This is a genomic window from bacterium (genome assembly GCA_019695335.1).
In the GTDB taxonomy this organism is placed as follows: domain Bacteria; phylum CLD3; class CLD3; order SB21; family SB21; genus JABWBZ01.
In genome coordinates, this window is sequence record JAIBAF010000010.1 from 1 (window position 1) to 80,994 (window position 80,994).

The following is an 80,994-nucleotide window of genomic DNA, read 5'->3' on the forward strand; positions in this document are numbered from 1 at the left end:
TCGACAATTTATCAAAATTAGAACTCTTGAAACCAGACAATTTCAGATGAATCCCTGCAATTTCAGCTGTGGGGATTTTTTTTAACGTTATTAAGGAAATCATGAAGCGACAATGGCTTATTGTTTGGATCCTGATTGTATTGATCCTTGAAAATTTACCGGCACAAACGATCCAATCCAAAAACGATTACTTTACTATCGTTTCAGAAAAAGACGGTGAACTTGTTTACGAATTTAATTTCAATCGTCCTTCGATATCATCGTTTTTGAAGAATGGCACGACCTATGACCAACTCGAAGTTCCATTTTTTGAACTTACACAAGAAGATGGCGCTCCCCTGCTTCCCAAAATCAGTTATTTACTTGAATTGCCTGAAGGTCAGCCACAAGCTCAAGTCATCCATTCTCAAAAAGAATGGCTCAGCATTGGTCAAGTTTTTTATCAAAATTATTCGGAAAAGAAAACTTTGCCGGATGAATGGCTCCCCAAAAATTATACGCGTTTGGATTACGTAGGAAAAATGAGAAATATCCCTATGTATCAATTGACGATCTATCCTTACCGCTATAATGCATCTAAAAAACAAATTGAATTTAACAAACAACTTCAGATCAAAATTACTTACCAGGCCTCTCAACGCGTGCAGGTTACTGAAAGCCGGATCGATGAAGTCGACCAACTGCTGAAATCCAATAGTTTGAATTATGAATTCGCCAGAAAAAAGCGCCAATTAAAAAGCAAGGCTACGCTGAACAAAACAGCAGTACAGTCATCATTAATGCAAACAGCACAGGCGTCAGGATTTTATAATATTTTAGGATCGCCTCATATTAAAATTATCGTTGATACCGATGGACTCTACAAAATTCCTTACTCGTATCTGGTTGAAGAAACCGGGATGAATTTTAAGAACATCGATCCCCGGACGTTTCGTTTGTTCAATCAAGGGCTTGAAGTGCCGATATATTTTCAGGGCGATTTTGACGGACAATTTAATGAAGGAGATTTTTTTGAATTTTTCGGTGAAAAATATCTTGCCAAATTCAACCGATACATTAATTCTATTCCGAAAATCAAAGGACATTACATTGATCCCTGGAGCGATGACAATGCCTATTTCCTCACATGGGGCGGTAATTTCGGTCTGAGAATGGTTGAAGAAAACGGTGGAAAAGTCGAGGCTGTTAATCTCAATCGCCCTTCTAATTTTAATTTTATCGCTCATTACGAAACGGATCGAACCAGACTTAGCATTAAAGATATCAATTTGATCCAACCTACAGCTGTCGAGGACATCTGGGCTTATGACGAAGGCATATCATACATTCAAGGCGGTACCGGCGAAACTTCCAGTCGTGAATACAGCTTCATCGTTGAACAACCTGAAAAATCACTGCCATCAACATTTTCATTGTTGATCAACTTGCAAGGAGTAAGCACTGGCAGCCATCTCGTTTCCATTTTGCTCAACGATGTCGAAATTAGCGGCGGCAATTTGAGTTGGACTGGGCCAGAGAAATTTCAAACAGAGATTTTGATAAATTATTTGTTGATAGATACCGGTGTTAATCGACTACGCATTACGACACCGTCAAGCGCTGATCGTACATTAGATATTCTTGCCCTTAATTGGTTCGAACTCAAATACAAAAGAACTTATCGTGTACAGAAGGATTATCTACTCTTTTATCCCAGTTCAGATGGTGTTGCCGGATACACCAACCAATTTACTATTCGTGCCTTCAAAGACCCCAATATTAGTATTTATAAAAAAGGTGTAAGCAAGATTGTCAACTGGGATTTAAGACGCATTGTAACTGATAATACTTGGAATGTAGAATTTCAAGACCTGTCTCCATTGAGTAATACCGAATACGTTGCCGTGAGCGAGACAGCGAAATTATTGCCCAAATCAGCTACATTAAATACATCTACAAATACCTTATTGACCGAGTCGCATAATGCCCGTTACCTAATCATTACTCCTAAAAGATTTAAAAACGCCGTCTTGCCATTGCAAACATTCCGTGCATCCAAAGGATTGCCGGTAGAAACTATCGCTGTCGAGGACATTTATGATGCATTTGGTTTCGGGGTTAAAAGTCCTTATGCCATTCGCGATTTTCTGCGATATACCTACACACAATCAAATTGGCAGGGTGCTCAAGGATCACCTTTATACATATTATTGGTCGGCGATGCTTCTGAAAATTCAAAAAATACGGCCGATATTTTGCCGACTCAACATATCCAAACTGAAAAATACGGATCGACGGCCAGCGATTATTGGTACAGTCTGGCGGACGACGATGATATTGTTCAGGATTTTTTTATAGGACGTTTTCCGGTATCTGATTCCGTCACGATTCAGACTATCACGGATAAAATTATACAATATGAACAATCGGTGTTGCCTGGCGCATGGAAAAACACAGTTCAATTTATTGGTGGGCAAAACGAAAGCCGCGGCGTCTTATCCAACAACAGTGAAATCCCTGTTGACGTATTTCGATATCAATCCAGTAAATTGATCAACAACACGATGCCGCAGGCTTTTTCGCCAAAACGGATTTACGCATTTCCACGCAATGACCAATTCATAGGCGGTGCGAACGATGTCATCAGCAGTTTTAACGATGGCCGATTGATTGTGACTTATCTGGGTCACGGCGGCGGAGGTATTTGGGGCGACTTAGACGCCGTTACCGGTAAACCGCTATTGAACAATGATCAGGTGGATGAAATATCCAATCAAGGTAATCGCTATCCTTTCGTTCTGAGTATGACATGTTTTGTCGGCGCTTTTGACGGTGGCAATCCGGCGCTGGGCGAAGTTATGCTGACCAAACCTAACAAAGGGGCTATTGGAGTATTGGCATCGAGCGGTACAGGATGGATTATCGGCGATTTCCAGATGCTGGAGCAATCGCTTCAATCTTTTTTACAAGAAGGTGTTTCAGTCGGTGCGGCCGTTGCTCAAGGAAAAATCAATTACTTGATACTCAAAGGACAAACCGACGTTGAAGTGAGCGGATCCGGCAGTTCTCTGACACAATCTTTCATCGCACCAAGCATGGCTTTCCAATTCAATTATCTCGGCGATCCGGCATTAATGCTCAAAACGCCGAAAAAGAAATCTTTTACAGTTTCCAATTATAGCCCTCAGAAAAGTGAAACAATCACTATCAATGGAACTCCTGATTTCCAATCCGGATCCGGAACAATTGAAGTTTTTCAAAGCAAGCCGGTTATTGACAGCGTTCAAAATGGAGCCAATCTTCCTTCTATTATAACACTCTACTCCGCACCATTTACGATCACCAACGGAACTTACAATTTCGGATTGAACCTGTCAGCAATTCCCGCAGAACAATTATCGGAAGGCATAACCGGTTTGAGAGTTTTCGGCGAGTCCTCAGATGGAACTTCGAGTTTTAACGCACAGGCTTCAATAGCTATCAATGCAACGTATATGGACCAGATTCAAACTGTTCCTGCATCACTGACAAGTTCCGATACCGTACGATTTAAACTACTTGCGACTGACCCTGAAGGTGTTTCATCAGTTGTCGTTCTATACGACCGTTTCGGCACCATTACTGAGACCGGCCTTATTGATACGTTATATTCTATCGGATCCAATTACTTTCAGTCGCTCGGTTCGGGTCCATTTCAAGAAAATGATCTCATTCGTTATAGGATCAAAGTCAAAGATCAAAATGGCGATTCGACGCTGTCATCTCAGTATGAATTTAGAATCCTGCCCGGGATCGATCTTTCATTGGGATTTTTCCCTGACCTGAATGATTTGGCAACAACAAGAATCTTTTTGGGTGGCACGGATCAAACGAAAATTTTGGCCGAAATTGACAATCTCGGTGTTTTACCATTAAGCAATGTGAAAGTTCAGTTTTACGACGGCGACCCCAGGACAACCGGAGTTTTGCTCAGTGAAACAACGGTAACTTTGGATGGCTCTGTCCCGAACGCCAATCAAATTGCAAAAGATACAGCTTCCGTTATTTCGGCCTTGTCCAATGGTGCGCATCAGGTATTTGCATGGATCGATCCCGATTCATCCGTCAACGACATTGATCGTTCCAACAATCTCGCTTATGCGCCGATCATATTGAACCGTTTCAATATCACTCCCTCTTTAGGCTCCACTTATTCCGGAACAAAAAACGATACTGTTTCCATCGACTCAGGACTTTTTATCAGCGTTCCTCCAAATGGTGTTGCTCAAAATACCGTTTTGGGATTGACTTCGACGACCAGCATTTCCTTGACAAATCAGCCGGATTTGCAACTGGCCGTACCTTATAATTTGACATTGCCAACGGCATACCAACTTGATTTTAAAAAAGCCAGTGAAGTTTTTTCAAGCGGAAAAAGCTTACTCGTAATGTTCCATTACGACACGGCTCGTTATAAAGATCAGCTTAACTATCGTGATTCTTTGGCTGTGTACCGCTGGGATTCCGGTAACAAACGTTGGAAATTAGTTTCGAAAGATACGCGTGGAATTTCCGGATTCATCACTATCGAAATTACGTCGGTGAACGACGTCGGATTGCTCGCTTTGATGATCAATCGGGATTATACGCCTCCGGTTATTGAAGCGACGGTTGAGGGTCAATTCTTTGCTCAAAATTCCATTGTACCGCGCAATCCGAAAATCGCTGCTTTGCTTAGCGATCAAAACGGCGTTAATCTCGATCCGAGTACGATTGTAGTCTTGGTTGATAACCAACCGGTCAACGAAGGCGATCTTGTTGTTCCCGATTCTTTGAATAACTCTAATTCAGTAGCCATTACGCTCAACCGAAGAGAATTCGATCCTGGTGCACATACGATTACTTTTCAGGCTAAAGACATCAGCGGCAATACCAGCGCACCCTTCGAGCTAAATTTCAAAGTTGTAGCAAAAATGGATATCAAACTTATGGGTAATTTTCCCAATCCATTTGCAAATACGACAACTTTTGTATTTCGAGTTGAAGCATTCGAACAGCTCGACAATCTTGAAATCAGCATTTACACGGTTTCCGGAAAACGAATTCGTAAGATCACGCCGGACGACGTCGGTAATCAGGTTCTCAATGCCATAGGTTATCACGAAGTAGTCTGGGATGCGACAGACGATAAAGGTAATAATATTGCTAATGGAATTTATTTTTATCTCATCAAAGGTAAATTGAATGGCAAAACCATTGAACGCAAAGGTAAACTGGCATTTTTCAGATAACGATCAACTTTATACAAGGCTGTTATGAAATTTTTGGTTTTTGTATTATTGTATTTAACTGCTTCACTGGTTGCCGGCGACAACGATCGCTTGTATACTAATTCTTTTTTAGATATTCCTCTTGGAGCACGTGCCGCAGGCATGGGCAATGCATACGGCGCCGTTGCGGACGACGGAACTGCGTTTTATTGGAATCCGGCGGGCATCGTCTTAGGCCATAAACGTGAAGTTTCCATGACTTTTGCCGATCAATTCGGCGGTTTCGGTCAGTACAATTTTCTCGGTTATACGCATCAATTAAAAGGCAATTATGCATTTTCAGTTGCATGGATTCGCTACAGCATCGGAAGTATTAAGGAATTCAAAGAGCTGGCAGACAATTTCAATGATCGCGTCGATCCCGATTACGATTTCAGTAAATATTACAATGGACGGTTCGATTATACCGATAACGCATTGTTCTTCTCATTTGCAAAACTCAATAAATTCCGACTGAATCTTGGATGGCTTTATAACGATTTTCCAATTCAAATACCCATCGGCGTGAACTTTAAAGTCATCACGGGCGGAACCAGCGGCATTCAAGGCAATGGCGTCATTGCTGAAGATGCCAAAAAGTTCGGCATTGGCGTGGACATTGGTACTATGATCATGTTTGGAATGAACGACCTTCTTGAAGCGCCGTATCTTGGTGACTTCGCTATGGGTTTGAATATTCAGGACGCTACGACTACTGCTGTTCGTTGGAATGCATTGTCTTCTACAACGCGTGCCCAAGACGTCGCACCGGTCAATGTAAAATTTGCTTTGTCATATATTCATCCTCTGGATGAATTGCAAAGTAACGTCCTTTTGACGTACGAACGCAATAGTCGTTACGACGCCAACTACCATTATGGAGTTGAATACGATTATAAAAAGACCGTCGCGTTACGCCTTGGTTATGATAATGGCTTAATTACTTACGGCACTGGAGTTTCGATGTACAATTTTCACATTGATTATGCCTTAGTTAATCATGACCTGGGCAATGTGCATCGCATCAGCGTATCATATAAATTTTAAGGAATATCAATGAGACTGAAAATTTTAATTCCTGCATGTTTGTTTCTGATATTTGTTGCTTGCCCGACTGTTGATCCGCCCGAAGTACTACCACCGGGCGTCAAAATTATTCCATTTTCATCACAAACGTCGGCCACTGAAAGAGGCATCCGCCCAAAAGAAGGCACCCAAAATATTTTGATAATAGAATGGGACGATGTTGAAACTCAATCGATTCTGGATCGGTACGATGTCTACCGTTCAAGAGGTATCGACAGTACGTTTATTTTATGGGGCAGCGTTTTAGCTGACGATCCGACATTATTCGAGGATACACGGGTTAATTTAGACACGGCATATTACTATTTTGTTGTTGCAGTCGACTCAAAAGAAAACATGAGTGACACGTCCAAATATTTTGAGAATAACGACAGCATAGCGGCATACATTCAATCGTTTCGTTTGGGACCGAAAGTAGCTTTACTTGCTTTCCCGACCATCAGTGATGATACCGTGAGTACAAAACCGCGTTTCAGTTGGTGCCTTGGTCAAGAAACACAAGTACCGATCAAATATGTTGTCCGACTGGCATTACCTCCATTTGAGAATCCAATACCGATCTGGATTGCCGAATTACCTTATCTCGGATTTGGCGGCGGCAACTGCGCTGACCCGGCTTCACAAGAATATGCGACTTTTCACAACGCCTCTTATCCTGCTTCAGAGGTCATCGACAGTTTACGTGCCCGCTCGAATGTTACGATATCGTATATTGATAATACGAGATTGCCTGGCCCGCGTTTATCCAAAACAAATTATCTCTGGCGCGTTGATTGTGTTTTTGGAACGCGGTATGAATCACGTAGCGGATGGATGCCGTTCGGGGTAAATGTTGATTATTAATAATTGATTCTGACAACTATGCATGTTAAATTCACACCACAATTTTTATCTTTAATTTGGTTAGGTTATGAATTTTATCGACTCTATTCGAACTCGCGCCCGCGAAAAAAAACGACGGATTGTTTTACCGGAAGGTGAAGAGGAACGGACATTACAGGCCGTTAAAATTATTCTTGAGCAGGAAATCGCAAAGCCGGTTTTGATTGGCGATGCTGACAAAATTCGTAATAAAGTTTCGCAATTGAACATCAACCTGCCGTCATCCGTCTCCATCATCGATCCGCGTAAATCTGAAAAAGCAACCGATTTTGCCAGCGAACTTTTCACACAGCGTAAAAGTAAAGGCATGACCTATGAACAGGCCAAAAGTTTGATGACGGACATGACTTTGTATTTTGGAGCGATGATGGTTCGTCGCGGTGATTGCGACGGAATGGTTGCCGGCGCAGTTAATACAACAGCTGATGTGATGCGCTCGGCGATATTTTCAGTAGGAACCGCACCGGGAATCAAAACTGTTTCGAGCGTTTTTATGATGGTATTGCCGGATGGCCGCGTGATCACATACGGCGACTGTGCGGTTTTGCCATATCCGGATGAAAATCAATTGGCCGATATCGCCATTGCCTCAGCAGAAACACACCGTCAATTAGCCGGCGAAGAGCCTATCGTCGCCATGTTGTCGTTTTCAACCAAAGGCAGCGCTAAACATGAAGCGGTTGATAAAGTTTTAAATGCCCTGAAAATCGTTAAACAGAAAAAACCGGATTTGAAAATTGATGGAGAGTTGCAATTTGATGCCGCTTTTGTGGAATCGGTGGGACAGAGAAAAGCCCCCGGCAGTGCCGTCGCCGGTAAGGCCAATGTATTTATATTCCCCAACCTCGATGCCGGTAATATTTGTTATAAAGTAACGGAGCGCGTGGGCAAAGCGCAAGCCATCGGCCCTGTCATACAAGGATTGGCCAAACCAATCAATGATCTATCACGCGGCTGCAATGCGGATGACATCGCGAATGTAACGGCAATTTGTTGTCTCAAAGCTTAATTTGACTAACAAAAAAACCCTCGCTCCGTTAACGAAGCGAGGGTTTTATTTTTTACCTGTTTTCTTAGCATCACATAACTTTGGATACTCCCGGTTCCAAAAGGCGCATACCATTACGCTGCTTTTCAATCAATCTTTTTACTGTATTGGCTACACCTTGAGGATCAAGACCCACACGCTGATAGAGAATCGAATTCTCGCCGTGTTCGACGAATTGATCTGGCAAACCTAACCGTTCAACTCGAAGTTTGGATATTTTAAGATTAAAATCTTTATCCTTTTTCAATCCTTTTTCTATAAAACCTGGCGAATAAATTACTTCGATTATACCGCTGCCGAAACCACCCATTAATACATTGTCTTCGACAGTGACAATTGTATCGAACTTTCTGCACATTTCAATTAACATATCTTCGTCCAGCGGTTTGACAAAACGGGCATTAACTACGGTCGCAGTATATCCGTCCTGAACCAACAATTTGGATGCTTTCATCGCATGATCGACCATGTTGCCAATTGCAATAATCGCTGCGTCGTGGCCTTCGACGACGACTTCAGATTTGCCAATCTCCAACTTTGTAAATTCATCTTTGATTTCGACGCCTAAGCCATTGCCTCTCGGATAACGAACAGCTATCGGGCCTTCATTGTATACTACGCCGGTATAAAGCATGTCTTTTAATTCATTTTCATCTTTAGGCGCCATCACCACCATACCTTGAATACAACGCAAGTATGAGAGATCCAATGCACCATGATGCGTCGGTCCATCCGCGCCAACCAATCCGCCGCGATCCATACAGAAAAACACTGGAATTTTTTGAATCGCGACATCATGAACAACCTGATCAAAAGCACGTTGTAAAAACGTTGAATAAATTGCAGCAATCGGCTTACACCCTGACAAAGCCAATCCTGCGGCCATGGTAACCGCATGCTGTTCAGCGATACCCACGTCAAAAAAACGTTCAGGCATTTCTTTAGCCAAATATTTCAAGCCCGTTCCATCAGACATCGCCGCCGTAATCGCAACGAGGTTAGGATGCTGCTTGCATAATTTAACGACTATTTTTCCGAAAACGTCTGTGTATGCCGGAGCCGATTTAACTTCTGTGCCGTCTTTTTTAGGTGGTGAAACTGCATGAAATTTATTCGCATTCACTTTGTATTTTTCGACGTCCTGCTCTTCCAGAGGCATGCCTTTTCCTTTTTTGGTCAACGCATGAACGAGGATCGGTCCTTTAAGATGCTTGACATCATTGAGCAGTTTGATCAGGCGTGGCAAATCATGACCGTCAACGGGACCAAAATAGCGAAATCCCAGACTTTCAAAAAAATGGCCGGGAGTTAAAATCGCTTTGATGCCTTCATCCAATTTAGCTACATGTCGGCGCAATTTGTCCCCCACCTCATGCATTTTTCCAAGTCCGTTCCAAATTTCGTCTTTAACCTTATTGTACAACGGCATGGAAATCAAATCGGTCAGATAATTCGACAGCGCCCCAACATTGGTTGAAATCGACATCATATTATCATTCAGAATAACGATCATGTCGGTCTTCAACGAACCGGCATTATTCATTGCTTCAAAAGCCATTCCGCCGGTCAGCGAACCATCGCCGATGATACTAACAACTTTATAATCTTGTTTCAAATGATCGCGAGCTACGGCCATACCTACACCAGCTGAAATCGATGTGCTGGCATGACCAGCGCCAAACGCATCGTACTCACTTTCGTGAATCTTACAAAAACCGCTCATCCCATCCGTCTGGCGAATTGTATGAAAACGATCTTTGCGACCGGTGAGTAATTTATGCACATAAGCTTGATGACCGACATCCCAGATTATTTTATCTTTGGGAGCGTCGAACACATAGTGCAAAGCAACTGAAATTTCCACCACACCTAAACTGGGCGCCAAATGTCCGCCGATCCTCGTAATCTCATCAATCACATATTGACGTAATTCCTGGGACAATCGCACTAACTCATCTGTTGACAAATGCTTTAGATCTTTGGGAGAATTAACACGATCGAAAACCTTTCCCATTCAAATATTCTCCTATACATGATTAAATTCGGAAATTAAAAAAAACCAGAACATTTACAAAAGTAACGATTTGCCCGTCGGGAGTCAACACTTAATTTCTACTCGAAAGCCTGTATTTTCAGTCGTTTTCAGGTGACGACACTCTCACAGCAACTAAAAAAACTGCCAACCACGCTTAATTCAATGTAAAGCAATTATAAAGTATTAATAAAGTTAATACTTTTTATTAACTTTAGTTGTTTAGGACGGTTTTGATGTAAATCAATAAATAATAATATCAAAACTTTGGTATGAAAATTGAGATTAATATAAACGGTTTTTGATAAAACAAATTTAGGAGATAAAAATGAAATCCTTAACTGCATCAGCATCACTGACCAATCCTTTGGTCTTATCATTTCCCAAAGAATTCCAAAAAGGAATTTGGAAATCGATTGATAAGCGTTACGCTGCTATTTTGACGGCCACATTCATTCTGTGTTCTGTGCTGCTTATTCAGCGAATCACGCAGACAATCCCGTTAAAAGCTTCAGTCGATATTATGCACTACATCAAAAAAAATCCGAAGATCATCGGATTAACTTATGAAGATATGGAAAGGATAGACGTTACCAAAACCATTGAAACAACTAAAATCGATGTCAACGTAAAAACGCATGAACAGCTCAAAAAGCTGGATGTTCAAGATCGTAAAACAGCCTATCAAAACATGATTAAACAGAAAGTCGCTGAACGCATGCAGCGATTGGACGAACAAATGAAAAATTACCTCAAAAAATTTGAAACCGACGGCAATAATAAATTTGGTTTTCTTACTAACAATAATTCCAATCAACAAGACGTCAATAACTTGATCATTGCAGTTTCCAACGATAACTCCATCAAGTCGTCGTTAATTAATGGAAACATTCAACTGCTTACTTCAACTTCTAATGTCATTGACGATCCAAACTTTAAGACTGACCCTAATAATTTGGCTCGTGTCGAATTTAAAAATACATCGAATGAATTGGTCAAGTTCTCATCTTCAACGATTGAGCGCAAAAATGCGATTGCAACAGTGTCGGCGTCTGATATTAGTCTTGCGATCGCCAATTATGAAACAGCCGTACAACTTACCTATCAACGCTTTCTTAAAAATGATCCGAATTTAAAAGGCAAAGTCGGCGTCCGTATTGTATTCGATTCAACAGGTAAAGTAACCACTGTTACCGTTATTGAAAATACGACGGGAAATAGCGATTTCGCACAGGCTCTTATCGGAAAAATCAAAACTTGGCAATTTCCAAAATATACGCGTAAAGCAGGACTTATTACAATCAATCAATCTTTCGTATTCGGCAAATAGATTTATCTAAGTAACGTGTTTCAAATGAATAGAGGCGTTTGAAACACTGGAGGTCAAGTCAAATCCCGGCTTAAAGTCGGGATTTTTTATTGCCTGTGTCAGACAGTTTATATACATTACATAATCATTCCACTGCCAATTCATCACCGGGAGCTAGGTATGACTCCGATCTCATCGAGCATGTTTCGCAAAACATTGACGATTATCTTGGCTGGAGGTCAGGGCGAACGACTTTATCCTCTGACTAAAGATCGTTCTAAGCCCGCCGTTCCATTTGGCGGTAAATACCGCATTATCGATTTCACTCTGTCCAACGTCATTAACTCAGGATTTCGAAAACTTTATCTCATTACACAATATAAATCCCAATCTCTCGATACGCATATTCGTGAAGGCTGGAGCTTCTTAAATGGCGAATTGGGTGAATTCATCTATTCTATTCCACCTCAATTTCGCACATCCAATCACTGGTATCAAGGAACCGCCGATGCAATTTTTCAAAACCTGCATATCTTACAAGACGAAAATCCAGAGTATATTATTATACTTTCAGGCGATCACATTTACAAAATGGATTATCTGAAAATGCTGCAGTATCATATTTCACAAAAAGCCGACCTGACCGTATCCGGAATCGAGATTGAAATAGAGCAGGCTCATCAATTTGGCGTGATGGTCGTTGACGAAAGTAATCGCATTATTGAATTTCAGGAAAAGCCCAAAGAGCCCAAGCCTTTGCCGCATAAACAAGATACCTGTTACGTCAATATGGGAATTTATATTTTCAGTGCGTCGGCACTTGCCAGAGTTTTGGTCGATGATGCCAAGAAAAAAAACTCGCATCATGATTTCGGGAAAAATGTAATTCCTTCGATGTTGAATAGTCACAAGGTTATGGCATATAATTTTGAAGATGAAAATAAAGCCGGAAGGCCCTATTGGCGAGACATAGGAACATTGGACAGCTATTATGCTTGCAGTATGGATCTTGTCTCAGTAACGCCGGAATTTAATCTTTATGATGCCGACTGGCCGATCCGTACGCATCAGGGACAACATCCTCCCGGAAAGATGGTATTTAATGAAACAACGGAAAATAACCGGGTTGGCGTTGCATTGGACTCTCTCGTTTCAGGAGGGTGTATTATTTCAGGTGGGAAAGTTGTACGGTCACTTTTGTCTCCCAATGTACGAATTCACAGTTACTCATACGTCGAAGAATCAATTTTATTCAGCAACGTCAGCATTGGCCGGCACGCAAAAGTTCGTCGCGCCATCATTGATAAAAATGTCATTATTCCTGAAAATTATGAAATCGGCTATAATTTGGAAGAGGATAAAAAGAAATTTTTTGTCACACCTTCTGGAATTGTCGTCATTGCAAAAAACACACGCTTAGATTAGCCCTTCTGCAATAAAACAATCGCATACGCTGTTATTCCCTCTCCGGTACCCGTAAACCCCATCCCTTCAGATGTTGTTGCTTTGATAGAAACGGCATCGGTTTCAATCTTTAAAACTCTTGAAATATTTTCAGTCATATTCTTAATGTACGGAGCAATTTTTGGTTTTTGCAAAACAATGGTTGAATCGATATTGATTACGGCGTACTTTTTAGAGACAATGAGTTCGTTAGTTTTTTCCAGCAGAATCATGCTTGAAATGCCTTTAAAGCTCTCATTCGTATCGGGAAAATGTTTGCCAATGTCACCGAGCGCTAATGCGCCAAGCATTGCATCACAAATAGCGTGAAGCAACACATCTGCATCCGAATGTCCTAATAATCCTTTTTCAAAAGGAATTTCTACACCGCCAAGAATCATCTTTCTTCCCTCAACCAACCGATGCACATCATAACCTTGACCAATACGGTACATGCTAGTCCTCAGTTTTAGGTTTTAAAATGAGTTTGTGTGGGTACTTTTCAATTTCAGTTTGGTTCATTGATACAGTTTTGTACAGGCCATCCAGCCACATAGGGGTTTGATCCTGATAAAAGTCGCTATAAGGCTGTCCACTCTGTCCCACTGTCAGAATGGTCATCGGATGCAAACGGTCACTAAAATCGACAATTCGTCGCATAGACGCTCCAATAAGCACATTAAACCGCTCATCGTTGTAATGATATTCCGTATTATTCACGGTCGTAGTATTGCCACCGACCGAAAATGGTCCTACGTTAAATAAACGATCGAACGGCTTTTGTTTACCAATCAAATGTTCAAATGTTACCGTGTGTAAAGTTCCCCATTTCCACCCCGCCGGTTCTTCATGAATTTTAGATTTAAGCCATTCAATACTTTCCACAAAACTCTTCTTAATAATTGCATCGCGAGTTTCTTTCTCCAATGTTTTTTGATCATCCCACCAAGGCGAAGTATTATTGGATAATAATTGTGTAGTAATCCGTGTAGGAATATTGGATAAAGTAATAAAGGACTTGAATAAATCAGACCCCATCTCATCTTCAAAAGTATTTTTAAGCAATTTCTGAAAAAAAACATTGAAAATAGCTGCACCACGGCTATCGGGTGCCATCACATAATCCCAATGTTGAACGAATAAATAAGCTTCATGATAAAGCTTCTGATAGCCTGACTTATCTTCGTCAGACGTAAACAAGGAGTCAGACGATAATACTTTTAATAAAAAAGGGGCCACTTCGGCTGCATGAAACGAATAAAAATCTTGTTGCAATATTTTACAATCTTCTACACTGATTTTTTCTTTAGACTTTAGAAATTGATGAATTCGTTTTACCCTCGATGGATGTTCCCAATAGTTTGAAATAAAATACGGGAACCAATTACCTGCTGTTTTATTGTTGGCTGAAGCCACGTAATGATCTGAAGGATTAAAAGTATATGGCAGTTGCTCAAAGGGCACGATACCTTGCCAATCGTTTAAACTGGTCGTGCCATCCAGAAGTGCTATACCATTACCGCTTCGACGAATGGGAATACCGGACATACACTGATAGCCAATATTGCCGTCATTATCGGCGTAAACAACATTCTGCCCAGGAACTTTAAAATACCGCGTCGCTTCACGAAATTCCTGCCAATCGCGCGCTAAATTCAGTTTATAAATAGCTTTCACTTCATTGCTATAATAATGCCCAAGCCATCGCATTGCAATAGCTTGTTCATCTCTCAATTCTTTTTTTGTAAAATCTGAAATAACCGGGCCATGACTTGTAAATGAAACGGGCAACAAGACCGCGGCTGAATCCTTCACCTTAATTTCTTCGTAAATCGTAGTCAAATCATTCCATTTACCATTCAAAAGAAACCGGCCATCGCGAATCGTTTCAACATAAAAATCGGCGTCATCGGTCATAACGTTGGTAAATCCCCATGCGATATTCCGATTATTGCCCAGAACAATCATCGGAACACCAGGAAAAGTAAAGCCTGTGACATCGAATCGGCCACCGGATAAATGCATTTCATACCATGTAGAAGGAGCACTATGCGCAAGGTGTGGATCATTAGCTAAAATGGGTTTACCGGTCGTACTTTTACGGCCATCAACAACCCAATTATTGCTACCGATGGCCGAACCGTCAAAACCGGCAATCGTTTTAACGTCCTCATTGATTTGCATCCATCGCGTTAACATTGACATTAATGATTTTGATAGTCGAATATCAAAAGTATTTTGGGAGTAACTATTTTCCTTCGGAAGTTCAAAATCTAATTTTATGTGGCTCAATGCAGGCTTATCGCCTACTATTGTTGGCGCATCATCCGGGAAACGCGGTAAAATTTCGAACATTTTTTGATTACCTACAGAATCGGCAATTTGTGCGTACATCACGTCCACGTACCACCCCATATTTAATTGCCATGCCATGACACGCGCCATTGCAACCGTGTGCTCAATTTCCCACGGATACGGCTCGTAACCCAACAATGTAAATTCGATGGGATAATTATTGAAGTGCTCACGCAAATACAGATTAACTCCATCCGAATATGCCTGCAATAAAGTCCGGGTTTCGGAATCAAGACTGTCAGCAATCATTTTTGCCGTACGCATCAGGCCGATCGTACGTAGAAACTTATCGGCTTCGAGTGTTTTGGTCCCTAGGATCTCGGACAATCGCCCGGCCGCAACGCGCCTCAGTAAATCCATCTGCCACAAACGATCCTGCGCCTGTACATAACCGGCCGAAAACATCAGATCATGTTCGTTATCCGCCATAATATGCGGCATACCATATTGATCACGGTACACTTCCACGGTGGCAACCAATCCTTCAGCCACATGGTCGCCGTCAATTTGGGGTAACGATTTTTTGATAATGAAAACGCCTGCCCAATATAATGCGCCGCTCAATATTAGCAGAAAAATAATACTGCCGAAAAAAAACTTTTTGGGTTTAGTCCAAATCATACAGGGTCTTTTTCTTGGTTACGTGATCGTACAAATTGAACTATTGCCAAAACTATCATCAAGCCCGTAACGCTATAAAAAGACAGAGCACTGACCCAGATTCCAAGATTGAATTCTTTGGGTTCAAATCTAAATTCAACTTTGTGTTCGCCGGCCGGAACAACGACCGATCGTAAAATATAATCTGTTTTATAAATTTCAACATCACGTCCATCAATCAACGCTTTCCAGCCGTGAGGATAATAAATTTCACTGAGCACCATCATGGATGGTTTGTCCGTATAAATATTCATTGAAATATAATCACTTTGAAAGCCGGTAAAGCTAATGCGCGTCGAATCCGGTGATTGTATTTCAGTTTCCATTTTCTTCTCAACGATAGCCGAAACAGCCGGATCAAATCCCGGTGAATTCAGATAATCGAATATTTGCTGTTTGTTTGATGTGACAATGGCATTATTCACAAAAAAAGCACGTGGTAAAAACCCGGTATATTCATAGACAAGATTCTTACTTTGTTGGTCCATGTGGACTAATTTGAATCCTTTATCTTGGGGCAGTTGTCCATTTGCAATAAAGTATTTGACGTTCAGCATTTTGGCAACATTGAAATTAATCGGAAATTGTGAGTCACTGCCTTTGTATAACGCAAAATCAATAATATCCTGATAAATCCGCATCTTGGCGGGACTATAGCCTCCGATACTTTGAATTCCAAAATAATTCCAGACGGGTGAACCCGATTGAGCATGTTCATTTAAAGAAAAAATACGGAATCGAGCTGTATCGGCTTTTAAAAATTTAATGGCTGATGTTTCTTGAAACTCTGCCGTGAGCGATGCCTTGTTCTGTGGTCTTAATATTTTTTTATTTAAAATTAAAACATCGATGTATAATGAAACCAGCAAAACAGCTAGCGCAGCTCCTGCACTGATTTTTTGACGTAAATATAAATAAATAATCCCAGTAATTACTGATGCAAATGCTGCAAATTTAAAAAATCCGCTGCTCAGTAAATCGAAACGTAATTGTTTCAATTGCGCAATCTGCTGGGCGTTGTAACGTTTAACGTCATCATCGGCCAGTAAGGAAAACATGTCCATAAAAATTTTCTTAAATAACAAGCTCACGATCAAAACAACAACTGCACCGATTAATAAATATAAAAACGCCTTAGCAAGATCATTCCTTTTTTTCTTTTCTTCTTCAGTCGGATTGAAAATAAAATCCAAGCCATAACAGGACATTAACGTTACAGCAAAAATAAAGATCGACAAGATCATGGATGGAACACGGAACTTATCAAAAAAAGGAAGTATCGTAAGAACCAGCTTAAAAAACGGCTCAAAATAACGGCCAAAAGAAATCAGAAGCGAGATAATAGCTACCGTCATCAGCCATTTGGTGACCATGTTACGGCGATACACCACAGCGATAATAGCTGCCAGCATAGGCAATAAACCGAAATAGAATGCCGACGAAGTAAACGTCATCCATCCCCAGTATAACGGACTTTCCAATCCGAAAAACGTCGGAACAAAAAATGTGATTGACTCAAGAGGATGAAACGACCAATTCGTAATATATTCAAAAGTCATTCCACTGCCGGCGGCTACTTCCGCCGATTCTGCAAATGCCGGCGCTATGCTGCGCATAGTTACATCAGAATAGACATATTGCGAAAAATAACTTAGCGCGCCGAAACATAAACCAACTACCATTGCACTGGCGAGTCCTGTACCGTTTTTTAGAATTCCAACGCGGTCAGTTTTAAAATGTTCAATTGCATAATAAATAAAATAGATCCCTACTGTCATGAAACCATAATACAGAATTTGAGTGTGTCCGGGATCAAGAAAGAATATTCCCATCACATAACCCAAGATCGTCCAATTGAGTAATGATCGATCGTTGAAAAAACGTACCACGCTCCAAACAACTAAAGGTATATAAGCCGTCGTTTTTACTTTTCCACCATGCCCGGCGGCCATCGACGCAACAAAAAAGTTACAGAACATGTATCCGATAGCAGCCGATAATGAAATCATATACCCAAAGCCTAGTTGTCTTGCTAATAAAAACATGAAAAGTCCGGCAAAAAAGAACGTGGCGATCTCCCATGAATTATCCCGATTAAAAAAAACAAAGTTTGCAGCAACATTGATATAATATATCGGACTCAAAAATCGCTCATACTTCACAACTGGAATATCGCTTTGATCACCATACATGCCGCTGGCAAAACTCGGCATTCCTGAGAACATGTATGGAAACCACAACGGCATGGCTCCTTCTTTTTCAGTTAATTCTTTTGCCGCTTTACTAATGCTGGTTCCCGTCGAAACATCCCCACCGGCTGAAAATACTTTTCCTTGTAGTACATAATCACTGAACATAATCATCGTTAAGAGATACAAAAGAATTATTGATAATACGTCCTTTTGTAACGAATTAAGCGAAAACGTACTCGATTTTGTTGGTTTCGAACGTACTGCAGCATTAACTTTAGGCATTAAGACTTTCCTTGTAATTAATGAATTATTAAAGGCTTGAAAAGTTAGGAAATTATGAATTGAATTACAAAACTATTTTAGTGAAGGATAATAGGAAGGATGAGGAATGTGCGATAAAGCATTTAAAACAGAAGTTATTCTTTTTTTGACATTATGCGAATCCACAAGGCTACCGACATGATTGTATAACATATTAGCAAAATTAATCCCATGACAATTACCGACTTTTCCATGTTCAGACTCTTTTTTCAATTTTTAAAATTACTTTTTAAAAGGTTAATGTAAAATTCGACTGCCTGCAACTGGCCTTTTAGGTAGTTTTAACAAATTCCTTTTCAAAAAAAGATCGTTTTTGTATCTTTCGGGTAGTTACCGATTCACTTCTTGGAAATTTTTCATATATGAATCCCGAATTTCATCGATCAATTGGGGCCTTTTTTAGAAGGCTCGAACCGTTAGATGTCGAATGGCCGTCTTACTACGAAAGCGTCGAATCAGAATATCATGCGCTTAGCAGTACAGGCGTGATTAATTTTTCTTTGTGTGGACGAATTCGATTTAAAGGAAAGGACGTATTGGATTTTCTCAATCGTCTCTCCACTAACGACGTCAAATCAATGTTCGATGGCGAGGTCCGTGCGACCGTATTGGTCAACGAAAAAGGTAGGATTATCGATCTTGTAAGATTATATAAGGATTCCGATTCCATTTGGATGATATGTGCCCCACAAAACGATAAAAAAATCTTTCAGTGGCTTGATCGTTACATCATCCGTGATGATGTTAAAATGGAGATCGTTACTGCAGATTGGGACCAATTCGAAATAGCAGGAAACTTATCGGTAACATTAATAAATAAATTATTTGAAATAACTCCTCGGCCAGGAAAATTTGAAAAAATAACTTTTGAGCAAAACTCTTTGATCGTTTCTTCATCTAATCTCTTAAAAATTCCTTGTTTTACAATTCTAGTGCCACAAATAATTAGTCAGCAACTCTGGGATCAACTAAACTTAGCCGGCGCAAAGTCATGTGGATGGGATGCGTTCAATACCCATCGTATCGAACAAAAGATCCCTCTGTTTCATTACGAACTATCAGAAAAATTTAACCCACTTGAAGCAGGATTGCTTGAAGCAATAAGTTTCACCAAAGGATGTTATATTGGTCAAGAAGTTATCGCACGCCTTGACAGTTCCAATAAAATCCAGCGTCAATTGTACTTGTTTGAATTTGATGACCAGGTTTCTTTTGAAAACAATATTTTATCGGATGAAAAAGAAGTTGGTATGATCACAAGTTCCGTTTTTTCAATTAAACACAAAAAGTTTATTGGATTAGGCTATGTAAAAACTGAATTTGTAAAAAAGCATAATGAATTTACAATAATTGACAAAGCAAAAAAAATTGGATGTAAAATTTTAGAGCCATGAACAGTATTTGAGCTAACTTTAAGTTTTACTTGACAATGAGAAATGAATTCTTTATTATAGGCCTACGTAGTTGAAACGAGATTATGGGTTTTAGAGGAGATTTCTTCAATGAAAACAATGACTAAGAAAGATGTTTCCAAGCGTGTTGCTGATAAGATGAACGAGAAAGTTCATAATGTTGAGCATTTGGTAGACATTGTTTTCGAATCAATACGAGAAATTCTCTCCGAGGCCGATCCGGATGTCCGTATCGAAATCCGTGATTTTGGTGTGTTTGAGGTTAAGACGACCAAAGCTAAGCCTAAAGCGCGTAACCCCAAAACCGGTGAGATCATTTATGTTCCTCCGAGACGAAAAACACATTTTAAACCGGGCAAATTACTCAAAGAAGTACTCAAACAACCGCTGAAACCTGGAGAAAACGCAGGTAATTAAAAGATTAGATAATAAAAAAAATTAAGAAACCATCTTGAGAACTTTCAAGATGGTTTTATTGTTTATGGTCAAAGGCAGAATATTGGCAATCGATTACGGAGAAACCCGCATAGGGCTGGCATTAAGCGATCCGATGCGTGTCATTGCCGCAGGCTTAACTACTCTCATCGTAAAAAATGAAAATGATGCCATAAAACAATTAACGGTAATTATCCGAGAGCAAGACGTAGTTCAAATTGTATTGGGATTACCTTACGATACTCAAGGGCATCTGAGCGCAAAAGCAATGAAGATTAAATCATTTGCCGATGTGCTTAAAAAAGAAACGGACATTCTTGTAGATTATTGTGATGAACGATTTTCATCCGTTACGGCAAAAAAAATGCTGTTAGAATCAGAACCAAAAAAGAAACGTCGCGGCAAAGAAAAAATAGACACTTTAGCAGCCGTTGTAATCCTGCGGCATTATATGGATTCTCAACGACAATCATCCGTTTAATTTCTTTTTCACTAATTCCTGAACTTTTTTACCGTCGGCTTGCCCTTTGACCTTATTCATGACGATTCCCATGACTTTACCCATATCTTTGGGTGACGAAGCGCCGGTCTCTTTGATCGATTCATCCACTATTTTGGACAGTTCGGCGTCGTCGAGCTGTTTTGGCAGATAGTCAGTTATAATACTGAGTTCATAAATTTCTTTTTTAGCCAGATCCTCACGACCGCCTTTCTGATATAATTCGATCGCTTCCTTCCTGCGTTTTGATTCAGCCAATAAAAATGACATCTCATCTTCCGCTTTAAAATCCGCCCCTTTATCGATAATCAATTTTTGCAAACTGGATTTTAACATTCTAATGGCATCTAATCTTTCCTTATCTCCACTCTTCATCGATTTTTTGAGTTCTTCGTTAAGCTGATTAGCCAAAACTGATTCAGCCATAATTGCCATAGCTGGTCCCTTTTTTGTTTAATTACTAAAAATTGTTGGGGAATATAAGAGGAGAAGTTGTGAGGATCAAGTAATTTGACTAAGGGAAAAAATAATGAGAGAGAGTAGCATTTTCATAAACCAAAATTAATGGAAGAAATAGAGTTACTATTTCTCTGAAAATACTTTAAGGAACTCTCTCCCACTTAACCCTACCTTGCGCAATAAATATAGATTGAATTGCCCAGCCCTGCTGTGACACACGTCACTTATGAAGGTATTTCGTGGGGTTTGCATGGGAGTGTAAATGAAAATTCAGTCCATTCATTGATTGTGCTGTCAAAAGTTATCCTACCTTTATGTTTCTCAATTATCCCATAACTTATTGATAAACCTAAACCTGTGCCTTGGCCAATTGGTTTGGTAGTAAAAAAAGGATCAAACACTTTCGAACGAATAAACTCTGGAATTCCGCACCCATTGTCTCGAATTTTTACGATTACTCCACCATCATTTTCATTTTCGGTTGTAATATTGATTTCGCCAACGATCGTGCTCGATGAATGATTTAAATATTTTTTTTCAATCGCTTGCGCAGCATTGACTAATAAGTTCAAAAGAACTTGATTGATCTGATTAACATAACAAAAAATGTTATTGGTCGCATGATAATGTTTGTTAATCTCCAGAATATGTTTGTACTGGTTCATAAAAAGCTTAACGGTTGTATCAATACAATCGTGGATGTCGACTTCATTCAATTCAACTTCATCCAAACGTGAAAAATTTCTAAGATCCAGCACAATATTACGAATACGTTCCGTAGCATTTTTCATACTTCCAATGAGTACGTCCAAATCAGATTTTATGAATTCGTAGTCAACCGATTTTTTGTACGATTCGATTTCAGTAAATAATTGTCCATTAGACTGTGATTCATATTGAGCAATCAACGTCCGCAGTGTTCGGACATAATCATCCACATACATGACATTACCGGCAAGAATAGAAGTAGGATTATTGATTTCATGCGCAACTCCTGCTACTAATTGTCCCAATGCGGCCATTTTTTCCGATTGCACAAGTTGAGTCTGAGTTTTTTGAAGCTGATCCAGTATCTTTTGTAGCTCTTCCTTTTGTTTTAGAATTTCAGACGTCCGCTCCTGCACTTTCATTTCCAGTTCACGGTTTCTTCGTCTCATTCTTTGCAACTTCTGGTTGACCCGAAATCGATAACTTCCATACGTAACGCCTGAAATCACTAAAATTGTAATGGTGATAAGCCAGGGATTAATCCACCATGGTGCAGGAATACTGAAAGATACGGCTGCAGGTAAAGCGCTAAAAACTTTCTCGCTATTTTGTGCACGGACGACAAACGTATAATCTCCCGGACTCAGATTCGTATATCGAATTTCGTTTTTCTTTGTAAAGTCTGACCAATTTTCTTCAAAACCTTCTAATTTATATTGGTATTGATTTTCTTTTTCGTCTAAATAGGATAGAGCAACAAATTCAAATTCAATTGAATTGCCTGTAGGAGAAAAATGTAGTTGCTGTTGCACATTAGAAAGAAAATTAAAATAAATGACCGAATCAGACATTGCAATTTTTTTTATATAAACAGGCGGAGCAATAGCAGCTTTTTCGTGTAAATCCTGAAATCGGGTTAATCCGCTAAAACTGCCGATCCAGACTCGCTCTTTTTGATCCAAATACAGGCTGTTGTTAGTCGTCGCTTCGTCACCGAGCATGCCGCTGGTCTTGCTCAGAAGTTTAATCAACTGCGGATTATCGTTATAGTTAAACCAGCCAAAACCTTTACTGCCAAACCACATACGATCATTTTGCTTATCATATTCGATGACCGGAACGATATTGTCACCTAATCCTAGATTTTTTGCACTGTAATTAGTGAACTCTTTTTCATCAAAATGAGAAATTCCTAAGTCACTCCCAATCCATAAATTGCCATTTTTATCCTCGCAAATAACATTGACCGTGTTATCGATCAATCCATTTTCTTTTGTCCAAATCTGAAATCTCAATGAATCCAAATTCGAATAATTCTGAACTAAGACTAAACCGCCGGAAACGCCCAACCATATTCGATGATGATGATCTTTAAAAACAGACCATACCTGATTACCTGGTAAGCCTTTTTCTTTGGAATACAAAGCCGTTTTTTTTCCATCATTCACCATCAATCCATTGAGCGTACCAAACCACATCCATCCATTATCGCTTTCTTCGATATCAATAATTGTAGATTGCGTAATCGAATAAATATCATTTCGATTACGGACGTTACCATTCTTATATTCAAAAAGATGATGTTCGGAACCCACCCATAAAACTTTTTTTCGATCAAATTTGAGTGACCATACGGCGTCTCCTGCAGGTAACCAGTTTTTGGAGATGGGACGGATTTGTGCATGGTCATATACGTCTAATCCATTATCGCTGCCTATATAGATCATATCTTCGTCATCCCCTGTCACAGCATTGACAACATTAGAAGACAGGCCATCTTTAATGGTAAAATTAAAAATGTTTTGATAGGGAATTTTAAAACATCCACCGCCGTTTGTGCCGACCCAAATAGTTCCTTCGCGATCTTCGATAACAGCATGGAGGCTGTTGGATGAATAATTTTCATCCATAAAATAACTGTGAAAGTGTCCGCGCCGATACTTACTGAGTCCATGATCCGTGGCGATCCATATCGAAGAATCGCGCGTAACCGTTGCGGCTGAAACATCCGGATGAACAAGTCCATCCTCCACCGTCAGCTTTGTAATAAAAGCATGATAGTCTTGGCTTTGGCTCTTCAAAAAACGTTGAACGTCAAAAAGCTGAACACCATTTTTAGTACAAAATATAATCCGTCCCATCCAGTCTTCGGTTATTCTATTGACGTCGTCTTGAATAATTAAACTTTTAAAAACAGAATCATACTTTGTTTGTTGAAATTTCAGCCATGCTACGCCGCCACGCCCGCCAAACCAAAGGTCGCCACGGCTATCGATAAAACCTGCACGAAAATCGTTACTGATCAGACCTTTTTCCCTGGAAAAATTTGTAAATTGTTTTCCATTAAATCGGCTAACGCCTCCGTGATTAGTAGGAAACCAATAATTTCCCAGTCGGTCTTTGACCGTTTCCCAAACGAATCCGTTTCCTAGACCGTCATCCGAAGTATAATTTTCAAAAGTTTGTCCGTCAAAAATGGAAACGCCTTCGTCGCATGTGATCCACAATTTATCATCATCATCTTGAAAAATACTGCGAACTACATTGCCGACCAATCCGTCATCTTTAGTAAATGTCCGGAATTTGACGCCATCATATTTGATTAATCCTCCGCCTGTGGCAAACCACATGAAGCCATGACGATCTTGATGAATATCCCACACCTGGGCGTGCGGAAATCCATCGTTGAGCGAATAATATTTAAAATACAATTGCTGCGAGTAACCGTTTATAACGATACTCCACAACAATCCTACGCTCCACAGAATCGATTTGTGTGATTTCATTGAGATTTGATGGAAGAATAAAAGTCGAACCAGACTATTTCAGGCTTTTTACGGTTGTTAACGACACACTGGCTTCGGCATAACCGGTATCTTTTTTACCCATCGCAACGGCCTTAAAATTTTCAACCAGCGATTTTGTATCTTTTTTCAAAAGATACATTCCATTTCCGATTTGCTGAACGGATTGTTTGTCCAACTCCGGAAATGGTTCGGTGCTTGCAAAAGCTTTGATCAACTCAGTTCCAAACGGTTCAGCGACTGTAAATTCAAACGGTGTATCCGATCCTCCCAATGTGTATACATTATCCGCACGCATTTTAAAAGATTTGTCCGAAAGAGTATTGGGAAATATCTGGATATTATTTCCACCGGCATCGTGATAAATAACTTTGACATAGCAATCCTGGTTGGATTTGAGATAAATCAACAGTTTTTCATTCTCTTTATAAACGCCGCCGTCTCCCCGATCTGTCCAAATCACCAGTTTGAGATTAGAATTTCGTTTGTCATCTTTGAGTAATTCCAAATCGCTTTGGATTTGAGAGAAATTCTCGGGACGATAGCTGATCGATTTTGGAATAGATTTTTCAGGAAATGTCAGATTAGCGCTGCCAATGTTTTCGCCTGTCACCCGAGTTACGATCTGTGTCCGTATTTCAATTTTGTCATCGAGTTCCCAATAACTTCCAATGATGGTAGCATCAGCGCCGGAAATAGACGCCAATCCTTCCGCCGTCCCGTCAAATTGAATTCCGTGAGATTGCAGGTATTGCGAAACTTTTTTACTGCCAATGACTTTAGCCTGACCAATTTTGGCTAACTCAACTTCGATTTTTTCTTTCAGATACGCCGTGAAGGCACTGGACATTTTAGTGTTTTGATAATTGAAATTACCAAATACCACGCTGGTGTTGGCCGCATGATCACCGAAGGAACGGTATAATTTGTATACCAACAACGCAACGGTGATATCCAGATTGCTATTGGCTTCATCTTTTCCGATGGCATCAATGATGCCTGAAATTTCAGATTCCTCGCTGATTTTACTTATTCCCGCTTCAAACGTTTCATCAGGCTGAATGATACGAAGCTTCTTCAATTGACGGTCCATACGTTCTAATTCGGAAATGCAAATTTGCATTTTTTCGATCGCTTCGTAATAACTCTTGTTCTTAAAAAGCACTTTGCCTTGTTCAAGAAAATTTTTGTAACGCGCATTTTTGTCCGTAATTTCGGCGCGTAAAGCTTGGCCGGCTACTTGCCGGTCTAGAACCGCTAAAGCATAGTACGTTTTATTTTTTTTATTATAATCGGTGTCTTCGATTCGCAAGCCTTGCAAATCAAGATTCACAGCAGCTTTAGATTCTTCAACAACGGTCGAACTTGATTCGCCGCTTTTACCTGAAATTTTTTCTGTACTTGAATACGTTTGTTCGCCGGTAATTTTTACTTCGATAATTTTGGCAATATTCAGAAAAGCCTGATTTTTGGCCTCATCGATTGTTGATCCGGCTCCCACTGCTTGAAGATATTTGGCATCAGGAAACTTATCGGATTTATTTTTCTTCGCCCAATCTTTTTCCTGCGCTACTGACCATTGGCAAACAAAAAGAAAAGCTAAAAGCCATGTTTTCATATCGACATCTCAATTTGGATTAAATGAAAATTCAGGACAGGATTTAACGTGTTTAATATATGCGATTTACGTAATAAATGCAAAGAAAAGCTCGACGTATTCCCTTGAATTTGTTGGAAAAAAAAGTTACATATAACCGATTTTAATCGCCCAACCAGCATTTCAGGAGATTACACATGGAAAAGGTACTTGATTACATTGAATCCAATAAAGACGCTTACGTAAATGAATTAACCGATTTTTTACGTATTCCCAGTATCAGCGCTGATCCGAAACACAAACAGGATGTCGAACGTTGCGCCCAATACGTTTCCGATCAAATGCGGAAAATTGGTTTAAACAATGTCCAGGTTTTCCCGACCGACGGACATCCGATTGTGTATGGCGAATGGTTAGGAGCGCCGGGAATGCCGACCGTTTTATATTACGGCCATTATGATGTACAGCCTGTGGATCCGTTGAATTTATGGCATAGCGGGCCATTTGATCCGACGATCAAAGATGGGTACATCTACGCACGGGGTTCTTCCGACGACAAAGGTCAGGTTTTCATGAATTTCAAAAGCGTCGAAGCGCACATGAAAATTAACGGCAAATTACCGGTGAATATCAAGTACATCATCGAAGGCGAAGAAGAAGTTGGCAGTAATAATCTCGATAAATTTATTGCGGCGCATACGGAAATGCTGAAGGCTGACATCGTATTAATTTCCGACACATCTTTTTTTGCCGACGAAATGCCGTCCATTGCTTACGGTCTTCGCGGCCTCTGCTATATGGAAATTGAAATGACCGGCCCCAATCGCGACTTGCATTCCGGCGTTTACGGAGGCGCCGTTGCCAATCCAGTCAATGAGTTGGCTAATCTTATTGCTAAATTAAAAGACAAAAACGGGAAAATTGCGATCCCTGGATTCTACGACAAAGTTCGCCCGCTTACCAAAAAAGAAAAAGACGCTTATAAACGCCTGCCTTTCAAACGAAAAGAATATCTCGCGGAATTAGGCATTAAAGAAACATTTGGAGAAAAAGGCTACTCGATTCTCGAGCAAGTGAGCGGCCGTCCGACACTTGATTGTAACGGTATCTGGGGCGGTTATCAGGGAGAAGGAGCCAAAACCGTACTACCTTCTAAAGCCGGCGCAAAAATCAGTATGAGACTTGTTCCGAACCAGACACCTGAAGCAATCGCCAAACTGTTTGAAAAACACGTCAAAAAACTATGCCCGAAAACCATGCAAATCAAAGTAACGACTTTGCACGGAGCTTACCCGGCTATTACGGACATTACAACCAAAGAGATTACGGCCGCAGCAAACGCTTTGGAAAAAGTATTCAAGAAAAAGCCGCTCTTCGCTCGTGAAGGTGGTTCTATACCTGTAGTGGCTGCGTTTGAAAAATTATTGGGATTGAAATCCATATTGATGGGCTTCGGACTTGATTCAGACGCTATCCACTCTCCCAATGAACATTTCAAATTAGCTAATTTCCATCGCGGGATCAAAAGCACAGCAGTATTTTTTGACGAATTAGCCAAATTAAGTTAATGTAATCTTATACCACTATAAGCGACGGAATTTAGGTTCCGTCGCTTTTTTTTACATTTTTATGGTAAAAGATTTTCTTAAAGGCATCCACTACCCTTTTTCGGCAATCCGGTTTATTGCGCATCATCCAAACCTTGGAAAATTCATTATCATTCCGTTTATAATTAATGTTTTATTATTTTTAGCCGGATTGATTTTTTTCATAAGTAATATCGACTCACTATTGCAGATCGTCCCCAAAAACGACGCATGGTATTTTGCGATTCTATATTACCTGTTAGCGACTCTGCTCGTTGCGTCTTTTCTCATTGTGACGTTTTACGTTTTTACGGTCATCGGCAACATGATCGCTTCGCCGTTCAATTCGGTGCTTTCGGAAAGGATCGAAGAACTGCAATTTAACAATAAGACAGACCAATCTTTTAATTTCAAACTCATTATTCGGGATGCCTATAGAGCGGTTATGACCGAATGCAAGCGGCTTCTTCTTTTTATTTGTATTTTTATTCCGATATTTATTCTAAACTTTATCCCGGTAATCGGCCAGGCGCTTTATTTCATCCTGATGCTCGTATTCACTGCATGGGGATTGAGCTTTACATTCATGGATTATGCGATGGAGAGAAAAATAGTATCATTCCGGCTTAAGGTTCAAATTTTGGCATCGCGAAAATCCCTGATGCTTGGTTTTGGATCGATGTGTTTTTTATTCGGTTTGATTCCAATCCTTAATCTTTTTTTGATTCCCGTTTGCGTTACGGCTGGGACACTAATTTACTTTAACGAATTTGATTCACCTAAACCGAGCGGCGTATGAACAGCATTGAAATTAACGGCAGCAATCTTGATTTGGAAATCATCGATCATATTTTACGCGAACATGTGTCAGTCAAACTTTCTGATCACGCTATGGCTTTGATCGGACAATCGCGCGAGATCATAGAGCATATTATTCACTCCGGCAAGACCGTATATGGCGTCAATACTGGTTTCGGAAAATTCAGTGACGTACGAATCAGCCCCGATCATATCGATCAATTACAAACTAATTTAGTTCGCAGTCATGCTTCCGGAGTTGGCCGGCCTTTTAGCGATGATATCGTCAGGGCCATGCTTCTTTTGAAAGCAAACGGTCTGGCAAAAGGCTATTCCGGCGTAAGGCTCGAAGTCGTTCAATTACTCATTGACATGTTCAATCACAATGTGCTTCCGGTTATTCCGGAAAAAGGTTCGGTCGGTTCAAGCGGCGACCTGGCGCCGTTGGCGCATCTTGCATTAGTCATGATGGGTGAAGGTGAAGCTAAATTTGAAGGCGAGCTCATGAGCGGCGGCGATGCGCTGGCACAGGCCGGACTTCATCCTATTCGATTAAAATCCAAAGAAGGCCTCGCCGTGCTCAATGGCACGCAAGCCATGACAGCGGTGGGATCAATCAATCTTATTCGAGCGCTGAATATCCTTGAATGTGCCGACATTCTGGGAGCCATGTCTACCGAGGTTCTATTATGTACGGATACGGCCTTTGACGAACGTATTCATAAAGCCCGCAACCAGGACGGTCAAATGACATCGGCTGAAAATTTACGCACGTTATTGCACGGAAGCCCGATGGTTCAATCACATGTTGATTGTAAAAAAATTCAAGACGCTTACAGCATCCGCTGCATGCCGCAAGTTCACGGAGCGAGCCGTGACGCTGTCCGCCACACACAACAAATCGTCGAACGCGAAATCAACGCCGCATCGGATAATCCATTGATTTTCATTGAAAACGGCGATGTATTGTCCGGTGGGAATTTTCACGGACAGCCTGTGGCGTTGGTTATGGATTTTCTTGCCATAGCCATGAGTGAAATCGGCAATATTTCTGAGCGCCGGACGGCGTGGATGATGGATGCCCATTTGAGCGACGGCTTACCTGCATTTTTAGCCAAAGACGGCGGGCTGAATTCGGGCTATATGATTGCGCAATACGCGGCCGCGGCGCTTGTTTCGGAAAATAAAACGTTATGCCATCCGGCCAGCGTGGATTCGATTCCGACATCGGCCAACAAAGAAGATCACGTCAGCATGGGCACGATCGGCGCCCGCAAATGTTTGCAAGTCATTGAAAACGTCGAAACAATTTTGTCTATTGAATGGCTGTGCGCAACGCAAGCCGCCGATTTTCGAAAACCGATTGAACTGGGTTCCCGTACCAAACGAGCATACGAACTCCTTCGCAGTAAGGTGCAGCCGCTTGAGAAAGACCGAGTAACCAGTGTAGATATTGATGAAGCTACGAGATTGCTGCGCAGTAAAGCGCTTGTAGAAGAAGTGTGGGATCGATAAGAAGGAACTATTACAAACTCAAACAACTTTCATCGTATCAATCATTTCTAAAAGCCTCTCCAGATCGTCATTGGAATAATATTCAATTTCCAACATTCCTCCGCCGCCTTGTGCTTTCGGTTTTAAACGAACTTTCGTACCGAATTTCAATCGCAATCGATTTTCGACGGCATCCACATGTGGATTACGTTCGGCGACTTCTTCGATCTGGAATTTCGACGCTTTTTTCTCATGTTTGCCGTCAAGATCGTCGAGCATTTTTTTGACCAACTCTTCGGTTTTGCGCACGGATAAAAATCCATCAACCACTGTTTTCCATGCTTTCAATTGATGCGCGCTTGACGGCAACGACACTAACGCACGACCGTGGCCTATTGTAATTTCTTCATTACGTAAGCTATCTTGAATTTCAGAAGGCAATTTCAATAATCGAAGGATATTGGTAATGGTCGAACGGTCTTTCCCGATTTTCTGCGCTACTTCGTCCTGAGTCAGACGGCAGGTGTCAATAAGTTGCTGGTACCCTTCCGCTAATTCAATCGGATTGAGCTTTTCCCGCTGGACATTCTCGATTATTGCAAGCTCTAGCATTTCCTCGTCCGTTACCGATTCGCGAACATATGCCGGTAATGAATCCAGGTTAGCCATTTTTGCAGCACGGAAACGGCGTTCGCCGGCAATCAATTCGTAGCCGGTATTCGTTTTACGAACCGTTATCGGCTGGATCAACCCGTTTTGTAGCAGCGATTGTTTTAATTCCTCCAGCGCCTGCTGATCAAATTCTTTTCGCGGTTGAAACGGATTTGGCCTGATCGCATGGATCGGAATGGTATTGACGGAGGTCTCAGAATGTTTGAGGGTACCTTGAGAAGTAAGATTGGCTCCCGGAATTAATGCGCTAAGGCCTTTTCCAAGACCAGTGTTTTTTCTTGGAGGAAATTTATCAGTCATAGTATTTTAGGTTAATGGTCAGGTCGTTTGCGGTTCTAAAATGTTGGCGATGACTTCTTTGGCCAACCCCATATAGTCTTGTGAGCCGACAGAGGCAGGATCGTACAGAATAATCGGTTTACCGTAACTGGGAGCTTCTCCCAATTTGATATTGCGGTGAATGACGCTTTTAAAAACTTTGTCTTTGAAATACTCTTTCACTTCGCTCACGACTTGATTGGACAAATTCAATCGGCTGTCAAACATCGTCAGTAAAACGCCTTCAATCGTTAAATTGGTATTGAGGTGACGTTGAACCAAACGAATCGTATTCAACAATTGCCGTAGACCTTCCAGCGCGTAATATTCGCATTGAATGGGAATGAGCACGGTATCCGATCCCGTAAGCGCATTGAGCGTTAAAAGCCCGAGCGATGGCGGACAATCGATTAAAATAAAATCATATTTATCTCTGACCGGTGTAATAGCATTGAGAAACATTTTTTCACGGTCTTCGAGATTGACCAATTCGACCTCAGCGCCAACAAGCCGAATGTGAGCCGGCACTAAATCCATTTTACCCATCATAGTCTTGAGAATGGCATCTTCGAGTTTCATATTGTGAATGAGCATTTCGTAGGAGCTCTTTTCTATAGCCTCCAAATCAAACCCCAATCCGGTCGTCGCATTGGCTTGAGGATCCATATCGATCACAAGCGTACGCTTATCGGCGTGGGCCAGGCACGAAGCTAAATTAATAGCGGTTGTCGTCTTCCCCACTCCGCCTTTTTGGTTGGCTATAGCAATCACTCTACCCATTAAAAAATCCTCAAAAAGAGGGCTCCGTTAAGAAAGGTTTCATTCAGAATAGCGCAAATGTATCAAATCGCATAAGATAATGCAACGTTTTTGTGAAACATTTTTAGTTTGTTTCACGCAATAAGAACCAATCCCCCAACTTTACATGGTAGGAATTCCCAAACGTGGAAAAATATCATTGGTAAGTCCGGAATTGATCAAATCGACAATCCAAACCGGATAGGCACCGGCCAATACGATCGTCAGCATAAGTATTGACAAAGCAAAAATTTCCCTGCGGTCTGTATCCAGTAAATGAGCGAAATGTTCATTCCGTAAAAGCGCTTCCGTAGGCTGGCCAAAGAAAATTCGCTGTACGGCACGAAGAACATAGATTGCCGTGAAAACTACGCCTGTCAGACAAATGAGCGCAATATATTTCATCATCGGACTTGGCGTTCCGGCAACTCCTGCAGAAAATGCACCGGTAAGTACCATCAATTCAGATACAAAACCCGACAGACCCGGAAGTCCCAATCCGGTCATGCCGGCAAAAACAAACGCAACCGTCGTGAAAGGCATTATTTTAGCCAACCCGCCCATGTCTGTGATCATGCGCGAGTGCAAACGTCCATACACAATTCCAACTAAAGCAAAAAGTAGTGCTGTCATAATTCCGTGTGCAAACATCTGATAAACAGCACCGTTGATTCCTGCCGAAGTCAACGTACAAATCCCCAGAGTTACAATTCCAAGGTGCGACACGGACGAATAAGCGATAATATATTTCATATCTGTCTGCCTGATCGCCGACAAAGAGCCGTAAACAATATTGACGACCGTAAGGCACGCAAAAAATAACGACCACTCCTGAGCGCCGTGCGGCATAAATTGTAATCCAATACGAATGATTCCGAACCCGCCGAGCTTCATAAGAACGCCGGCGTGAAGCATACTGACGGCTGACGGCGCCGATGCATGGCCATCCGGTGACCATGTATGCACCGGCCATAAACCACCGATCGTCCCAAACCCAACGAATACCATTGGATAGAAAATGTATTGCCAGGATTCTGACATGTTAAAATTTTGGCGCAGAAAATCGTAATCAAAACTCCACACGCCCGTGGCGGCATGGGCCTGAACATAGAGCCCAAAAACGGGAATTAATAATAACGCACTACCCAAGAGCAAGTACAACGTCAGTTTCATCGCCGAATATTCCTTCCGGCCCGTTCCCCAGATCCCGATCAACAAATACATTGGCAAGACGGCCAATTCATAGAATACCAAAAACAAAAAAACGTCAAATGAAACAAACACGCCGAACACGCCGCTCACTAAGATGAGCAATAGCGCAAAAAACTCTTTCTGACGTTCTTTGATTTCCCACGAAATGAGGCAACCGGTAAATATCGTAATCGATGTCAGTAATAACATTGCAATACTGATTCCGTCGGCTGCAATATGATAATTAATACCCATCACTTGCACCCATGGAATATTGACTTCATAATTTCGTGCAACGGCAGGATCGTAGAAAATATACGCTACGACCGATAATATGACAGTCAGCAGCGAAGCGAACGAGGCGGTCATGCGTACGCCTGTGACATTCTCTTCCGGCATCATCATAATAATGAGCCCCGCCAGCGTCGGAATAAATACGATTGCAGATAGTAAATAAGGTTCCATAATCAATTCATTTTCGTTTTAATATCATATAAACGCCCATCACGAGAATTTCTCTCAGCAAGGGCACGCGTTTCACCCATTGTATTTTTCTCGGCTTCACACCGTACCGGATTTCAAACGATGGACGTGTAAGATAGCAGTCCTGATGATCAATTTGAAAAACCGATTGCCGGATAGCCTGATTCAGCGATCCGATGGTTGTCTTCGTGCTTGTAATTTCTTTGGCCACATCCAGTGCCTGTTGATTGCCTTTCTCCACCGTAGCCACAAATCTATGATACATAGTTTCCGGCAAAAATTGCGTGTAAGGAAGTTTTCCTAATTTTGTTTTGGCAAACACTTGTTGATGCGCTCCGTACGGCGAATAAAATGGCGGATAAGTAATAAAAATTCGTCCATCTTTAGTCAATAACCGGTCGCATAATTCAAACACTTCCTTTTTACGAGGCAAATGCTCAATGACATCACGAAACAAGATCAGATCGTATTGATCCGTATATTGCGCATCGTAACTCCGGTCATAAATATCAGCCGTAATATATTGCACTTTTCCCGATGCATGCTCGGAATATTCAAACGGTGTAATGTCCAATCCGACGGCTTTTTCGCAACGTTCTGCAAAAGCTTCGATCACGCCTCCGCTCCCGCAGCCGATTTCAAAAACTTTTTTCCCTTCTAGCCGGACGCCGTTGTTCTCGAGCATCGGAATCAAATACTTTTTCGCCAAAATATTCTGGTATGTCCAATAATAATCCTGCCAATTTTTAAAATCCGAAGGTTTGATCATCAGCGCCGTCACCCTTTGGTCTTTTCAAATACATAAATCGCAAACTTACGGTCCGGAGAGACGAACTGCTGAACAAATTTATAATCGGGATTTTTTGTCAGATCGTCCTGCTGAACGTTGCTGCTGAGGCGCCAGCTATAATGCGTATCCCAAACAACCAAACCGCCTACCGGAAGCTCAGCCATTTTCTCTTTACGCATTTCCAGATAGTTGCCTGCGGCGTACTCTTTTGCATAATAATTGAAATCGTCAAAAAAGAAAAACCACGGATGCGCAATCATCGTTTTCGGCGATTTCGTTTTCAAATTTTCCTCAAAATATACCTGAAAATTCTTAACCGTCTGATGCTCCGGAGCTAACTGCAAGGGCGGCTCTTTAATGAAAGTATATGCCATTGTCCCTATGGCCGCCGAAATTAGCATCAACTTTTGAAAAAAACGTCCGCTAAAATTCAAATAATGTTGCAAAACAAACAACAATACCAGCAATAAAACCATTGAGAATTTCAAATAATCTTTCTGAGGTGATATAAAATAATCACCGATCAAATCAAACGAATAATACATCAACGTTATTACGGTAATCCCTATTAAAGCGATCAATGACGTCTGTCGATTCTTTTGATCATTGAGCCACGTATTGGCGCCATCAAGAGCCCATAAAGCCATCATCGGCGCAACACCAACAAAATGCCGTAAAAATCCGATCGAAGCTACATTCCCCTTCCAATAAAAATACACGTGAGTACAAAAAATCAGTATACACGAAATATTGATGATGTTGACACTGCGCTGACGGATATCATGAACCAATTGCAATAAAATAAAAACAAACAAAACAGGACCAACAATAAAAATAAATCGCTGAAAATAATGTTCAAACGGGCCGTTCTGATAAAGGCCATGCCCAAATGATTTGGAAGCAGTTAATAAATATAGCACGTCGCCGGTTGCTATCATACCGGCAATTTGGTATAACGCTAAGCCGGTTCCCATAGCAAGAATCGGCCAGTATTTTTTCTCACGAAAAAATACAATCGCAAATATTGGCAAAATTAATACTAATTCCGTTCGTCCTAACGGCATCAACGATAACAGCAGCGCCGACGTCAACCATTTTTTCTTGTAGTAGTAATAAAGCCCGATTGCTAAAAAAAATGCGGCCAGAGGTTCGGTACATAAACTATAACTCGTAATAAAAAACAGCGGCTGGAAAGCAATAAAAATAAGTGCAAGCCAAGGATTGGGTTTACCGGAAGCTTGTGCAGCTTTATAAGTAAAGTAACAGGTCGCAATTGATAATAGAATCGTTGCGGCTGCGCAATACCAATATCCTAATTGGGATGGCAATAAGAAAAAAATTATCGCAAGCGGCCGCCCCCAAATACTGAGAAAAAATTCCGGTTTTGTCATGGCCGCCTGTGCCATAAAATAACGGCCGATATTATCGTCGTCGTACGGACGCGGCGACTGTATCGTCCAATATGCCGCGATGGCCGCAAATCCTGCTAAAATCAATACAATATTTTTCCACGATATTGCAAAAACATCTTCTTTATTCTGATTCTGTGAATTGGATGATGACGCAATTCTGCCTGTTTTGACGGAAGCTGGCATGATCACCGGTACATGGCTACGAGAATTTCAGGAATTGCAACATACAACGTTGCCAGGATTATAAACAGCGCCAGCATCACGACAAGGATATAACTTTGCAGACGACCGCTCTGTACCGGCTGCATCAGGATTCCGATTCGAGTCGTGATAAATCCAACCAGATCGACGGAGCCGTCGACGATATTCCGGTCAAACCATGCACAGGCCGCAGAAATGCGGAACAAAATTTGATTGAGGATCCAACGCCAGATCTCATCGATGTACCATTTATTTTCCAGATGAACATATAAGCGGCCAAGTTTGCTTCGTAACGGATCATGCATTTCAGTCGTCCATTCCGGCGACCGTTTAGCATACATTATGAATGCAACTAGAATTCCCAATACGGCCACTCCGGCTGAAATGGCTGCGATCGACAAATGAAAAACACCTTCGTGTTCCCACGTTGGATTCAGAAAAGCAGCATACGTTTTTAAACCCAAAGCATGGGCAATATCGGCATTACCGATCAGCCCGGCTACAATGGATAAAATACCCAATACCACCAGCGGCAATGTCATACTCACCGGCGATTCGTGCGGATGTTTTTTCTCCGGCACTTCGCCCCAGAACGCAACGAAACACAATCTGAACATATAAAAAGCTGTGAAAAAAGCAGCCGTTAAACCGACGCCAAATAACACGTAGCCGTGGATATTACCCACTTCCATCGCTAAGGCTAAAATTTCATCTTTACTCCAAAATCCTGCAAACGGCGGAATTCCTGCTAACGCAAGCGTTCCTATCAGAAACGTCCAAACCGTAATTTTCATTTTCGATCGAATGCCGCCCATCTCCCAAATATTATTCGTATGCATGGCATGGATCACACTGCCGGAACCGAGGAACAGCAACGCTTTGAAAAATGCGTGTGTGAAGAGATGAAACGTTCCCGCCGTCTGCCCCATTAAAGCGAGATCAGTGCCGGAATGGCCGTGTGAAAAATTATTGACGCCGACCATACCGCCAATCCCCAACGCCATCATCATATATCCTAGTTGACTCAACGTTGAAAATGCCAAAATACGTTTGATATCGTGCTGAGCGATAGCAATAGTCGCCGCGAAAATAGCCGTGAAACCGCCAATATATGCAACAAATAACATTGTATCCGGTGAACCGGCGAAAATCATCACGGCGCGAGCGACCAAGAAAATTCCGGCTACGACCATCGTCGCGGCGTGAATCAATGCGGAAACAGGCGTCGGGCCTTCCATCGCGTCCGGCAACCAGATATGCAATGGAAACTGTCCGCTCTTGCCCATTGCACCAAAGAAAATTAAAAACGGAAATGCTCTCGCAAGCCATTCCGCAGTCTGACCGTATTGTTGTTGAATTTCGGCAAAATTAAATGTTCCGAAATATCCCCATGCAATCAGCACGGCCATGAAAAATCCCAAATCGCCTGCGCGCGTAACTGAGAACGCTTTTTTGGCTGCATCGGCGGCCGATTTTTTATCGTAATAGTAACCGATCAATAAGTATGAACACAAACCAACGAGTTCCCAGAAAATAAACATCTGCAGTACGTTGTCCGAAAGAACCAATCCAAGCATTGAAAAAGTAAATAGCGACAAATAGGAAAAAAATCTCGCTTTGCCGTCTTCATGCGCCATGTAACCCAGAGAATAAATATGAACCAACATCGATACCGTTGTCACGACGATCAACATCATCACCGACAAAGGATCGAGGTAAACACCGATGGTTACTTCAAGAGCCTTCCCGAGCGGAATCCATTCCAACGTTAAAGTTTGAGCTGTTCCGGCGCCGTTGTACATATCCAGCATCACACGGACCGATAAATAAAATGACGTCATAACGGCCGCGCATGCAATCCATGCCGTCAGCGTTTTGTAATTCCGCGTAAATAAAACTGTGATGATGAATGAAAATAAAGGCAGTGCAGGAATGAGCCAGGCTAATTCATAATAAGTAGACACAACCGATTCTCCTAACAACTATCGTTTGAGAGACGTTAATCCTTCGACTTCCAGACTTCGGAAGTTTTTGTAAACAATCATAACAATCGCCAGCGCTACGGCCGCTTCAGCCGCAGCAATCGTGATAATAAAAATAACAAAAATGTGCCCCGTCACCGTAGCCGGGTACAGAAAGCGATTGAACGCCAACGCAGCCAGGTTGATCGAATTAAATAAAATTTCAATGGATAAAAGCATGGATAAAACCGACCGGCGAATGAGCACACCCGTCATGCCGATGGCAAATAAAATGACGCTTAATGTCAGATAATGATATAAACCAATTTCCATCACATTCTCCTTTAGTGCTCTACTTTTTCAGCATGGAGTTCATGTTTCAATTCTCCGTCGTCATGATCTTCAATCTCATCAACCTCGGCTACCAATGGTTTGCGATCTTCTTGTTTCGCAATGTAGGTTGCTCCGATTAAAGCAACCAGCAATAAAATCGATACGACATCAAACGGAAAAATAAATTCACTTAATAATGCTTTTCCAATGAGGCCCAGAATATCAGCGGGAACCGCTGACATTTCGGCTGTCGTCCATTGAATTTTCACAACAATGGTGAGAATCAAACCCAACAATCCGAGAGCCAAAACCGGCGCCAAAAATTTTTGTGAATTAAATTGTTCTTTGTGTTCATCGTTGATTTTTGTAGTCAGCATGATCGCAAAGACAATCAGAATCGTGATCGCGCCGATATAAATCAGCACTTGTACTACGGCAATAAATTCAGCATCCAGCAGAACAAACAACGCGGCCAGGCAGAAAAGCATCCCGGCCAGAAATGTCGCCGATTTAAAAATATTGCGGTGCAGTATGACTGCCAGCGATGCGGCTATTGCCAAAGCTGCAAACAGATAAAACATCAATGCATGTACCATAACTTACTCGCTTTGCTGTGCCGCCGATTTTTCAGCCTGCTTTTTTAAACGTTCTTCGTGTTCCCGTTTATTGATCACATTGACGATCTCGTTTTCACGGGGTGAAATAATCGGTAAATACGTCGATCCGGTTTGACGGCGGCTGGCGGTGTACAGATCGTCGTTATATTTTTTATCTTTCACTAAAATCATGTCCATGTCTGCACGGTCATAAAATGAGAGTTCGTAATCATGTCCCATGATGATCGCGTCGAAATTGCACGCTTCAACGCACAAATTACAAAATTCGCATTTGGTGTAATCAAGAATAAAATCGTTGGCAATCCGCTTCTTCGTAGGGTCGGGATGTTTGTCATGCGTCACCTGAATACATGACACCGGACATACCACCACACACGCCATACAGGCCACACATTTGGTATAACCGGTAAACTCGCCTTCGGTTTCATACATCATCTTCACATAACCGATAAAACGGTCCGCGAGCGGTTTTTTAATTTCCGGATATTGTACCGTAGTCTTTTTGCGAAACATATATTTGAATGTCACGCCGAGTCCGACGAACAGCGACCACAAACCTTTGATAACTTCGATTAAATAACGCACAGTTTTTTCCTTCGGTTAGCTTTTAAACCAAAGCGCGACGGCGCCGGTAACCACTAAATTGACCAAAGCAAAAGGCAACAATATTTTCCATCCGAATTGCATCAAATGATCCACGCGCAATCTCGGGAAAGTCCAGCGGAACCACATCATCAGAAAGATCAATGTGTATACTTTGATAATGAACACCAAAACATGCAGCCACACGGGTACTTGCGAATTATCTACAAAAGGAATCAACCATCCGCCGAGAAATAAAACCGTCATCAATGAACACGCCACGAGCATTTCAGTATATTCCGCCAAAAAGAAAAAAGCGAATTTCATCCCGGAATATTCGGTATGAAATCCTGCTACCAATTCGGATTCCGCTTCGGGAAGATCAAACGGCGCGCGATTCGCTTCAGCTGTTGCCGCAATCAAAAACAAAAGAAATCCGAGCGGCTGATAAATGACGTACCAAGTGCCCGAATCTTGCAACGCTACAATTTCACGCATCGATAATGTACCAGCGATTAAAAATACACCCAGTACCGATGTCACGAGCGGTATTTCATACGAAATCATTTGTGCGGCCGAACGCATGGCACCGATCAGCGCATAACGATTATTCGAACCGTAACCGGCCCAGATTACCGAAAACACCATCGAACTGCCAAGCGCGAAAACATATACGGCACCCATATTCAAATCCTGGACACCAAGATTTTGTGCAACCGGTATCGTCACAAATCCGGCAAACGGCGCCACAAACGCTAACACCGGCGCCAAAAAGAAAATCACTTTATCCGACTGAATATTGCGGATATTTTCTTTGGTAACTAATTTGATGATATCGGCTGTCGTCTGTAGCAATCCCCACGGCCCCACGCGGTTAGGTCCGATTCGTGACTGTATCCACGCCGAAACTTTACGTTCCATGAAAACGAGAATCAGCACCTGTACAGCGATGAGACTGAACAAGATGACCACATATAAAAGTCCCAGAATTACGTCCATCACACATTCGCCTTAATTTAAGCTCAACACTTGATCACTTAGTTTTCTACCGGTCAACATCTCCTAAAACAATATCCACGCTTCCGAGAATCGCAATCAGGTCAGCAATTTTCCATCCTCGCGCCGCCAACGGCAGAATTGATAAATTCGTAAAACTCGGCGTACGGTATTTAACCCGATTCGGTTTGACCGAACCGTCCGATTCCATATACACCCCGTATTCACCGCGCGGAGCTTCCTGACGAATATACACATCGCCAACCGGCGGCTTGATATTGCGGGCCAACTTTTTCACTTTATAATCGCCTTCCGGCAATCCATCCAAAGCCTGACGGACAATTTTCGCCGCTTCCATGATTTCATCCATGCGTACGCGAAACCGATCGTAACAATCGCCGTTGAAATAAACCGGAATATTAAAATCAAATTTTGGATACAATGAATACGGTTCTTCTTTCCGCAAATCCCACGGCAAACCGCAAGCGCGTAACATCGGACCGGTTATATCATAGCTGATCGCTTCTTCCAGCGTGATCGCGCCGATACCGCGTGTACGTTCGACAAAAATTACATTGCCTGTGATCAGGTCATGATAATCCGCCACGCGATCCGGTAAAATTTTCAGAAAATCATTCACCATTTGAATAAACTTCGGCGTCACATCTTCGGCTACGCCGCCAACGCGAATGTATCCGTAAGTCAACCGGCTACCACAAATTTCCTCAAACATATCGAGGATCGTTTCACGTTCACGGAACCCGTAAACAAATCCCGTTAACGCCCCAATATCGGCCGCAAAAGCTCCCATCCACATCAAGTGCGATGCAATACGATTCAATTCCGACACGATGACCCGAATGTACTCCGCTCGCTCCGGAACTTCGATCGATGCTAGCTTTTCTACCGCCGCCGCAACGCCCCAATTGGCATTCATCGAGCCAAGATAATCCATTCGGTCAGTAAAAGGCACGATCTGTTGGTAAGTGCGGTTTTCGGAAATCTTTTCAAACGTGCGGTGCAAATAGCCCAGATCCGGTTCACAACTCTTAACGACTTCCCCTTCCATGCTCACAACGAGGCGTAACACGCCATGCGTGCTCGGATGCTGCGGCCCGATATTCATTAAAAATTCCTCGACGTGCAATTCATTCTCCGGCAAACCGCGGAGAATTTGTTTTTTCCTTGGAGGAATCTGATCGATTAACGGAATATCTTTACGGAAGGTTTTCTTCGACGCACTATGGGTTAACTGTTCTGACATAATTACTCTGCTCATTCAAAATAGCCCGCGAAACACACAAAATTTTTCATTATTTTAATTTGCACTTTTTCGCGTTATTCGCGGGAAATCGTATTCATCATTTAAAATCCGGTTTTTTTACAAAAAATCCAGGACGTTCATAATCCTTTCTTAATCCATGCCCGACAAAATCCGGCGGCGTCAGAATGCGACGCAGTTCGGGATGACCTTCAAATTGAACACCGTACAGATCAAACACTTCGCGCTCAGTCCAATTCGCAATACCCCACCACTTCGTCAACGACTCAATCACCGGTTTTTGCCGGTCAAGTTTAACTTTGACTAATAGATAATGTTTGTGGCGGTAAGATTGAAAACCGTAGATCAGGTGAATTTGGTTTTCAGAAAGATGATCAGAGGCTGTCAGAAGATCGAGAACGGTACAATTCAATTCGGGAGATTCACGAATAAATTCAACAAAGGAGAAAAAATCATTTTTGTCAATAATCAGATTTTTATCGAATTCTGCTTCCGTCTTCGGAAACCGGCTTTTAACCAGTTCAACAATCGCTTGAAATTCCATAAGTATTTTTTTTAATGTTGGGATTAATCTTCAACAACAGATTTTTTGCGAAGCACCCCTTCCTTTTCGATTTTCTTTTGCAGTTGCAATAAACCGTCGATCAAAGCTTCCGGACGAGGCGGACAGCCGGGAAGATAGACATCCACGGGTACCAACTGATCCACACCTTTGACAACTGTGTAAGAATCATAGTAAAAAGGGCCTCCGCCAATCGCACATGAACCCATCGCGATCACATATTTTGGTTCCGGCATTTGATCATATAATTGTTTTACCCTCGGCGCCATTTTTTCGGTTACCGTGCCGGCGACAATCATCAGGTCGGCCTGACGAGGTGAGGCGCGCATGACTTCTGCGCCGAAACGCGACATGTCGAATTTCGACATCATCGTCGCCATCATTTCGATCGCACAGCACGCCAGCCCGAATCCCAAAGGCCATAACGAATTTTTTGTGCCCCAAGTAAAAATTTTATCGATACTGGTAATGACAATTTCTCCGCCGGGAAATTTTTCGATCTTCGGAAAAACGTCTTCATTCACTACTCCCATTCGAGCGCTCCTTTCTTCCACGCGTACACTAGGCCAAATACCAGCACAATTGTAAAAAACGTAATCTCAACAAACGCTACCACGGGAATCGAATTGAATACTTTGACTAATGGAATGAAAAATACTACTTCCACGTCGAAAACGACGAAAAGCAGGGCAAATAAATAATAACGAATGTTGAATTGAAAATAGGAATCGGCTTGGGCGGGCAATTCGCCGCATTCATACGGCGTTAGTTTCGCTTTGGAAGGTTTACTCGGACGCAGGGCCCATGAAGCCAGCATCGCTACCAGCACCATCCCCGAACCGCCCAGTATAAAAATCAAAACGTAAAGGTATTCTTGCTGCAACATGCTCTCTCTCCTTCTGCCCGGTGAGAATTCGGACGAGAATCTTTAAAAACGCGACCAATATAAAAAGATAATTTCTATTGTGCAAGCGCGATAGAAGTTTTTTTATGAACCTTCAAAATCAAAAACTTTTTGTCATACTTGCGCCGATATAATAGCTGTTCATTCCGATCGACGGAATACTTTCGATCCGGAAATTATATCCGGAAAGCTTTTGTCGCTTGTTGTACATACGCACAGCATTGATCGCGCTCAGTACGTGATTGACTACAACGCCATAAACAACAAATTGCGAATAACGTTTATAATTACGACTTTCCAGACGTTTATCCTCAAAACGGTTCTGGTTTGTTTCATTATCCCACTGCCAAAAATTGGCCGTATTTTCCTCATACACAGCTTCCGGTCCAAAAAAACGGCGTTGAATATCATTGAAAGCATAAATATCCGTAAATTTACCGATCACTGAAAAATATCCCGACGGTTTCGATGTTTTCCAATTAACGTTTGCATGGGCCGCAGCTAACGCTTCGGCGTCGGACCGCGACCAATGGCTGTAACTCTGGAAATAAAAATGTCCGGCCCACAAAAGGGCTTCACTGGCAAAAAAATATTTCCCGGATTGCCATTCCCGTAACTGCCAATTATTTAGGTAGAGTTCACCCACGCCGGGTACAAGCAGAGACAACAACAACGCTTTTTTCTTTGATTTGACGGTAACGTCTTGTGTCAAATCATTCTGAGCAGGATAAACAGGAATGGTCCTAATACCTGCAACGCTAAATTTCTGTTTCTCAAATTTCAGAGTACCATCCGACGCGTGCAAAGATGAAAAAATTACAACAAGAAAAAAAATAAACCACCACCGCATTCTATTTTCCCTTTCTGATTTTTTTCAGACCATGAGCCAATTATACAGCAGGCTCTTTCGGAAATATCAAGACACACCGCGTACCTTGAGTTTCTCCGGCCGCCATTCGAATATCGCCGTTATTTTCATCCACTAATTTTTTTACAATCGCCAGTCCAAGGCCCGATCCTTTTTCCTTCGTTGTGAAAAAGGGATCAAAAATTTTATCACGAATACCCTCCTCAATCCCCTCTCCGTTATCTTCAATAGAAATTTCGACCTGATTCCCCGCCGAGCGTGAACCTATCAAAATCCGTCCATTACCGTTCAGCGACTGGATGGAATTCTCTATCACATTGACAAGAATTTGTCGCAAATGACCGGGATCAACAAATGTACGCCGTTCCTCGATATCCACATCGAAAACAATTTGCTTTTCTTCAATGTCAGGACCGAAGTTCAGTTGGACTTCCTCCACAAGTTTCAGAATATCACATACCTGAGGCTGCGGATTTTGAGGACGCGCAAATTCCAGGAAATCCGACAGAATTTTTTTCATGACGTCCACTTCCCGGATAATTTTTTTCGAATAATCCTTTTTCTTATCTCCCGTTTCGAGTTCTTTGTTCAATAAATGAGAAAAAATCTCTACGCCGCCCAACGGATTGCGCAATTCATGCGCCACGCCAGCCACCATGGTTTTCAAGTATTGATCGCGCTTCAAGATATTTCTGCGCATTTTTTCCATCGTATCTCCGAGAAAACCGATTTCATCCGTACTTTTGACTTCAATAGCTGTTTCCATATTACCCGATCCGATTTTTTCAGCTTCTTCCATCAATTGCTTGACCGGAGTGTTGATCGTACGTGAAAAGAAATAACCGATCAGGATCGATACAAGCACACCGACAATTCCGACCGTAATCAAATGCCATTCAATACGCTTGATCAGGTATAAAAACGTAGCGCTACCGTCAACAGCAATGACGCCTTTAACTTCCTTATTGACTGTCATCGGTACAAAAGCTGTTTTATACAGCTTACCGTCATAGCTTTCAAACAGCATCGAATGTGACGGCAATCCTTTGAGGGTACGTGCAAATTCAACCTGATTATATTTTAGCGACGGGTATGCATAAGTGATTTTCACACCGTCTTCCGTATCTAAGAGACTTCGCCCAGCAAGATCCATCACATAAATTCGCTCTACGTCAGTAACATCGCGTAAATCGATTAATTTTTTTTTAAAATTTTTATATGTCCGACTGTTTTCATCTCCACGGGCAAGTTTAGACACCAGTTCAGTATTAATTTGTAATGAAGCGGCATGCGCCACCGCAAGCAGCTTTTTGCCCAACTCTTCATCAAGGCTGTCTTCCGTATACCAGTAATGCAGCATCCCGCTGACACTAAAAATAGTAAGACAAAACACTGAAAAAATGGCGATCAGTTTATTCTGAATTTTCGAGGCAATGAATCGAAACATAGTGTAATCTAATTCCGCTTGATCCTCGAATCAAGAGAATTTCAATGGAGATGAACTTCGATTCGATATTTTTTAAATGTAAATTACCTTTTAAAGACTATCGAGCTTGATGATTGCACTTGCTTTTTTTAAACGACGTGAGTAAGTTACTTACGCTTTGAGGGCTCGTAGCATATGGATTCCACGATTATATCCTCCAGACAGCACGTCTTTCACATCCTTCAACTTATTATCGCAGGAGTAGTGTGTATGAAAACACTTATCATCAATTTAACAGGATTTTTATTGATTTTATTTTCCGCCACAGTGTGTTGCCAAGAGCAGCAAAAAAAAATCGAAATTTCAGGCGGACTTTTCAAAACGTACTCGATCAACGGAAAGAAAATCAAAGATGCAGATGAACTTGAAGCTATTCTAATGGCAACCAACAACAAGCAAGTTAATGAATCATTTTCCAAAGCAAGAACATGGAATTCAGTATCACAGGTTTTCGGACTAGCCGGTGGTGCCTTGATCGGTTATCCGCTTGGTGGCGCTATTGCCGGAAAGAAAATCAATAAACCCGTTTTATTTACTGGTATCGGCATTACTTCCGTTTCCTTGCTCTTTGCAATTCAAGCTGAAAAGCATGGTGTTAATGCTGTTGAAAAATATAATGCGTTTATTGAAACTGGAACCAAAATCGGTATGTATTGTTCACCCAATCATTCTGCAATTGGTTTATCTATTTTTTGGGCACGTTAAAATCATTACAACAGGAATTGAATCTTATGAATAAAAAATATCTATTACTTCTATATATACTGATGGTTGCAAGCTGCTCACCGAAAATAATCGTCAAAGAAGATCATGCAGGTGCGTACAGTCCATTGCCAAATGATGCCTTAGTTGATGTGTTACAATTATCAGACAAAGCTCCGGAAACATGGCTAAGGATCGGTGAAGCATTTTTCGGCGATGGTGGATTTACAGTCGACTGCGGCCTTTATACGATGACCGAATTAGCTAAACAAAAAGCGCGCTCCCTTGGAGCAGATGCTATGAAAATAGCCGAACATAAAAAACCCGGTTTGTCAAGCACATGCCATCAGATTCGAGTCATCTATTATAAAAAATCTTCCGACGTTAACATCGTTTCAACAGCAAAGGAATCTACTGACGCATTAGTTGAAGTTGTCCAAATTCAAACAAAATCTGAAAGACTAGAAAATAATATTGCCATTGGCTACCAAATCGGCGGTAATACTCTTATCGGCATAGATCATGAAGTAAGGTTGTCTGAATCTTTCGGAATGCACTTTGGCGGCGGCTTGGCAGGATTTGGCGCCGGAATCCGTTACCATCTCGGTCCTGAAACGTTAAGTTCTTATTACGATCTCAATTACAAGGACGGCGGTTTTGGTCTGTTTGAAAGCGTTGCATTCCAGTTTGGCGGGACCTTGGGAAAAAATAGCGGGTTACGTTATGAAATTGGATTGCAAAAACCTCTTTTTATTAAGAAAAGTTTTAAAAGGAAACTTTTCGACGACAAAAAAGCTCCACCGGTTATACTGGCTGTCGGAATAGGATGGGCATGGTAATTATGGTCGGCAAGCAGTGGTATTATATTGATAGTTTTCAGACTGTCGGTCCCGTTGATCGCCATGAACTCAAGGAACTTTTTCAAAACGGATCGCTCAATAGCAATACCTACGTATGGTACGAGTCTTTGACAGAATGGCGAAAAGCAGGAACGCTGCTTCAATTATCGGAATATATTCCCAAAACCGAAACGATTTCTGAATCAGCGGATTTTGAATTGCCGCCGCTTCCGCATAACCCAATAAGGCTTGAAGAACCGGAAGTGCGACCGTGGCCTCGTTATTTCGCCCGACTGATCGATATCTATTTTATATCACTTTTCGTCGGTCTGGGAGCCGGCCTCCTCTCGGCTGCTTTTGAATGGGAGTTCGTTGATAAAATTCATGATGCCGCCTATACTATAGTCAGTGCAGCCGTATGGGTGCCGATTGAAGCGATTTTTATTGCAGCATTCGGTAAAACTCCCGGCAAATGGATTTTGAACATGGAAATCGTTTCCTCTACCGGCGTTCTGATGGATTATCAAAAAGCAATCCGCCGTTCACTCTTAGTGTGGGTACGCGGATATGGATTAGGTATCGGCATCGTTGCTTTTATTACTATGATCGTTGCATACAATCATCTCACCCGATACGGCGTAACTACCTGGGATCGAGACGAAGAATGCATCGTTAAGCACGGCGCGATCGGTTTATGGCGCATCCTCGCTGTGATCAGCCTGATAGCCACTTACATCGCATTGAACTTTTTGATTAAATAATTCGGTACGCTATTTAAGTTTATAACAAAAAACCCGTGAGTTTTGACCCACGGGTTTTTGATTTTTCGTTACAAAAACAATTTACCAGATTATCACACGCAATGAATCCGGTCTTACCATCGGATCGCTATCGGAAAGTCCAAAAGCTTCTTTAAATTGTTTCATATTTGAAAACGGACCGTTGACCCGGAATTTACCCGGCGCATGCGGATCGGTTGTAACCAGTAACCGCATCGTTTGATCGCGCATGTTGACGCGCCAGATTTGCGCCCAAGCCAGGAAAAATCTCTGTTCGGCTGTAAATCCGTCAATCTTTGGAGGAGCGGGTTTGCCTTCCATCGATTTTTTCATGGCATCATATGCAATCGTCAGACCGGCTAAGTCGGCCAGATTTTCGCCCAACGTTAATTTGCCGTTTACGTGCAGCGAATCGACGGCAACGAATTGATTGAATTGCTCTTCGACTAATTTCGCACGGCGATTAAATTGTTTTTCATCTTCCGGCAGCCACCAGTCTTTGAGATTACCATCGGCGTCGTACTGACGGCCTTCGTCGTCAAAGCCGTGAGTCACTTCATGACCGATGACGGCACCCATACAACCATAATTAAATGCATCGTCTGCATCAGGATTGAAAAAAGGCCATTGCAGAATACCTGCGGGAAATGTGATCGTATTCAGTCCCGGATTATACGAAGCATTGACGGTAGGCGGAGTCATGCCCCAATCTTCCCGATCGACGGGCTTGCCAACTTTCGCCATCAGGCGGCGAAATTCAAACGAATCGGCGCGCATGATATTAAGAATATATGGACCACGATCGATGTCCAGTCCTGTATAATCGCGCCATTTGTCAGGATAACCGACTTTGACGGCAAAAGTGCTAAGCTTTTTGAGGGCTTTAACTTTGGTGCTGTCGGTCATCCATTGGAGTTTTTCGATATGATCCTTCATCGCTAATTTTAAATTGTCAATCATTTCTTTGGCTTTAGCCTTAGCGCGCGGTGGAAAATATTTTTCGGTATACAACTGCCCCAGCGCCATACCGATCCGTTGATCCGTCGTATTGCTGACCCGTTTCCAACGTAATTGTAATGCCCGTTGGCCGGTAAGCACCGATCCATTGAACTTAAAATTTTGCTCGACAAATGCATGGCCAAGATACGGCGCAGCCATGTTGATCACGTGCCAGCGTAAATACGTTTTCCAATCGTCAAGCGACACAGCGGTTTGCATAGTATTGAGTTCTTTGAAAAACTCAGGCTGAGCAACGTTCAGCGACTGGACGTCGCCAAGCCCGACGGACGCCAGATATTTGGTCCATGTAAAATTCGGCATCAGTTTAGAAACTTCATCCACCGTCATTTTGTGATAAATGGCGTTCGGATCGCGCTGCTCGACGACGGTCATTGAAGCCTTCGCAAGACGCGTTTCGATTTTCATGATGGTTTGTGCATTCTTTTCAGCCGTGACTGAATCTTGCCCCATTAACATGAACATTTTTTTCATGTGCGTGAGAAACTCTGCACGGATCGATTTCGATTTGTCGTCAGCATTGAAATAGTAGTCCCGTTCAGGCAACGTAAGTCCGCCTTGCGTCGCCTGTGCAATGACGTCATTACTATTTTTGGCATCTTGGTCAGAATAGAAATTAAACATCGGCGACAGGCTGTAGTGATGCAAGTGCGCAATAACATCCTGCAGATCGGTGCCGCTCTGAATGGCATCGATTCGGGCAAATTCTCCAGCCAGCGGCGCTAAACCGACCATTTCGATACCTGCACTGTCCATACCGCTCGCATAGAAATCGCCGATTTTTTGTTTGATGGTGCCTTTCGGCGCATTCGCCTTCATTGCGTCATCGAGAAGATCATGCAACTTAATATTATTTTGGTCGCGCAGTTCGTTGAAACTACCCCATGAACCAAATGCTTCCGGAATGGGATTATTTTTGAGCCAACCGCCATTGGCGTATTGATAAAAATCCGTACCGGGCAAAACCGTAGTATCCAGATTTTTGCGGTCGATACTTAGTCCTGATTTCGGCATAGGCTGGCTGCAAGCCACCCACATCCATAGAATGGCCAACATGGACAACATCCATAATCTTTTCATCACTCCTCCTTTTTTATTTGATTATCTAATATCTGAATAAGATAATAATAGAATGGTGATCGCTTGAACGCGATCATTATTTAAAAGTTTCCGGCACAAACGTGTGTTCAAATGCTTCTGAAGAAAGCATCATAGCAAATTAAGGCAATTTGCCGTATTTTGAAGCACAAAAGTAGATTAATTAACGTTAAAGTCAATATGAATTAAGGAATATGATTGAACTTGAGTTGACATTCAAAGAACGTCAGCGCATTTTGCGTTACATCCAACATGCAATTGAACAAACGCATTTTGGAGGAGGTGCAGTAGAAACTCCCGAGGAAAAATTATTAATTAACACATTCAAAAAAGAAAACGGGAGAATTGAGGTTTCATTTAGACAATTTAAATTGATAGCTGAGTTTGCATTTGAGGCTACAAAAAGCGGTGTTGCTTTATTGAGGGATGAAGAAATTCTTTTGAAGAAACTTTTGAATGCTTTGGAAGGCTATTATATTCATTAAAAAAAAGAACATCATATCGACGAAATCGATCAAATGATAACGCTTATTTCACAAGCGTTTTTTAAGCCTGTAATATCCGACAATATAAAAACGAAAGAAAAATACCTGGCAGAAATATTGCCTGACGTTTCTTTAAAAAAAGAAAGTTTTTTCAAAAAAATATGGTTCTCCTTCAAATCTTTGTTTATAAAAGAACATGAAACCTCTCAACGTCAGGACAAAAATGAAAAAGAGATTCTCAAGGATGTTATCCGTAAAACAAAAGGCAGGCGTATTTTTTGATAACGCTTTAATTGGAAGACTATACTCATGGTTTTTTTTAAATCTGACCGATTAAGCATCCGATCGTTATCCGAAGACGATTTGGAGAATTTCCTCGAATACCGTTCTGACTCGGAAGTGGTCAAATGGCAGGGATTTGGAGTATTTGGTGAGGCCGAGGCACGGGCATTTCTTCGAGAGCATAATTCAAAAAAAATCGCGGCGGATGATACCTGGACGCAATTGGGTGTCGAATTAATAACCCATCGTAAACTTATCGGCGATCTGGCTGTCAGGCTGCATCCGGACTGCAGTGCGCACATTGGAGCGACCTTTCATCCATCGTATCAACGGCAAGGATTTGCCCGCGAAGCTCTGTCCGGTTTGATCAAGTATCTTCACGATAATTTTGAAGTGAGCGCCGTTATCGGCATAACTGATGCGCGTAATACAGCATCTATTGCTCTTCTAAAAAGCCTCCATTTTACCTTTGTGAAAGAAGAACGTGACGTTCCATATAAAAGCGAGTTTTGTACCGAATATACGTACCAACTGATCGTATGATCGAATTGATTTATAAATGCAGTAATTCTCAAGTCAGCAACCACAGGCAATTTTTTCAGCGGCGGCATGTGATGCCGATCCTTCCGTTGCAAAACCGTCGCGCTTCCACCATTCGATACCGCCGATCAATTCTTTGACGTTGAATCCGAGTCTGGACAGGTTCAGTGCGCCCTTGGTGGATCCATTACAGCCAATGCCATCGCAATAGGTCACATAAAGTTTTTCTTTATCAAGAAATTTAACCGATTCTGCATTCATCGTACGATGAGGAAAATTGATTGCACCCGGTATATGTTCACGCACATAATTTTCCGGCTGCCGTGCATCGATCACGATAATCGATTCACCGTTTTTGAGCGCTTCAAACAGATCTGCAGGATCGGTTTCAAAATCCAATTTGCTCTGAAAAAATTCTACACGGTTATTCATGTTCGCTCCTTGTCGGTTAATTTGACCTTTCCAGTTTACTGTTCAGAGACTTTAAAAGAAAACGAATCTTCTGCATGAACATCATCATTTTTTTTCATGATGTTTAAAAGAAGCAATTGGATTATATTAAGGCACTTTTAAAGAGGTTTCATGGAAATTCGCCATCTCCGTTTGATCAAATTTATAGTCGAAGAAGGCAGCCTGACCAAAGCTATGGACAAGTTGCACTTGACGCAATCCGCTCTGAGCCACCAATTGAAGGAAGCAGAATACCAGTTGGGAACTAAAATCTTTATGCGCGTGAATAAAAAGATGATCCTGACCAAGGCCGGTGAAAAACTTTATGCCCTTGCCAACGACGTCATTGACAAAATGGACGATACGCGCAATGAAATTAAAAAAATGATCTATGGCGAATCCGGAGAAATCAAAATCAGCACGGAATGTTACACCAGCTATCACTGGTTACCCTCGCTCATGCGCCAGTTCCATCTTCTCTACCCGAATGTCGAGCTGAAAATTGTTATCGAGGCAACGCATTATCCTCTTCAGGGATTATTGAACGGAAAATTGGACGTAGCCATCACGAGCGATCCAATAAAGGACGACCATATAATTTATACTGAATTATTTCAGGACGAGATGCTGGCGGTAGTATCGTCTAATCACATGTGGGCCAAACGCAAATTTATAACGGCTGAAGATTTTACCGATGAAAATCTGATCATCCATTCACTCCCTTTGGAAACCGTTACTATTCACACGGCGGTATTGGAGCCTGCCGGCATCACGCCCAAAAAAATTACGGTCGTTCCGCTTACGGAAGCTTCCATTGAAATGGTTAAAGCAGAAATGGGTGTTTTTGTCATGGCTCAATGGGCATTAAAGCCATACTTAAACAACGGTACTTTAAAAACAATCAAGATCGGTAAAAACGGCCTCAAACGAAAACATTACGTTGCAACGCTGCGGGAGAAGCCGCATGCCGGATATTTTGATCAATTCATAGAGTTTCTCCAAAGAGAAATAACGCTGTAAACCTTATGAAAACCATTGGCATGATCGGCGGAACCAGTTGGGTCTCCACGCTTGCATATTACAAAATCATTAATGAATTGACTAACGAGCGGCTTGGAAAACTGCATTCGGCTAAAATTTTTTTATATTCAATCGATTTTGACGAATTCAAAACGCTCGCCGATCAAAATGCGTGGCCGGAAATAGCGAAAATGTTTATCAATGGCGCTCAACGCCTTGAAAAGGCAGGGTCTGATTGTATTGTCTTATGCTCCAATACGACACACATCATCGCCGACGATGTACAACAATCCATTGCCATTCCGCTCATTCACATCGTCGATGCAACGGCAACGGCTATCGGAGAAAAACAAATCAATACAGTCGGTTTATTGGGAACCAAGTTTACGATGGAGCATTCGTTTTTCGCTGAACGCTTAAAATCGCTCGATATCGAACCGATTATCCCAAATGCATCGGAACGAAAGTTTATTCATGAATCGATTTTCAGCGAATTAACTAAAAATATTTTTAAGCCTGAAACTAAAAAATTTTATTTGACCATAATACAGCGACTAATCAATGAAGGCGCACAAGGTATTATTTTCGGTTGTACGGAAATTCCGCTCCTCATCAAGCCTGAAGAATGTTCCGTGCCAATTTTCGATACAACTATTATTCACGCCCGGTCGGCGGTAAATTTCGCGCTGGCCGAGATATAAATTTTCTTAAGCGCTTTCTAGTCCTCTTCCGGCTTGCCTCTCAACGAATCCCAGATCATATATCCGCAGATACCTATGAACATAACCAGTGCAAACAATTCAGCCGAATGCGATTCCGTCCATTCCGGATCAACCCAATTAAACCCGAGATAACGAAGAAGTGCGCTGATGACGCCCATCAAAGCGCCGCCGGCAATGAAACCGCTGGCAATCAAAGTTCCGCGTTCACGACGCGCATGATTGACCTGTTCATCCTTACTGCGCGTGGAAACAAAATGCGCAATCAAGCCACCAACCAATAGCGGGGCGTTTAATTCCAGCGGAATATACATACCAAGCGCAAACGGCAACGCGGGCACCCCGATCATTGTCAGCGATAGTGCCATCATTGCTCCTGCGGCATATAACATCCACGGCGCCGGATTACCCGACATCAAAGGCTGGATCACTGCGGCCATCGCATTCGCCTGCGGTGCGACCAACGCATCCTTGCCGACAAATCCGTACGTCTCGTTCAATAGCAGAATTACCCATCCCACGGTCGCCGATGAAGCCAGCGTTCCGGCAAACTTCCATGTCTGCTGCTTGTAAGGCGATGAACCTAGCCAGTAACCGATTTTTAAATCCGTGATAAATGAACCGGCGGCAGAAAGAGCCGTGCAAACGACACCGCCGATCAAAAGCGCGGCAACCATCCCGACCTCTCCCGTCAGCCCAACGGAAACTAAAACGATTGATGAAATAATCAGTGTCATCAACGTCATACCGGAAACGGGATTCGTGCCGACAATGGCAATTGCATTCGCTGCCACGGTTGTAAACAGGAATGCAATGATCATCACGATCAATAAGCCAACCAACGCATGACCAAGATTACTGACCACACCTAGCCAGAAGAAAATAAAAATAGCAATAGCGGTTAATAAAGTCCCTATAGCAACGATACTCATCGACAAATCGCGTTGCGTGCGGGTACGGCCGTCCGCCGATGCCTTGGGATTTACCAGTTCTTTGAATCCAAGTGTAAAAGCCGACCGAATGACTTTCGAAGAACGAATAATACCGATAATTCCCGCCATCGCGATGCCGCCGATGCCGATATGACGCACATAGTTCCTAAAAATTTCTTCCGCAGTCATATCATGAATAAGTTTCGTTGCACTTGCCCCCAGCGTCATGCTCAATCCGTCTCCGATATAAGCCACCACCGGAACGAGCAAATACCATGACACAAACGATCCGGCGCAGATAATCGCCGAATATTTAAGGCCAATGATATACCCCAATCCCATCACAGCCGCACCAACGTTGATCCGAAAAACCATTTTTGCTTTATCGGCTAATTCTGCGCCTAGCGGAAATACGCGCGTCGTGAAAACCTCGCTCCACCATCCGAACGTCGCAATAATGAAATCGTAAGCGCCTCCAATGATACCGCTGATGACCAACACCATGGCTTGTTTGCCGCCTTTTTCACCGGCTACGAGAACTTCCGTCGTCGCCGTGGCTTCGGGAAATGGAAACTTGCCGTGCATGTCGGATACAAAATATTTTCTAAACGGAATTAAAAATAAAATTCCAAGGCATCCTCCGAGCAACGATGCCAGGAAAACTTTATAGAACTCTGCATATAATTGGAGAATGTACAACGCCGGAATTGTAAAAATCGCTCCGGCAACAATGGCGCCCGAATTAGCTCCGATTGATTGAATGATGACATTCTCCCCCAGCGCATTTTTACGTTTGGTCGCGGCGGATAATCCTACGGCAATGATCGCAATCGGAATCGCCGCTTCAAATACTTGCCCGATTTTTAAACCTAAATAGGCTGCCGAAGCGGAAAATATAACCGCTAACAATAGCCCCCAGAAAACCGATCTGAAATTTACTTCCGGGTAAACTTGCTCCGGAACCATTATCGGTACATACGACTCGCCTGAATTCAGTTCACGGTAGGCATTGGAAGGAAGCCCTTTGATCTGTGTTGTCCCTTGCTCGTGCATACGTATCTCCTTTTCCGTCTTGATCCAATACAATTACGGGAAGATACGCAGGGAACTATATTTACACGCTGATAGAGGTCATGTGGAAATATGACTTGCGGACATGTGAAGCAACAAATTCACAACGGTAAGCTTTCATAAAATTTGGTTGCAAAATCTTGAAGCAATGCTCAAGACTTTTTGCGCGGATCGATAGCTTTTGGTTCGTCAATAACCATGATGTTGTTGATATTCACTTCAACGGTATGAATCGTTTCACCGGGTGAATAGAACCATTCCAATATAACCTGTCCTTTGTGCGACAAAACATCTTTGACTACGCCTTTAGTCATCTTATTAGCCGCACCGTACATCACCACCATGCCGGTTTTAAGTTCGGCCATTTCTGCTGGATGAAACTTAGTGATGACATGTTTTGTCCAAACGCGTTTGCTTTTTTCGGTAGCGTGGGAATTGTACAGCCATTCGACCTGATATTCGCCTTTAGTCGCTTCGCTTCCGGCAATAATCACTTTGGCCAGTCCGTATTCGGCAGTAAAAAGATGCGCATCAAAATAACATGCCAATACTTCTTCGGCTTTCTGCGGTTTGATCATTGCTTCTTGCGCATGAATTCCAGACGCCAACATCATTACAAAAATCGTTAAGCTTTTCATATAACCTCCAAAAAAAGATCCTATCAATGCGACAAATAACCGGAAGGTAATTGAATGACGAGTCCAGAAAATAAAAAACGTCACAGCGTCATGAAAATTCATGATCAGCGTGACGTATCTGGCAACAAAATGATTCTAAAATACGATTACATCTCGATGATATCAAAATGGGTTTCACCGGTGGCGATCATTTTTTCAACATATGGGAGGCAAAGGCGGCAATTCACTCCGAATTTGATGCGGGTCTGCAATTCACCGACAGTCTTGCAATGAAAACGATCGACGACTTTCTTCATTTCTTCAAAAGTGAGGTTTTCGCATACGCATCGGTTAACTTTCATTAATCCTTGCTCCACTTAACCTCGTCTTTTCCTGCAAATTTATTCGCCCACCGGGCAAGCACAAAAAGTAAATCGGAAAGACGATTCAGATACGTCACAACCATCGGCCCGATATTTTCTTCTTTGGATAGACTGACGGTGAGGCGCTCTGCGCGCCGGCAAACATTGCGCGCCAAATGCAGGTACGCTGAGGTGGTAGTTCCACCCGGAAAGATAAAACTGGTCAGTTCCGGCAATTGCGCATCGATGGTATCAATAGACTGCTCCAATTTTTCAACATGAACGGCTTGCATGCGCGGAATGTAACTATTTTGATTATCGTATGGCGTTGCCAGATCGGCGCCAAGATTAAACAAATCGTTCTGAATCTGAAGTAATATCACGTCGAGCTCTTTTGGCAATTTTACGCTTCGCGCAATTCCAATAACGGAATTGAGTTCATCGACGGTGCCGTACGACTCGATACGCAAAGCATCTTTTGAAACTCTTCCACCGCCGAAAAGTCCTGTCGTACCGTCATCCCCTGTTTTAGTATAGATTTTCACGTTGCTCCTAATCTGCTCCAACGATCATGGATGGCGCTACGCCAACCGGATATTGTTTTTTGAAATTGAATTGTGAATCGAAGCGATATAAAAATCCGTTGGAAACAAAATCCAAACCGTCGGTCGCCATCAATTCGCCATTGACAAATGCCAAGGCATAAAACGTCAAACTATTACTGATGGATTTGACCGCAACATTGAGATTCAAATTATAAATACGTAAAGAATTGCTTCCGGAAATATATGCCAGCAATGAATCTTGAAGAGCAAGTTTTACCGGCCTTACGTTTTGAAATTCTTCAAGCTTTTCGGCCATGGTTTCGGAATTAGCATCAATCACAGCAATAAAACCAACTTCGCTGCTCAAACCGGAGCATGCAACATAAACCCGGTTTCTCGAAAGATCGGCTGCGATGGCAACGGGGTTTTTTCCGACAATGATCGTGTCAGCCTGCTCTGTAGAAAGATTGATCACCGATATGACCGAGTCATTACGATTTGGGGAATTTGAAATAAAAGCTTTGTTGCCTATTAAAGTAATTTCATCCGGACGGTGACGCAATTTGATCGTCGACTCCACCGCATGGGTCGCATAATCGATTTTTATAACGGCGCTGTCTTCATAAGACGTGACGTATAATTTGCCATTGGTATATACAAGATTTCTCGGCGTTTTAATATCATCAATCGTAGCAACACTCTCAAAAGTACGCGTATTGATGATGTCGATTTTGTCCGAAAATGTAACGGCAATAAATCCAAGCGAATCGACCACCAGTATACTGTGAGCCATATCGCCTAATTTATTGCCGTTAGCTTTTTTATAAACATTCGTAAAAGTCGTGTCGTACGTCGCTGTGTCAAGAATGCTCAGTGTAGAATTGCCAGCGCCGTAATTACCTTCACATACGATAAAAACGGAATGTTCGCCTGTTGGTAAAAAATCATCGCCGCCGCCGGAAGCGCCGCAACCGGCTATCGCCATGCATCCCAGTATAACGAACACAAACCGCAAATAAACTCCTGTTATTTCGGATTAACGACTACCGGTTTAAGACGAGCCGTAATCGCATGGCTAAGCAATTCATAGATTGCAATGAATACGGAAATAAACAGCAGGTCCCCGCCGAGTGAATTTCTGAAAAACGGAATGGCCATGATGTAACACTGAATCAGACCGGCCATGTCTTTCGTATATGTATCATAGGCAAGCCACGTAGCAAAATTAGTCCATATAAAAAAGATCACAGCTGATGCGATTGTTCCGCCTAATGTACGAACGATAAACTTTGTCCTGTGAGCGCGTTCGTTTTTAATCCACGCACCGATCAAAGCACTAAGCGCAATACATGCGTAAATGACCGGCGTAACCATCCAATCAAAACCGAGGATTGAATCAGCCACGATCATGGACAGCAGCGGAAGAGCAATGGCATATTTTTTATTCAGGTAAATTCCACCGAAAATCGCCGTTGCACATACCGGGGTGAAATTCCACGGATGAGGTAACAACCGGTAAAATGCAATTAATAATACTACTACCACAGTCGGAATATAGGCGAGCCACTTTTCGGTACGCATGGTTTCCTCCAAGAGTTTTAATGTATATGAATGACTTCTTTTTCAAGATATCGATAATGATGCCTGCTTTGAGGCTGCAAAATATAAGACAAGATTTCTACACTGTCAACAATTCTCGGGCCGGACCGATTGAAGAAATAATGACCGTCCGCAACATACACTCGACCCGTTTTCACTGCTTTGAGCGAAAGCCACCAGTCGTTTCCTGTCAATGCCTGCAATTCTCGTAACGAATTTTCGACGGTAAACCCGCACGGAGCGATCACCAGAACGTCCGGATCGGCATCGATCAGAAAATTCATATCGATGAATTCAGAATGATGTCCTGCTTTTCCGCCTACCGGTATACCTCCTGCCATATCAATCATTTCAGGAATCCAGTTTCCACCAATCATCAACGGATCGATCCATTCGACAAATGCAACCGTCGGCTTCGTCGTTTTTCCAGCGAATTGCCGAACTGTGTTCAGTCGAACGTCAATATCCTCGAGAATCTTTTCCGCACGACTTTCTACGCTTAATGCAATACCGAGCTTCTTAATTTCTTCAAAAATATCTCCCAGCGTCATCGGATTCAGTGTGAAAATCCTAATGTCCGATCGCTTCAACTCCTGCACGGCTTGCACAACATCGTTGAACGAAACGGCACATACCTCGCATTGCTTTTGGGTAATGATCATGTTCGGCTCGAGCTGTTTTAATTGCTCAGTGCAAATACGATATACGCTGCCGGATCGGCGAACGGTCTCACGCACTTGCCGGTCAATATCGCCGCTGGATGCATCTGAATCGATTTTGGATTCCGTAACCACAGGTAATTTTTTCACGTCTACCGGAAAATCACAGCCATGTGAAACGGCAACCAAATTATCTCGCAACCCCAATGCGCAAACCATCTCCGTCGCGCAAGACAAAAGTGAGGCTATTTTTAAATTGGATGATATCAATTTTCTTCATTCCTGAAAATAATCGCCGTAGGAAATTCTCCAACATCTTTTTCATTGATCTTTTCAAAAGCCGAATTAAATATCAAAAATTTTCCAAGCAGTGCCGGCGTCGTTGCGTACACGTTACGATCGTCATCGTCTTCATTGACTGCGACCTGATAATAATTTCCGTCAATCGTATCGGTCAGTGACAGCGTAGAAGGATCGAAAACCTGGATTAAACCGGTATAGCCGCTGATAAAAAATCCGTGATCGTCATTCAATGCGATCCGGGACGGGTACAGTGTATCCGTTGCGGCTCCGCGCGTAATTGTGACGAGCGAATCAAGCAATTGGTTGTTCGATCCATTGATTACAAAAATTCCGCCTGGGACTTTTAGATCACCATATTCATTGCCGTTGCATGCTACATATATTTTATTCCCTGATCGCGCGAATCTCATCGGCCCGTATCCGACACGAATATTTTGCAGCACTTGGTTGGTTGTTGTGTTAATCACGGAAACCGTGTTGTCGTATCCAAAACCGGAATTGGCCACATACGCACGATCATTGATGACGACAATTGCTTCCGGAAACGATCCGACTATGATAGAATCTGTAATAGTCAAATTGGTAAAATCCAAAATTTTCACATTACCATCCCAACTTGAAATGTAGGCCCTGTTGCCGGAAACTTCTTTGATGAAGCGAGGCTGGGCCGTCGGTATATCTTTGATTTTGATAAATGAATTTAAACTTACAATGCGGATGAGATTTGAATTATTGGCAATTATAATGGCCAGCGTATCTTTGATCAGCATATCCTGCAACACATCGCCGCCGGTAACGCCATTGGCATTAAGAAATAAATTATTGGTTACGGCTTGTCCGGCAATATCGTAATACGAAACGTCGCCTGTATTATTATTAAAATTGCCTTCGTTGACAATAAAAATTCCAAGCGTTGTAATATTGTTCGGGCCATGATTGCCGGTATTTTCGGAACAAGATACAAACAATACGGATACAACTATCCCTATAAGCACCTTTAACGATTTCATGCTTTCTCCTGTGTGTTATTATTATAAATTAACGTTCGATGCTGCCCCGTTTGATGGCACCCGGGCACGCACCGAAGGGTGCTGCTTATTTATTTTTCGATTCAATCAATAAGTTACCGCGACTGAAAAAAGAAATTCACGCGAAACCGTTGGAAATAAACTCACCGGCTCAAAATACGCATCGAAAACATTTTTCACATCCATCCGCAACGTCGTTTTAATTCGTTTTATCCTGAACGAATATCCTACGCCTGCATCGGTAATCCAATAAGGCTTCAGAACCAACGTGTTTTGTAAATTGGCAAAACGTTCACTCACATAACGAGTCGTCGCCGTCGTCGTCCATTGCCTGAATGACAAGGAATGACTCATTTTAAAACTGTATAACGGTTGATACCGCGCTCTGTAGTCTTGATCCGGTTCGCTCTGATCGATTGCACGGTTTTTGGTGTAATTGAACTCGCTTTTCCAGAAGTTTTGAAAAGCATAAGCGGCTATAATTTCATAACCTTGAGATAACGTCTTGGCCTGATTAATTGGCGTAACCGGATTGGACACGAGCCACACGATCTGATCGCGCGTACGGATTCTGAAAACATTAAAATCCAACTGCAATGATCCTATGTCGCTTTCGGCTCCGTACGTAATACCGGCATCGATGGAGACCGACCGTTCCGGCTTGATCGAAGCATTCCCGATCGCGCCGTCACCCCGCCAAAAACGTTCATTAAAAGTCGGCGCGCGAAAATTCTTTCCCGCCGAAGCTCGAATTGCATAATATCTTTTCCCATCACGTTTCAGGCCATTCACGCCGATTTTCGGGCTCCAGGCTGTACCGTAGAGAGAATAATGATCCACGCGGATCGATGGAAATATTAAAATTTGATCCAGCCATTTCATCCCGGGATTCCAACGTACCTCATCACCTGCGAATGCGCCCTGATGATTGACATCCGGCGTTTCAAATCCCGACGTATTGGTTACTGAGCCCGATCGTTCTTCTGAAAAACCTTTAGCCCCCGAAAACGTTCCTACCAAACCGCCGGTAAATTTGTGAGCGGCATTGAATTGAAATTCCTGGATCAATTCGCCACTCCATGTGTAAGTTTTTGTATAGCTATTCAACACAGGTTCAACATTGGAATAATTGAGCCGCGTGAAAAAATAAGAAGCCGATCCGCGAATCAACCACTGGTCAGTGGCCTGGTAGGAGGCTTGCGGATTGATTGAAATCTGACGGTCCCCCTGCGTCTCACCGGATAATGCCGAAGTATTATTAAAAATGGTCGAAGGAAATTCAATATCGCGCCACAGCCAGTGATGGTTTAGGACAATATCCCATTTGGGTGTCAGCCGGCGTACGCTCATCCACCACGCATGACTGTTCGTCGATGAATTGACCCGGTATACTTTTTTATCGCTGATAGGATCGTTAACTTTGTAACTGCTGTCAGGTTGATATTCGCGGCGATAGATCAACGAAGTATTCCAACCGGCAAGTGGAAACCGTAAACTCATTCGCCAAGTACGTTGATCAAAGGTAGAAATTGCGGCTTCGGATTGAGCTGAAAAATTCTGCGCAGTCTTTGAACCTTTGGTGATGATATTGATCACTCCACCGACGGCATCAGCGCCATACAAAGCCGACGCGCCGCCACGATACACTTCGATACGCTCGACGTCTTCAAGATTGATCAGGCTCAAATCCGCAAGACCATACGCGGGATTGTTGAGTTTAACACCGTCGCGCAAGACCAGCACCTGTTCACCCGTCGAACCGCGCATGGATAAGAGTTTGACGCTGCTGATTCCGCCATAGTCTTTGAATTCGATCCCCGCAACCGATTTCAGCGCGTCCTGCAACATTTGAACGTGCGCCTGCTCCAGTGTTTCGCGGGTGATCACCTGCATGGAATTTGGCGCTTCAAGCGCATATATTTTCGAACGTGTTGCCGTGATCACCGTTTCGTCAAACCGGTATGTCTTTAATGAATCCTGCGCCGCCAACGGCCACACGCTCAACAACCATGGTATATAAAAAAAATATCGCATAGGCAAAAAAAATCCTCACTCCGAATGGAATGAGGATTAATCAACGATCTAGATTTAAGAAAATCTTAAACGATTTTTGTTAACACTCGCCTTCCCTCGAAGGATTGTAAAACCATTCAGGCAGGTCTCCTGACTTGTGAGTAACCTAACATACCTTCCCGCAGCGTATTACAACGCTGCAGTGGATTTTAATCTCACTTACAGTTGCGGGGCAGTTCACGATTTCAACGTGATTCCCTTTTCATCCCGATTGCTCGGGACACCTGAATGAAAATTTGTCGAAGAACATTTTTCAGAACGCCCATCAAGATAATGGCGGAAATCCCGGAAGTCAAGAAATTTCTTTTTGAAAGACGCTAAAAATTAAATTCATAAGCAAATTTGAAGTACTGTCCTGCCTGATTCAGCCGACCGTTGTCGCCTTGCAAATTTAACACAAAATAAATGTTGCTACCGGCGAAAAATTCATACTGAATCAACGTATTCCAGAGCTGAACACGGTCTATATGTTCGGCAAAGAACGGGTTACCGGCGTCACTTTGGTAAAATGACCTGAGATAAAGTTTATCCATAATCCTGTAATCCAATTTGATCCTGTAAATCGTTTGATTAACGTCATCGCTGTGTTGACGCCTTAAAGCAAAACTCATCGCCAAACGTCCAAAGGAAAGCGCCAAATCGGCATAAGGATTGCTCAGGAATGTTCCGTAATATTTTCCAAAATTATATCCGAATGTCAATGAATGATTACCATATAAAAATTTGACATTATGGTCCTGGAGAAAATTTTTACGTTTTATGATCGTAGAGTCATTGATCTGGTCGTCCGGACGATTATATTCGAAATTATGATTGGCGCTCAACCAATCATTAGCCTTATAATAGATGTTGGAGCTTATATATTCTTGATGTTTAAAATCGTCAGACAAACGCTGTGCTTTGTAATATTGTAGGCTGACATTCACATTGGAAAATTTTTGGCGATTCTTGACAAAATTATATCCTCCGCTCACCTGAATTTCGTCATAATCCGATCCATAATTATTAAACAACGTCATCGCATCGAACTTTTTATCGTAACGGCTGTAAATGATATCGGAATAAGGCCCACCTCCACCATTGAACTGATAAAATAAATGGCTGCGATACGCCGTCCCGTCGGTATTGGTTATCAATTGCGGTTGATACACCCATCGTGAGAAAAGATCGATGCGGCTATCCAAGCTGAATATTTTTTCCGTGTGATCATTGGCCGGATCATTGGCAACCAGCACGGTTGAACCTATAATAAATTTTTGAAAATTAAATATCGGTCGCGCGGCAAAAAACCTGCGCTTATCACGATTCAGTTCTCCCGGCGCCGCTTCTTCTTCTACATACGCTACACCGGCTTTGAGCTGATTGCTTCTAAAGGTGTAATTAAGTCCGTAGTTGATATCCTGAATGGCACGGGTATAAAAAATATTGATCGGCGTTCGGTAGATATCCAGGTCTTTACTGAAAAACGGTCGTTTTTCCTGCAAAAAAATCGGTTTACGATACAATGAAAAATCAAACGGATCAGCTTCCAGTGTCGACTCATCGGTATTGTACGTACCTTTGAGTTTATGCTTATCCAAACTAACACTCACTTCCCCGCCGAACGAACCATGAAACGTTGAATCGGAAAATTTATTACCGACAACATAAGGCGTGGCATTGAAGTTCAGATTAATCCGCTCATCAAACGGCGTAATGTCCCACTGATACGTTCCTTTGATTGTCAGAAGTTCGCTGTTGGGGTTGATGGAATAAAAATAGCTCGATCCGTCCGGTTTATAAGCAAATAACTGAACATCGATTCCAATGCGTTCTTTGTTTTTATTCTGAATTTTATCGACGGGAATACGAACTTCCGTTTCGATATATCCAGGTTCGCCGTTTTCCGCTTCTTTATAAATCACCGATTTGTTTTGCCAAACCCAATCCCATTCTTGAGACAATTGCCGTTGATTATAAATGATCATGTCGCGTTGATTATTGAGAAAACTGATTGCAAAAAAATATCCGTTTTGGTTTTTATTTTCGAGATCCAGCAGAATAAAAAATTCATTTTCCTCATCCGTACTGCGGTCGCGGATCAACGATTGCCGGATAACCCGGCCGGTTGGCCAGAATTTAACGCCGACATATATGGCATCATGCGATTGTTTAAGATATACGATAGATTTATCATAATATTTTTCATCAGTCTTGGGAACAATGGTATAGAAACTATCGAAAACTTTGGCTCCGGCCCATTCATCATCGTTGATCTTACCATCGATCTTTGGAAATTTTTGATCTTCATCGTCATCGGCCCAACCGCTTCCCGTAAAAAAAAGACACACTCCCAGTAATAAAGCGAAACGTTGCATACCGTTTTCCTTTCCATGGTTTATAAGTCAGATCAGTCAAAGGAAGATTCGAACAAAACGTGAGTTTGAATAAACGCAGGAACGTAAAACTACGAGTAAAGGTTTCACCACAGAGTGGGCATTTTTGCCAATATTTTTTCGGATATGCTTTAATAACCGATGTCGATAGGAGCCGAGTCCCTTAACAGTATGACGCGATGAGTATAATTTATCCTTGAAACCAAAACAAAATATTTATACTTTTGCTGGACCTTTCCCATCGATACATACCTTTAAATATTTGTACAGTCAATTCAATGAGCATTCAAAGCATAGAAAATATTTGGATAGGATTCAAACGAAGCGGCGATAATGACGGCTTTAATCAGATCGGCGTACACTGCGTAAAACGTTTGATACTTTTCTTGCCTACAATGATTGGAATGTTAGTATTATTTCCGGATTTCGCTTTTGCGGGCGAGGTAGAAGGAGAAGGCGACGGTTCGCATCATTTGATTTCCAGCATCGGTATCAGCATTCTCGCGGCCACAATTATGGCTTTTATCGGACACTTTGCCAAACAACCGCTTTTATTGGCATATATTGGTGCGGGAGTTGCCATCGGACCTGAAATGGGTTTTGGCCTCGTACACAGCAAGGAAGACATTGCCGTCATCGCCGAGATTGGGCTAATCCTTTTGCTGTTCATGATCGGGCTCGAGATCGACATGAAAAAACTCAGAGAATCTGGCAAAACACTGATCATGTCCGGGGTTTTTCAATTTATTCTTTGTGTTTTACTTGGCGTTGGTTTTTTTGCCATGCTGGGCTATACGATAAGCGGCGGAAACTACGATTTGTTATACTTGGCCGTTTGCTGCGCGTTAAGCAGTACAGCCATCGTGGTCAAATTGCTTTATTCCAAATTCGAATTGGATACTCTCGCAGGTAGGATCACTCTTGGCGTGTTGGTCTTCCAGGACATTTGGGCCATTATCGTACTGGGCATTCAGCCCAATCTTGCGCATCCCGATATTCTGCAAATTTTATGGTCATTCTGTAAAGGTGGTATCTTGGTCGGTATGAGTTTACTGATCAGCAAATATATTCTGCCGCATTTATTCAAATCAATTGCCAAATTACCTGAACTTGTGTTAGTGGCATCGCTAGGTTGGTGCTTTTTTATTTGCGGAGTGGCTGATTATTTCGGGCTTTCAGTAGAAATGGGTGCGCTAATCGCCGGCGTCGCCATTTCAACTTTTCCTTATAACTTGGATGTCATAGCCAAAGTCATCAGTATCCGTGATTTTTTTGTAACGTTATTTTTTGTAGCATTGGGCATGCAAATTCCCAATCCGATTAACGACCTTAGCATTCTCGCCATTGCAGGCGTTGCGGCGTTGTTTGTAATCATTTCTCGGTTTTTATCGGTTTATCCGATTCTTTATTTTCTCAAAAACGGCAATCGCGTGAGTATACTGGCATCGATTAACCTAGCGAATATGAGCGAGTTTTCGCTCGTCATCGCCTCGCTCGGATTAACGGCAGGCCATATCGGCGGCAATATTTTGTCCGTCATCATTTTTGTTTTTGTGCTGACGTCCATTGTAACAACTTATCTGATCAAATACAGTCACCCGCTGCAGGCTGCCATCGGGAAATTCCTGCCGAAAATTGGTTTCAGAGACATCGCGTCATCGGTAGAGCAAAATGCGGTTGAAGATCATAAAGAAATTGCCCTGCTTGGATTTTTCCGGGTAGCAAGTTCGCTGGTGCGCGAATTGCAGGACATGAAAGCCGAAGACGGTGAATTGCTCGATAAAATCGTAGTCGTTGATTTCAATCCCAACGTTCATACAAAGCTGCAGGCCATCGGCGTTAAGGCTATCTACGGCGACATCAGCCACATGGATACATTGCATCATGCGGGCATTCACGACGCTAAAGTTGTTATCTCGACGATACCGGATACTATTCTGGTCGGAACGGATAATTTAAAAATGATTAAACAGATTCAAAGCATTTGTCCTCACGCCAAAATTATCGTTACGGCGGAAAGCCCGGCACGAGCTCTGAAAATGTACGCCGAAGGCGCCGATTATGTTTTCCTTCCTCGTGTATTGGCGGCAGAACATTTGACAAATGTCATTAAAGAATTACTCAATTCTCATTCAGCTGATTTCAAACAAGAACATCTGGATCAACTCAAACTTCGGGAAGAGATCATCAGTTAACATGCCTAAACCGATCAAACGACAACGCAGTTTCCGGCGATTACGCCGCGCGTTGACCTTATTTCTTAATAACTCCATTGTTCGTATACAAATCGGAATCCTAGCCGTTGTCACCATCGGTGGATTATTGGTCGTTTTCTTTGAGAATAATTCTCCGATGGGATTCTACAAGCATGTCTTTGACGGATTTTGGTGGGCTTTTGTGACTATTACGACCGTGGGTTATGGCGACGCATATCCTGTAAGCATCGGCGGACGTTTGACAGCCATCGCCGTGATGATGACCGGGATCGGAGTTATTTCTACATTGACAGCAACCATTTCTTCAGCATTTATCGAAAGCAGAATTCGAAAGGGACAAGGCTTGGAAAAAGTAAAACTCAAAAAACACATTGTCATCTGCGGATGGAATTTTAATGTGGAAGAAATCATCCGCACATTGGAAACAGAACTCGATTTTCCATCGATTGTTTTAGTTAATTCATGCGATCCTTCCCCGATCGGTGAAATTGTTACGCGCCACAAAGACTCGGAAATCAGTTTTGTTGCGGGCGATTTTTCAAAAGACGATATTCTCGACAAAGCCAATGTACGTCAAGCAGAATGTGTCATTATTGTCGCCGATTCCAACGAGCTGACCGCCAACAAAGCGGATGAGAAAACTATTATCACAGCGCTAACTGTCAAAAACATGAACTCGAAGGTCCGGCTGTACGCACACATTATCAATCCTGACAATGCATCGCACCTCCGCCGGGCCAAAGCCGACGATGTGGTTGTCAGTGATAAATACAGCGGATTCCTGCTCGCCATGCATGTGACCAATCCCGGTGTTCCGCGTGTCGTCGATGAATTACTCTCGTTGAGTTACGGCAATGAAATTATCCGCCTGCCGATTCCGGATGATCTAGTTGGCAAAACATTCTGGCAATTAACCGAATTCTTTAAAGATAAACACGACGCCATTCTTTTTGGCCTTGCTCATGAGTCCCAAAAAATGGGCTTGACGGATCTCCTGTCTGACGACGATTCATACTTAGATCGTTTTATCCGGCAAAAACTTCAAGAATCGGGTAAAAAATTTGCCGAAGAAGAACGCATGGCTATCACTATCAATCCTCCGAAAGACCGCGTCATACAAAAAGACGATGTCGCCCTTGTGATCATGGATAAATTTTAAAAACGGACAGTATCTATGCTTGAAATCGAGTTTCTCAAAAAATTTCCTCTATTCGCCGGATTAACCGACGCCAAATTGGAAAAATTGAAATCGATCATGAACGAAGTGGATTATGCCGCCAAAAGCACCATCATTAAAGACGGCGATCGCGGTGAGGAAATGTTTTTACTTTTGTCGGGCGATGTGGAAATTTCAAAACAAATGATGCTCAAATTTGATGAAGACACGGCAGGAAAAGACAAATCGTTGATTCGCCTTAGTTCTAAATTTTATGCCTGCTTCGGCGAAATGGCTTTGTTTGAAGAAAACAGCGAGCGTTCGGCGACAGTTACGACCGTAGCTGAATGCCGGCTCGCGATTATCCGGCGCGCGGATTTTGCCAAATTAGTCGATTCCGATTATGAAATCGGCTACATTATTTTCAGAAATTTGGCCCGAATTATCAGCGACCGTTTGAAAAAAGCCAACAAAGACATCCTTAAGCTCACAACAGCATTCGTGCTTGCAGTTGAACGTTAATTATTTATACTTATGAGATGCAAACACACGACGCACTTGTTTCATATTTATTACTACTTTTTATCGCGATTGTCGTCTCACTGGCGGTACGTCGTATTAAATTGCCGTACAGTATCGGACTCGTCGTTGCAGGATTCGTTTTAGGCTATTCGCAAATCGTCCCCTCTTTCACGATTGACCCTTCCCTGATTATCTACATTTTTCTCCCGGCTTTGTTGTTCGATTCGTCATTTAACGCAAACATGACGAACTTGAAACAGCATTGGAAATTAATTTTTGCATTCGCCATTCCGGGTACGATCGTATCGATTTTAATTGTTGGCGCTATCGCACATTTTTTAATCGATGTACCGTGGATGTCTTCATTTTTATTTGCAGCGCTCATCGTTCCGACCGACACTATTTCAATCCTCTCCGTTTTCAAGGAATTAAAAGTACCGTCAAAACTCGCCACGTTAGTTGAAGGCGAGAGCTTGTTCAATGACGGCGTCGCTATTATCATGTTCAAACTTATCCTGGCGTTGATTCTGGCAGAGCAATATGATTTGATCGGTATCGATTATGTGTCGTTTTCATTCAGTCTGGCAGCGTCATATACCGGTGGGTTTATTCTCGGAGCCGCGAGCGGTTATGCGGCAGGCTATCTGATGAAACGCGTAAAAGATCCTCTGCTCGAAATCATGATAACCGTGATTGTTATTTACGGGGTTTTTTTATTAGCCGAAAAAATCAATGTATCCTCGATTGTGACAGTAGTTGTTACATCGTTGATGATCGGCGACTTGAGCCGTCGTATGACGATTTCAGCCACTACCCAAATTGCGCTCTCGTCTTTTTGGAGTTTCAGCGCATTCGCGCTCAATTCGATTTTATTTTTATTCATAGGATTGCAATTAAATTTTGCAATGCTGTGGTCCAATCTTTTGCCGATTTTAATCGCGTTGATAGCCGTCAATGTCGGCCGCATTATCTTTATTTATCCTTATTCGAATTTAGTCAATTGGCTGAATCTGAAAAAAATTATCATACACGAAGACAATGTTCCTCTCAAATGGCAGCACGTCCTTGCATTGGGCAATTTAAAGGGTTCGTTGTCGATGGCTCTCGTCGTCAGTTTGCCCGACACGTTGGTGTACAAAGATTTTCTGACGGTATTGACATTTGGTGTAGTATTTTTCTCCTTGATAGTACAAGGCACAACGTTGCGTCCCATTTTACGGCTATTCAGACTCCAGACATTGTCACAGGACCAGATCGAATTTGACAAGCGTCAGGGTATGATCATTTCTGCCAAAGCTGTTTTAGCATCCTTGAAAAACGATTACGAAAGAGGACTGATTCACTCCACAGTCTACGATAGTTTGCGGGAACAATATGAATTTGTCGTCGAAAATTCCGAACAAAGCATTGCCCGTCTTCAGGTTAAAAACCCTACACTGGCCGATGCTCATTTGCAGGCAACCTATTATCAAATGCTCATGCTTCAACGCAGTGTCATTCTCAATGCGCAAACTCAACACATTCTCTCTGAAGATGCAGCGAACGAATTATTGACCAATTTTGATCAGCAAATGGCTACGATAGGTTGGATCAAAAAAGACGAGTCCTGAAACTATGTCAGCGCTTCTTTCACGGCCATATCATATAATAAAACCTGTGAACGAATCTTTTTCTTTTCGTTTTTAACGCGAGCCGTTGTGCCGTCTTGCTGAAACCGCCGGGCTTTCAGGTTATCCGTCCATTGCGCCTGCAAAATACTCCACAACATCTGTTGATATTTCGGTTCTTTGATCGGAAACATCACTTCGATTCTTTGATCGAGATTTCGAGGCATCCAGTCTGAACTTGCGAGGAAATATTCCGGCTGATCAATATTTTGAAAATAAAAAATCCGCGCATGTTCAAGAAAGCGATCAATGATGCTGACCGCCTCGATATTCTCGCTCACACCTTTGACGCCCGGACGTAAACAGCAGATTCCGCGAATAATTAATTTAATCGTCACGCCGGACTGGCTGGCACGATACAATTCAAGAATAATTTGTTTATCCACCAGCGCATTCATTTTAGCAATGATCTGAGCCGGCTTGCCTTCTTTGGCATTGCTGACTTCGCGGCGGATTTTACTGATAAAGGTTTCGCGTAATTCCGTCGGTGCCATTTTAATGCGATGAAATTTCGACGGTACGGAATACCCGGTCAAAACATTAAATAAATTGGTCAAATCATCGCCGAACCTCGGATGACAAGTAAAAAGCCCGAGGTCGCCGTAAATTTGCGACGTCCGGTCGTTGTAATTTCCGGTACCAAGATGGCAATATCGCCGGATTTTATTTTTTTCCTGGCGGACAATCAGGCAAACTTTGCAGTGCGTTTTCAATCCGGCCATACCATAGATAACGTGTGCCCCGGCATCTTCCAGCTTTTGTGCCCATTGAATATTTGCTTCCTCATCGAAACGTGCTTTCAACTCTACCAGTACTGCTACCTGTTTTCCCCGCTCAGCCGCCAGTTGCAACGCCATTGCGATCGGTGAATTAGCCGCGATACGATACAAGGTCATCTTGATGGCCAACACTTGCGGGTCTTCCGCCGCTTCTCTTAAAAATCTTGTAACATAATCGAAACTCTGGTAGGGATGATGAATTAAAATATCTCCGTTACGGATCACGCTGAACATATCCGTTCCGGTTTCAAACTCTTTCACGCGTTGCGGCGGAAATGGAGTATCCTTTAAATTCCCGATATCCAAATCATTGTATAATTGCATCAAGTCTGAAAACGCCACAAATCCTCGCGTAGCATACAAATCCTCGGCCTCCAGATCGAGTTCCTGAATCAGTATCTTCAGAATCGACTCACTGAATCCTTGATCGTATTGCAAACGGATGGCCGCACCTTTACGACGATTGCGCAACGATTCGGCAATCGCTTTAATCAAATCTTCCGACGGATCTTCATCGTATTGCAAATCTGAATCCCTCGTCACACGAATGGTGTAACAATTGACAACATCGTAGCCTTTGAAAAGTTCGCCGAGATATAAGCGGATCAAATCCTCGAGCAGAATAAAATGATACGTTCCCTCCGGCGATGGAAGCCGTACGAATCGCGGAATCACGGCGAAACTGACAGGAATGATCGCAAGGTTGGTTTTAGGCAATTTGCTCGGCGCGGACGGCTTCACTTCGGCAACCAATGAAATCGTCCGATTAGCCAGGTGCGGAAATGGATGACTGGGATCGATAGCCAGCGGCGTCAGAATGGATTCAACCGATTGTTTATAATACTCGTGCGCAAAAATCAATTGCTCATCCGTCAATTGATCGGGCTTGAGAATAAATACACCTTCTTTGTTTAATTGCGGCAGCAATGTGTCAAAAAAATAATCATGCTGAACGGCTGTCAATTCATGAATTTTCTTCGACATGGTTTCCATGACTTCACGCGGCAACATTCCTTCAGGCCCCTTGGTCACCACACTGGCGTCGATCTGGCGTCGTACACCGGCTACCCGCACCATAAAGAATTCATCAAGATTGCTGCTGAAAATGGAAAGGAACTTTAAACGTTCGAGCAGCGGCACATTCGGATCCTGTGCTTCTTCGAGAACACGCCGGTTAAATTCAAGCCAGCTGAGTTCGCGGTTGATAAAATGTTCAGGTCTGTCGAAAACTTTTGGAGTGAGTACACTCGGTTCTTTCGTTTCGAGTTCCTTCTCAACCGCAGTTTCGGATGGAGTCATAAAGGTATTTGGGGTTTTGGTGGAAACGATTGGATTCATAATCGCTTTCTTTTGCCGGAAAGTTAGATCGCTTCCGGCGATGGGTTCAAAGATAGCAAACAGTTTCCACGCGGCAATAAATTACATATTAATTGCCTGTAGCGCAAGTACCGAAAAAACCTTGTTTTTCTGCTACGTTCCGTCTATTTTTTTGCATTCAAAAAATGAACCTGCCGATTACGGAGGCATTATGTTTAAACTATTGAAATGGTTATTCATACTCGCTTTTCTCGCCGCATGCGTGGTCGTTGTTCTTTCCTTGGTTATGCCTAAAGATTATTTACACGAAACGTCCGTCGACATTGCCGCACCCTCATCCAAAGTCTACACTTACGCGCGCAATTTAAACGTGTGGCATGTGGTGGGCATGATCGATCAATTAGCTAATAATGAAGGATTGGCTGAAATTGGAAAACAACTGGGATCGCAAGTGCCGAACATTCCCGGTGTCAATGTCGACAGTCTCGTCACCGGCGCCAAAGATGCCGAAATTTTAAACATGAAATTAAAACTGATCTCAGCCGAACCGTCAAAAATCGTATATAAAGTGATTGGCGGTCCGGTCGATGGTATTCAACCGGAGATCCTGATCGAATCAACCGCCGCGAAACAAACTCGCGTCACGATTCGTGAAAAATTCCAATACGATGGCTTCTTTGCCGGCGCGAAAGCTTTGGCGGCGCGTTATGGATCGGGAAAAATCAACGAAAACAGTTTATCCAATCTGAAAAAAATTTGTGAGGCGCCGGAAAAATAATGGCCCTCGAATATTTTGATATACAATCTCCCCGATTAAAAATCGGCAGTATGGACTACGCCGAGTTGATCAGACAATTCAGTTCCCCTCTCTACGTTTACGACGCCGGAATTCTAAAAACAAAATACCGGAAATTGCGCAGTGCCATGCCCGCGCACATTGATATTTTCTACGCTGTCAAAAGTAATCCCAATCTCAGCGTTATCCGAACGTTTGCCGAATCTGGCGCAGGATGCGATGTAGCATCGTACGGAGAGTTACTGGCTATGCAACGGCTCCATATTGCTCCACAAAAAATTATTTTTACCGGTCCAGGCAAAACCGAACGCGAAATCGAATTCGCCATGAACATAGGTGTTATGGCGTTTAACTGTGAATCGGACAACGAAATTGTTCGCATTGAATCGATCGCACAACGATTAAACAAAAAAATTAAAATCGGAATTCGTGTTAATACCGATTTTGCCATTAAAGAAACTATCAACATTATTGGCGGCACGGAAGCCAAAAAATTTGGCATCGATGAAAATAAAGTTGTTGATGTCATTCGCCGCCATCGCAAAAATCCGTACGTCGAATTTATTGGATTTCATATTTTCAATGCGTCACAGGTTTTGGATTATCGTGAACTTTCACGCAATACGGAAAATATCCTGCGCATGGCCAAACACGTTGTCAACGAAACCGGAATTAATTTGCAATACATCGACATTGGCGGCGGTCTTGGCATTCCTTACGCGCTAAACGAATCGGAATTGGATGTCAATGCTTTGGGAAAAGCATTGTCGGATTTACATTCGCAATATTGTCAAACACCTGAATTAGTTTCAGCACGATGGATCCTCGAACCCGGACGCTACCTTTCAGGCGAATCCGGCGTTTTACTGGCAACCGTGACCGACGTAAAAGAATCCCGCGGCCAACATTTTATTATTACCGATGCTGGCATTCATCATTTCTTGCGACCAGCACTCATCCATCAAAATCATCCGGTTTTTATCGCCAATAAATTAGATCAAAAGGCGGAATATTCGTATCGCGTTGAGGGGCCTTTATGTACGACTCTTGATTGCATGGCTAGCGATGTGATGCTGCCAAAAGCTGAAATCGGCGATACGATTGCTTTTTTCAATGCCGGAGCTTACGGATATTCCGAATCGATGCCTTTTTTTCTTAGTCACGCCATTCCGGCCGAAGTAATGGTGCAAGACGGACATACCAAACTCATTCGGCGACGTATTGAACCCGATGAATATTTGAATTATTGTATTGAATAAAATTATCATTTATTTCCATAAACAATTAAATATAAGGATACGGATTCATGGCTGATGAAAAAAAAATCCAGGAAATTCAAATTAACTTTCCTCCCGACAAACAAAGCGGCGTCTACGCCAACAATATGGTTGTGGCCCATTCCAAAGAAGAATTCATTCTCGATTTCATGCTCGTCACTCCTCCGAACGGCGTCGTCAATGCCCGTGTCATCATGAGTCCCGGCCATGTTAAACGCGTGATTGCTGCACTTGTGCAAAATATGAAGCATTATGAAGAAACGTTTGGTAAGATCGAAGAAGCCAGTGAACCCAAAAATCCTTTTGGTTTTCAGGCTTAGTTGGAAAATGGACGATGGTTAATGGGGAATGGATGACGTATGAACCGTGATGAATTAAAATTACGAACAAAAAAATTTGCTCATCGTTGCATTGCGCTAGCTTTAGCCTTGCCCAATTCTTATCTTGGCAATCATTTGAAAGGACAGTTGATTCGCGCATCGACTTCGGTCGCAGCAAATTACAGAGCTGCATCCCTGGCACAGACCAAAGCCGCATTTATTGCTAAATTAAGCATCGTTGTTGAAGAAATTGACGAGTCTTTATTTTGGATTGAACTGATCATTGACGAAAATTTACTTAAGAAAGATCTATGTGACTCTTTGCGAAAAGAAGCGAGCGAATTAACAGCTATTTTTGTTTCAACGAGGAAAACCGCATCAATAAATAAAAACAAATCATCCATTAACCATTAAAAATTATCCCTCATCCATTAATAATGAAATCATGAACCGTATCAAAATTATCGATATTCATATTCACATCCAGCCTTGGTGGCAATTAAAGCCTGCCATTCTGGAACGTATGGCCAAAGGCAAAGAAAATTTTGACGCACTTATGGCTTTGATGAAAGATCCGGCGCGCTTGATTGAATTGATGGATCGCTCGGACATTGATAAGGTCGGATTGATTAATTATGTCAGTCCCGATCTGATGGGATTTGACGACAGCTCCAACGACTTTTCAGCCGAATACCAGAAATATGCCCCTGACCGTTTTATTGCTTTTGGTTCCGTTCATCCGCGTTTTACCAAGGATGCCGACGCCGATATTCACCGTCTCATTCACGATCTCGGCATTCGCGCTATCAAAGTGCATCCGCCTCATCAATTGTATTATCCGAACGATTATTTGAACGGCATGAAAGCGCTTGAAATTATTTACAAACGATGCGAAGAGTGGAGCGTTCCGGTCATGTTTCACACCGGCACTTCATTTTTCTCAGGCGCTCGGATCAAATACGGCGATCCTATTTATCTTGACGACGTTGCGGTGGATTTTCCCAATTTAAAAATTATCATGGCCCATGGTGGACGTCCTTTGTGGATGGAAACAGCATTTTATCTTTTACGCCGCCATAAAAACATTTGGATGGACATTTCGTCGATTCCTCCTAAAAAACTGATCTCTGATTATTTTCCTCGATTGGAGGAAATCGCCGAAAAAGTGCTCTTCGGAACAGATTGGCCAGGACCACTAGTAGAGAATATTAGACAAAATGCTGATGAATTTTTATCGCTTACCTTGAGGGATGAAACGAAATTAAAGATTGTCAGCGAAAATGCATTACAATTATTTTCATAATACCGTTTTTTTACATGAACTCGTTATTTCGAATTAGTTTATTACTACTTTGTGTATTCCCTTTGAATCATTTGGAAAACAGCCCAAACCGTATTATCTATACTCGTCATACATTTCTTCCTGAGATAATAACGGAAGATCAAAACAACCGTCAGAAAATATCAGAAACGGATTTCAGGAAATATTCGCTCTATCTTGATGATCTCGCCCGCAATATTGAACGGATCTCGCCGAAACGTATCCAGTTTACTGTAACGCTGATAGAATCTGAATTCGCTAATGCCTATGCCAACCAGGGAAATAATATTTTAATAACTACAGCGCTTTTAAAGATGTTGAATAGTGAAAGTGAACTCGTCGCTGTTTTGGCTCACGAGATGGGGCACGTAGAACTAGAACATACGTCCAAAACTGTTAACAAATCTAATGAAGAAGCTGCAGACGATTACGCATTTACTTTACTTATGCATACACCGTACGATCCACGCGCCGCGTCCCGAGTGCTCAGAAATCTCAAAAAGATTTACGACATCCCTCTTTTTTCAGCTCCTTATTTCGACAGTCATCCTCCGATCGCATTACGCATAGACAGATTTTCTTCCAAAGCAGCCTTATGGTGGAAAAATAATCCCGATAGTATGCGTTACATAGGAAAAAGGAATTTTTTTGAATGTAAAAATTTTTTTATAGAACAATATTCTGACGAATGGGAATATTACAAAATCAGATGATGATGAATTTATTTACGTCTACTCAATCATTGGAAATTCGTAAAGCCAATCGTGATTTTTATGATGCGATTGAGAGCCTCAAAATTGAAAGAATGGAAGATATCTGGTTGAATGCAAATGAAATTCAATGCATCCATCCGGGATGGGTTGAACGGCTGGTTGGGTGGCAAGCGGTCATGCAAAGCTGGTATGCAATATTTCAAAACACACAGTACATCGAATTTAACATTACTGATTTTAATGTCACGGTTGACGGTCAAATCGCAAGTCGTCACGTGCACGGAAAAAATGATGAGTTCAGTTTCCGGAGAAATTTTACATAACGAACTGTTCGCTACCAATATATTTCAAAAATCCGACGAGCGATGGTGGCTGATGCTTCATCACAGTTCATAGCTGTCGTTTAAAAATCCGCCCCGAACCAGAATTGGAAGAAAATTCCTCGCGACCAGCGCCGATAATCCGTATTTCTTGAATCATCGCTGAGTCCTCCAAATCCTTCATTTCCCGCCAGACGCGTATCGATAAAACGTTTACGATTACCCGGCAACTTAATCCCGGCGAATTCATATCCCCGCGCATCAAACATTTTCCCAAAATCAAATCGCAATACCAGGAAACCGAGTAAATTAACACGAAAACCTGTTCCGACGCTCCCGATCAATCCGTCAAATTTTTGTTTACGCAAGATTTCATTGCCGACGGTTTCCTGTGAACCCCACGCGCTTCCAACGTCCAGGAATGCAGCGCCTCGGATCGAACGGAATCCAAGCCCGCCGAAAGGTAATCTTAAATTGACGGCATCGACGAACGGGAAACGCAATTCATTATTCACGACAAAAAATCTGGTTCCCGGCATATTCCAACGCGGATAACCTCGTAAATCATAACTGCCTCCGAGTAAGAAATTTTGCGGATTTCGCCCGTCGTTCCATTCCACCAATGCGCGAACGGCATAGGCCGAACGTGTGGTTAATCGGAAATACTTCCGATAATCAAAAATCGCAGTGTAATAATTTTGCTGTGACTGATACACGTCGGTCGTATATCCAAGAGTGAACGCTGCCCTCGTCCCGTCCAAAGGGCCTGTGGGTCCCCACAATGAATTATCAAATGTATAACCTGTGAAATTGCTGACCAAAACGCCGTCAACACCCAGCAAAGCAAATCGCGGCTCACGTTTGAAACGACTGAAATTCAAATTAGTCTCAATACGTTCAAATTTCGATAGCGGATAAGTCACCTGTAAAAATCCGCCATAGCGGTTTTCATTAACAATGTCCACTTCACCGTCATCGGCAATTTCATAAAAATCGCCGCGAAACCTGAAAATGCCATAGGCAAAATTGGTCCGTTGCCCAAGATCGACTTTAGTTAAAACAAAATTCCAGTCAGTGAGAATTTCTTTCGACGTAGTGGCCGTATTGTAAAGCACAAGATAATATTGGTCATTGCCGAGCATATCCGTAATACCGATCTGTGCTCCACCTCCGCTGCCAAATACCGGATCGGCCTGAAATGCGCCTTGAACAAAATCTAATCCGTATTTCTTAATATAGGGACGTGTGTTCGCCTGGGTCACGGGAACTTTCGGTGTGCTCCACGGATATTTCAAGCCTTGAAATAGTGTACGTTCATCTTTATCGGCCAAAGCAGATTTCTGATCGGCCGCCGGCATTTGCCTAATTTTAAAACTGAATTGTTCAAAAGCCGAAAAGAGCAAATCGCCTGAATTTGTCCAGACAGGATCGAACACGGCTGTCGTCAGATGCGTTAATTTCCTTGGTGCATATTTTCTTGCCAATAATGTCTCATCTTTCCCTTCGCGTAATTCAGAAATTAAAGTCCGATCACCGTCTTTGAAGGGTAAAACCCAAATATCGGTCGATGTTCCGACGCGATTGGAAGAAAAAGCCAGCCACCGTCCGTCCGGAGACCACGCCGGCGACTCATCATGATAGTCGCCTGTTGTCAGACAATACATCGACTGCATTTCCAGATCATATAAGTAGAGATTGTACGAACCGTTAACGCCGAAATTATTTCGGTCGGAACTAAATACGATAAATTTCCCATCCGGACTCCACGCAGGATCTTTGTCGTCATAAAAATCGTTGGTCAATTTACGGATTGTTCCATCGTCATCGTCGTCGCTGACTTTGATGGTATACAAATCGTCGTCACCGGAGACGGCTAATCCGGAAAATGCGATCGACTGCCCGTCGGGGGACCAACTCGGCGAAGCGATCCCGACAAGGTCTTTATACATATATTTGTGCGTTATTTCTTTTTTCGCTACATCGTAAATATACAAAACGTCTTTCTCACCGCTTTTGCTTACAAAAGCCAGTTCGCCATGATGGTTCACATCAATCCGGCTTTTGAAGAAATGGAAGGTTTCATAATCGTTGGAGCGCTCGCCGGCGATCACTACTTCCGAATGACTGCTACCCAATTCTTGGCGGTAAATGTTAGTATACCCATCGCGGTTGGCAACATAAAATATTTCTTCTTTTCCGTCATGAGCGTAATAGGCCGGTTTTGAATTGAAACCTTCTTTGGTAATCACGGATGAAATGGCGCTCGGAACGTCATTATCTTCCAAAGCCGGAAAATATTTTTTCTTGACCCAATAAATCCATTCTTCGCTCAAGGATGCATATTTTTTACCGAGTGACATCTCGATTACTTTTTCAAATGTATCGGATTTCCAGATGTTTTCCATAATAAGCAGAATCTTCTCACGGCCGTAACGCTCCTCCACAAAATGGAGAAAATTTTCACCCAGCTTGTACATATAATAGGTACCTTGTACCTTATAAAATTCTTCTACGGGTAAAATCGTACTATTGAACGCCGCATCACGAATCACCATTTCCGCCTGATGATCCGGCTCACCTGACCAGAGCTCCGCCAAGCCTTCAGTAAACCACAACGGCGGGCCGGGGTTATTTAACTTACGATGATTCGAGATAATCCTGTTAACCTTCGAATCCATAAATACGTGCACCAGTTCGTGACGTAATACACGGCGAAAATGCGAAGACGAACCGTCGCTCGGCAGCACTACGCGGCCTTTGAAAAATTCAAAAAATCCTCCCACACCTTCCGGAATTTCAAACGGCGTGACATTGGTTTGCTGGAAGTAAATATGCGAACTGAATATGATCATGGGCACTTTATGAACGAGCGAATGATTGAACCGGTTTTGAAGTTCTAGATATTGTTCTTCCGCCATACCGGCCGCACGTTCAGCCAATTCCAGCATCTCAGGATAATAATAAATTTCAAAATGTTCCGTTTCGAGAATCTTCCAGCTGAAGTCTGTATAATTGACTTTATTGGTGCCGAAATAATTGTAATAATACTGTGCCGGCAAAGTTGAGGGCGCCAGCAGAAACAGTATCACTATCCATTGCTTCAGACGCATAAATGAACCTTGTTTAAAATAGTTTGAGAAATATAAGTGCTGGCTCGCGCCGTACGAGTGCCATACCAGCAAAAATAAGTACCATCAACCAGAAATATCTGTTGTTGTTGAACGGCTGTCACCGGTAAATGGGCAAAATCGT

The 80,994-nt window shown here is 42.4% G+C and carries 68 protein-coding genes and 1 riboswitch; of the genes, 31 read left to right on the plus strand and 37 right to left on the minus strand.

Annotation, left to right across the window (positions count from 1 at the left end; all coding sequences use genetic code 11):
* Positions 1-101 precede the first annotated feature (101 nt).
* The 4 genes from K1X84_03925 to pta all read left to right on the plus strand — a co-directional run bounded on the left by K1X84_03925 (position 102) and on the right by pta (position 8,244).
* The gene (locus tag K1X84_03925; protein ID MBX7150760.1) at positions 102-5,249 is read left to right on the plus strand and encodes a hypothetical protein; all 5,148 of its coding nucleotides are present in this window, start codon (positions 102-104) and stop codon (positions 5,247-5,249) included.
* A gap of 24 nt (positions 5,250-5,273) precedes the next feature.
* Entirely contained in the window at positions 5,274-6,314 is a 1,041-nt protein-coding gene (locus K1X84_03930; GenBank protein ID MBX7150761.1) for a hypothetical protein, read from the plus strand.
* Between the two features lie 9 nt (positions 6,315-6,323).
* Positions 6,324-7,196, plus strand: a complete 873-nt coding sequence (locus K1X84_03935) for a hypothetical protein (GenBank protein ID MBX7150762.1) — start codon at positions 6,324-6,326, stop codon at positions 7,194-7,196.
* Between the two features lie 67 nt (positions 7,197-7,263).
* On the plus strand, positions 7,264-8,244 hold the full coding sequence (gene pta / locus K1X84_03940) for a phosphate acetyltransferase (protein ID MBX7150763.1): 981 nt from the start codon (positions 7,264-7,266) through the stop codon (positions 8,242-8,244).
* 70 nt (positions 8,245-8,314) lie between these two features.
* Here the strand turns inward: pta and dxs are convergent, their stop codons facing one another.
* Entirely contained in the window at positions 8,315-10,297 is a 1,983-nt protein-coding gene (dxs, locus tag K1X84_03945) for a 1-deoxy-D-xylulose-5-phosphate synthase (protein ID MBX7150764.1), read from the minus strand.
* Positions 10,298-10,643: 346 nt separating this feature from the next.
* Here dxs and K1X84_03950 point away from each other — a divergent pair, with 346 nt between their 5' ends.
* Both K1X84_03950 and glgC read left to right on the plus strand, forming a co-directional pair.
* On the plus strand, positions 10,644-11,645 hold the full coding sequence (locus K1X84_03950) for an AgmX/PglI C-terminal domain-containing protein (protein MBX7150765.1): 1,002 nt from the start codon (positions 10,644-10,646) through the stop codon (positions 11,643-11,645).
* 159 nt (positions 11,646-11,804) lie between these two features.
* Entirely contained in the window at positions 11,805-13,049 is a 1,245-nt protein-coding gene (gene glgC, locus K1X84_03955; protein MBX7150766.1) for a glucose-1-phosphate adenylyltransferase, read from the plus strand.
* Here glgC and ispF read toward each other — a convergent pair.
* The 3 genes from ispF to K1X84_03970 are packed head-to-tail and all read right to left on the minus strand — an operon-like array spanning position 13,046 to position 18,556.
* Positions 13,046-13,522 (minus strand): 2-C-methyl-D-erythritol 2,4-cyclodiphosphate synthase, encoded by a 477-nt coding sequence (gene ispF / locus K1X84_03960; GenBank protein MBX7150767.1) that lies wholly within the window; start codon positions 13,520-13,522, stop codon positions 13,046-13,048. The genes glgC and ispF overlap by 4 nt on opposite strands.
* Position 13,523: 1 nt before the next feature.
* A complete protein-coding gene (locus K1X84_03965) occupies positions 13,524-16,043 on the minus strand; it encodes a penicillin acylase family protein (protein ID MBX7150768.1) in 2,520 nt (839 codons plus the stop codon).
* Positions 16,040-18,556, minus strand: a complete 2,517-nt coding sequence (locus K1X84_03970; protein MBX7150769.1) for a YfhO family protein — start codon at positions 18,554-18,556, stop codon at positions 16,040-16,042. Before K1X84_03970 ends, K1X84_03965 begins: the two co-directional genes overlap by 4 nt.
* Positions 18,557-18,957: 401 nt before the next feature.
* Here K1X84_03970 and K1X84_03975 point away from each other — a divergent pair, with 401 nt between their 5' ends.
* The 3 genes from K1X84_03975 (at position 18,958) to ruvX (ending at position 20,923) form a co-directional block, all read left to right on the plus strand.
* On the plus strand, positions 18,958-19,989 hold the full coding sequence (locus K1X84_03975; GenBank protein ID MBX7150770.1) for a hypothetical protein: 1,032 nt from the start codon (positions 18,958-18,960) through the stop codon (positions 19,987-19,989).
* A 108-nt stretch (positions 19,990-20,097) separates the two neighbouring features.
* Positions 20,098-20,424 (plus strand): integration host factor subunit beta, encoded by a 327-nt coding sequence (locus K1X84_03980; GenBank protein ID MBX7150771.1) that lies wholly within the window; start codon positions 20,098-20,100, stop codon positions 20,422-20,424.
* Positions 20,425-20,482: 58 nt separating this feature from the next.
* Positions 20,483-20,923: a Holliday junction resolvase RuvX gene (gene ruvX, locus K1X84_03985; protein ID MBX7150772.1), complete on the plus strand. Its 441-nt coding sequence runs from the start codon at positions 20,483-20,485 to the stop codon at positions 20,921-20,923.
* On the opposite strand, the gene K1X84_03990 is transcribed toward ruvX, so the two are convergent.
* The 3 genes from K1X84_03990 to K1X84_04000 all read right to left on the minus strand — a co-directional run bounded on the left by K1X84_03990 (position 20,912) and on the right by K1X84_04000 (position 26,530).
* Positions 20,912-21,367, minus strand: a complete 456-nt coding sequence (locus tag K1X84_03990; protein MBX7150773.1) for a GatB/YqeY domain-containing protein — start codon at positions 21,365-21,367, stop codon at positions 20,912-20,914. The two genes, ruvX and K1X84_03990, sit on opposite strands and share 12 nt — an antisense overlap.
* A gap of 257 nt (positions 21,368-21,624) precedes the next feature.
* Entirely contained in the window at positions 21,625-24,894 is a 3,270-nt protein-coding gene (locus K1X84_03995) for a hypothetical protein (protein ID MBX7150774.1), read from the minus strand.
* Positions 24,895-24,928: 34 nt separating this feature from the next.
* A complete protein-coding gene (locus tag K1X84_04000) occupies positions 24,929-26,530 on the minus strand; it encodes a DUF4384 domain-containing protein (GenBank protein ID MBX7150775.1) in 1,602 nt (533 codons plus the stop codon).
* Between the two features lie 176 nt (positions 26,531-26,706).
* Between K1X84_04000 and K1X84_04005 the strand changes: the two genes are divergently transcribed.
* From K1X84_04005 to hutH, 3 genes are all read left to right on the plus strand, one after another.
* Entirely contained in the window at positions 26,707-28,077 is a 1,371-nt protein-coding gene (locus K1X84_04005; protein MBX7150776.1) for a dipeptidase, read from the plus strand.
* Between the two features lie 61 nt (positions 28,078-28,138).
* The gene (gene cysZ / locus K1X84_04010; GenBank protein MBX7150777.1) at positions 28,139-28,894 is read left to right on the plus strand and encodes a sulfate transporter CysZ; all 756 of its coding nucleotides are present in this window, start codon (positions 28,139-28,141) and stop codon (positions 28,892-28,894) included.
* Positions 28,891-30,408 (plus strand): histidine ammonia-lyase, encoded by a 1,518-nt coding sequence (hutH, locus tag K1X84_04015; GenBank protein ID MBX7150778.1) that lies wholly within the window; start codon positions 28,891-28,893, stop codon positions 30,406-30,408. The genes cysZ and hutH overlap by 4 nt, the downstream gene beginning before the upstream one ends.
* Positions 30,409-30,426: 18 nt before the next feature.
* Here the strand turns inward: hutH and K1X84_04020 are convergent, their stop codons facing one another.
* From K1X84_04020 to K1X84_04095, 16 genes are all read right to left on the minus strand, one after another.
* A complete protein-coding gene (locus tag K1X84_04020) occupies positions 30,427-31,359 on the minus strand; it encodes a ParB/RepB/Spo0J family partition protein (protein ID MBX7150779.1) in 933 nt (310 codons plus the stop codon).
* 18 nt (positions 31,360-31,377) lie between these two features.
* Positions 31,378-32,157: an AAA family ATPase gene (locus K1X84_04025; GenBank protein MBX7150780.1), complete on the minus strand. Its 780-nt coding sequence runs from the start codon at positions 32,155-32,157 to the stop codon at positions 31,378-31,380.
* 141 nt (positions 32,158-32,298) lie between these two features.
* Positions 32,299-33,831 carry an NADH-quinone oxidoreductase subunit M gene (locus K1X84_04030; protein ID MBX7150781.1) on the minus strand — a complete coding sequence of 511 codons (1,533 nt, stop codon included), beginning with the start codon at positions 33,829-33,831 and terminating at the stop codon, positions 32,299-32,301.
* Between the two features lie 7 nt (positions 33,832-33,838).
* Positions 33,839-34,618, minus strand: a complete 780-nt coding sequence (locus tag K1X84_04035) for a class I SAM-dependent methyltransferase (GenBank protein ID MBX7150782.1) — start codon at positions 34,616-34,618, stop codon at positions 33,839-33,841.
* Between the two features lie 8 nt (positions 34,619-34,626).
* Entirely contained in the window at positions 34,627-36,234 is a 1,608-nt protein-coding gene (locus K1X84_04040) for a hypothetical protein (protein MBX7150783.1), read from the minus strand.
* A gap of 2 nt (positions 36,235-36,236) precedes the next feature.
* The gene (nuoL, locus tag K1X84_04045) at positions 36,237-38,216 is read right to left on the minus strand and encodes an NADH-quinone oxidoreductase subunit L (GenBank protein MBX7150784.1); all 1,980 of its coding nucleotides are present in this window, start codon (positions 38,214-38,216) and stop codon (positions 36,237-36,239) included.
* Between the two features lie 18 nt (positions 38,217-38,234).
* A complete protein-coding gene (gene nuoK / locus K1X84_04050; protein MBX7150785.1) occupies positions 38,235-38,546 on the minus strand; it encodes an NADH-quinone oxidoreductase subunit NuoK in 312 nt (103 codons plus the stop codon).
* 11 nt (positions 38,547-38,557) lie between these two features.
* Positions 38,558-39,142 carry an NADH-quinone oxidoreductase subunit J gene (locus K1X84_04055; GenBank protein MBX7150786.1) on the minus strand — a complete coding sequence of 195 codons (585 nt, stop codon included), beginning with the start codon at positions 39,140-39,142 and terminating at the stop codon, positions 38,558-38,560.
* A 3-nt stretch (positions 39,143-39,145) separates the two neighbouring features.
* Complete coding sequence (locus tag K1X84_04060; GenBank protein MBX7150787.1) at positions 39,146-39,748, minus strand: NADH-quinone oxidoreductase subunit I; 603 nt, start codon at positions 39,746-39,748, stop codon at positions 39,146-39,148.
* A 15-nt stretch (positions 39,749-39,763) separates the two neighbouring features.
* Positions 39,764-40,744 (minus strand): NADH-quinone oxidoreductase subunit NuoH, encoded by a 981-nt coding sequence (gene nuoH / locus K1X84_04065; protein ID MBX7150788.1) that lies wholly within the window; start codon positions 40,742-40,744, stop codon positions 39,764-39,766.
* 46 nt (positions 40,745-40,790) lie between these two features.
* Positions 40,791-42,005: an NADH-quinone oxidoreductase subunit D gene (locus tag K1X84_04070; protein ID MBX7150789.1), complete on the minus strand. Its 1,215-nt coding sequence runs from the start codon at positions 42,003-42,005 to the stop codon at positions 40,791-40,793.
* A gap of 97 nt (positions 42,006-42,102) precedes the next feature.
* Positions 42,103-42,567: an NADH-quinone oxidoreductase subunit C gene (locus tag K1X84_04075; protein ID MBX7150790.1), complete on the minus strand. Its 465-nt coding sequence runs from the start codon at positions 42,565-42,567 to the stop codon at positions 42,103-42,105.
* Positions 42,568-42,590: 23 nt separating this feature from the next.
* On the minus strand, positions 42,591-43,118 hold the full coding sequence (locus K1X84_04080) for an NADH-quinone oxidoreductase subunit B (GenBank protein ID MBX7150791.1): 528 nt from the start codon (positions 43,116-43,118) through the stop codon (positions 42,591-42,593).
* Positions 43,109-43,471, minus strand: coding sequence for an NADH-quinone oxidoreductase subunit A (gene ndhC, locus K1X84_04085; GenBank protein ID MBX7150792.1), 363 nt, complete (start codon positions 43,469-43,471; stop codon positions 43,109-43,111). Before ndhC ends, K1X84_04080 begins: the two co-directional genes overlap by 10 nt.
* A 118-nt stretch (positions 43,472-43,589) precedes the next feature.
* Positions 43,590-44,339 carry a hypothetical protein gene (locus tag K1X84_04090; protein ID MBX7150793.1) on the minus strand — a complete coding sequence of 250 codons (750 nt, stop codon included), beginning with the start codon at positions 44,337-44,339 and terminating at the stop codon, positions 43,590-43,592.
* 40 nt (positions 44,340-44,379) lie between these two features.
* Complete coding sequence (locus tag K1X84_04095; protein ID MBX7150794.1) at positions 44,380-45,804, minus strand: HAMP domain-containing histidine kinase; 1,425 nt, start codon at positions 45,802-45,804, stop codon at positions 44,380-44,382.
* 249 nt (positions 45,805-46,053) lie between these two features.
* Here K1X84_04095 and K1X84_04100 point away from each other — a divergent pair, with 249 nt between their 5' ends.
* From K1X84_04100 to K1X84_04110, 3 genes are read left to right on the plus strand one after another with little or no spacing between them, the layout of a single operon-like run.
* Positions 46,054-46,548 (plus strand): hypothetical protein, encoded by a 495-nt coding sequence (locus tag K1X84_04100; GenBank protein ID MBX7150795.1) that lies wholly within the window; start codon positions 46,054-46,056, stop codon positions 46,546-46,548.
* 26 nt (positions 46,549-46,574) lie between these two features.
* Positions 46,575-47,384, plus strand: a complete 810-nt coding sequence (locus K1X84_04105) for a hypothetical protein (GenBank protein MBX7150796.1) — start codon at positions 46,575-46,577, stop codon at positions 47,382-47,384.
* Complete coding sequence (locus K1X84_04110; protein ID MBX7150797.1) at positions 47,378-48,145, plus strand: RDD family protein; 768 nt, start codon at positions 47,378-47,380, stop codon at positions 48,143-48,145. Before K1X84_04105 ends, K1X84_04110 begins: the two co-directional genes overlap by 7 nt.
* Positions 48,146-48,226: 81 nt before the next feature.
* Here the strand turns inward: K1X84_04110 and K1X84_04115 are convergent, their stop codons facing one another.
* Positions 48,227-50,260 (minus strand): M13 family metallopeptidase, encoded by a 2,034-nt coding sequence (locus K1X84_04115; protein MBX7150798.1) that lies wholly within the window; start codon positions 50,258-50,260, stop codon positions 48,227-48,229.
* A gap of 212 nt (positions 50,261-50,472) precedes the next feature.
* Between K1X84_04115 and K1X84_04120 the strand changes: the two genes are divergently transcribed.
* From K1X84_04120 to K1X84_04130, 3 genes are read left to right on the plus strand one after another with little or no spacing between them, the layout of a single operon-like run.
* Complete coding sequence (locus tag K1X84_04120; protein ID MBX7150799.1) at positions 50,473-50,763, plus strand: hypothetical protein; 291 nt, start codon at positions 50,473-50,475, stop codon at positions 50,761-50,763.
* A 33-nt stretch (positions 50,764-50,796) separates the two neighbouring features.
* Positions 50,797-51,045, plus strand: a complete 249-nt coding sequence (locus K1X84_04125; GenBank protein MBX7150800.1) for a hypothetical protein — start codon at positions 50,797-50,799, stop codon at positions 51,043-51,045.
* 27 nt (positions 51,046-51,072) lie between these two features.
* Complete coding sequence (locus K1X84_04130; protein ID MBX7150801.1) at positions 51,073-51,588, plus strand: GNAT family N-acetyltransferase; 516 nt, start codon at positions 51,073-51,075, stop codon at positions 51,586-51,588.
* A gap of 33 nt (positions 51,589-51,621) precedes the next feature.
* Here K1X84_04130 and K1X84_04135 read toward each other — a convergent pair whose 3' ends face one another.
* Positions 51,622-52,017: a rhodanese-like domain-containing protein gene (locus K1X84_04135; protein ID MBX7150802.1), complete on the minus strand. Its 396-nt coding sequence runs from the start codon at positions 52,015-52,017 to the stop codon at positions 51,622-51,624.
* 150 nt (positions 52,018-52,167) lie between these two features.
* Between K1X84_04135 and K1X84_04140 the strand changes: the two genes are divergently transcribed.
* On the plus strand, positions 52,168-53,055 hold the full coding sequence (locus K1X84_04140; GenBank protein ID MBX7150803.1) for a LysR family transcriptional regulator: 888 nt from the start codon (positions 52,168-52,170) through the stop codon (positions 53,053-53,055).
* 5 nt (positions 53,056-53,060) lie between these two features.
* On the plus strand, positions 53,061-53,756 hold the full coding sequence (locus tag K1X84_04145; GenBank protein ID MBX7150804.1) for an aspartate/glutamate racemase family protein: 696 nt from the start codon (positions 53,061-53,063) through the stop codon (positions 53,754-53,756).
* Positions 53,757-53,773: 17 nt separating this feature from the next.
* Here K1X84_04145 and K1X84_04150 read toward each other — a convergent pair whose 3' ends face one another.
* From K1X84_04150 to K1X84_04195, 10 genes are all read right to left on the minus strand, one after another.
* Complete coding sequence (locus tag K1X84_04150; GenBank protein ID MBX7150805.1) at positions 53,774-55,759, minus strand: oligopeptide transporter, OPT family; 1,986 nt, start codon at positions 55,757-55,759, stop codon at positions 53,774-53,776.
* A gap of 170 nt (positions 55,760-55,929) precedes the next feature.
* Positions 55,930-56,415, minus strand: coding sequence for a hypothetical protein (locus tag K1X84_04155; protein ID MBX7150806.1), 486 nt, complete (start codon positions 56,413-56,415; stop codon positions 55,930-55,932).
* 146 nt (positions 56,416-56,561) lie between these two features.
* The gene (locus K1X84_04160) at positions 56,562-56,756 is read right to left on the minus strand and encodes a (2Fe-2S)-binding protein (protein ID MBX7150807.1); all 195 of its coding nucleotides are present in this window, start codon (positions 56,754-56,756) and stop codon (positions 56,562-56,564) included.
* Positions 56,756-57,301, minus strand: coding sequence for a cob(I)yrinic acid a,c-diamide adenosyltransferase (locus tag K1X84_04165; GenBank protein ID MBX7150808.1), 546 nt, complete (start codon positions 57,299-57,301; stop codon positions 56,756-56,758). Before K1X84_04165 ends, K1X84_04160 begins: the two co-directional genes overlap by 1 nt.
* A gap of 7 nt (positions 57,302-57,308) precedes the next feature.
* On the minus strand, positions 57,309-58,316 hold the full coding sequence (locus K1X84_04170; GenBank protein ID MBX7150809.1) for a hypothetical protein: 1,008 nt from the start codon (positions 58,314-58,316) through the stop codon (positions 57,309-57,311).
* A gap of 11 nt (positions 58,317-58,327) precedes the next feature.
* Entirely contained in the window at positions 58,328-58,882 is a 555-nt protein-coding gene (locus K1X84_04175) for a hypothetical protein (protein ID MBX7150810.1), read from the minus strand.
* A gap of 17 nt (positions 58,883-58,899) precedes the next feature.
* Complete coding sequence (locus K1X84_04180; protein MBX7150811.1) at positions 58,900-59,829, minus strand: cobalamin-binding protein; 930 nt, start codon at positions 59,827-59,829, stop codon at positions 58,900-58,902.
* Entirely contained in the window at positions 59,826-60,872 is a 1,047-nt protein-coding gene (locus K1X84_04185) for a hypothetical protein (GenBank protein ID MBX7150812.1), read from the minus strand. Before K1X84_04185 ends, K1X84_04180 begins: the two co-directional genes overlap by 4 nt.
* A gap of 105 nt (positions 60,873-60,977) precedes the next feature.
* Positions 60,978-62,924 (minus strand): TonB-dependent receptor plug domain-containing protein, encoded by a 1,947-nt coding sequence (locus K1X84_04190; GenBank protein ID MBX7150813.1) that lies wholly within the window; start codon positions 62,922-62,924, stop codon positions 60,978-60,980.
* Between the two features lie 101 nt (positions 62,925-63,025).
* A riboswitch (cobalamin riboswitch) is annotated at positions 63,026-63,206 on the minus strand.
* A gap of 74 nt (positions 63,207-63,280) precedes the next feature.
* On the minus strand, positions 63,281-65,320 hold the full coding sequence (locus K1X84_04195) for a hypothetical protein (GenBank protein ID MBX7150814.1): 2,040 nt from the start codon (positions 65,318-65,320) through the stop codon (positions 63,281-63,283).
* 413 nt (positions 65,321-65,733) lie between these two features.
* Between K1X84_04195 and K1X84_04200 the strand changes: the two genes are divergently transcribed.
* Genes K1X84_04200 through K1X84_04215 form a run of 4 tightly spaced genes read left to right on the plus strand, consistent with a single transcriptional unit; the run spans position 65,734 to position 70,842 of the window.
* Positions 65,734-67,533, plus strand: a complete 1,800-nt coding sequence (locus K1X84_04200; GenBank protein MBX7150815.1) for a cation:proton antiporter — start codon at positions 65,734-65,736, stop codon at positions 67,531-67,533.
* A 1-nt stretch (position 67,534) separates the two neighbouring features.
* Positions 67,535-68,713, plus strand: a complete 1,179-nt coding sequence (locus K1X84_04205; protein MBX7150816.1) for an NAD-binding protein — start codon at positions 67,535-67,537, stop codon at positions 68,711-68,713.
* Positions 68,714-68,728: 15 nt separating this feature from the next.
* Positions 68,729-69,232, plus strand: coding sequence for a cyclic nucleotide-binding domain-containing protein (locus tag K1X84_04210; GenBank protein MBX7150817.1), 504 nt, complete (start codon positions 68,729-68,731; stop codon positions 69,230-69,232).
* A gap of 17 nt (positions 69,233-69,249) precedes the next feature.
* A complete protein-coding gene (locus K1X84_04215) occupies positions 69,250-70,842 on the plus strand; it encodes a sodium:proton antiporter (GenBank protein ID MBX7150818.1) in 1,593 nt (530 codons plus the stop codon).
* Between the two features lie 2 nt (positions 70,843-70,844).
* Here K1X84_04215 and ppk1 read toward each other — a convergent pair whose 3' ends face one another.
* The gene (gene ppk1 / locus K1X84_04220; protein MBX7150819.1) at positions 70,845-73,016 is read right to left on the minus strand and encodes a polyphosphate kinase 1; all 2,172 of its coding nucleotides are present in this window, start codon (positions 73,014-73,016) and stop codon (positions 70,845-70,847) included.
* 190 nt (positions 73,017-73,206) lie between these two features.
* Here ppk1 and K1X84_04225 point away from each other — a divergent pair, with 190 nt between their 5' ends.
* The 7 genes from K1X84_04225 to K1X84_04255 all read left to right on the plus strand — a co-directional run bounded on the left by K1X84_04225 (position 73,207) and on the right by K1X84_04255 (position 77,745).
* Positions 73,207-73,773: a hypothetical protein gene (locus tag K1X84_04225; GenBank protein ID MBX7150820.1), complete on the plus strand. Its 567-nt coding sequence runs from the start codon at positions 73,207-73,209 to the stop codon at positions 73,771-73,773.
* Entirely contained in the window at positions 73,773-75,050 is a 1,278-nt protein-coding gene (gene lysA, locus K1X84_04230) for a diaminopimelate decarboxylase (protein ID MBX7150821.1), read from the plus strand. The genes K1X84_04225 and lysA overlap by 1 nt, the downstream gene beginning before the upstream one ends.
* Positions 75,051-75,097: 47 nt before the next feature.
* A complete protein-coding gene (locus K1X84_04235; GenBank protein ID MBX7150822.1) occupies positions 75,098-75,388 on the plus strand; it encodes a DUF3467 domain-containing protein in 291 nt (96 codons plus the stop codon).
* A gap of 39 nt (positions 75,389-75,427) precedes the next feature.
* Positions 75,428-75,802, plus strand: coding sequence for a four helix bundle protein (locus K1X84_04240; GenBank protein ID MBX7150823.1), 375 nt, complete (start codon positions 75,428-75,430; stop codon positions 75,800-75,802).
* 31 nt (positions 75,803-75,833) lie between these two features.
* Positions 75,834-76,691: an amidohydrolase family protein gene (locus tag K1X84_04245; protein MBX7150824.1), complete on the plus strand. Its 858-nt coding sequence runs from the start codon at positions 75,834-75,836 to the stop codon at positions 76,689-76,691.
* Positions 76,692-76,753: 62 nt separating this feature from the next.
* Positions 76,754-77,422, plus strand: a complete 669-nt coding sequence (locus K1X84_04250) for a M48 family metallopeptidase (protein MBX7150825.1) — start codon at positions 76,754-76,756, stop codon at positions 77,420-77,422.
* A gap of 2 nt (positions 77,423-77,424) precedes the next feature.
* Positions 77,425-77,745 (plus strand): nuclear transport factor 2 family protein, encoded by a 321-nt coding sequence (locus K1X84_04255; GenBank protein MBX7150826.1) that lies wholly within the window; start codon positions 77,425-77,427, stop codon positions 77,743-77,745.
* A gap of 80 nt (positions 77,746-77,825) precedes the next feature.
* On the opposite strand, the gene K1X84_04260 is transcribed toward K1X84_04255, so the two are convergent.
* On the minus strand, positions 77,826-80,852 hold the full coding sequence (locus tag K1X84_04260; protein MBX7150827.1) for a BamA/TamA family outer membrane protein: 3,027 nt from the start codon (positions 80,850-80,852) through the stop codon (positions 77,826-77,828).
* Positions 80,853-80,994: the final 142 nt, after the last annotated feature.

Bases quoted from the DNA above. Each gene is read 5' to 3' on its own strand.
- K1X84_03925 (MBX7150760.1), top strand. From the start codon at position 102: ATGAAGCGACAATGGCTTATTGTTTGGATCCTGATTGTATTGATCCTT.
- K1X84_03930 (MBX7150761.1), top strand. From the start codon at position 5,274: ATGAAATTTTTGGTTTTTGTATTATTGTATTTAACTGCTTCACTGGTT.
- K1X84_03935 (MBX7150762.1), top strand. From the start codon at position 6,324: ATGAGACTGAAAATTTTAATTCCTGCATGTTTGTTTCTGATATTTGTT.
- pta (MBX7150763.1), top strand. From the start codon at position 7,264: ATGAATTTTATCGACTCTATTCGAACTCGCGCCCGCGAAAAAAAACGA.
- dxs (MBX7150764.1), bottom strand. From the start codon at position 10,297: ATGGGAAAGGTTTTCGATCGTGTTAATTCTCCCAAAGATCTAAAGCAT.
- K1X84_03950 (MBX7150765.1), top strand. From the start codon at position 10,644: ATGAAATCCTTAACTGCATCAGCATCACTGACCAATCCTTTGGTCTTA.
- glgC (MBX7150766.1), top strand. From the start codon at position 11,805: ATGACTCCGATCTCATCGAGCATGTTTCGCAAAACATTGACGATTATC.
- ispF (MBX7150767.1), bottom strand. From the start codon at position 13,522: ATGTACCGTATTGGTCAAGGTTATGATGTGCATCGGTTGGTTGAGGGA.
- K1X84_03965 (MBX7150768.1), bottom strand. From the start codon at position 16,043: ATGATTTGGACTAAACCCAAAAAGTTTTTTTTCGGCAGTATTATTTTT.
- K1X84_03970 (MBX7150769.1), bottom strand. From the start codon at position 18,556: ATGCCTAAAGTTAATGCTGCAGTACGTTCGAAACCAACAAAATCGAGT.
- K1X84_03975 (MBX7150770.1), top strand. From the start codon at position 18,958: ATGAATCCCGAATTTCATCGATCAATTGGGGCCTTTTTTAGAAGGCTC.
- K1X84_03980 (MBX7150771.1), top strand. From the start codon at position 20,098: ATGAAAACAATGACTAAGAAAGATGTTTCCAAGCGTGTTGCTGATAAG.
- K1X84_03990 (MBX7150773.1), bottom strand. From the start codon at position 21,367: ATGGCTGAATCAGTTTTGGCTAATCAGCTTAACGAAGAACTCAAAAAA.
- K1X84_03995 (MBX7150774.1), bottom strand. From the start codon at position 24,894: ATGAAATCACACAAATCGATTCTGTGGAGCGTAGGATTGTTGTGGAGT.
- K1X84_04000 (MBX7150775.1), bottom strand. From the start codon at position 26,530: ATGAAAACATGGCTTTTAGCTTTTCTTTTTGTTTGCCAATGGTCAGTA.
- K1X84_04005 (MBX7150776.1), top strand. From the start codon at position 26,707: ATGGAAAAGGTACTTGATTACATTGAATCCAATAAAGACGCTTACGTA.
- cysZ (MBX7150777.1), top strand. From the start codon at position 28,139: ATGGTAAAAGATTTTCTTAAAGGCATCCACTACCCTTTTTCGGCAATC.
- hutH (MBX7150778.1), top strand. From the start codon at position 28,891: ATGAACAGCATTGAAATTAACGGCAGCAATCTTGATTTGGAAATCATC.
- K1X84_04020 (MBX7150779.1), bottom strand. From the start codon at position 31,359: ATGACTGATAAATTTCCTCCAAGAAAAAACACTGGTCTTGGAAAAGGC.
- K1X84_04025 (MBX7150780.1), bottom strand. From the start codon at position 32,157: ATGGGTAGAGTGATTGCTATAGCCAACCAAAAAGGCGGAGTGGGGAAG.
- K1X84_04030 (MBX7150781.1), bottom strand. From the start codon at position 33,831: ATGGAACCTTATTTACTATCTGCAATCGTATTTATTCCGACGCTGGCG.
- K1X84_04035 (MBX7150782.1), bottom strand. From the start codon at position 34,618: ATGATCAAACCTTCGGATTTTAAAAATTGGCAGGATTATTATTGGACA.
- K1X84_04040 (MBX7150783.1), bottom strand. From the start codon at position 36,234: ATGCCAGCTTCCGTCAAAACAGGCAGAATTGCGTCATCATCCAATTCA.
- nuoK (MBX7150785.1), bottom strand. From the start codon at position 38,546: ATGGAAATTGGTTTATATCATTATCTGACATTAAGCGTCATTTTATTT.
- K1X84_04055 (MBX7150786.1), bottom strand. From the start codon at position 39,142: ATGGTACATGCATTGATGTTTTATCTGTTTGCAGCTTTGGCAATAGCC.
- nuoH (MBX7150788.1), bottom strand. From the start codon at position 40,744: ATGGACGTAATTCTGGGACTTTTATATGTGGTCATCTTGTTCAGTCTC.
- K1X84_04070 (MBX7150789.1), bottom strand. From the start codon at position 42,005: ATGTCAGAACAGTTAACCCATAGTGCGTCGAAGAAAACCTTCCGTAAA.
- K1X84_04075 (MBX7150790.1), bottom strand. From the start codon at position 42,567: ATGGAATTTCAAGCGATTGTTGAACTGGTTAAAAGCCGGTTTCCGAAG.
- K1X84_04080 (MBX7150791.1), bottom strand. From the start codon at position 43,118: ATGGGAGTAGTGAATGAAGACGTTTTTCCGAAGATCGAAAAATTTCCC.
- ndhC (MBX7150792.1), bottom strand. From the start codon at position 43,471: ATGTTGCAGCAAGAATACCTTTACGTTTTGATTTTTATACTGGGCGGT.
- K1X84_04090 (MBX7150793.1), bottom strand. From the start codon at position 44,339: ATGCGGTGGTGGTTTATTTTTTTTCTTGTTGTAATTTTTTCATCTTTG.
- K1X84_04095 (MBX7150794.1), bottom strand. From the start codon at position 45,804: ATGTTTCGATTCATTGCCTCGAAAATTCAGAATAAACTGATCGCCATT.
- K1X84_04100 (MBX7150795.1), top strand. From the start codon at position 46,054: ATGAAAACACTTATCATCAATTTAACAGGATTTTTATTGATTTTATTT.
- K1X84_04105 (MBX7150796.1), top strand. From the start codon at position 46,575: ATGAATAAAAAATATCTATTACTTCTATATATACTGATGGTTGCAAGC.
- K1X84_04110 (MBX7150797.1), top strand. From the start codon at position 47,378: ATGGTAATTATGGTCGGCAAGCAGTGGTATTATATTGATAGTTTTCAG.
- K1X84_04115 (MBX7150798.1), bottom strand. From the start codon at position 50,260: ATGAAAAGATTATGGATGTTGTCCATGTTGGCCATTCTATGGATGTGG.
- K1X84_04120 (MBX7150799.1), top strand. From the start codon at position 50,473: ATGATTGAACTTGAGTTGACATTCAAAGAACGTCAGCGCATTTTGCGT.
- K1X84_04125 (MBX7150800.1), top strand. From the start codon at position 50,797: ATGATAACGCTTATTTCACAAGCGTTTTTTAAGCCTGTAATATCCGAC.
- K1X84_04130 (MBX7150801.1), top strand. From the start codon at position 51,073: ATGGTTTTTTTTAAATCTGACCGATTAAGCATCCGATCGTTATCCGAA.
- K1X84_04135 (MBX7150802.1), bottom strand. From the start codon at position 52,017: ATGAATAACCGTGTAGAATTTTTTCAGAGCAAATTGGATTTTGAAACC.
- K1X84_04140 (MBX7150803.1), top strand. From the start codon at position 52,168: ATGGAAATTCGCCATCTCCGTTTGATCAAATTTATAGTCGAAGAAGGC.
- K1X84_04145 (MBX7150804.1), top strand. From the start codon at position 53,061: ATGAAAACCATTGGCATGATCGGCGGAACCAGTTGGGTCTCCACGCTT.
- K1X84_04150 (MBX7150805.1), bottom strand. From the start codon at position 55,759: ATGCACGAGCAAGGGACAACACAGATCAAAGGGCTTCCTTCCAATGCC.
- K1X84_04155 (MBX7150806.1), bottom strand. From the start codon at position 56,415: ATGAAAAGCTTAACGATTTTTGTAATGATGTTGGCGTCTGGAATTCAT.
- K1X84_04160 (MBX7150807.1), bottom strand. From the start codon at position 56,756: ATGAAAGTTAACCGATGCGTATGCGAAAACCTCACTTTTGAAGAAATG.
- K1X84_04175 (MBX7150810.1), bottom strand. From the start codon at position 58,882: ATGCGTACCGAAAAGTGGCTCGCCTATATTCCGACTGTGGTAGTAGTA.
- K1X84_04185 (MBX7150812.1), bottom strand. From the start codon at position 60,872: ATGAAATCGTTAAAGGTGCTTATAGGGATAGTTGTATCCGTATTGTTT.
- K1X84_04190 (MBX7150813.1), bottom strand. From the start codon at position 62,924: ATGCGATATTTTTTTTATATACCATGGTTGTTGAGCGTGTGGCCGTTG.
- K1X84_04195 (MBX7150814.1), bottom strand. From the start codon at position 65,320: ATGCAACGTTTCGCTTTATTACTGGGAGTGTGTCTTTTTTTTACGGGA.
- K1X84_04200 (MBX7150815.1), top strand. From the start codon at position 65,734: ATGATTGGAATGTTAGTATTATTTCCGGATTTCGCTTTTGCGGGCGAG.
- K1X84_04205 (MBX7150816.1), top strand. From the start codon at position 67,535: ATGCCTAAACCGATCAAACGACAACGCAGTTTCCGGCGATTACGCCGC.
- K1X84_04210 (MBX7150817.1), top strand. From the start codon at position 68,729: ATGCTTGAAATCGAGTTTCTCAAAAAATTTCCTCTATTCGCCGGATTA.
- K1X84_04215 (MBX7150818.1), top strand. From the start codon at position 69,250: ATGCAAACACACGACGCACTTGTTTCATATTTATTACTACTTTTTATC.
- ppk1 (MBX7150819.1), bottom strand. From the start codon at position 73,016: ATGAATCCAATCGTTTCCACCAAAACCCCAAATACCTTTATGACTCCA.
- K1X84_04225 (MBX7150820.1), top strand. From the start codon at position 73,207: ATGTTTAAACTATTGAAATGGTTATTCATACTCGCTTTTCTCGCCGCA.
- lysA (MBX7150821.1), top strand. From the start codon at position 73,773: ATGGCCCTCGAATATTTTGATATACAATCTCCCCGATTAAAAATCGGC.
- K1X84_04235 (MBX7150822.1), top strand. From the start codon at position 75,098: ATGGCTGATGAAAAAAAAATCCAGGAAATTCAAATTAACTTTCCTCCC.
- K1X84_04240 (MBX7150823.1), top strand. From the start codon at position 75,428: ATGAACCGTGATGAATTAAAATTACGAACAAAAAAATTTGCTCATCGT.
- K1X84_04245 (MBX7150824.1), top strand. From the start codon at position 75,834: ATGAACCGTATCAAAATTATCGATATTCATATTCACATCCAGCCTTGG.
- K1X84_04255 (MBX7150826.1), top strand. From the start codon at position 77,425: ATGAATTTATTTACGTCTACTCAATCATTGGAAATTCGTAAAGCCAAT.
- K1X84_04260 (MBX7150827.1), bottom strand. From the start codon at position 80,852: ATGCGTCTGAAGCAATGGATAGTGATACTGTTTCTGCTGGCGCCCTCA.